Here is a 115343-nt window from a genome sequence, read left to right as displayed (position 1 = left end):
CTGCAAGGGACACGAGAAGTCGGAAACCGAGCTGCTGGAGTTCGCCCACCAATATCTCCGGGAAATGGGCTATGCTAAACCCGGACAGCCGTTGCTTGTCTATTCCCACTATGACACCGACAACACTCACCTGCACATCGTCACCTCTCGCATCGCACCAGACGGCAGGAAGATTGTACACGACCACGAGCGCAGACGCTCGCAGGAAGCCATTGACAAGATATTGGGAACCAACAGGAAACAAAAGACAGACAAGGATATGGAGACTGCCAGACAGTACACTTTCTCCTCCTTTGCCCAGTACAAAGCGGTGATGACCTCCATGGGATACGAGGTCTATCAGAAAGACGGTACTGTATTCATCAAGCACGGCGGGAAGGTGCAACACAGGCTTCCCCTCTCCGACATAGAGGCATTGTATAAAAGAGGCCATACGGACAGGGCACGATGTCGGCAATTAAGAAGCATCCTCAAAAAATACCGGGACGTGAGTACCAATAAGGAAGAGCTGCAAAAGGAACTGAAAGGCAAGTTCGGCATTGACATCGTGTTCTTCGGTAAGAAAGACGAGCCTTACGGTTACATGATAGTAGACCACCATAACAAGACCGTCATCCACGGTGCAAGGGTGCTGGCCGTGGACGAGCTGCTGGACTTCGCCACCCCCGAACAGCGGTTTGACCGCATCGAGGACTACATAGACCGCCTGCTCACGCTCAACCCCAAGATAACCCAGGGCGAGATTTACAGCAAGATACGCAGGCAGCACGCCTACATCAAGAAAGGTGTCATCTATTTCAACGGGCAGTCACGGCCTCTGAAACCGTTCATGGCGGAAGCCATCGACCGCAACAACCGTATCGAACGGGTTGAAAAATTCAAACCGGCCACCGAAGCCGAACGGGACATGTTATGCAGGATATTCAAGGTGAACCGCCCCGACCTTGTCACCCTCACTCCCGAACGTACCCGGTCCCACACGGATGCCGTCAACCGGCTGAGAGAGATTTTCAGTGACGATACCACCGGTTCCGTCAAGGGAAAGCTCTTCGAGGAAGGCTTCACCATACGGGAGGACGGGAACGACACTTATGCCGTCAATTTCAAGGAACACCTTGTCATCAACCTGACAGAAGAAGGCTTCAATCTTGAACGGTTGAAAAGAAAATCGCATAAGCCACAAACCGACAGACAATCCGTCCACAAAAACATCGGACATAAAACAGGCGGACATATTCGGCTGCGTGATGCCGGAGGCGGCAGCCAGAGCGAGAAGCGTGAATGGGAAGTCGGTCAAAAAGGTAATTATGACGACATCGACGACGGACGCACATTAAAGCGATAGCGGAACGATATATGATAATGGTAAAAAGGTTACAGTACAAAGTCACTGACAGACTTCCTGCCGTAACCTTTTCGGTCAGTATAAACCCTGATTTCCCGAATTTCATAATTCCGGACACCTTAGTCTGAACTACCCGGAGCATATAAGTGTTGCGCATTTCGTTTTTCAGGTTGTGCGGATGATAATTTTGGAGCATAACCAATTATCGCACGGACATGATACAGACACCGGTCATCGTAACATTCGCCAACCAGAAAGGAGGCGTCGGCAAGACGACACTCTGCGTGACATTCGCCAACTACCTGGTGACAAAGGGAAAGCGCGTGCTCGTGATAGACTGCGACACCCAGCAATCCGTGGCCAAGTGCCGCAAGGCCGACATCCGCAAGTACGGAGAGGAACACATCCCATACGATGTGCTGGCATACGGTGCGGACGACAGGCAAGCCATGACCGCCCTGATGGAAAGGCTGCGCAACGAGCCGGGCATGGACGTGGTACTCATGGATTCTCCCGGCAGCCTGAAGGCGGACGGACTGATTCCCATGTTCGTCAACTCGGACATCATCATCGTGCCGTTCCACTACGACCTGGTGACGGTTCCCTCCACCGCCAGTTTTCTCATGTTCACCGACCGTCTGCGCAAGGCCGCCGCCGGACAGATGAAGGCGAGGTTCTTCATCGTACCCAACCTGAATGACGGCAGGGTCGGCAAACGCTCCGAACTGGCCATCTGGGAGAGCGCACGGGAGACCTTCTCCAACTACGGACAGGTAACGGGAAAAATTCCCAAGCGTGCCGACATGGAGCGTTTCAGCACCATGGCCGCCCTTGACATGCAGGCCGGCATCGTGGCACCCGTATTTGAAGAAATCTATGCCGACATTTTCGGCAATAACGAGAATCAGAATGAACAATAATCAGTAACCATCAAACCCATAACGCAATGGCAAAAGACATTCCGGAAATAGACGACCTTATCAAAGGCATCAACGACACAGAAATCACCCTGACCGACAAGCGTCAGGAAGAATCTGATGTACATGAGACAGGAAAGGCTGAGACAACGGCCGGACATACAACAGCCCCCGTTTCCCTGAACGGCGGCCTTGAAAAGTGCTGGGAGGATTTTCTCTCCTTCCTTGAAGACACGGGCACCCACGACGACAAGGAAGAGCGGCTGGTATGCAAGCTCGACCGTGACCTTGCCGACTCGCTGGACGACTGCGACATCCGTGGCCGCTGCCGTTCCGACCTGGTGAACGCCATCGTCCGTGCCTTTTTCGGCGCGTTCCTGCCGCAGCTTGCCCGCTACCGTCGGGAAAACAAATCGCTTTTTATGAACCTGAAAGAGATATAGCCATGGGAAAAGAGAAATGGAACGAAAACAGGCTTGCCCTGCTTGCCGAACTCTATCCGGTGGAGACCACGGCCTATACGGCAGGCGTACTCGGCATGAGCGAGACGGCGGTGAAGAACATGGCACGCAGGCTGGGCATCGTGAAAATAGCCAAGTCCGGGTGGATGGAACGTGCCGGGTATATCCGCAGCCACTTCCATGAGTATTCCTTCTCTGAAATAGGCAGGGAACTCGGCATCACCAAGACAAGCGTCAGCCGCATTGCGGCCAGGCTGGGACTGAAACGTACCGGGGAACAGGCACGCAAGGTGCTGTCCCGTGTGCGGAACGAACTCATACGGAAAGAGAGGCGGCGTGTCATCTTCGGGCTTGAACCTCTGACACGCCTGAAGGTAGTGTCCAACAGGGCACGGGTCAGGCTCCGCTCCCGGCTGAAAAGTACTGGCTATATCGTGGGCGACGAACGCAACATCCTTTATTACAGCGATACGCTGGTACGCAGGAAACAGCTGGAATCAAGAGGCTGCAAGCTGGGGCTTCATTTCCTTCCCCTGCCGGAAGACGGAATACCAAGTATGACAACCATAATCTGAACACGCCATGCAATACGGACAAATAGTATTCCTCCTTTTCACCGCCCTTGTCCTTTACTATGCGGCACTCATCGCGCTTGACATACAGAAAGCCAGGGCCGCACAGGCGGCGGAGCAGGAGGACAATGCGGAAGAGGACATCGACATATCGGATGAAGCGCAGACCTTCAAGGCTGTCAAGGTCAATCGGGATGAACCCGAAAAGCAGCAGGAAATTTCTCAGGAAGAAAATACGGAAGCATCTGACCAAGCATCACAGTCTGATGATACGGAAGCTGCCGGTAACGAACCGGAGCAACATTCTGAAAGCGAAAAGCCTTTCCGCCGGCCCGGTTACAGGGAAGCCGTCATGACGGACGGCATCCTCGTGGAAGACCTCCTCACCGAGATAAACAGGCTGACGGAGACCGGCTGCTGCGATTTGGGTGCGCTTATCTTCACCTGCGAGAATGCGAAGTAATGATTTATTACAGAAAAAAATATCACGGGACTTTCACCGGAAAGCCCGACGTTCCTTTGGCGATAGAACTTCATAAACATGTTTTGAAAATGCAAAAGTTAAGAAAACAATTACATCGTGCGGCAGACCGCATCAAATGTTCCCGTTTTGCACAGAAAAGTGTACTGGCCGCCATCGCCATAACCGTTTCGGTAAGCGAGGCCATGGCAGGCAGCAAGGGAGCGGCAGGTTTCACCAAGGCCACCCAGGAAGTCAGTTCCTACCAGGAACCCGTGTCGAACCTGATGAAGGCCATCGCCGCCGTCATCGTCCTTGTCGGGGCGTTCAACGTCTATTTCAAAATGCAGAACGGTGATCAGGACGTGAAGAAGACCATCATGCTGACCATCGGAGGATGTATCGCGTTCATCGCATTGTCGGAGGCCTTGCCGTTGTTCTTCACATAAAAGTTCTATAAAACTTATATCGCATGGCAATGGACAAGGAAGGTTATCCGGTATTCAAGGGCTTGCAGAAACCGCTGGAGTTCATGGGCATCCGCGGCCGCTTCCTCACGCTGGCGGCGGCAGCCGTAGGCGTGTCCTTTGTAGGCTTCATCGTCTTCTCCATCGCCTTGGGCAAGATAGCGGGCTTCATCGCCATGCTCGTCATGGCAGCAGCCGGATTAATCATTATCTATGTCAAGCAGCGCGGCGGGCTACACAACAAACGCAGGTCAAGGGGCATATTCGTGTACAATAATCTAAGGAATAAAAATTAAAAATCATCATCCTATGGCATCTACCAGAAAACGGGCATTTGACGGGCTTTATGCACAGCTGGAGGAAACGGACGGCCATGTCGTCCTCTTCTCGGCCGGCGGAAACCCGTCCGTCATCTTCGGGATGACCAACCCCGTGCAGCAGCTGTGTACGGATGCGGAGCAGTACCTGCGCTTCCAGGACGTGCTTTCCAACGTGGCGCAGACGCTCGGCGAGGGGTATGCCCTGCAGAAGCAGGACATCTTCTGCAAGCAGGCCTACCACCACGACGTGCCGGAAGACGCGGAGTTCCTGAACAGGAGCTATTTCCGTTACTTCGAGGGAAGGGAGTTCACGGAGATACGCACGTACCTTATTGTCACGCAGGAGGCGCAGCACGGCCAGTTCGTGCAGTACGACCCGAAGAAGTGGCAGGACTTCCACGCCAAAGTCAGCAAGGTGGCAGACATCCTGGGCGAGAAAAACATCCGGCATTGGCTGCTGACGAAAGAGGAGGTCAACGAATACTGCCACCGCTTCATGGCGTTCCGTTTCCGAAGCGGCCCGTTCTCCATGACCAACTTCAAGGCCTCGGACGAATACCTGAGAACCGGCGACCGCATCATCCGTTCCTACCCGCTGGTGGACATCGACGAGATTAACCTGCCCTCGCTGGTGAAACCTTACACGGAGACGAGCATCAACGGTTATGCCGTCGCCACCGACCTGCTCTCGTTCCTGTCAAACGTGCCCCATGCAGACTGCGTGGTGTACAACCAGGCCGTGCAGATACCCCAGCAGCGCAAACTCCTTAGACAGCTGCAGGCCAAGGCCAAACGCCACGGCTCGATGCCCGACCCGAGCAACAGGATAGCCAAGGCCGACATCGAGGAAGTGCTGCACCGACTGGCCGTGGACAGCACCCTGCTGGTGTACTGCAACTTCAACATCCTCGTGAGCTGTCCGCCGGACAAGGTTACATCCGTGACCTCGTATCTGGAGACCAGGCTCTACGAGTGCGGCATCATGCCCTCCCGTACCGCCTACAACCAGCTGGAACTGTTCACGGACAGCTTCCCCGGCAACGCCTACGCCTTCAATCCCGACTATGACCTCTTCCTTACCCTCTCGGACGCCGCCCTGTGCTTCTTCTTCAAGGAGCGCATGAAAGAGTCGGAGGACACGCCGCTGACCACGTACTACACCGACCGTCAGGGGCTGCCCGTCTGCATCGACATCACCGGCAAGGAAGGAAAGGTAAAAATGACGGACAATGCCAACTTCTTCTGTATCGGGCCTTCGGGCAGCGGGAAGAGCTTCCACATGAACAGCGTCGTGCGCCAGCTTCTGGAACAGGATACCGATGTGGTCATGGTGGATACGGGTGATTCCTACGAGGGAATATGCGGCTACTACAAGGGCACGTACATCGCCTATTCCAAGGAGAAGCCCATCTCCATGAACCCCTTCAAGGTGACGAGGGAGGAATACGAGCAGAACTTCGGCGAGAAGAAGAATTTTCTCAAATCACTGATATTCTTGATTTTTAAGGGCAACGCCTTCCCCGACAAGATAGAGGACATGCTCGTCAACCAGACCCTCGTGGAATACTATGAGACCTACTTCCACCCGTTTGATGGGTTCAGCGACGATGAGCGTGAGGCATTAAGGCAGAAACTGCTGGTGGCATCCAAGATGGAGGAAGACCCCGACAAGTACAACAAGGGCATGGAGGACATCGAGCGGCAGATCAACGAGCCGCCACCGCCGGAGGAAACGGAGAAGCGGGCGTTGATGCTCCCGGCGGAAGCCCGGAAGGTGAAGCTGCTACGACAATGCCGTTCCCTGCTTGCGCTGGCACGGGACGGGGCAGCCAGCAAGGGAGAGCGGGAACGCGCCCTTGCCATCGTAGAGAAGTACAAGCAGGAACTCTACGAGAACACACAGCTGGTGAAGACGGACCGGCAGATAAGGCATATCGAGCAGCAGAGGCGCAGGCTGAAAGTCAGGGAGCTGTCCTTCAACTCCTATTACGAGTTCGCGCTGGAGCGTATCCCCCAGATTATGGCCATGGACAAGATCAGCTTCGATATCCATAATTTCGCCGCCATCCTGAAACAGTTCTACCGGGGCGGAGAGCTGGAGGCCACGCTGAACTCCGACATGGACGTGAACCTCTTTGACGAGCGGTTCATCATCTTTGAAATCGACAAGGTAAAGGATGACCCCGTGCTTTTCCCCATCATTGTGTTGATCATCATGGACGTGTTCCTGCAGAAGATGCGCATCAAGAAAGGGCGCAAGGCCCTGATCATCGAAGAAGCGTGGAAGGCCATCGCATCCCCGACCATGGCCGAGTACATCAAGTATCTCTACAAGACCGTCCGCAAGTTCCACGGCATCGCCGGGGTGGTCACGCAGGAACTGAACGACGTGATAGACTCGCCCATCGTCAAGGAGGCCATCATCAACAACTCCGACGTGAAGATACTGCTCGACCAGACCAAGTTCAAGGACAGGTACGAACAGATTGCCGCAATCCTGGGACTTACGCCCGTCCAGCGGCAGCAGATATTCTCCATCAACGCCCTGAACAATCACGAGGGACGCAGCTATTTCAAGGAGGTGTGGATATGCCGGGGACAGAACTCGGATGTCTATGGCGTGGAGGAAGCCCCCGAATGTTACTGGGCCTACACCACCGAGCGTTCGGAAAAGGAAGCCCTGAAAACCTACATCGCCCACTACGGCGGGTTGCAGGAGGCCATCATACGGATAGAGGAAGACCGCCATAAGGCAGGAAGTCCGCTTTTCCGTGAGTTTGCAAGGAAAGTCAACGAACATAAAAAGGTAATGTCGCTATGGTAAAATTAGGATACATATTTATCACATTCTTATTGGCAACCGTCTCCATGCAGGCATTTGCCGGATGGCGTGTCGTCATCGACAAGAACTGCATCAAGGTGGTGGCCGCCAACACCGCCTCGCAGAAACTCATCGAGGACCGGCACAACCTGCAGCTGGACTCCATCGCTGCCAGGAAACAGAAGGTGGAGCTGTACACGGTCAGCATGGCCACCATCAAGGAACTCTACAAGCTGACGATGGAAAACGTGTCCGGCTTCGGAACGGAAAGCCTGTACTACAAGGAAATCGGCTCGTGCGCCTTTGACATCCTCAAAGACGTGCCGGAACTGGTCAAGACCGTGAATGAAGCCAAGTTTACAAATAAGCTCTATTGTTTGACAGAGTTGGGCGGTCTGGTTGTGGAGACACAGCAGCTCGTGGGCGATTTCGTGAACATCGTGAACAATGCCGGGGTGCAGAACCCGCTCAAAGGACAGGGCACGGCAGAAAGGAAGAAAGACGGATACAACCTGCTCGACCGTTATGAGCGGCTGACGCTGGCCAACCGTATCTATACCGGCCTGATGAAGATACGCTACAAGGTGGACGGCATGGTGCTGATGGCGCAGTTCGCCACGGCAAACGACCTGTTCTTTGCCATCGACCCGGAGGGATGGGCGAACGTGGTGAGCATGAAAAGCCATGTGGGCGGTCTGATACAAAACTGGAACGGACTGGTGGCTGCAAATTATTGACGAAAAATTAAAATCAGGTATGGCATATAGAAAAATAAGAATACAAATAGTAAGCATCGTTGTGGCGATACTGTTATTGCCCATGAAGAGCCTTGCGTTCATCATCCCGAAAGACCTTCCGACCATCGAGGCACTGATTGCGCTCCACAAGGCCGTGAAGCAAGACGAGGACCAGGCGTTACAGAGAGTGGCCGCCAGTTTCGGCGAACAGTCTTTAATCACGAAAGGCGCCGTCAGGTTCAATGACGTGCGCACCACGCTGAACACAAGACTTGACAACGCCCATTCCTACCTGATACTGGCCGGAGCCATTTCTTCCACCGCCAACTCCCTGTACCGGCTGGTAAGGGAATACAAGGACTTCACGGAAGGCACTTTCAAATATGTGAAGGACAAGCCTTTCGTGGCATGGTACTACACGGATGCCAACCTCGCCATATCAAGGGAGATAAAGCACTGCTACAAGCTCTATGCGTCCGTGGCCGCTTCGGGCATCAACCTGATGAAGGCGAGCATGGACGAGAAACTGAATCTGGTGCTGACGCTCAAAAGCACCATTGACAAGGCACGGTACATCATTGACAACGCAAACCTGTACTGCTATCTTGTAACGGATTGCGGTTGGAAACCTGATTACATCTGGGAAATCCTGAACTCGGAAGTCAAGGATGCGATAGCGGAAAAGGTCATCAACAAATGGAACGAAGGATATGCAGGTTAGAAAGACAATTATCATGGCTGTAATCATACTGGCCGGCATCCCGCTTGTCTCCAACGCCCAACGGCCTACAAGGGACAAGGAAAAGGAACGGCAGTGGAAGTCGATGGAGAACGGCCCGTGGGACTTCGCTCCCGACTGGTACTACTATTTTCTCCACAAGCGGTATTCCGGTGCGGACATGTACTGGAAATGGGCGGGCTTCCATTCCGGCTTCCGGGTGCGGTTCAGGGAGAAGGACTCCAACATCAAGCGTATCATGCCGGTGCGTGTCACGGCCGGGGAAACCCAGCGTCAGAAGGCGGAAAAGGCGGAAGAGGAACGCAAACACATCGAAGGACTGTACAAGGAGGAACTGGCACGGGAGGCGGACCGCAACGTGGATTTGAGTTACCCTGCCTACAAGGACGAGTTCAACCGGATGCAGGACCGCATCACCGACGGGCTGCTCTACTGCATGAAGAAAAGCGGCGGCAGGCTCAAGTACCAGGTGGACGAACTGAGCCGGCAGAATGAAATCCTCTGTGCGGACATCGCCTACATCCACAAGACCGGTGTCGGCTACGGGCTAGAGAACGCCAAGAGGCAGCAGGCCTACGAGGAAGCCAGGAAGAAAATGGAGGAACTGGTCAGCCGGACGGCGCATCTGTGTGCCGTGGCCGCCACTCATTATTAAAAAGGGAAACAAGAAACTGGAAAATATAAATATAAAGTAAGAACGGTATGAATATAATGTGTACACTCCTGACCATCGGTCTGCCCGCCATCGACGAGAGCCTTGACAAGCTGCTGGTCGCCATGGAGACATTCCCTAACGTGGCGGTGCTGGGTGATGCGGTCTCGCTGGCCCGTGCCCTCGGACTCTGCCTCGCCCTCTGTGTCGGCTCTTACGAGTGCTGGATGATGATGCTCGGACGGCGCGGCATGGACGTGATGAAGCTCCTACGCATCATCGGCATCTCCATCTGCATCTCCTCCTCGTCATGGATATGCGAGGCGTTGCAGGTTCCCGGCAAGAGCCTGGAGTCAGCCACCAAGGCCATGGCGCAGGCCAAGAACAAGGAAGTGGCCGCCTTCGAGCTGAAGGTGGCGCAGAAACAGGGGAATTACCTTGACCGCCTCCGGACGGTGCAGGACTCCATCGCCACCGCCAAACAGGTGGCAGCCATCGGGCAGGATGCGGCCTGGTGGGACAAGCTCATCTACAACGTGGAGAACCTCGGCACCACCATCAACAACTACGCCCAGCGTGCCGCCGTGGCCGCCGAGACCAAGGTCAGCGAGTGGATTAACGACGTCATACGCTTCATCGGCGAACTGATTTTCCAGATGTCCTACTACGGCATCCTCGTGGCGCAGCGCATCTTCATGGCCATCCTCATGATATTTTGCCCCATCATGTTCGCCCTCTCCCTCGCCCCGCCGTGGAACTCGGCCTGGAGCCAGTGGATGTCGAAGTACCTTTCCCTCTCGCTGTGGGGATTCGTGACCTACATGTGCCTGTACTACATCGACTTCATCCTCCTGTACAACCTCCAGCAGGACCTGGTGGCCTACGACCACCTCCTGCACGGTTCGGTGAACTCGTGGGAGCAGATCGGCGCGCTCGGCCTTCAGGGCGTCGGCTCGAACTGCATGTACGCCATGGGTATGCTCGTCGGTGCCTACATCATCCGCTTCGTCCCCGAAGTGGCCTCTTGGCTGATACCGGGCGGCGTAAGCTCGGGAGCGGGTTCCGTGGCAGGCTCCACCGCCATGGGCATCACGAGCGCGGCAGGCTCGATGGCCGGAAGTGCGGTAGGTTCGACAATCGGTGCGGCAGGCTCCATGGGGAAATCACTCGTAAAGTAAACTTCAAAACGACAGTATATGCTTATAGAATCCCTTGCACAGAAAACGAAGCTCGCCATGATGACGGTGCTGGCCACCATTGCCGGCTGTGCCGTCATCTGCGGGTTCACCGTCTGGTGCTGCGTCTCCCTCGTAAGCGAGGAGCGGCAGCAGATCTATGTACTCGACGGGGACATCCCGTTCCTCGCCGAGCGTGCGAAGCTGGAGGCCAATTTCACCATGGAGGCGAAGGCGCACATCCAGCTTTTCCACCAGTATTTCTTCAACCTGCCGCCCGATGACGACTACATCCGCTGGACGCTCGGCAAGGCGATGTACATGGCGGACGGCACGGCACTGAAGCAGAAACAGGCCATGGACGAGAACGGCTTCTATTCCGACATCATTTCCTCGTCGGCGGTCTGCACCGTCATGTGCGACTCTATCCGCTTTGACGGGAGCGAACGCAAGTTCACCTATTACGGCACGCAACTCATCAAACGGCGTTCCCGTGACCAGAAACGTTCGCTGGTGACGACCGGGTACATCGAGAGCGTGCCCAGGACACAAAACAATCCCCACGGGCTGATGATCACCGGCTGGAGAACCATCGAGAACAAGGATTTGGACTATTAAAAATATCGGATATGAAATCATTTAAGAAGAGTTTACAGGAAAGCCGACTAAAGACACACCAGCTCATACGTTCCTGGCTGCGTCCCAAGCTGGGAGCGGTCGGCACGAAATGTCGGTTGCCGGGGCGCATCCGGCTTGCCAACGCATGGGCAAGGAAACATCCCAAAAGGACATTCGCCTGCGTGGTCGGTTCGTTATCCCTGTTATTGGTCGGAGGCATTGCCTCGGATTTCCTGACCGGCAGGAACGTGACGGAACCCGATGTGAGTGCCATTGCAAACATGGAACCGCTCTTCAGCGGTTTCCGCACCATTCAGGCGAACAAGGACGCGCACCGATGTACACTGCTGGAACTGACCGCCGAGGGGCAGGCCGTCCGCAAGGAACTGGACTCCCTGATTGCCGTCCCGAAGAAATCACGTGCGGATTCCGTCCGTATCGTGCGGCATTACAAAAAACTGGAAAACATCGTCAAATCCCTTAAAAACAATGATAACCCATGATCAAGATTAATTTTAGACAACCCAAGTATATCTTTCCGCTGGTCGTCTTCGTTCCGCTGTGTGCCATGGTTTACTTCCTGATGCAGACATTCGGCGGCGACGGTGAGACAGCGGAGGCAGTGGCGACAGACCACATCAACATGGAACTGCCGGAGGCGCAAACTCAGGAAACCGGAGATAAGATGTATGAGATGTCACGCCGTTTCGACGACGAGGATGCCTTCACGGCAGTCGGTGCGCTCGGGGAGGAAGAGAAAGAGAATGAAAAACTGGGTCACGGCTACACCGAGGACGAGCTTGACAGCATTGACGCCGCCGAAGCCGAGCGCATCCGCCGGCAGCAGGAAATGGAGGAACTGGAGCGTTCACTGGCCGAATCAAGAAAGCACATCAACTCCTACGCTTACGGCAACGGTTCTTCCGGTGGTGGTTCAGAAAACGGTTACACCTCGCAGGATGACTTTGCCCGTGACCTTGAAGAGATACAGAAACGGAGCTATGAACGGCAGAAGGCCATTGAAGCCGGACTCGGTTACGGCAAGTCGGAAGCGGAGAAAATTGCGGAAAAACAGCGTGCGGACTCCATCGCCAGGGTACGCAGGGAGGAAGCAGAACGCAACCGCCCGAACCTTGTCCTGAAATCCTCCGACACCAATGCCGGCAAGTTCCATACCGTCACGGCCTCCAATGAAGCGGCGGAAGCCAGGCTGATACGGGCCATGATAGACCAGACCACCAAGGCACGGGAAGGCACGCGCCTTCGCTTCAAGCTGCTTGACGACGTGACCGTGAGCGGAACCCGGTTGAAGAAAGGCACATACCTTTACGGTACGGTGACAGGATTCGGGCAGCAGCGTGTCCGGGCTGCCATCACCAGCATCCTTGTGGGAGACAGGTTCATCAAGGTCAAGCTCTCTGTCTTTGACAATGACGGCATGGAGGGGTTCTACGTTCCCGAATCCGAGTTCCGTGACTTCGTGAAGGACGCAAGCTCCAGCACGGTACAGCAGAACATCAACTTCGAGTCGGAGGACGGCTACGGTTCCGGCATATCGGGAGAGGCCATCGCCCTGCAGGCCTTGCAGAACATGTACAACTCCGCCACTTCCGCCATCTCTTCCGGCATCAGGAAGAACAAGGCGAAAATCAAGTACAACACCATCGTCTATCTGATCAATTCGGATGACGCACGGTAAACTATCAAATACTTTACACACCGAACAAGAAATCATTAAATCGCATAATATGAAAGTCAGGATTCTTTTATTCTTCTTATCTCTGTTTGGAATGACAGTCAGTGCATCCGCCAACAGGAGGATTTACGTCAACCGGGAAGTGACCACGCACATCGTCATGCCCGAGAATATCAAGATGGTGGACATTTCCACCCCGAAGATTGCCGGCAACCAGTGTACCGACAACATTGTACGTATCAAGCCTTATCACGAGAATGATTCCCTGCCGGACTTGGGCTATGATGACAACGAGCTGCTGGGTACGCTGACCCTTATCGGTGAGCGGCATATCGCACAGTACGATGTCCTTTATACACAGTCTCCCGGCATGGCCTCCAATATATATAATGTGTCATACGACGACCTGCAGTCGTACATCAACCCGGAAGTCTCCATGCCGATGGCGGAGATGGCACGTTATGCGTGGGCGGTCTATGGCAGCGACCGCAAGTTCAACCAGATTGTATCGAACGAGCACGGCATGAAAGCCGTTGTGAACAATATCTACTCCGTCGGGGACTACTTCTTCATCGACTACTCATTGCGCAACAAGACCAAGATACCCTACGACATTGAAGAAACGAGGATAAAGCTCACGGACAAGAAGAAGACCAAGGCGACCAACTCGCAGACCATCGAGCTGACACCGGTCTTCACGGTCAACCACGTGAGGAAATTCAAGAAGGACTACCGCAACGTGCTGGTACTGCCGAAGCTCACCTTCCCCGAAGAGAAGATTCTGCGGCTGGAAATTTCGGAGAACCAGATCAGCGGGCGTGTCATCACGCTGACCATCGAGTACGAGGACATCCTCAATGCCGACGGCTTTGATTCGGACATTTTGAAAGACACGCCGTACTATCCCTATTATCACATCACTTATACTGACAGGCCATGAAGAAATTATTGTTTATTCTCTTGTGTGCGGTAGCCTCCATGAGCGCGTCCGCACAGGACGGCAAGCTGACGCTGAACGCCGGCTTCCTCTTCCCCTCAACGCTGAATGCGACCCTCGGTTATGAATATCCGCTGTCCTACGGCAATGCCGTGGAAATCTTCGGCGAGGCGGGCACGCACTGGCACAGGCCCGTTTCCAAAAACTTCTGGAAGGATTATTACTGGGACGGCGGTCTTCTGTACAAGCACCGCCTTGTCCGCTACAAGAACGGGATGCTCCGTTTCCGCTTCGGCCCGCAGTTCGGTGCGGTGAACCGGAAGTTCTTCCTCGGTCTGGAGGGAGGTTTCGAGTACAGCTACGTGTTCCGAAGCGGAATGGAGTTCTCGATTGTCCAGAAGAACAACGTGAACTTCCTGCACGGGGACACTTTCCGCAACGGGTTGTTGCTGGGAATAAAAATACCGTTTTGACAGCATATAAATTTATAGCTTATGGCATTTGAGGAAACGAAGGAACAGCAGCAGATGTACAGCTACTTCCGAAGTTGCATCTACATCTTTCTCATCATCGAGATCGTGATGAACCTGCCGGTAACGGCGGACAACCGCGTCACGCAGTTCATTCTTGACATACTGGGACGTTTCAAGGTGTTCAACTCGGTGGCGGGCTGCAAGGTGACGGAACTGGTCTGCATCTGTGTGGTGTGTATAGGTACAAAGGCGAAGAAGGCGTTGAAGTTCAATGTCAGGACGATGGTCATCTACCCGGTGCTGGCGGGACTGACCCTTGTCGGGCTGTGTTTCGTCTTTCACGGGATGGACTTCGGCGTCAGCTGGATGGGCTTCCCGGCAGGCCGTATCCTCTACACCCTTTGTTCGGTGGCGGGCACCATGCTGGTGCATCAGGGGCTGGACGGCATCGCCAGGTATTACAACTACAAGGTGGGCGAAGACCGTTTCAACTTCGAGAACGAATCCTTCCAACAGTCGGAAGTGCTGGTAAACAACGACTACTCGGTGAACATTCCCATGATATATTACTGGAAACAGAAGATGCACAGGGGTTGGATCAACATCATCAACCCCTTCCGTGGGACTATCGTGCTGGGTACGCCCGGTTCGGGTAAGTCGTTCGGCATCATCGACCCGTTCATCCGGCAGCACTCGGCCAAGGGTTTCGCCCTCATGGTATATGACTTTAAGTTTCCGACACTTGCAAAGACGCTGTTTTACCAGTACTGCAAGAACAGGAAAGCCGGAAAACTTCCTGATAATTGCGGATTCAGGATAGTGAACTTTACCGATGTGGAGTATTCCAACCGCATCAACCCGATACAACGGAAGTATATTCCCGACCTGGCGGCGGCATCGGAGACGGCGGCTACGCTGCTCGCCTCCCTGAACAAGGGCGGCGGCGAGAAGAAAGGCGGTTCGGAGGCCTTCTTCACCAACTCGGCGGAGAACTTTCTGGCGGCCATCATCTATTTCTTCGTGAACTTCCACCCGGTAGGATTCAAAGACGGGAAGAAGCTGAAAAGATTCATCTCACTGGAGGGAAAAGAACACACGGGCAGGAAATACGAGGTGGTCATCCGCAACTGGGACGACTTCAACGCCCTTGACGGCAAGGGGAACGTGGTGCTGGACTTCGTGGACGAGAAAGGCAACGACGTCTCGACCGATGAAGACCGCATGTTCGTGGAGCTGGAGGGCTTTTCCTATAAAGACCGCACCGGCAGGGAGATAAGGATTAGCCGCTGCTGGTACGAGGACGACAAGGGGAACGAGGTGGAGCCGGACACCGTGACCGGGGAGTATTCCGATATGCCGCACGTGCTGTCCTTCCTCGGAAGGCCATACGACCAGGTGTTCAACATCCTGATGCAGGACGAGAGGATTGCCTCGCTGATGGCTCCGTTCAAGAGTGCCTACGAGAACAAGGCCAACGACCAGCTGGAAGGCATGGTGGGCACGCTCCGTGTCAATGCCGCCCGGCTGGTATCACCGGAAGCCTACTGGGTGTTCACCGGGGACGACTTCGATTTGAAGATTTCCGACAGGGAACATCCGAGCTATCTGGTCATCGCCAACGACCCGGAGAAGGAACAGGTCATCGGCTCGCTGAACGCACTGGTGCTGAACCGACTGATTACCCGTGTGAACTCAAAGGGGAACATCCCGGTGAGCATCATCGTGGACGAGCTGCCGACCCTGTACTTCCACAAGATAGACCGGCTTATCGGCACGGCACGCTCCAACAAGGTGGCCGTGACGCTGGGCTTTCAGGAACTGCCACAGCTGGAGGCGGACTACGGCAAGGTGGGGATGCAGAAGATTATCACCACCTGCGGCAACATCTTCATGGGGGCGGCACGCAACAAGGAGACGCTGGAATGGGCGCAGAACGACGTGTTCGGCAAGGCCAAGCAGACCTCACGTTCCATTTCCATCAACGACAGCAAGGTGTCGACCACCATTTCCGAGAAGATGGACTACCTCGTTCCGGCGGCGAAGATTGCGGACATGGCCACCGGCTGGCTGGCCGGGCAGGCGGCGCGTGACTTTACCGCAACGGACGACAGTATGCTGGAGCGATTCGACATCGAGCAGTCCGAGGAGTTCAAGACCACCAAGTACTTCTGCAAGACGCACTTCGACATGAAGAAAATCAAACGGGAGGAGGACCACTACGTGCCGCTTCCCAAAATCTACGAGTTCCGGAATGACCGGGAGAGGGAAATCATGCTCAACCGCAACTTCAAGCGGGTGAACCAGGAGGTCGAGGACATGGTAAAGGAACTGCTGGGCATGGGTTGAATGACTATACGATTATGGATACAAAATTCTGCTTACCGGGATGGAGCGGCAGCACGCTGAAAGTCATCGCCATGGTTTCCATGGTGACAGACCACATTGCCCTCTATTTTTTGAAAGATGATACTTTCCTATACGGGGCGATGCGTTGCATGGGGCGTATCGCTTTCCCGGTGTTCGCTTTTCTGATAGCGGAAGGGTTCATACATACCCGGAACAGGATGCGGTATTTTCTGACATTGCTGGGCTTCGCCGCTGTCAGCGAACTGCCGTGGTGTCTGCTGAACGGGGCTGACGGCACGCACAACGTGATGTTTACGCTGGCTTTGGGTGTAACGGCTTTGGCAGCTTTTGAAGCATTGAAAAAGAGTGGCATCCTTTGTGGAACTGTTACCCTTCTGATTGCTCTCTTCGCTACATGGTCAGGAGTGGATTACGAGTGGCGGGGTATTCTGATGATTGTGATCTTCCATCTGTTTCAAAAGTGCAGAAACACTTTCCCTTCCCACTTATGTAGAATGGCTCAATTGCTTTTTACTTTTCCCTTGATGGTACACTATGGAATAATTGGCGCAATACTCGCCTGCACCGTTATTCTGTTTTATAATGGCAGAAGAGGATTTATACAAGGCAATGTGGCCAAGTATGGATTCTATGCTTTTTACCCAGCGCATCTGTTTATACTTGTCATCATTGTAAAATACCTAAATTTATAACAAACTGACATATAGATATTTTTCAAGATAAAATTCATGTTGTTTCATAAATACCGATTATTTCCACAAATCTTCACTTCTCCAATTTGGGCTGAATCCCATTGCAGCAATATCTATTGAGGGAAATTCGTTCAACAAGACTGATAGTTTTTCATTGAAGTTGTTATTTGGAGAAGCCGAAGCAAGAAAATACCGGATTATACACAAGCGATAGTAAATCCTTTTCTTATCCACATTTGAGGCATCAATCCATGCGTATGTGGTCTTACGTGGCTCGGCAGGATTCAACATGAAATCACGATTCCATACCCTTGCGTGGTGACAGCACATATTACGAAGATTGGCAAGCACCGTCAGCCAAGAAGTGAATACCTGTGGTTTCAACCCAAAATAACCGGCAATACGCTTCATCAGTTTGTTACTCGCTATATTTGAGTAAATATAGTTAAGGTTGCCGAATGAAAGCACTTCAGTTATCATCCATGCCGGAGGATAGTCTTCAATGTAATTCTGCCGAAAGTCCTCTATGTAATCTTCCTTACTCGATACCAACTCCTTTTCTATGATTGCCAAAGTCTGGTTGAACTTGTCAGGGTTAGCGAAGTATTCGGATTTGGTAATCCAATACTTATCACCTAATTCCTGACATCCTATATTGGCCAATACACTTCGTATAGCAACCTCTATCTTTTCAATTTCATTGAAAAGCAGAATGCGTAGTTTCTTGTCAAATCGGTACAAGGTCAGTATCTGCCGGAAAGATATGCCTTCCTTCAAGACCCTATCACTCTTTGGAATCCGATAAAAGGGGAAAATATATGCAGTAAGCCTATGATAACCAATATTCATCAAATAATTTTCCACTTTCTGATCATCGTCCATGAGCATACCACGGGATTTTAGAATTTGAGCAATCTCTGCCGGGGAAGAATATGGCTTGGCAAAACTTGTTTTCATATAGGTATAATAAAAAAACGACCCGCCGATTTGAGCATTGTAAAGAGGCTTGGCAGGTTCTAATGCTGCAAAGGTAATAAAACAATTTTGATTTGCAAAACATTTAATAGATTTCCATACGATAATCTGTTGATTTCATGCCTCTTGCCTGTACAAAAGTTATCTTGTCCTGCATAAGTTTCGCTTTTTACATTTTTGATTCATTCTTTTCTTAACTAAAGTTGTTTAAGTACACGAATAACGGAGTGTATATATCTGGGGTCTTCTGCATATCCAATTCTTTTGAGCCATAGCAGGTAATTGCCACCTTTATATTTGTATTGCACTTTCGTGTAATAAGCCCGGACACTCTCCGTCCAATGATTGAACTCATAGTATTTCCCTGTACGGGGATTGGTCAGGCCGAAAAGATTGTTCTTGTTGCGGCATACGGAAGAACGAAACCAACCCGTTTCGAGGATGGCCTGCGCCAGCACAATTTTCGGATGGCGAATACCGTTACGGAGAATTTCCTCATAGAGATTAGGGATAGTAAGTTCGGGCAGACATTTATCCGGTTTTATCTCTCTTATCTTTTGGGACGTGCTTTTGTCACTGTTTCGGCTTTTCCTATTACTTTTTACCTGACTGACACCGATCTGTTTTAATGTGTCTTTAACTGATACTTTTATCGAATCAATCTCATTATTTCCTTTATTATCAACATATTCAACCGCATCTTTTACAAAAGGCGGTGCAATTTCCGTCTCTTTTGTAACCGTATAGAACTGGGCTGATGCCGCTACCGGCATGAGTGTCAGCATGAATAGTGTCAGAATAGTGTTGCGCATTTCTGTTTCAGGGATTTGATGCGGATAATTTTGTGGCAATCAGACGGCCACGGCCGCAAAATTAACAGCTTAACAACAGTAAAATGGAAATGCACAACAGAAATCAACCCGAAATGCTGCCATACGAGAGACTGGCAGCACTGGGTATCGACCGGGAAAAGGCCGACCTTCTGCCACAGGAGGTGAAGGACAGGCTTGTTTCCGGCGAGGTCACACCGCTCATGCAGGTGTCGATAAGTACCCGAAATGGTGACGTGATCACGTTACCGCTCAAATTACAGATGACCGCTGACAAGAACGGCAATCCCGTACTCATGGCCTATCCTGTCCGTGCCGCTCTCGAAGCGGAGCGTAGCGGCATACTCCGCCTGACGGAACAAGAAGCCGCAAGACTGAACAAGGGTGAGGTGGTTCAGAAAGCCGTGGAAATTAACGGCGAGAAGACACGGCAGTATCTCCAGCTTGACCCCGAAACGAAGTCCGTCATACACCGACGGGTAACGGATGTTCAGATTGAACAGAAGCTGAAGGACATGGAGAAGGTGAACGACATCGAGCTGGGTACACAGCAGAAGCAGCAGGTACGTGAGGGAAAGCCCGTGGAGCTGAACGTGGGCGGTGAAAAGGTATCCGTCGGCGTGGACCTCAAAGAACCGCAGGGGTTCAAGGTGATACAGGGCGACCTGAAAGAATGGGAACGGCAGCAGAAACTCCGCTATGACGAACGGCATCCCGAATACCTCGGACTGGTGATGACGGACAAAAACCGCTGGGAATACCTGAAGGTGGTTGACCGTCAGTCGCAGGAGCGGGCATTGAAGTTCCATTCCTCCCCGAAAGAATCCAAGGGTCTCAAAATCTAAAATCAGTTTCCCATGGCCAAGAAAGAGAATACAGACAAGGATGCCACCCTTCTCGGAAAGTTTGACGCATTGAAGAAGAAGCACCCGGACGCGATGCTGCTTTTCCGCAACGGGGACTTCTATGAGCTGTACAGGGAGGATGCCGTCAAGGCTTCCGTACTGCTTGCCTTGAAGATTTCGGAGAAAATCATTCCCGGTGAGAAAGAGCCTGTCAAGCTGGCCGGGTTTCCCCATCATGCCCTGGACACGTATCTGCCCAAACTGATCCGTTCGGGGCAAAGGGTCGCCATCTGTGATGCGGTTGAAGACCCGAAGCTGATGAAGAAAGCGAAAACGCAAGAAGAAATAACTCCAAACAATGAAGCTATGGCAAAGAAAAAGAAAGAGAAGGCTACGCAGGAAGAGCCTGCCAAGACAGTGGGAAACGCTGCCGTGGAGAAACCTGCTGACGAGAAGAAGGACGAGACGAAAGTCGAAGCCGGGAAGGAGCGCAAGCCCCGTGAGCCGCAGATGGTGACGGCCAACGGTGAAAAAGTGACGCACGGCCATGCCTATCAGAGCAAGGACAACCCGGAGGACTGGTACTTCACCGCCAAGATTGACGGACAGCAGCTGAAACCGCAGAAAATGGATGCGGCCGACCTGGCAGCCTACCAGAAGAAAGAGATGACCGTACCCCAGCTGATGGAACGCTACTACCCGACCAAGCTCATGCCCAAAGTGCCCGAAGAGGCTTTCCGGATGCCCAAGTCGATTGACGGGCCGGAGGGCAGCGTCACGGTGGAGAAGTTCAACGTGTACAAGGAGAAGGACGAGCAGCGTCCCGATTACGGCAAGTACAAGTTCTATGCGCAGGTCGGTGACACCAAGATGTCGGCCGTCGCCTCCCGTCAGGACTTGAACGCCTACTTCGACCGGGTGATGACACCCGAGCAGCTGGTGGAGAGGAACTTCGGCGAGCGGCTGCACCTGAAATCCGCCTACGAGAAATACCGGCTGCCCGAAGGCATCGACCCCAAGGGTGTCCGTGTGGCCAAGGACCATGCCGACAACAAGTGGAAAGTGTCGGTGGACATGGGCGACAGGGGCAAGACCTCCCGGCATGAAATCTCCTTTGACGACGGCTATTCGCTCTTCAAGACCAAGACCGCCACACGGGAGCAGATAGCGGCCAAGTACCTGAACACGGAAATCACCGGTATGCTGGCGGGCAACACCGCCAGGGTGGAAAAATCAGCTTCCATGAAAATGTAACTGAATGAGAAAGAGTAATTAATAATTCATATCACATTAAAAACAGTAAACGATTATGTCAAAAGCAATGAGACACGAGGAGCTGGTGGAACTCCTCCAGGAAGGCAAGATAGGTTTCCTCCGCTTTGTCATGGAGGGAGAGAACGCACAGGACTACCTCGACTGGTGCCGTGCCCACGGTACGGACCCGTCGGACGAGTCGGCGGAGTTTTATGTCGAACAGACGGACACCAAAGGGATGGACCGCCAGCTAACGGACGACGAGGACTATGGCATATGGAACTAACTCACTGTCGTCATCGGGCGGTTCCGGCCAGGCAGCACTGGAACGGTTTACGGCAATGATGATCGAGCGTATGCAGCAGATGAAGGAAACCGGCTGGAAGAAAGGCTGGATAGGCGGCGAATCGGGCTATGCCGGGCTGCCGCAGAACGTGGGAGGACGCAACTACTCCGGTTCCAACTCTTTCTTCCTGCAATTGCACACGGCCGCCATGGGGTATCAGCTCCCGGTCTATCTGACCTTCAAGCAGGCCCATAACCTGAAAGCCCATGTCCTGAAAGGCGAGAAAGCCTTCCCCGTGGTGTACTGGGACATGTTGGTAAAGGACAGGGACGGCAGGCGCATCAGCTCCGACGAGTACCGTGCCATGACGAAGGAGGAACGGCAGAGGCTGGAGGCCATCCCGTTCGTCAAGTCCTTCCCTGTCTATAACGTGGCGCAGACCAACCTGGCCGAAATACAGCCGGAAAGGATGCAGAAACTCCTTGACAGGTTCAAGGTGCCCGAACTTCGGGACACGGAGGGAATGTACGCCCATGCCGCCCTCGACCGCATGGTGCAGACGCAGCAGTGGCTCTGCCCGATACAGGCGGACAAACGTGTGGACGGGGCTTTCTACTCTCCCTCGCAGGACCGCATCGTGGTGCCTATGAAGGCGCAGTTTAACATCGGCAGCATGCCGGAGGAGACTTACCGGGGAGGCATGGAGTATTATTCCACCATGCTGCACGAAATGACGCACTCCACCATGACACCCGAACGGCTCAACCGTGAAACGGGCGGACGCTTCGGCGATCCGAAGTACGCCAAGGAGGAGCTGGTGGCCGAACTCACGGCTGCCATGATCAGCCACTCCATGGGCTTTGACTCCAAAGTGACCGACAACTCCGCTGCCTATCTGGACTCGTGGATAGGCACGCTGAAACAGGAACCGAAATTCATCGTCTCCGTCATGGCGGACGTGAACAGGGCTTCGGACCTGATTCTCGACCACGTGGACAAGCAGCGGCTGGCACTCGGCGAGCAGCCGTACCTGGCCAAGAACGACCCGCTGGCTCCGTTGGATGCCGGTGAGGAAGTACCTTTCAAGAATGCGGCCATCGTCAAGACACGCTCCGGTGACTATGCCATCCGCGCCTCCTACGACGGGGTGGAACTGGGACTGAAGAAAGTGTCGAAAGACACCGCTAAAACCTTCTTCCAGCTCACCGACATGAAGGACAAGGCGGCGTTCCTGAACATGACAGCACGCAAGACCTACGGGCCGGAACTGGCGGTCATGCAGCGCACGCAGAAAGCCGGTACGGGAATCAGCATTTAACAAGAATATGAATATCACCGTAATACGGACGGACTTATGACGGACTACAAGGTAAACTTCAAGGAACTGAAATCCCGTGTGGGCATTGACGACATCGCATACGCCCTGGGCTACCGTCTGGACCGCAAGGCCGGTGTGGGAAGGTACATCGAGCTGGTGCTGGGCGAAGACAGGGACAGGCGTGACACCATCATCGTCAGCCACCCGAACAACAAGGCGGCGCAGACGTTCTTCCGCAGGGACGGCTCGAAAGGCGATGTGGTCACGCTCATACGGGAGAACCTTTCCTCCTTCACGGTGTCGGGCAAGGACGAGTGGCAGAAAATCGCCAAGGTCATGGCACGCTTTGCCAACATGCCCGAACCCGAATACCGGGAAGACCGCGAGTATGTGAAATCCGCCATGCACACTGCCGTATTTGACAGTTCACGGTATGAAGTGAAGCCTGTCGATACGGAGAAGACACCGGGACTGTTCGCCCTCAGGGGCATCTCCGCCGAGACTGTCAGGGCGCTTTCTCCGTTCGTCTGCCTCATACGGGACCGCCGGAACGGCAAGTTCGACGGCTACAACATCGGCTTTCCCTACACGGACGCACGGGGTGATGAAGTCAGGGGCTACGAGATACGGGGGCACAGCGGCTACAAGTCCAAGGCGGCCGGCACCGATTCCTCCTCCTCGGCATGGGTGGCCGACCTGACGGGCGGCAACCATGAGGCGGTCCGGAGCGTGTTCTTCTGTGAGTCCGCTTTCGATGCGATGGCATTCTACCAGGTGAACCGGGCACGGCTAAATGCGGAAGTGGCACTGGTGTCGCTCGGCGGCACGTTCTCGGACAGGCAGATAACCGGTGTCATGGAGCGTTTTCCCCATGCCCGTGCCTTCGACTGTTTCGACAACGACCTTGCCGGGCGCATCTACGGGCTTCGCATGATGGCTCTGCTGGAAAATATCCCGATGAAAATCCATAAGGCGGAGGACGGCATACGGATAGAGGCGAAAGGAAAATCCTTCGTATTGGACACGGAACGTTCCCTGACGGCACAGGCCGGCGAGTGTCTGGGCATCCGCTACCGCATGGGACAGTGGCCACCGCCAAAGGCTTTCAAGGACTGGAACGACTGCCTGATGAACAGGCCTTTACAACCAGTCCTTTCCCCCAACAAGGATGACCGGGAACGGAAGCTGGCCGAATATCGGAATACTGGACTTAAAATGTAAGGTATATGGAATCATTGAAAATGAAACTGAAAATAATCGCCGTCATTTGCGGTTGCATGACAGGAAATCTGCCGGTATTCGCCCAGCAGACCGACCCGGCACTGACTGGGGCGGTCATCGCGCAGACAGCCGAGCTAAAAAGCATCCACAAGAAGCGCAAGGAAAGGCAGGAGAAAATCATTGCGGCAGAGACCGCTGTAACAGTGGCCCTCGACCGGGTACATAATGTAGAGAACAAGATGCTGGAATACCTTTCCAACGCCCAGGGTGCGGTACAGAACCTGTACCAGATCAAACGTGCAGGGGAACTGGTGACGACGGAAATCCCCAGGAACTGCGACCTGCTTCTGAAATCGGTGGGCGGCAACCTGAAAGGAACTGCCATCGCCGCACTGGTGTCGGACGAGCTGGCGGATGCCGCCACACAGATGGCTGCGCTCTACCCGTTCATGAAACAGCTCGTGACATCGGGAAGCTATGATGTGGGCGGCACGGACGGCAAGAACGGGAAGCACAAGGTGAACCTGTTGAGTTCCTCCGAACGCTACTACATCGCCAACGAGGTGGTGACGAGGCTGGAGGCCATCAACACCGACCTGTTCATTCTGGCATGGCAGGTGCGTACGCTCTCGTGGAACGACCTCTGGTTCTCGCTCGACCCGGAAGGCTGGGCAAGCGTGATGTCCGGCAAGAACATTGTCGGCGGCATCGTGGCCGAATGGAACCGGGGTTTCTGAAAAGACAAAAAAATAACAACGTAACATCAACAATCATGGAAACTGAAAAAAGAATCATCGGACGCTGCCCCCTGTGCGGCAGTAGCGTAGTAAAGACCTGCAAGGGCTACCGCTGCGAGCACAACATCGGGGAACGGCCGTCCTGCGTGCTGAACATCAACGGCATCATCGGCAACCGCAAGATGAACGATGCGGAAATCACGGAACTGCTGGAGAAACGGCATGTCCTGTTGGACGGCTTCACCTCCAAGGAGGGCAAGGCGTTCCCGACCGTGCTGGAGCTGGCGGACGACGGCAGCGTGCTGATGCAGCCGTTCATCGGCAAATGCCCGCACTGCGGCGGAGAGATACGTGTCGGGAGCCGGGCGTTCAACTGCTCCAACTACAACAACGAATCCGCACCGTGTTCATTCTCCATCTGGAGGAACATCGGCGGACACCAACTGACATTGGCGGAAGCCAGGGAACTATGCGAGAAAGGTATCACTTCTACTGAACTGGAAATGTATCGTGAGGACGGCACCGTGTACCGCAAGCGGCTCGGAGTGTCTCCCGACAAACTTCAAATCATCAAGGTATGAGACAGGGGACGTTGTTGATTGTGATACTGATTACCGGTATCCTATTCTGGGGCAGTGTGTTCTATTTCATGTTCCGGCCAGACAACCCCGGCAAGAGAGCCGTGGAGGTGGCGGAGCTTGCGCTGAAAGCCTCGGTGGACAATCCCGAATCCGTCAGGATCATCGGTATCAGCAAGGCGGATTCCGTCTTCGGCAGGGAGTACGTGAGCACGGAGGAAAAGATGGCACTCTCCATGGCGATGATGAAAATCAACGAAAAAGTAATGAAAGAGACGAATGGGCTGGAGAATTTTAACCCGGACAACAGGGATATGGCCGGGCTGATGGAGCGGCAGATGGAAGCCATGGCCGTCCTGCGGTCGCTCACAATTCCCGGTGGTCAGAACGGCAAGACCCTAAAACCTTTCAACGGGTGGAAAGTCAAGATTGAGTTCGAGGCGAAAACGGCGGAAGGAAAACCCTACCGCTCCGAATACTGGTTCATTCTCGACAAGGAGGCCCATTGCGTAATCAAGTCGTTTGAAATACCGCTGGTTTAAGCATACTTTAATTTTATGTACCCTTTCAGAGTCCCGGCACGTCGGTGTCGGGATTTTTTTTATGCCGTCATTTATTGAATCCGAAATAATCGGGACATGGCGATGTCCCTGTCTGCCTCAAGGCTTGGCGCATCCGAGGATTTTCCGATACAAAATAACGGAGGGCCGTGGCGGCGGCAAACACCGCTATGCTTGGCCGCACGGAAAACGGCCGGCAGCCTTCCGCAATTTGTGCCAAATTGGGTATTCCGTCCGCTTTCCGCTTGCCATGTCCGCCTTTTGCCACTTTAAGCCCTCCGTGTGGGTAAGTATCGTAAAAATCCCCCGGATGCGAGAAGCCGTAAGGCTTCAGACAAGAGGGAAAAGAATTAAGAATTACATAAATATATTAAAATTATGTTCAGCACTATTTTTCAACTCAGCAACAGACCGATAGAAAAAAGGGAGTATATCGGCATCGAACACGTGGGACAGGGTGATATGGTCTATATGGACTACACCTGTGAAATCGACAGCGAAGACCGCAAAAGGGAAATTATGAACCTTGCAGAGCGCATTTTGCCCGAGGGTATGTTTACCCTCAATGCGGACGAGACGCTGACCTATAACGGGGGCTTCACGGAGTGGCGAAAGACTTATCTTGACCTTATCCGCAAACGGACGGACGCACTCACCGAGAAGAACATCATGGAATGGGCAGGGACTGTCTACCACCTTCAGAAAGCCATTCTCAATCCGCTCGCCACGGACTGCCTTTTCATCACGGAGTTTTGTGACGAACACGGAACTGCTGAACGGTCAAGGGAACTCATGCGGTTGGTTGAAACACTTGCAGCAGGGGAAAAACTATATATCGGGGCGGTAATCGGCTATCGTTTTTAACACTTAAAACAGAAATATCATGAAAGGAACGGAACATTTCAAGGAAATCATCAGGAACTATCTTGACAAGAGGGCAAAAGAGGACGAACTCTTCCGTGCCAAATACGAGACCACGACACGCACCATTGATGATGTGGTCACGTTCATACTCAACGAAGTGCAGAAATCCGGCTGTTGTGGCTTTGCGGACGAGGAAATCTATTCCATGGCAGTCCATGCGATAGACGAGCCGACACTGGACATCGGCAAGCCAATAAACTGCTCGGTCGTTGTCAATCACCACATTGAACTGACCGAGGAGGAAAAGGCGGAACAACGAGCCATTGCGCTCAAACGCTACCAGGACGAGGAAATGCGCAAGTTGCAGCAACGCAACTCCAAGCCCAAGGCTGCAAAGAAGCCCGAGCCCAAACAACCCGAACTCTCACTTTTTGATTTTTGAGCCATGAAACCGAGAACGAAATTTGAAAAGACGGTGGCAGCCTCCAACGAGGGGCTGTCCGCCATCAGCCCGAAAGCCGTGGAGTGGGCTGTCAAAAACGTGGTATCGCATATTGCTTTCCGTACTTCCGGCCACAAATGCACGTGCAGCGATTGCGGAGGGAAGTTTGACTACAAGGGAAAGGGAAAGTTTATACGTTGCCACCATTGCGGACACCGCTTGCAGGTGACGGACACGATGAAACGGAAATGCAGGGAGACAAGCTATTTTTCTACCCTTGAAGCCGTTGACGGGTTGCAGGTGCAGCGTGTGTTCCTGCTGAATGTCTGTTACAGGAAAGGCGAGCCGATGAAAAATACCTGTTGGGAGGTATGCCGTCTGTGGCTTGGTGAGGACGGAAAGACTGCCGTCACTTCAAGGGCGAGGACGATAGGCTATTATCAGGACAGCTTCAACTGGATGACCGATATTGAGTTAAGGCAAATGTCCGATGTGCATTGGGTTATCTCAAACACGTATGTCTATCCCCGTTATTCAGCCACGGCAGGACTGAGACGCAACGGCATGAGAGGCAGGCTTCCCGACTGCCACCCCATGCGTCTTGCAAAGGCTCTTTTGTCAGACCACCGCATCGAAACCATGATGAAAGCCAAAGACCGCAAGGCGGTTGCCTATTTCGTCAGCAATACGTTCGAACTGGACAGGTGCTGGCAGTCGTACAAGGTTGCCTCACGGCATCATTACCGGCCTGTTGATTACGGAACGTGGTGCGACACCGTCCGACTACTTGAACGGTGCGGAAAGGACACACGAAGCCCGAGGTATATCTGCCCGATAAACCTCAAAGCCGAGCATGACAGGTGGCTGGCCAAAGTAAACGGCATGGAAGAGAGGCGCAGAAACAGGGAGCGTATGCAGAGAGCCAAGGAGCATGAGACCGAGTTTTACAGGGACAAGTCCTGTTTCTTCGGGATTGTCATCAGCGACAGCGACATTGAGATTTCCGTGCTTGACTCCATTGAAGCCTACAAGGAGGAGGGAGAGCACATGCACCATTGCGTGTTCCAGTGTGAATACTATGCAAAGGCTGACAGTATTATCCTTTCTGCACACGACCGACAAGGAAACCGCATTGAGACCGTGGAGTTCTCATTGAAAGAGGGAAAGGTGATACAGAGCCGTGGAGTGTGCAACTCCAACACGGAATACCACGACCGGATTGTCAAATTGGTCAATGATAACGCACACCGCTTCCTGGAGGCAAGAAAAACAGCATGATTTCTGATATATGTTCCGAACCCCGTTCTACGCTGGGAAGCGTGGAACGGAGTGCCTTTGCATCATAACCAGGAATGCCAATTATCGCAAGACTTCTTGATGTATCGTGCAGTAGTGGTATTACCATAACACTTTATAATTGTGCGAAGATTACCCAATATATATTCTGCTTCGGCTTTAGCTTCCTCAGACTGGAACATTTCCAAAGCCTTTTTAATTTCTGCCTGATAGATTTCTTCTGTTTTTTTATGCCCGACAGAATGCTTGTAATCGTATAGGATGTCATCATAACCTTTTATATAATCAATTGACCAATAATCCAATCGAGGCTCAAACAAGCCGATATATTCTCCACGCCAATATTGGGTTAAAGCCCAACACTCTTCAAAAGAATTACGACGGCCTATGGCATATTTTAACCGTGCCATACCTCGTATGTCGGCAGTCTTTCCGTATTTCATCTGGTCTTGCAATTCCAACATTCTTTTGGCAAACCTGTATTTAATTCTTTGGGAGTCTTGCAATGGTTTATTGACAGTTTGTGCCTCCCATTCCCATTCTCCGCTTTTAGACCATCTGTCCGGATAAGCATAGAAAGGATTCCGATTAAGATAGCCTCCCTTATATACATTCATGGCTTGCAAATATTCATCAGAAACACTGGCAAAATATCCGACAGCCCTTTGATAGTTTTCCTCACGGAGGGCAAGAGTTCCTATAAGTTCATTGAAATAGTCTGAATCGTGCCGGATATACTTTTTCAGATAAGTAAACAATTTATTTTCAGAAGCAATACCCCGCTTCACGTCTATAAGTTGACTGGACGAAAGAGACCCCATCAACTGAAAAGAAAGAGAACTGTAATCTTGCGTATTCCAAAATCGTTCACTTCTTCTCATTTCTTCAATTGTCTGTGTTTGGGTAGCTCCTCCCCAAAAAGCGCATGTATAATCTGTCTCTATTTCATCATGGCGTTGCTTGGTGGCAAGCAGATTGTCTGCATAACCGCATAGTAATATAGCTGTAGTATAGTCCTTATTATTCCACAAGTTCGGAATCAGGCTGGCATAAACTATGTTCTGCATCATTCTGTTCCATTCCACAGCATCTGGCAAAAATATGTCAATCTTTGATTCCATCCATTTCAAATCAGACAAAAGTGATGAATTATCATCGTTCTCTGCATCTATCTTCATGCGATAGGCACGGGCATGGTCGTGTAAATCGTCTGATGAAAACGTGTGCCGCAAAGCCTTACGGATATACTGCGAGGCTTTGCGACTGTCAGAGTAAAACTCTCCGTACATATATGCCAAAGCAAACTCCCAGTCACCACGATTGTTTACTTTCTTCTTGCTTAGCACATTTTCTGCAACAGATTTTATTGCACAAAACTCGGCAGAATCATTTGAGATAGTCTGGATGTATGATAATAATTCCGGGTTGTCTGGATTGCGTTCTGCCATGAACGCAACAGGATTGTCGGTTTTGATAGAATAAAAATCACCAGATTGGGCGAAATATTCATTTGCCATATCAACATTTCCCAGCCGGTACCAACATCCGGCTACATACCCCTGTGCCATACGCTTGAACAGGTTGTCATCAGAAATTTCCTGAAAAGCCTCATTGAAATATGCCACACATTTATCGTAACAACGTGAAGCAAAAAGTGCCCGTACCACTTGCAAGGCATAACGGTCCTTGATGCGGGTTCCGGTGTAACTCTTGCACTTGTCAATTATATCCTGGAAATCACCTGTTACATCACTTGAATCTCTGGATGATGGGTAGTACCACGGTGAATTGATTTCATTTCTGCGTTTTTCCAACTCTTTGGCTGTACTCAAAAAATCAGCTAATTCCGAATCGTGAGTATTTTTCAGATAGATATAGAATAAATTATCCGTGCTTACACTTTCGTCATAACTGAACATTATATCATTGACTGTATCACTGTTATCTTTATATACCGCCTGCTCAATGTCGTTTAATGGTATTCTTTCAGAAGTCAGTTTTTGCCACAACCGCAAGTTCTCCTGCTTGTAAAAGTCTTTAGTAAGCAAGCCGTCCCAATTGGATGTGAAGAACTTGGGTGTTGGTATTATCGGAGGATACGGACCGCAAGCATTGGCATGGAATGATACGGAAAATACTATTATTACTATGCTACTTAACTTCAGAAGTAGAGAGTATTTTTTTGATTTCATCGTCTGTATATTTTGAGAGATTGCGTAAATCGAAATGATATAAAATATTACTGTACGAATTATTGGATAGCTCTTGCTCTATCATGGACTTTACGCTTATTATGTCCTGATATTTGGAGGTTTCTACTCTAATCTCGTCTCCTTTCCAGATTATCATTTCTTTATAAGGAGTATCTTCAAGACATTGGTAAGTATGATGATTCTTAGTGTTTTTGAACTTAGTGGAATCTTGTACGTTTATCCCATTCAACAGACCGACAAACTGGCGTTTATGAAACAACAACTGCCATGAATAGGTGGAATAGGCTACATCAAGGTGCAATGGATAATCACTCAGATATTTCAGATATGGCTTTATATCTTTGGGGTCTAAGATGGAATTTACCGCATCCGGGTCACTGAAATCTCCGGTATTATAAACCATCAGCACACCGTAATCAACCGGTGGAACCTTCTGTGCCAGTTGATGTAGTCTGATTGTCGAACTAAGAGTCCAAGTTAGGTCCTGCTTGCGGATTTCATATCGGACAGAATCACATAACGCAAAAAACGAACGTTCAGTAGAAGTTGTCCAATCACAATCCAGTTGCAATCCGGACACGTTTGACAATCCGTTATATGAACACATATTCTTGACACGCGTCACGATATTTTTGGCCAACTGCCCTTCATGTCCTTTTGCATCTTTCATCGCATCCAATGTAATATACACCACAGGAACAAATTCTATAAAACCCAAAGAATCGTTATATATATAAATATAATAAGTCTCTTCCGGAATCCTCATAGTGGCATTTGGAACAGTACGGTTTCCGTCAATCGTACCAACGTTATCAACCGACACATCAAACATACGCAAATAAATACGTCCGATATCGTGCTTGCGCATGAATGCGAAATCGGACGAATCCGGTGCAAATACTGTTTTCCAATAATACACACTATTTTTCTCTTCATGAGAAAAATCTGTTTTATTTACATGGCGACAACTACCGAGTATTGCAAATAAAGCGAGAAATAAGAGAAGGTGTTTCATGTACTCAAATGATTGATTATTTTAATTGTACATTTATCTCGCTGCCCATTGAAATACTTGTCTATAATTCGGGCAAAGACTTCATCAGGCGAAACGATGTCAAAGAGCGTCATGCAGGAACAGAGTTTACGGCTGTCAATGCCTCCGAATACTTCAACGGCATCATTGGTAGAAAGATGAAGTATTGTTTCTGAAACCTCTCTCAGCCGTTGGGCGAGAACCGGATTCCCTAAATATGCAGTAGCTTCCTCTATTCCGGATATTCCATAAAACTTTGAGTTAAAAGAATACCCGAGCTGTTTGAGTTGCGGAAAGATATACCACATCCAATGCCCTCGTTTCCTGCCTCCCTGCAACTCTTTGAGAGCTATAGGATATATCAAATCTTGTGCTTCTATAAAGCGTTGAAGATTATACTTGTCTTGCTCCATATTTTCTTTGGATAATTATTTTTTTAACAAAAAATCAAGAATAGCTTTACCTATCTTTCGTTCTAATCCAGCCTTTGATGTTGGAACACCTGTTTGCCGGGCAATTTTCTGTTTTATCTGTGTTATACCAAGTGCACGCCTGATGGAAAATGAAAAACCACGTATTTTCATCATATATACCCATTTAAGTCAGTTTTTAACTACTATTACCTCAGCCAACCGAAGTAAACGGCCATTCCGACGATAACCAGCTTTTTCTATCGAAATAATGGTGTTATTGGGTTTAGTTGAGTCTGGTTCAGTATCTTCAACTTGGCAATCTTCGAGTGTTGCAAGACCATCTGGAAATAGAATTTCATTAACATTATTTTTATTCAAGATTTCCAAAAGTTTCTTTTTTGATGTTGCAAATCTCTTACGTGCTTTTTGAATGTCTTCATTTTCAGAATACTGTTCTGCCAAACGTCGATCAGCTTTATCAAAAGCATCAATAACGCTAAGTAAATCTTTGAATATGGAATCTAGTTCCGTTTCTTTTTCATTTTCGAGATCTTCTATTTTATGTTTCTGTTCAAGAATAATACGCTGAAAATCTTGTATTTTATTTTCTATTTCAGAACGACATAATTCTATATCTGTTATAATCTTATTAGATGTTTTCATTTTTGTCATTTTTATAAAGAATCGTATTTGTCTATGTTCAACTTATCCACAGTAAGTCCTGTTGATTTTAATGTAGGTTCTATTGGTGTTATATTTTTCCGCTTCGGAAATATCGGAAACGTAAAATCTGCAGCCAAACGAGACGCTGGCTTTGATAATATAGCACGAGCTTCCGCAATTTCACGTGTTGAATAAATACGATTACGCATAGCAACAGCAACAGCACGCATTATTTCTTGATTTGTTGCATCTTGAGATACTCCCAATATTGTATATGGATTCTTCATTTTATCTTAAATCTTTTAAATAATCTAATCCTTTTTTTAGTGCTTGACCTTGCTCATTTAATGACCAAGGATTATTTTGTATTGCACTTCGAGCATTGTAAGGAAGTTGATTCCAAATCATAGTATAAGCTTCGCCTATTTCTGAGTTCTGAGTTTTGAATGTTGGACTCATATTCAATTTCAGGGAATCTAGAACAGCTTCCACCTTTGTTTTTCCATATTTATCAGGAATAACATATTCCATAATACACATCGGAATTAAAGTTGCTAAGTTTTTGCATACCGGAACATTGCTTTTGTTATTCTTGTAGATATTATATACTTTCTGAAGCGCATCACATTTATTTATCGTATTATTATTAACCTGATCAACAATTTGACTTAATTCTATTTGGACTTTTATTATTGAAATTTTAGCTGTAGTTGCTGTAAATTGATTTTGAATCGTAGAAGATTTTCTTCCAATTTTTGTTTTCAACATATTGAATCTATTTTCATTAGAAGAGAATAGTAATACTAACATTTCTTCAGGAACCTCTCCATTACCTTTCAGAGATTTTACAACAACAGGATCAAATTCACGTGTAGCAGCTAAAGTATTGTCCAATACAGTAAGATTTTCTTCATCACCGTCTGATATATAATTATGGATGAGTGCTTCGACTATATTTTCAAGATTACGTTTCAAATGGGGATTACATTTACAGAAATTATATATTTCAAAAAGTATAGGTGCTCCTTTTGCCAATGTCTGAGTCTTGTTATTAAGAGCTTTGACAACTTGTTGATTAATATAATTAGAAAATATAAAGGCCAATGTATCATCATCTATATTCTTAACTACTATTCCATATTCAGAATAAAATTTGAAGTATTCTATATTTTGTGATATATCATTATTAATAGCAGTAGTAACAGATGAAATCAGATTATTTTTAAGACCGTCAAATTCCTTAATTTGCGAGATCCGCATTTGAGAGAACGAACGTTCTATCTCTTGTTTCCGCTCAATAGATGTAATCGCAGTGTTTAAGGAATCCAAAGCAGAAGCATAGTTATTAAAATCTCCATTGTTTAGCCCATAAAGACATCCTATTTCAAGAATCATTTCCCAATTTCCATAATGCCCTTCAGCCTCTATCTCAAGTGCTTTTGATACATCATTTTTATAGGTATTCGAGATCTCTAGCATATATGGTGCTACTAGTTCACAAGGCTCATCAAGTTCTTGTCCCGCAAGTTTATCCATTGCTTCAAGTTGGGATGAAAAAAAGTGTTGGTATTCAAGATTGTCTTGAATAGCTGTTTCCATTCTTGACAGTAGAGTCTTTTGTACTTCAAGAATAGAAATTACATTATTATCAGAAGGCGTTTCATAATTAACATTATCTGGCAGACCTTCTTTATTATAATCAAGTTGACCTAATGCAGATTCTAAAGTAAACGTGTATGGATCATCCCAAGAAGTATAATTTAACGACTCAACAAAAATTTTTTGCTGATAAATTGTAGTTGCCCAAATAGCGAGTAATTCTTTATAATTAGATTTTGTCAATAATCCATTTTCAGCCGCATTTAGACTCATAATAGCAATATTACGTAAAGCGATAGGATCTGATAAATATGTGGAATCATGAACTTTCAATCCATTTATACATTGGAGATAATTACCTTGCTGATAGAATTTTTCAATGGCATAAAGTCTTATTGATTCTTTGAGAATATTGCTTTTCTGTGTTGAGACCTGAACAATCAAGCTAATATCACTCAATGTTTTAGATAAAGATTGTCCAAAAGCAATAGCTTCTTCCGGAGTTAATTCAGATTGATTAAGTTTACAGATTCGTTGATTCAACTCATCAAGAATACGCTGTTGAGTATTAATACGTTCTTCTTGACATATTTGAGCTATCTCATTGTCCGTTTTAAGGATTCGCACATTTATTTCTTCTGCTTTTTCCATCAAACCTTGAGATATAAGATATATACACCAGCGATACGCTAAATCTTGCTGGTATTTTTTATTTTTATTTGTTGAAAGCAAATTGTCAATCTCATCTTTATCGGCATCTAATAATAGTTGTCGATCTTTAAGTTTGCAAATAAAAATTCTAGCCATTATATCAGAATATTTTCCTGATAAACTAATGATTCGATTATAGTCTTCTATTGCCTTATCATATACTTTATTCTTTTCGCATTCTTTTGCTCTAATTAAAAGTCTCTTACTTAGAATAGATAAAATTTCTTTTTGTAAATCTTTTTTATTATTTGAACTACATAGAGATTCTAATTCAGAGTGTAAGTTTGTAAGATTTGAAATAGCGTCATCATTATCTGTTGAAGAAATGATCAAACATTTTATGGAAACATATTTAGACCATAAATTATCGTATGTAGCCGAATCACCATCTGCCCCTTCTGCGATAATACTAAGAATTTTAGAGGCAATTTCTTCAGAACCATCTTTATTTTGTATTAACTCCAAATATAGTGACGCATAAGTATCGAACCATGACAAGCTATTATCACGGAGTAAATACAACAGTTCTATTGCACGAATTTGATCAGTTACATATATTTCTTTCGCAAGTTCAATTATCCTTTTTTGAATCTCAGGTAATAAAGTTTCATAAACAGCTTTATTAAATAATTTATCATGAGTGTTTTTAATAGTTAGCGCTTCTCGAAGTTTCTTTTCTCTGTATTCAGAATCTGGACTTTTTACAGCTTCGTCAATTGATATTTTAGCAATAAGAATTTCAGCTAAATCACTATGAGCTATTAGAGAAGATGAAATATTCCTTGCAAATTTGGAATCATAACATCCACTATCTATATAGTCATTAAGATAGTCTGCTTCGGCTCCATATAAACTGTTAGCTTTAATTTTTGTGAGACCTCTTTCTATTATTTCTACCCGTTTACGGCTTTTATTTTTTGCAACTTTGGCCAATCTAAGTATTTGGGTTTCATAATTAGATTTTACATTTTTACCTTTTCCAAGTAAAATTTCCAATGTCGAAACAATAAACTCTACATTCTCTAATTTTGACAATTCTTCCACATAACACATTAAACTAGAGTTATTTGAAAGAAATGTTTTATCGGAAGTTATAATCAGAGTTGCAAAATGAGTTTTACTATCATTAGACCCATTTGAAAGAACAGTTTTTATAAGATTATTATCCGAAGTAAATCCCCAGGCCTTATTAAATAGAACTTCAGCTTGTGTTTGTTGATTGGTAGTTATTAATCTTGACAATTCTGAGATTACGACAGATATATATTTTTTCTTATGCGTTGAATATGGGATAAATGGCTCTAAAGTACTTACTAATACAGAATTGTCATTTCCAAGACATTTATAAAGTGTTTCAGACTCAATAGAATCAGCCTTAGAATTAGCTGAAGTATATAACTTCAAAGCCGAATCTGCATAAATTTTACGAGCTTTAACCGATTTCTCTATTAACAGCTGACTTATAAGCAAAGCGGCAATGTAATCTTTTTGTTCCAATAACGTATTTGCCAGTTCTAACCTTTTATTTGTAAAAGTATTTAGAGTGGCATCTGACAACCGATAAACAGTTTTAATATCCTTAAATAATACATCTAATTGTTTAACTGATTCTTTTGTAATGTTATCTTGGGCAATTATATCGAAGCGAACATTTGAATATAATTCATAAAAATCTTTAGAAGTTAAATAAGGTCTAATTAAAAGACACAATTTTTTGCTCTTTTCTAAATTTGCTTTTTGTGCATAATATTTCTGAGCTTCGATCAGAATTGACTCTGACAAAGAATATAGCAGCGAACTATCATTTGTAAAAGTTTGCAAATTGTCAATATAGTCATTTTCAAGAACAAACTTAACAGTAGAAGTCACAAACGGATTGAGTAATTCGCAAATACCTTTACTATATAATGCTTGGTAATAATTTATGCGTAATCGAACATTATTATTTACTTCAAGACTTCTTGCAAAATCAACACATTCTTTTTTTAATGAATGATGATTTTCATATAGTGATGCAACGTCCGATACTCTTTTGCTATCTCCTTGATATATAATTGAATGATAAATAGAAAGTAATTCAGAAGGTGCATCAGGATGATAATTGAGAATTTCTTTGAAAATCTCAATTGCTTGTTCACTCTTTCCTTCCCTAAGGATTTCTTTTGCCTTTTGAAATTTGTGATTATAATATTTATCTTTAATCCAAGAAACTAGTCCCATTATTTTTCTGATACTTTTAGCGAATCGCCTTCGTGCAAAACTGTTTCTGCATTCAAGTTATTCAATTTGACAATCTCAATATACCTTGCTTCTGTTCCATATAGCTGTTTACTTATCTTGCAAAAACTATCACCTTTTTTTACTACATAAGTACGAATACTTTCGAATGTTTTTTCCTGCTGTTCTGACTGTGCAACAATTTTCTTTTTTAAAGACATAATGCTGTCATTTAATATAGAATTTTGTTTTTGCAATTCTATTATTTGCTTATTCGCAGATAATTCATTAATTTGTTTTTCTCGAATATACAGAGATACACATCCGATAGCAGAGATAAATACCAAAACACTTACAAGGGATATTAAATAATTATACCTTTTAGTGTTTGTTGAGTTACCTATACTTTTTTCTGATAAGTCTGACAATCTATGATATACAGACAAATCAGACCCGCAACAAGGGCATACCACATCTTCCTTGTGGAAGTCTGGTATGCCATTTTTACCGCAAATTGGACATTTTATTGAATCTTTCATTTTATGCTAAACCTGTACCCATTCCGATATTTATAGAACCGCTTTGAATTTCCTCTAGTAGATCTCCATTTGAACGGATTAGTTCATTTACTTCATTGATATTGTTATTATTAAGAGCGTTAACCATTTCGTCATAAACGCATACAGCACGTCCTGCAACTTGTGGATTACTTGAATTATCTCCTATAAGCTTGAACATAAATATATGTATTAACAGGGAATACTTATTGGCAATTCGTTCAAGATCTTGTCGGATAGAATCTTTTTCAAAATTGTCATTAGAATTTTTTATCTTGAAAAGTAATTCTCTCATTTCTGTTTCATCCTCAGTACTAAGGAAGCGACTAAATTCTCCAAGAAGTATCGTTGCGAATATTTCACCGATATTATTTTCTTGTTTATCCCCCATTAAAGCGCGGGTATGAGCAACACGAATTTCCTCTTCAAAATCTCCCCACCTTGAATCTGTTGGAGTATAATTGTTTTTGTTGATTGTATCAATTATTTGTTGCATTTCCCCTATGAAAGTTGCTTTTTTCGAATCCGAAATTTGAGGATTACTTAACACATCCTCTATTTTTTGAGAGAGTTCAGAAAGGCAACTACTATCATTTTGACCACGACCTAAACGTATTTCCGCTACTTTTCCAGTTTTTACAATCTTAACTTTAGCTGTCATTGTCTCATCTTCATCAAGATTAAAAGTGAAATTAAGATCACTCATTGCTGGCAGATTTTCAGAAATTGTAAAGAATCCTGATGCCGTTTTTATAAAACTACCATTTTCTGCATCAGTAAACAGTTTTATTTCTACAATCTTTTGATTATTACTTACTGTACGGAATTTTTTATTCCCTTCAAAAGGAAGAACTTCTTGGCTATCTATAATTTTCTCCATTCGGTGTGATCCATCTGGATTCTCTAACTGAATAAACGTTTGATGTTTTGTTGTTAAAACCACACCTATCTGATTTTCTGCAGATTCAATATTAGTTGCAGTTATAGCCTCTTCATCAGAGGGTAATGATTGTGCTAAAATTGCAGCACCTTCAGCTATGGCAAGCATTGGTTTTTCAGAAGAAAGCACCTTATCACTACCATATTTATCTGATAACATCTTTCGGACAAGAGGTATACATGAGGAACCTCCAACCAAAAGAATGTTATCTATAGTTTCAATGGGTATTCCTGTTTTCTCCAGTAGTTCGTCTATTAGATCAATAGTACGCTTAATCAGAGGAGTTATAAGAGTATCAAATGTGGAACGAGATATAACAAAATCTTCAACAGGATCTCCGTCTTCATTCTCAAGAAAGTCGCTAAAGTAAACTGTTGCATTCTCTACTTGACTCAAACTTTTCTTGGCTTCTTCTATACCCGACTTTAAACCTCCAATAAATTCGGATTTCTCTTTTTCTGTTTTTTCTTCAAGAAGTTCTGATAAAGAAAACCCGTCTCTTTTTTCTACTTCCTTACATACAAAATCAGACAGCAAGCGGTCTATATCATCACCACCGAGCCAACGATCACCACCACTTCCTGATTCTATGAATTGGCCATCTACTGCCATAAGTATTGAAAGGTCAAAAGTACCTCCACCAAAATCATAAACTAATACTTGTTTGCTTTCTCCTGGCATCATTTGGTCAAAACCATAAGATATAGCTGCCGCCGTAGGTTCAGCAAGCAATCGCTGAACATGAAGCCCTGCTAATTCAGCTGCTTTTTTTGTTGCGGTTTTCTGTTTTTCGGTAAAATACGCAGGAACCGTAATTACAGCATGCGTCACATCTCCTAACTTTGTATTAGCATCAGTTTTTAATGCCTTAAGAATTTCACCACTTATTTGTTCCGGACTGTATTCTTTACCACGAAGTACAATAGCTACAGCCTCCTCTGTTCCGCCTGATGGTTTTTTTATTCCGTAAGGATACGCATTGCTATCCGCACGCATTTTTTGTACACGAGGATCTGAAAAACCAGTTCCCATAAGACGTTTAACAGAAACGACAATATTAGGTGAATATCTTTTCCAATTTTTATAAACAGCATTACCAACAAGGAATTGTCCACTTTTATCAAGGGCAACACAAGAACGGCACAAATCCTCGTTATTTGCACCAGTCTGAATAACTTTTACGGCTGTATCTTTATAAGCAACAACAGAATTTGTTGTTCCTAAATCTATACCAATTGCTTTTCCCATTACAAATAAACTTAATTGTGATTATTTAATATTTCTTTTGCTTGAGCATCTGCTTCTTTGTCCATTTGAGCAATTCCTTCTTCTGACATCATTGCATCATTGGCTTTTTTATAAACCATATTAGGGGAGTCTGAAATTTCTGTTTGTGTATCATCGCAAGAATATGAGATTTTTGATGGTAATCTATTCTCCTCATGACCTAGTTGTTGAATTTGACTATTGTTTATTGCATTATTCTCAGATTCTGTTACTAATGGTGTATTAAAATCAATGTTTACTCGAATTGATTCAGCTTGTTGTTTTAATTGTCCAACTCGTTTACGACTTTCTTCTTCCCATTCAGAAAATGATTTTTCAAGCTCATTTTTTTTAACTTTCAAATCAGAAAGTGTTTTTTGTGCTGCACATACTTCGTCTGATTTTTTTTTGTAACAGTACGAATTTTTTTCTCTCTGTCGCCGTACATTTAACCACCAATTCCAATTGTCAGAAGCCAATTTATCACGATTGTTAGTTTTCTTGACAACATCACTTTCTGCTAAGTTAATTTTTTCACATAGCTGTAACAATTCTTTCTGACGTTTATCCCTCTCAGCATTTAATGCGCGTACCTCAGAAATTACGTTATAATATTCTACAGCTGTTGGTAAATCATGTTCATCTACTATTACAGCTACAGACATATCGTCATGGCTACCTCGTTCACTCAAATTTGATAAAGATTCTTTCAAAAGAGTTTCAACCTCTTCTTGCTTATGTCCTTCTAGTAGACACAATAGTTTGCTATAGAATTTGTGAATAAGTTCAGTTCTAATAAAAGTATCATCAATTCCATCACTACCTAAAGCAAAAGCCAGAGGGAAGTCTCCAGTTCCATCAAAAGCATATCTAAATTCCTCCACAGGAGTATGGTCACAAAGAGATGTCGTAATGTTTAAAAAACAATTACAATCCCATGGTACAGGTTCATACCATTTCATTAGTTTGTCACAAGCATATAACTTGCCATCTCCGATGTGAAATGCAAACCAATAACTAGGGGTACGAACTGCTGCCATCAATGTCGAACCATAAGCCTTTTCAAGGCGAGATGAACCAATCTTTTCCTTTTCTTTGCCACTAAAAGAATTTGTTTGAGCATCATTCTTTATTTCTGACTTCCAAGATTCATATATATCCGTAAACAATTTTCGAAATAGGGATTCCATTTCGGGGTATCGTTCTACCTCTTTTGTATACAGAATATTTTGTTTAAGCAGTTCCATCTCGCTCTCTGAAAGCATGGAAACCTCTCTTTTATGTCCTTGCTTATCTATTCTAGGATCTCTTGTGGGAACAACTGTTACTGCATTTTTTTTACCTGCAAAGATTTCAATAGGAGTTGATTTAACAAATTCAAGAATTTTATTTTTAGCGACTTCGGCTGCAATACGAGAACCTTTATCGCTTCGGACATAACTCTCTCCACCATGCCCATCGCATACAATAGCAATATACACCCCATCCTTATTGTAGTGTATTCCACTATCTTGACACGGTTTCTTAGAGGCAAGATGACTTGAACCTAACGCTTGTGTATAAAAAGTTATCATATCCATTAAACTAATTTACCAGCCAGCCCAATCGTCTGTACCTGCATTTGTTGTGGATGAACCAACGTCAATACCTTTTAAGGTTGGATCATTTACAATATCATTTTTGATAGTAGTTACAGTCTCTGTTGCCTTATCTGGAGCTTCTTTACCTACAGATGTATTTTTACTATTAACTCTAGATGCGGTCACGGATACCATTCTTATTATCTTTTTTAACTCATCAACATTATGGACGGTTAAAACAGCTTCTTCGTTTCCTGTAAAATCAATGAGAGTTTGCTTAATGCAATCATCTCCAATAGCTATGGCTATTTTAGTAGCAACCTTAAACCAATTATTCGCTTTTAATTTATCAAGCGCATATTCAGGATGATCTGTTGGAGCACCATCTGAAAGCAAAATAATAACTGGAGCAAATGAACCGGTAGCTTCCATCATAAATCCATGACTATGTGAAAGTTTTTGTGAGAGATTGTCATATGCCTCACCCAGAGAGGTTAGCCCGCCTGCTTGTAAATCACGCCACTCAAAAGTTTCAATTTCAGTTGGCGTAGGATACATCCATTCGCAGCCACTTGAAAATTCCAAAACTGCAATTTTAATCTTTGAATCAGAATTATTTTCAGATATTTCCTTAATAATAGGAAGAGTTTCACGTACAGCGGTATTCAAAGCTCCAATTTTGGCTCCTGACATACTTCCTGATGTATCCACTAAATAAAATAGAGTCATTACCTTACGAGGTATTTCATCTACAATTGCAAAAGGATCATTTTCCATTTTTTATTTTCGTTTTACAACGTGATTAAAGCCGTCACGTCATGATTAAACTTTATTTTTAAATCTGGCAAAATAGGCAAACCACGCCCATCTTCGATATTACGAACTTCTCCATTAGGTAAGACTACTGCCCATGTAACTTTTGATGTATTTTTAATTCCAAGCTTACCTTGAGGATTCTTTATAACAATGCCAAAAACTTCGGAAAGATCTACATTAGTAGACGCTTGTGATTGACATTTATATATTTTTTGTCCTTCCAACATTGGAATACGATAGTTCCCAACTTTTAAAACCATAGGACGGTTTATGACTTGTTTGCAACGAATACATTTAGAACCTACTGCTTCTGGGTCAATAAAAGTTTCATTTCCACAATGAGGACATTTTACGTATTGAGAACGTACTTGGAGAAGGACTTGTTGCCAAGTTTTGTCCATTACACGTTTTGTGGGATTTTGTATCGCTTCTTTAGAAAAGGCTTTTATAAATGTTTCTCTTAAAAGACGAGGGAATAGAGGCCAACGACGCATCACATTTTTATGGAAACGAGGATCGGGACGGTTAGAATCATCTGATGGATCCATAATAAAAACACAATCTTTTCCAAACAATATACGCTCTGCATCTTCCGTTAAGCAAGGGCAGCTAAGAACCTTTTTACCTTCAAATGGGCGATTTAGGTAAAATAATATAAACAGTATAACAGCAAGAGAAAAGTAATCCGTGTATCTATCAGGCATTGCTTCTTTAGCGACAATTTCTGGTGCCATATAACCGCTTTTACCAACAATTCCCATGTTTACTTTATTTGGAGCAACATTATCATTATCACAAACAAGCACATCTCCCGTTTTAGGATTGATAAAAAAGTTCCCGTCATTCATATCTTGATAACTCAATCCTGCGATATGAAGTTTTTGAAAAGCTGAACATATTTGTAGGGCAGCTTCAATGAGAACGCCAGGTGAAGCGAAATGTGTTTTAGCAAGCATAAAAGCTCCGATTTCCTCGTAATTTTTCGGACGCAGATTCATGATATATCCAAAACTACCATACTGATTAGGACTTGTTATTGCAATTGGCCACAAAAAAGAGGAATTAGGAGCACCATTCTTTACGTTGTTTTCCAAATTAGCATAAAATGCTGATTTACATTCTGAAATATACCATTTCAGTGCAAAAGAAGTTCCCTCATAATCCACCTTATAAACTATACCCTGTCCACCACGACCAAGTTCTTCAACAACTCGGCAACACTTACCATTAGTAAGTTTAATTATTGTATTTGATGCTAACTCTGCCATTTTATTTTAATTTTCACCTTATCTCTTAAATAGAGAATGTGATAACATATTAAGCATTAAAAGATAATGTATTAGTGGATATTGGAAACAGAAATATAAAACAAAAAGAAAATTATAATTCCATATTTTTATGTTTAACAGTATTGTAGTTCCTAATTTCCAATTAATTGTCTATCTTTGTGCTTAGTTAAGTATCTCTATTTAAGAGATTTGTATATTTTATAAACATTTTAACTAAGGACCATTTTTAATCAAAGATGAAATAATCTATGTATAATTTTTCCTTTTTGATCCGTGTCATTGTATTATTATTCAAGCATCTCTAAATAAGAGATACTTATCTCAAACACAAAGGTAGTCATATTCCTCAAAAAGAAAAACATATATGTGTGATTATAATTAAACATTCACAAATATTTTATTGGTGAATGCATAGCTCGTTTAGCGAGAAATAAAATTTGTTTATATAAAAAATTGAAAATCAATAACTAAATACATCTTTCAATCTCTTATTTAGAGAATTGTATGATAACTAAACAAAAACGTTTCAATTCCTAAACCTAGAATGGACATATCTTAAAGACTTTTCAATATAAGCGAATTAGCCTTATCAACTACTGAGGAATCAAGTGAAGCAAGATAGATTTGAGTTGTAGTTTCCGAGTCATGTCCCATTCCTTCACTAATTATACTTATTGGAATGCCTTTTGCTTTAGCAGCTGATGCCCAACTATGGCGGGCAACGTATAGAGTTAGCGGAATAGAAATTCCGACCATTTGAGCTATTTTTTTCAAATTGTGATTTATATTATAACCAACATTACGATAAGTGTATATTTCATTTGTTCCTGGATTTTTGATAATTGGTAACAGGTAGTCAGTTACATTATCTGGGTATTTATCAAGGATAAACTGCATTTCTTTCGTCCATTCAATAATAAGTTGTTGCCCAGTTTTACGACGGCGATATGTTATATATCCATTGACAAGATCTGCTTTTCTCAAAAATGCCATATCTATGAAACTCATTCCTCGTAGATAGAAACTTATCAAAAACATATCACGGGCAAAATCTAATGCAGGTGTCAAAGACAAGTCTAAAGACTTTATTTTTTTTATGGTTTGTAGTGACAAAGCTCGTTTCACAGTTTTATCAACTCCGGTATAAACATGCTTGAACGGATTACGATTCTCTATAATATCATTTTCAACTGCACGGTTATAAACAGCACGGAGTATCCGGGTATAGAACGAAATTGAATTTGGGGTGACACCACGATTATGATACCATGCTTCATATGCTTCCATGATTTCAGAAGTAAGGTTGTCGAGCATTATATCTTCATCTTTTCTGAATTTTTTAAAACTATTGAGTGTAACCTTATAAGTTTCAGCGGTTCTAATTTTCCCATTCTGTTTAAGTTTAGCAATGATGTTTTCCATGAAATTGAATAATGAATAATTATTGACATACTTGTTAAATTCTTCAATCACATCATCGGCTGTATATGATAAACCAGTTGTTTCCAATTTCTTATCTATTTTTACCAAACGTTCCATATCCCAGCGAATACGTTCACGAACGGAAAGCAAAAAAGGTCTCCGTTCAGAATGAGAAGGGATTGTCATCATCGAACGACTTTCATTCCACTCATTAGGAAAAACATGATATTTGGAAAGAAGTTGTCGTACCTTTCGCTCATGTATAATTTGATAATAGATTGTACCCTCACGACCAGCGACAGTCGAAGGACGAAATTTTACTTTTATTGTTGCCATACTTCATAAATCTTATAAGTTGTTATATAGCCGAGTTATTTAATCTGATTGCATCTGATATAATAGGAGTAAGTCTTATTACTTTATTTTCTATACTTTCTTTGAAATTTCTTTTTGCTTTGAACATAATGAAACCTGCTTTACAATATATAGATGAATATCAAAATGATTAGATAATCATCCCTGATTAAACATATCTCTATTGGACAGCCCTTTAGAAAGCTTGCATTAAATCTATAATAATCAATATTTTGTATCAAATATAGAATTTATACATATTGTTCACAATATGTTAAATATGGGATTTTATTGGATATTATGGTATTTTGAGGTAATATGGATAATCCTAATACTATACAACATACAGAAAATATCAACCTGCAACGGTTATAAAAGCTTGTAAAGCTAATTTTCACTCCATTTTATTGCATTTCATGTCATGCCGAAAGTCACAAAGTATTTGAGATAGTGAAGCCAGCCGACTTACTCCGTGTCTATGACACCAAGTAAGTTCCAGCTGACAGGTTACTACGATTGATGGAAGTTTCCAGTCCGTTGCCATAGAGAGAGCCTGCAAGACTACGCTTTGCTCCATTTTACAGGCTCTCACAACGGCAACGGCGTTTCAGAATATTCTTCATATATATGGATACTTGCCTGCAAGGTGATAATCTGTTCTCCGAAAAATGTAAGAAAAATTTAGCTTGACAACCATTTGAGTCTCGTGGTCGGGAGCCGTTTTTTACGTGCAAAGCTACTGCGGACAGGGAGAACGTCAAGTGTCGCTGACGCTTTCGGTCGGAGGGCTTGACGGCAGCCTTCCGCAAATTTTCCCGTTCCTCCAAAATTTGGGTATTCCGTCCGCACTCTCTGATCTCACACTTGCCTTATCTCCCTTTACGTCCGCAGTCTGGCCTGCACGAAAAACGGTTTTCCCGACCACGAGGCTCAAAGGAGCTTCACAAGAGGGAAAAGAATTGAAACCTCCAAACTTAAAGGATTATGCGAGTAAGAAAAATGACTATCGAGCAAGGACGAAGAGTTGGCATAGACCGCTTTCCCAACTTTCACAGGACAGGAAGTGTCCGAGGCATGAAGAGGCTCTATTATGGGAGCAGGTGTTTACTGGTGCGGTGTGGCGATTATATCTACAACGTGTCACCCGAACCTTGGATTTATTATCAAGCAACCATCTAAATTGTAACAATATGGACTATCAGGAATTTTCAGGAGCGACAGTCTCCGGGCAGGACAAGGCTTTCGCCCAAGAGTTTGCAAACTTCGTGAACGGACGGATGTGTTCCGCCGACAAGACCGGCAGGGAACTGACCAGAGCGCACCGCTACCTCCAGCAGCAGATGTTCAAGGTATTCATTGGCTTCATGCGGCAGTTAGCACACAATTACCAAAATGGCTTTTATGACGAACGCAACGAGTGGGCTTCACGGCTCGCTTCGGAAGCGTACCAACATCTGATTGAAAGAGAACTTATTTATGACCCCGAATTTTCAAACACTAAAACTTACTGATATGTGGGACGATACAGATTTTCCGGAATACGGACAGCAATGTGAGCTGATAGCACCGTGGCATGGCTATCATCGTGGTACAATCATCGCCAAAACCGCAAAAGGCTTTACCGTGCAGTTCAGCAGCGGAGCGGAAATAGACGTTTACGAGGACGAAATTAAATTTGACTGATTATGTGCAGGCTTATGACATCCATGTTGGAGGAAGCCTTGAAAGGCTATCCCCTTTATTCCCAAGACGGCAAGGGAAAGGACGCTGTTTGCCGTGCGGTTTTTGCCCTCGGTTCTGTCCGCTGGTTCATTCTTGAAGGAGAGACAGAAGGTAATGACACCATTCTTTTCGGTATAGTTGTCGGACTTATGGAGGACGAGTACGGCTACATTTCACTGAACGAGCTGTCGGAAGTGGAGCTTGACCTTACGGCACAAGGCCTTGGCAAATTGCTGGTACGGCAGCAAATGGACTTCCAGCCTGCACCGCTTTGCAGGCTGAATGACCACCGTCTGCAACGTTTCCTTGCGAGATTTGAAGATTGAGTTTATAAACCGTCAGCCGTGGCTTGACACTACGGCTGACATAAAACAAAAACGATATGCGCAAAAAAGACAGAATAGATACAGTTGTCCGATGCGGTGAAACGAACGGCTGGAATGTAAGTGCGGATGCCGGACAGAAGAATGGGATAGTCATCTTCGAGTTTTCAAAATTCACTCCGGCAGGGCAGGACTTTTCCTTTACGGCTACAATGAAAGGCAAAGACCTTGACAGTCTGATAGCGGACATGGAGAACTATTACGATGACTTCGACGTGGACGAGGAAACGTATCTGTGGCTTGACAACAGGGGACACGGAAAAAACGGAGCACCTTACCGTATGAGAGATGTACTTGAAGATATGGAAGCGGCAGGGAAAATGGTGGAGGACCTTCTTGACGCAATCAGAGAAATAGCATAGGACTAAGACTATATTAAGCAGCCTGCCATGTTTCAAAGGGAATATGGCGGACCGGCTTATGTTTGTTTCATAACAACTGACTCATACTGACATGACAGACGACCAAATTATTCACATTGCAGCCATAAACGGCTGGAATGTATCAACGAGAATGGGAAACGGTATTCGATGCTTCAATTTTAAGCGGAAAACACTTGGCGGTGTAGCGTTCTGTTTTACCGCTGAAATGAAGAATGGTAAGATGGAAAATCTTATATCGGAAATAATGTCCTTCGTGGATGCCATCAACCCCGAAGTGTGTGCGTGGGAGTGGATGATAAAGTCCGGAGCGACATCCCCGGCACGCTACCTGCAAGCCGTTGCGGACATGGAGGACATACGTACAAAGGCATGGCTTCTTGCCTGCGACTTGTCAAAGGCAACAGGTAAAAGTCCGTTTACGCATCATTGGCTAAATTGACCGGAACGGAAAGCGTCAGTGGCATCCGGCCCTGTCGTCTTTCCGTCTGCGGCCTTTCTTCGGGGGACCGGCTGCTTTATAGGCTATCAGGTCCGCTCCACGAAACATAAGTTTCGTCTTGTCCTGCATTTTCACAAAAGGCAAAGGCCTTTCGGGATGACTGATATAGGCATAGACAGTACACCTGTGAACACCCAAATAACGTGCGGCTTCACTGACGGAGTATATCCGACCGGGAAGAACTTCCAAAAACAACTTGTGTAAATCCATATCCAACTTCGCTTTGCCATAAAGATAAAATCGGAATACATATATATCAATACGTTAGATATTGGAATATCAGCTATTTAATGGGATTTTCAAGGAATATGTGTTATCAAACGCTGTAATGTTTAAGACCACATTGAGAAATGTATGCGTTACAAGAAAATAAGAAGGGCATATATTTAGAGGTTGACAGCGTTGACAAGGGAGCCAACGTCAAACGTATCTTATAAGGTTTGCCATAAGCTACTATCATACAATATATTATCTTTTTCTTTATTAAAAGAAGAAATAAATAGTATATCGTGATTTGTCAACCTTTGGCTCCAAATATCTTGGGTTTTTCTGAAAGTGGCTACCTTTGTCAACGTTTGTCAACGCTGATTTTCAATATAAACTATTTGGTACTAAATGTATTATGCTTTGTCAACGCTGTCAACATGAAAATATGTGCAGATATTTTTTTGAAAGTTATAGGAAGTCTTAGATAAGATTAGATTCTAATATAGGGGATTTAATTACGGAAAATATTTATATTATCCGTAGATAAATACCCATTATTCGGATAAATTCAATAACTTTGCAATAGAAAATACCAAGATATGGAAAATATAACAGATATGTTGGCAAACAAAGGTGGGGTTCTGTCCGTAAAAGATCTTTCTAATCGCTCTGAATATAAACGAGTACTTCGAGCTGTAGAAAGAGGCGAACTTATACGGGTACGCCAAGGGGTTTATGCTGAGCCAACAGCTCTTTTCAGCACGATGGTAGATATAGAGCGAATAATACCTGGTGGTGTTGTATGCCTATATAATGCCTGGTCTTATTACCAGCTTTCAACAACTGTCCCCCCCGCATTTTGTATAGCCATAAGAAGTAAAAGAAAAATTGTTCTTCCAGATAGTATTCCTATACAACTTTATTATTGGAAGGATGAGTATTTTGATATTGGTGTTATTGAACAAAATGTTTCCGGTCACACAATACGAATGACAGACTTAGAAAGAAGTGTTTGCGATGCCATCAAGTATCGAAATAAAATTGGTATGGATATATGTGCAGAAGTCGTAAGAACATATCTGAAACGGAATGACAGAAATCTTAGCCGCTTATATGATTACGCTAAGAAATTGAGAGTATATAAAACGCTTAACTATTTCATTGAAATAACATTAGAATAATGAAAAGAAAAATAACCAATTACGGGAAGTCCGTCAGAGAAAAGCTCCTGAACTTGAAAAAAACTTCCGGCCATGAATATATGTATTTATTAGCACGGTATTTTAACGAACGGCTGCTGTATCGTGTTTCAGTAAGTCAGTTTAAGGACAACTTCCTATTGAAAGGTGGTTCGCTTTTGTATGCAATGGATGGATTGGATGCCCGACCTACCGTGGATGTTGACTTTATGGCAAAAAGAATAAGTCGTGACAGGAAACATTTGGAATCTGTATTCAAAGAAATTCTAAGTATTCCTTGTGAGAAAGATGGTGTTGTATTTAATGTGGATAGTATCAGAGCAGAACCTATTACAGTGGAAAAAGAATATCCCGGGACCCGCTTTTATTTTACCGGATATTTGGATACTATTGAACACAATATGTCTATTGACATCGGTTTTGGAGATGTGGTTACGCCATGTCCTGAAACTGTGGATTTTCCATTACTTCTACCAGATAATCCATCCATTAATATTCAGGCATATTCGATAGAAACCGTAGTAGCTGAGAAATTCCATACAATGATAGATCGTGATGTACTGAATAGTAGAATGAAGGATTTCTTTGATTGCTATCAGATTCTTACAACAAAGGATATAGATAAGACAACATTACAAGAAGCAATCAATGCAACTTTCGAAAACAGAAAATTGGAATATAATCCCAATTTGAAACTGTTTACTGACGATTTCAAAACAGATCCTGAGCGAATTAAACGCTGGCAGTTGTTTTTGAAAAAAATCAAATGGAAAGTCAATATTCCTTTTGAAGAAGTCATGTCAGTTATAGAGAACAACCTGAAAAGTTTAATGGAAACCTATTTTCAGAAAGACAGATTAGAATAATCTATTTAATGCCAAGTGTTTAATCCGAAATCAGATGAAAACACTTGGCTTTATTGTCACATTCAATATCCTTCTAATTCTGTATTATCAGATACAACTTCCGTTTCAAGTTCAAGTCCGAACGTATCCTTTAATTGCTGATAGTCAAAGCACAATGCTTTCGGACGGTTCACCTTGACCTTCCTGACCTGCTCGCCATTGACAATCTCAATGGAATATTCCGGCAGGCCGCTCGGAGACAGGATTGTAAACCGATCCTGTTTCAGACCGAGATACGACGGATGCGATTTCAGATACGTCAGGATGGTGGACCAGTTCGATCGGTTGGCCGTAGCGTTCATGTTCCGGCTGTTGAACAGGGAGGCTATGGCCGCCATGTTCAGGTAGAGGATAGGACGGGCCTCGTTGAACTCGATGTCTTCCCTGACAGAAAGAGGTCGGAACGATTTCATGTAGCGGATACGGTAGTGAACCCGGTCAATGCACTTCCCTGATGTCTGGAATCCCTGAAGCATGTTCCAGAAGTCGGCAATCTCCGAACTCTCCTGGGCTAGCTCGTTCTGAACACGTATGCCTTTTATGGCCGTATCAAACAGTTCCGTATAGGTAAATGGAACGTCTATCACTGTTTCTAACGTGCGGAAAGCGGCCAGCGGAATGACCCAGTTGCCGAAAATACGGTCATGGATGGTCTCGTTCTCTAACTTCGTGGCCAATTCCCGCTTGGTGATGGAATAGATTTCCGGAAAATTCTTCTCGAACAGCTCCCGATGGTTCAGTATTTCCAGCGTGAGATGCGTCAGCCCCAAATTACAGAGAGCCACCAGGTCTTCATAATGTTTCTTCTCCGCCTGGCTGAAAGAGGTTTTCGAGAAGGCAAGGAAGATGACACGGGTATAAAGTGCCATGTCCTGCGTGGGCTTGTCCTGACCGCAAAGCACCACGCCGGTAGTGACGATGGTCTGTGCCGCCATCCCGTCCGTGCCCGTATTCTTCTTGGTCTGTCCGCCGCCTCCCCACAGTCCTTTCAGATAGGCTATCTTGCGGATGTCAAGGTCGTTCTTGTATTCGTCCAGCACGACAAGGGTATTGACCGCCTGCGATACACGGTCGTTCATGGCAGGAACGGAGGTGACACCCAGGTTGGGCGGATCAACCCCGTGCAGGAAGAAGGACTGGAGGGAGGTGGCGAGCGTGGTCTTGCCGGTTCCCTTCTCGCCAAACAGGTTGAGTATGGGGAAATGACGGGTACGGCTGAATATGATGTCACGGAACAGGGTGGCAAGCAGGTAGCAGAAAGCGACGTTTGCGTTCTCACCGAACACTTCCGACAGTCTTGACACATAATCATACAGCTTCACCCCGTTGCGGTTCTCATGTACCATCAGCCGCTCGAACTGGAAGATTTCCTGGTTGTGGATATAGATTTTGGAAGTCGCCGGAATATAATATGCTTTATCATCATTACTTTTGACTATACCCAGTTCATTGACTGCCCTGAATGTGCCGCCGGTGAATATGCCGTTACCGAAGGCAAAGAAACCTTCTGCCGCATTCCATCCCAGTTTCCGGACACGTTCTGCCGTATCGGTCTTTGAATAGAGGTATTCCTTGACACGGTTGAGCCTGTCTATCTTGGCCAGCCATACATAGTTGCCCAGTGAACCGACCTTCTGCTGGAAGTTGCTTAGTGAACACAGTTCGGACTCCTTCAGTTCGACGACACGGCAGACGTTGTACATGTTCCTCATACGGAAAATACGGGTACCGTTGTTCTCGTCCTCGATATGAAACAGCGGTTCCATAACAAAGTTGGATATTCTGGCCGGCTCGTCATCCTCCTCGCCAATGGAATAATAGCAGTTCTCACGTACAAACAAGCCGAACTGACGCAGCAGCTCCGCCTCACGCTGCATCTCGTTCATGGAATCTGAACGGCTGCTTTTTCTCCGGGCTTCACCCCGTGCTTGTGATACGGCATCACGCCACAGTTTTACCTTGCCGTGCAGCTTGGAGAGCTGTTCGATGCACTGATCAAACACCAGCTGGTCCTTCACGTAACGCAGCAGGTCGGCTATTTCAGAAACACATTTCCGTTCCTCCACCAAAGAAGAAGCCACAAAGAAACGCTTTTGTGCCAGCCAGATGATGAAATGCTTCTCGACCAGCGAAGTATAGTCCTCCTTACAACGGATGAAACTGTCGGCATCGTTCTTGCCGTATTGTGTTCCAGACTCACTATCAGAGACATTCGCAAACGGCAGTTCCCTGACCGTTACATGGAAACCTTTCCTGATTGCGGCAGCTCCGTTTGTCATGACCGCCTCAAATCCGGGTCCGTATGGTTTGCTTTCAGCCACGTCCGAATCCGGAATGAAGCACAGGGACGACGTGAACTTTTTCAGTTGGTCGAACTGGCCGTCCGTCCATGCCGTACCGAGAGCGGCCACCGTATTCTCATACCCCACGGACTGCATTCGGAGTACGTCTGGCGCACCTTCCACGATGATAAAGTAGTCCGCATCCCGCTGGCGGCTTGCCCTGTCAATGCCGAAAATTGTCTCACCTTTGGAATACACCATACTGGTAGCCGAATTGATATACTTCGGAGCTTTCGGGTTGTCACCGATGTACCTGGCCGTATAGGCGATGATGCGTCCCCACCTGTTCCGCACAGGAATCATGATGCGCTGGCGGAACATGGCATACACGCTGCCGTCCTCGCCACGCCGGAGCATCCCAAGCTCGAACAGCTTTTCCCCGGCAAGAGACTTCTGCCGGCAATACTCCATGAATGCGGAACCGTCCTTGGGCGCATAGCCGATGCCCGCCACGGAACAGAACTCCTCCGGCCATCTTCCATACGCATATTCACGTGCCCGAGAGCACTCTTCACTTGTTTCCGCTCTCAGGTTTTCAAGGAAGTAGTTCTGTATGCAGTCCAATGCAGCCAGCAAGGACTCCCGGTGCTTTGTCTCTGCAACCTGTTCATCTGTACGTTCCTCGTCTGTGTATTCTACCGGAATATTATTATTATCAGCTATGAACCTGACCGCTTCGATGAAGGAAAGATTCTCCTTCTCCATAATGAAAGTGATAGCGTCACCGCCACGGTTACAGCTGAAGCAGTGGAACAGGTTCCTATGCGGGGACACCGCGAACGATCCGGTCTTCTCCGCATGGAAAGGACAAAGCCCCATCAGGGTCGAGCCCTTCCTTGAAAGGCTGACATAAGGTTTGAGAACATCCTCTATGGCAAGTTCCCTGACTTTGCTTATAGTGGATTCGCTGATCATAATGTCTTCATAAGATTCCAGCAATCGATGATGGACTGCCCGGAGAATTTCGGTCGGCATGGGTTGTTCGGGTTAAGCGGCGTAATGTAACCGTTGTCCCGGTACTTTCGGAGCGTCTTGTGGCTTATGCCCAGTTCGGCACAGGTCCGTTTGGCAGAATAGACTCCTTCGGGGTCGCAGGTTGGTTTCAACTCTTTCATTTGCGATACGTTTATATGGTTATACGTGCCACCCCGAAAAGAATATTCCGTGACTACATTGCCGGGGCCGGCTTTCTTTTCAACATAGCCACAACATTGTTTACTTTTTCAGTTCCTTTCCGCATCCTTTTTCCGTATGTCCGTTATCAAGATAATCCTGTACCGTGCGTTGCAGGAGGCGGAGGTCGGCCGTTCTGTACTCTACCTTGCCGGGCCTCTTGTATGCCTCGACTTTTCCCTGGCGTCTCCATCTTTCCACGTTCCTGCGCCCGAAGATTTCATAAGCCTTCCTCTGGCTGACAAACTCCGGGTCGTCACGGTCCATTTTCAGCATCCTGACAATCCTTGCGGAAAGGTCGTTCAGGAACGTGTCGTATGGAATCAGGTGATCCACAAACTGAAGCAGTTTCATATCCGCATGATTTTAATCCCTTACAAAATACGTTTGACTGTAATCGTATGCTTTTCCCTGTCGGTCCTGGTCTTGAACTGGCGGTTATAGATGGCTCCCAGTTCAGAAGCCTGGGTACGAACGCTCTTCAAGCGTGAAATAGGGAACGTAACGGTGTCGCCGACTTCAAGCGCCACGAGGGCAGGGCGAATTTTTTCCATGTTTTCTGCCATAATTGTTGGATGTTTAATATTTAATGTTTAACTTTGTCCTCAATAAATGAGTGTTTTAACGCTCACAAAATAACACAAAAAGGTTTATATAGCCAAATATTTGTTTGATGAATTTTGATTTAAGGTTCAATTATTGATTTAATCTTATGACAATAGATATAAAAAACGTGCATGTGGGAGAGGCCATCGACAGGCGTCGCAACGAACTCGGGCTTAGTAAATCCGAGCTTGGGCGAAGAATCGGTGTTCCCCAGCAGCACATCAACCGCATTCTCGAAAGGGAGACGATGGAGACCAACCGCCTTTTCAAAGTGAGTGAGGCACTGGGCTTCAATTTCTTCTCCCTGTTCTGTCCCGTGCAGCATCAGATTTCCGCATACCTTGCGGCGGTAACACTGGACGGGAATGCAAACAACAATATCGGAGATACCGAAATTGCTGCACAATTGACAAAGGAACAGGCTGTCGTAGAAAGCCAAAAGGAGACCATCAAACTCCTGAAAGAGCAGATAGACAGCCTGAACGCACAGATTACACGTCTTGATTCCAATCTGAAGGACAAGGACGCTATTATTGAACTATTAAAAGAAAGGAGGTAACAATAACAAAACTATTCAATCTACCTATTTTGTTAAAAGTAATATTTAAGTAATAACCCAGTAAACAATTCCAAGGGGATTAGGAAATTAAATATAATTTATAAGGTAGTGTTGTACAGAAGTTTACAATAAAGTTGTAAATTGCTGATTATCAAGTTGGAATTACTGCGGCGATCGCTGCCGTAAAAGATATAAACTCTAAGCCGATACCCCATAATCAAAACAACATTAGATAAATATTCGCTTACTTTAGGCTTACACTAAATACATAAGTATCAGAATATTAAATCTATATCGGTATGGCGCAAGCAGCAATAGAAGGATAGTCAAATACGCTGGTTAGGTACTTAACTATCTGATAAATAGACTGTAAATACTTGTGAAAGTATTTGCAGTCTATTTTATTTTATGCCTGTTGGGTACTGATGTCCGTTTACCACCCAATATTTATTTGGTATTTATTATAAAAAACTAACTAAATGTTTGTTTAATCATAAAAACAGCTTTACATTTGCACCCCAGAAATCGACCGAATTGGGGTCTAACGTTTAATTTAAAAAAACAAAGAAAATGAAAAAGGGTTTATTATTGGTAGTTGTAATGTTAGCAACTATCGCTGTAAAAGCACAAGACATTTACGTAGGCGGATCTTTGAACGTTTGGCGTAACAGCACAGGCAACACTACTTCTTTTAAAGTTGCTCCGGAAGTTGGATACAACTTTAATGAAACATGGGCATTGGGTGCTGAATTGGATTATTCACATAATTATAATGGTGGACTAACAAAAAATTCAGTAATTGTTGCTCCATACATTCGTTGGTCTTACTGTGAAACCGGTGCGGTTCGCCTGTTCCTGGACGGAACTGCTGCTCTCGGCTTCGTGAAGGTTAAAGACGGAGACACTACTAAAGCCGGACAAGTGGGACTTAGACCGGGGATTGCTGTTAAATTGAATGATCACTTCTCTTTCATTGCCAAGTATGGTTTCCTGGGATATCGTAGAAATATAAATACGCTTGGAGATTCTTTTGGTCTTGAACTTACTAGTGAAGATCTTTCAATTGGTTTCCATTACGCATTCTAATAAGAAGAAAACAAATCAACAAATTAGGAAAGGGAGTTCTCAAAAATAGGGAATTCCCTTTTTTTATGTATAATCTCTATAAATTGCGCACTTGTTAACGAAAAAGTTGTTTAATACAAATTACAATTATACATTTGTATTGTTAAACAATGAGGTCAATAAAAACCTTTAGTATTAATTTAAAACTTTAAAATTATGAAGAAGAGTGTTTTGTTTGTTTTATTTGCACTGATTTCAGTGGCAGGTTTCTCTCAAATTACAGGTTGGAATGCCAAAGTAGGTATGAACTTTAGTAATTACACCGGTGATCTTGATCTGAATGCAAAGGTTGGATTCAAACTTGGTGGAGGTTTTGAATATGCTTTTACTGATACATGGTCACTGCAACCTTCATTATTCTTAACTAGTAAAGGTGCAAAGAAAGATGGCAATAGCATTAATGCAATGTATTTGGAATTGCCAGTAATGGCTGCTGCACGTTTCAATGTAGCAGATAATACTAATCTGGTGGTGAATGCAGGTCCTTATTTTGCTTGTGGTATTGCCGGTAAAACAAAGTTTGACTTAGGTAATGACACAGAACGTAAAGTCGACACTTTTGGTGATGATGCTTTGAAGCGTTTTGATGCAGGTCTTGGTGTAGGAGTTGCATTGGAATTTGGTAGAATCATTGCAGGCTTGGATGGTCAATTTGGTCTGGTTGATGTGGAAAAAGTTGGTAATCCTAAAAACATGAACTTCTCTATTATCGTGGGATATAAGTTCTGATAAGAAAACACCGAAATACAGAAAGCCGTTGCGGAAGACAATTCGCGGGGGCTTTTTTATTTTATGATTGAGAAAGTCATTTCCTTTATTGGATATACAATAGGAATGTACAGTCAGTTTACTATCGGCTTTTTATTAATCTGATAGCTTTTTCAACTTTTTAAAGTGCTCGATTACGGCTAAATAGTTCTGATCCTGACAGGCGTCGAATTTGTTCCAAAGATCTCCTAATACGACAGCTCCTCCGAAACCGAAATCTTTAATCTCCAGCAAATTATCTTCATTGATACCTCCCAATGCCATCACTTTCGAATCGATAATTTTGGCTCTTTGTGCTTCACGCAATTCTTCGGCAGTATATGTTGAATAGTAATTCACTTTAGAGATACTATCATAAATAGGACTCATAAAAACATAGTCGTAAAAATGCTTTCTGTTTTTTACCTCCTCCACTGAATGGCACGAACAGCTGATGTGACCATAATAATCATGCGGCTCTTTGGGATTACGTGCATTCAGGTGGATACCCATCAGATTAAATTCTTCTTTCAAATAGAAATGTTCATGCGTGACGATACGGCGGTGATATTTATCCGGAATAAGTGTCAATAGCCGTTCCGAATACATAGCCGGAGTTTCCGGCTTCCTAAGATGTAGGACATCCAGCCCCTCTTCGAAAAGAGCGGTAATAATCTTATCTTCTTCGACGAAGAAGGTAGGGGTGGTAACTACAATTAGTTTCATTTCTTTTGTTAAAATTGGATTGCTTAGCAAAGTTACTAATTAACTATGTCAGAAACCAACCTTTATAGTGAAAATTTGTTAGATTGCCATGTCCGCAGGTCGATTGTCCATAGTTCGCCGGCTAAAACATCTCCAAAATCACAGATTATTTTCAGCACTTCCGTAGCTTCAACACTTCCTACAATGGCAGGAGTAACTCCCATCACGCCTTTAGGCGGAGGAGGCATCCGTTGCATTTCTTCTTCGTCAGGATAAAGATCCCGGTAGTTCTTTTTCTGGTTTCCGTAGTTGAATACAGAAACCTGTCCTTCAAAACCGCAGATAGCACCATATACGTAAGGCTTTTTCTGCTCTATGCAGATATCGTTAATCAGGTAACGGGTGGCAAAGTTGTCACAGCCGTCGACTACTATATCATATTCCTGAATGATATGATAAGCATTTTCTTTTGTCAACCTGGTAGAGTAGGGATGTATTCTGATCTCGCTGTTGAGAGCGGAGAGCCGTTCCGCTGCACAGATAGCTTTCGGTTTACCCAATTCTTTTTCGGAATAGAGAACTTGTCGTTGCAGGTTAGTGATGCTTACCAAATCGTCATCTACCAGTCCGAGACATCCCACACCGGCGCCTGCCAGGTAGAGAGCGATGGGAGAGCCTAGCCCTCCCACACCTACAATAAGCACTTTGGCTTCCTGCAGTTTCTTCTGACCTTCTTCTCCGATTTCGGGAAGTATGATTTGTCTATCGTATCGCATCTGCCTATCTTTTAAAATCAAAAGACTGATCCCAATCTTTCCAAACTGGTTCGCGACCTAGTTTCTTCAAGTCACGTTCCACTTCAACCGCCTTTCGCTCATCACTTACGTGAAATTGTTCCAGGGTTTGAGGATAACTGTAATATCCTCCGGGTTCAGTTTTACTCTCCGCACTCATGGTTGTAACACCGAGCGTTGCCATGTGATTTCGGATTTCTGCACTTTCACGGGTGGAATAGGAGATATCTACGTCGTGGTCGAAGATTCGCATCGCGAATGTAAGTTGAGCCAGTTCCCGGTCGTTCATGACTACATTCGGTTGGAAGCCGCCATTTTCAGACGGGCGCATACGTGGGAAATTTACGCTGTATTTCGTTTTCCAGTAATGCTTTTGCAAATAACGTAGATGATAAGCCATCATCGTTACGTCTGTCCGCCATTCTTCCAAGCCGATCAGGACACCCATGCCAATCTTATGTACACCTGCCTGTCCCATACGGTCGAAGCCGTCTACACGCCATTCGAATTTAGACTTCATGCCTCTCGGATGATATGTCTTGTAATTTGCTTTATGGTAAGTCTCTTGAAAACAGATCACTCCATTCAGACCATGATTAGTCAGTTCCTGATATTCTTCTGCTTTAAGGGGCATTACTTCAATTTGCAGGTTGCTGAAATAAGGTTTTGCCAAATCCAGCGCCCGGGCAATGTAGGGAACACCTGCTGCGGCAGGGTTTTCACCGGTTACGAGCAGTAGGTTCTCAAAAGGAGCCAGTCGTTTGATGGCTTTGTATTCGTTGACAATCTCTTCCTCTGTCAGTATCGTTCTCTTCATCGGATTGCTGATGTGGAAACCGCAATAGACGCAGGAGTTGGTACATGAATTAGTCAGGTAGAGCGGTACGAACATGGAGATAGTCTTACCGAACCGTTCCATCGTATATTTCTGACTAAGGCGTGCCATCACTTCCAGATAAGGAGTGGCGGCAGGTGAAATCAGCGCCATAAAGTCGTTGACATCCAGATGCTCTTTTTTACCCAATGCACGGCGTACGTCGGCATCTGTTTTGGAATAGATGGCTTTTGTCGTCTCTTCCCAGGATATTTTTTCTAATTCGTCGGAGAACATTTTAATCAATTAAAAATTAAAAATTGAAATGAGGGGAGAAGGTAGGTCAGTGGGCTGACTTTCTGTTTCTCCCTACTCATTATTTGTTGGTTTTAGCGCTTTTCTTTAAATCGCGTGACAATCTCATTGCACAGAAATTAGGTCCGCACATCGTACAATATTCTCCATCGATATGATGTCCTGCACGAAAATAGGTCTGCGCCCGCTCCGGGTCGAGAGACAGGTCGAACTGATCTTTCCAGCGGAACTCATAGCGAGCTTTACTCAATGCGTTGTCTCGTACCTGTGCACCCGGGTGTCCTTTTGCCAGGTCAGCGGCATGAGCGGCTATCTTGTAGGTAATGACTCCTACGCGTACGTCCTCTTTGTCGGGTAAGGCAAGGTGTTCTTTCGGAGTGACATAACAAAGCATAGCCGTACCCAGCCATCCGATTTGTGCGGCACCGATAGCAGAAGTGATATGGTCGTATCCGGGAGCAATATCCGTCACCAACGGGCCGAGTGTATAGAATGGGGCGTCATGGCATTTTTCAATCTGACGTTCCATGTTCTCTTTGATTTTATGCATCGGAACGTGTCCGGGGCCTTCAATAAATGCCTGAACATTCTTATCCCAGGCACGAAGCACTAATTCTCCCATGGTATCCAGTTCGGCGAACTGCGCTTCATCGTTCGCATCGTAGATAGAACCCGGACGAAGTCCGTCGCCTAAAGAAACGGCTACATCATATTGTGCCAGGATATCACAAATATCATCAAAGTGATCGTATAAGAAACTTTCCTGATCGTGTACGAGACACCATTTACTCATTATGCTTCCTCCACGGCTGACAATACCGCACAACCGCTTATCGGCAAGATGAACATTATGGCGGCGGATCCCTGCATGAATGGTGAAGTAATCTACACCTTGTTCACATTGTTCAATCAATGTATCCCGGTAGATTTCCCAGGTGAGGTCTTCCACTATGCCGTTCACCTTTTCAAGTGCCTGATAAATAGGAACCGTGCCGACGGGTACGGGACAATTACGGATAATCCATTCGCGTGTTTCATGGATATTTTCTCCTGTGGAAAGATCCATCAAGGTATCGCCACCCCATTTGCAGCTCCACAATGCTTTCTCCACTTCTTCATCTATGCTTGAGGTAGTAGCCGAATTTCCGATATTCGTATTGATTTTCACAAGGAAGTTGCGTCCGATAATCATCGGTTCAGCTTCTGGGTGGTTGATATTGGCCGGTAATACAGCACGTCCTTCTGCAATCTCCTGACGGACAAATTCTGGAGTAATGTGGGTCTTAATTCCCAATTCCTCGCAATTCATGTTCTCGCGGATTGCTACATATTCCATTTCAGGGGTGATAATCCCTCTTTTGGCGTATGCCATTTGAGTGATTGCTTCTCCTTTTTTAGCGCGATAGGGCAGAGCGATGTGCTCGAAACGTAAGTGATCGAGACTTTTATCGTCCCTTCTCATTTGTCCGTATTCCGAAGTAATTTCGGGAAGTTGTTCCACATCACCACGGCCTACAATCCATTCTTCACGCATACGGGGCAGTCCTTTTTTAAGATCAATGCTCATATCTGCATCGCTGAACGGTCCGCTGGTATCATATACATATATCTCCGGGTTCGGTGTTGCTATCTTTTCTTCGCCTTCAAAGCTGACACTGGGCACTTGTTCCACTTTCCGCATCGCTACACGGATATTCGGATAAAGTTTACCGGGTAAATAGACTTTCTGCGAGCGGGGGAATTTTATTTTTTGTTCCATAGTTTATTCGTTTTTAATCAAGAAAAGCCGTTAGAGGTGAACTTGCTTCTGCCACGAAGTCGACGGCTTGTAATCCTAATCCTGCTTCGTAAGCCTGTCTTCCGGCTTCTGTAGCCGCTTTGAATGCTTTTGCCATTTCTACCGGATTTCCGGCAACGGCTATTGCGGTATTAACTAATACAGCGGAAGCTCCCAGTTCCATTGCTTCGGCAGCATGACTGGGTGCACCGATACCCGCATCTACGACTACCGGGATACCTGCCTGTTCGATAATGATTTGCAGGAATTCTTTGGTCTGCAATCCTTTATTGGTACCGATTGGTGCACCGAGCGGCATAACGGTAGCTGCGCCCGCTTCTTCCAGACGTTTGCAGAGTACAGGGTCAGCCTGACAATAAGGCAACACGATAAAACCCAGTTTTACCAGTTCTTCCGTAGCTTTCAGTGTCTCGATAGAGTCAGGGAGCAGATAGCGTGGGTCCGGGTGAATTTCCAGTTTCAGCCAGTTTGTTCCAAAGGCTTCACGAGCCAACTGTGCTGCAAAAACAGCCTCTTCTGCATTACGTACACCGGAAGTATTGGGCAATAGCTGAATATTCGGATGAATAATATGTTTCAGCATGTCATCCTCTTTGTTGTCCATGTCGATTCGTTTCATGGCAACAGTAACCATTTCCGTGCCTGAAGCCAGAATAGCTTGTTCCATTACTTCATTGGAATTGAATTTTCCTGTTCCCAGGAAAAGACGGGAGTTAAATTCGCGTCCCGCAATTACTAACTTTTCCATTCTATATATATTATAAATTAAATTACTGATTGTACATCATTGCTTTACGCATGATTCAGGATTCTACGTGTTTCTTCTATCGGATTATCCGCTCCGAGAATGGTTCCCGACAGGGCTATCCCGTTTACTCCTGTGTGAAGTATGGCAGGAATATCCTCATAAGTGATTCCTCCAATCGCTACTACGGGGATTTCGATATTCGCCTCTTTCATCTGTGAAAGGATGGAGGAATAGCCTTCCAATCCCAGTACAGGGCTTAAATTCTTTTTAGTGGTAGTAAACCGGAAAGGACCGATGCCAAGGTAATCGGCACCGGCACGATAGTGCTGTACAACATCTTCGAATGTATTTGCAGTGCCGCCGATAATGAAAGCCTCTCCAAGAATTTGGCGGGCCTGGTCGATAGGCATATCCTTTTTGCCCAGATGCACACCGTCCACTTCCAGCTTTCGCGCCAGTTCAACGTGATCGTCCAGAACCAAAATTGCTTCGTGCTCTTTACAAAGCGGTTTCAGTTGCAGGGCTACTGCCTCCACTTCTTCGAGAGGAGCCTCTTTCATGCGTAGTTGGATCCATTTGCACCCGCCTTCGAGTGCCATACGTGCCGATTCGAGGTACGAGTACCGTTCGGTCTGATGCGTGATAAATTGTAGACTGACCATTCCCTTATCCTCCGCAAGCAGCTTTGATAATCACCAGGTTATCGTTCTCATGCAATATGAAACCCTCCCATTCGGTACGGGGAATCATTTTGTTGTTTACGGCGATAGCAATGCCTTGAACCGGAAGTTCGAGCTGTGCTGTCAGTTGTGTAAGGGTAGAGTCGGGAGTAATTTCCACCTCTTTGTTGTTCACTTGTACTTTCATTGTCCTATCAGAATAAATAAGTTGAAAGTAAATACAAAGAGCGTGCTTGAATGGAAAGGCGATAAGAAGAAACACAATCCCTACGTCAGTACTAACTGCCTCAGGTTCCTAGGGTATAATCTCAGCCCCTCATGGGGCACCCCTTTGTCTTTACGGGGACAAAGTAAGTGAAAAAGAAACAGAAAAACACTAAATCATTCGATTTTTTTTCATTTTTCTGTTGATTCCTGTTTTTTGATAGGATGAGAAAAGATAAATCGGGCGCCATTTTTGTAATTCTTGTCAATCCAGATATCACCTCCCATATATTGGATGGTCAGTTTGCAGATAGCCAGTCCCAATCCTGTACCCTGTACGAACTCGTTCAGCTTTTCGAAACGTTGGAATACCAGCTCCTGTTTATCTTCGGGGATTCCGGTGCCGGTATCAGTTACCGAGAACAGCATACATTGCTTTTTTTCGTCCACTTCATAATCCAGCGTAATACTTCCTCCGGCAGGAGTGAATTTCAAGGCATTGTTCAGCAGATTGATAATAATCTGCTGCAGGCGCAAGGGATCTGTGTAGAGCATGTAAGGCTCTTTAGGCATTTGCAGTTTAATGTCTACATCCATTGTCTTGTTCCGGTTGGTCAGAGTAATCATATTCTGGCAATGGTTTACCAGCTCACACCATTCATAGTTGAATTGCAGTTTTCCTGATTCCAGGCGTGATATATCCAGTACATCACTAATCAGTTGGAGCAACAGATTGGAGTTGGTCTGGACAATATCTGCGTATTCTTTCAGTTCGTTATTCTGCTCTACCGAACCGATAATCAGACTGGAGAAACCGACAATAGCATTTAGCGGAGTCCGTATCTCGTGGCTCATATTCGAAACAAAGGCACTTTTCAGTTGGTTAGCTTCTTCGGCGCGCTCTTTAGCATCACGCAATTCGACTTCAGACTCTTCCAACTTCTTTTTATCTTCCCGTAGTTGTTTCGTAGTTCTTTCAAGGTGATTCTTCAGGATTTTAGTCCGGTAATAGTAATACAGCGAAATCATTAGACTTCCTACTAATACGAGAAATATAATCAGGATGAATTGTACTTCTGTCTTATAGGCCACAAAGAATGGGATGGGCTGATTGATTACCATTGAGTTAACAGGTAACTTCTTGTTTTCAAATCCCCATTCCTTTAGTTTCTTCGCATCAAATTTATATCTGTTGGGTAAGATATTGATACTGCTGATATCAGTTTCCTTCTGGTCTAAAAAGCGGTAGGCATATTCTCCCATGCTTTGTCCCACTCCTTCATATTGCGGGACATATCCTCCGATAGCCCAGTAACCTATTGCAGTGGAAGTCATGCTGAACATAGGCAGGAGAGGATTGGCTTTGGAAAAAGCATAAACGGAGTTATTCATGTAAGTAATACCCCGGTTATCGATTCTCCAGATGCCAAGCAACATGACTGTGTTTCTGGGAAGATTGCGCAATTGACTGGCAGCCATATCGAGTGTATGGATGCGGCCATCGACGTAGGTGATAGACAACTGTGGGAAATGTTGCAGGTTTTTCTTGAACCATGCCAGTTCGGCAAGTCCGTTGTATGTGTTATCCGATACAAATACAAGGTGTTCTGTTTCCGGATAGAAATCCTGTATCATTTCAATATCTTTTTTAATGTCATATTCGTATGTGCTACAATATCTTACGTTGTATTCCTTCATGCGTTCCATTAAGTTAATGCTTTCGGGATTATAGCTTCGGATGTCGGTCGAATCCTCCGGAATACGTATTCCGTTGCGTGATGCCATTGCACAGAAAACAGGAAGCTGCTTGTACTTTTCATCTTCGAGATGGAGGAAACTGCTCCATGCTTCACCACCCAGGAGAATAACTAATTTGGCTTTCGGATGTTTGTCCAGAATATCGGTCAATGTTTTTTTCCATTGATGCGCCTGCGTTAAGTCTGTTGCATTCATATTTTCTACCATGGTCGAATATCTTCCTCCCAATTGGGTGTAGGTCTCTATAAATGTGCTGATGTTATCGTAGGTATATTTAGTGTCAGAATTATAAGAGGTGATAAACAGGATTTCTTCCTCAGATTCTTCTGTGGTGGCAGCATTGCCGAAAAGGGGGAGGAAAAGGAGTACAGCAATGGAGACAATAAATCGTATTTTTTTTCTTTTATACAGTATCATAATTGTTTGTTATGTTGTTTTATGAGTTGCAAAAATACAACTAATGCATCTGATATACAATAAAAGTCTGTTTCTTTTTAATCTGTAAAAAAGGTCGCTGTGAAAAACACAACGACCTTTTCCATAAGTATAGTTTAGCTTGTAAATTTGATTACATTCTTTTTTCAACCACATCCCAGTCGATGATATCCCACAGGGCGTTTACGTGGTCGGCACGGCGGTTCTGGTAATCCAGATAATAGGAGTGTTCCCAAACGTCAAATCCAAGAAGTGGTTTCAAACCGGCACGTACCGGATTGCTGCCGTTCCCCTCTTTAGTGATTTTCAGTTTACCGTCTTTATCTACGGATAGCCAAGCCCATCCTGAACCAAACAATCCGACTGCTGCTGCATTGAATTCTTTCTTGAAGTTTTCAAAGCTGCCAAAGTCACGTTTGATGGCTTCTCCCAGTTTACCGGCCGGCTCCTTCTTTGAAGGTTTCGGGGCAAATTGCAGGAAGTACAGGTTGTGGTTCAATACTTGTCCGGCGTTATTGAATATAGCTCCATCCGGTGCGGCTGCAACGATTTCTTCTACCGTTTTACCTTCATATTCTGTTCCGGGCACGAGGCTATTCAGATTATTTACATACGTTTGTAGATGTTTTCCGTAATGGAAATCTATTGTTTGCTGACTGATTACAGGTTCCAACGCATTGTTAGCGTAAGGAAGTTTAGGCATTTCGTAAGTCATGGTCATCATAATTAAAGACATTAATATAGTATTCATAATGTTACAAGTTTTAATTGGCTTGTTATACTATAATAACAGAAGCCCTTTGCAAAATGTTCACAGCATCTTACTTTATTTGTAAATGTACTGTATACGTTCCACTTCTTTCGGATGCTCACGGTCGGTCCGGCAGATCCATTGGCCCGTATTATCATATTCATAATAAGAATTGCTATCGATTTGGTTTCCGTATTTATCGTACAGGCAGGTCAGGCATCCCGATGTTTTCTGGTTATTGCCTAAAATCCGTTGGTAAACGATCTGTGTCAGATAACCGTATTTATCGTATTCATAAGCATCTTTTTGTGAAATAATCTGATCCGAAGAATTGGCAAAAAGCAGGTTTTGATGTTGGGATGAAATCAATCTGCCTTTATCATCATATTTGTTTGCGGTGTATGCCTGAAGTTCTCCATTCTTATTATACTCTTTGGTTTCGGTCAATAATCCCTGTTTATTATAGGAACTTATGATAACTCTTCCATCTGTATACTTGAGCGAATCACTCTCGATACTTCCGTCCGTACCGATACGGCGTGTCCGTCGGTAGAGATCCGTTTTGGTTTTCGGATTCGTTTGCACTTCAAAGATGCAGTGACCTTGCGGATCGTATAATCTGTTCGTTTGTATTTCATTGCTTGGCTGACCGTTCTTTACGGTAAGCGACAATGTAGAAATGAGCTGCCCCTTATCGTCATACGAATAAGTGGTCGAGGTATTTCCCGTACTGTCATTTTCCGCAGACTTAATCAATCGTCCTCCATTATAGTATTTCACGGAAGTAGGAGTGGATATGATTGTTTGCAGAATAAACGGTGTCCGTAGTGCATTGGCCTGGTCACGAAATTCCTTATACTTGTGTGTGCAAAGAAAATCCTGCAGCATACTCAAAGATTCGGAATTGACAATGGCAGCTTTTAAAAGCTCAAAATCAGCTTTTTCACTAAGATATTCAAGTTCGTCCAGATGAGTACGTGCTGTGGAAGTCAGGTAAGGTGATTGCTTATACTCGTCAATAATCTGCCGGATGGCTGTTGCGTTTCCTTTCTCCCGGAGGCTGTCGATTCCTTGAAACAGAAAATCATCGTATAACGCGCGAACTTCCGGAAGGAATGGACGCGTGTCTTTATCCGTGAAGAATTTCTGCATGTTGGCGTTATCAAAAAATGCCTTGAAATTCGCTGATGTCGGATTACTCTTTACAATCTGGTAAAGCCGTTTGTTTTCCGCAGTGTTGATTTGAGAGATAAATTTGCCGTTCGGATATTCCGTGATGTACGTTTGATAAATATTCAGCGTAGGTGTTTTCAGCATACCTTCCAGTAAAGCCATTTCACGGATGTCCCGTACCTTTTGCAAGATGGTAGAATCTCCCGGATAACCGCTTGACTGGATACTGTCCATCAACGTCTTGCTAAAAGGGATTTGATCTTTCGAAGCTTCCAGAATGGAGATAACAGCCAGTTCCGCTTTGTTTTGTACGTTGGAAAGTTGTATTTTCTCTTCTTCACAGATATTGGGAAAATAAGCTTTCGTTGCCCTTTCGTAGCATCCGAAATAGTTGGTGGCAGCCTGTTCGCTTTGCTCGTTCCACAATCCGTTGAGCACATCCAATAATGCCAGTTCCTCGGCATAATAGGTTTGTGTCTCGTCATCTATCTTATCACGGTTTTTCTGCCATTTGTCGGCGTCATTATCGTTCAGATACTTTAGCAGCTTTTCCAGGCGGCTCTGCTTTTGTGCCATTGCCTGTGGAATGCAGGCGACCAGAAACAAACTCAAAATAATCGATAAAAATATACTTCTTTTCATTGCTTTTTGGTGTTAGGTTAAAATAGTTAGTGATGAAAATTCATAAAAATACCTTCATTCTCGAATGAATATTATACTTTTGTATTGAGAACAAATTTGAATGCCAAGGGTTTGTTAAAAATCCACATTGTTTTTATAATGCTGTTATGAATACCAATTATATAGATGAATTGAACGAGAGTCAGTGTGCTGCAGTGACTTATAATGACGGTCCTTCGCTGGTGATAGCCGGTGCAGGTTCGGGGAAGACGCGCGTATTGACTTATAAAATCGCTTACTTGCTGGAACAGGAGAACGGCTACAATCCGTGGAATATCCTTGCACTGACCTTTACGAATAAGGCGGCGCGCGAGATGAAAGAGCGTATTGCCCGTCAGGTAGGTATGGAACGGGCACGTTATTTGTGGATGGGGACTTTCCATTCCATCTTCTCACGGATTCTTCGTGCCGAAGCAACATTTATCGGGTTCACTTCCCAGTTCACCATCTATGATACGGCTGATAGTAAGAGTCTGCTCCGTTCCATCATCAAAGAGATGGGATTGGACGAGAAAACTTATAAACCGGGAGTAGTGCAGGCACGCATCTCCAATGCCAAAAACCATTTGGTCACTCCTACGGGATACGCTGCCAATAAAGAGGCTTACGAAGGAGATATGGCTGCCAAGATGCCTGCTATCCGTGATATCTATACTCGTTATTGGGACAGATGCCGTCAGGCGGGAGCGATGGATTTTGATGATTTATTGGTATATACCTATATTCTGTTTCGTGACTTTCCGGAAGTGCTGGCACGTTATCGCGATCAGTTCCGTTATGTATTGGTGGACGAGTATCAGGATACGAATTATGCGCAGCATAGCATTGTTCTACAACTGACTAAAGAAAATCAACGGGTCTGTGTAGTGGGAGACGATGCGCAAAGTATCTATTCTTTCCGTGGGGCGGATATTGACAATATTCTCTATTTTACAAAAATCTACCCCAATACGAAAGTTTTTAAACTGGAGCAGAATTATCGTTCCACACAAACCATTGTTTGTGCTGCCAATAGCTTGATTGAGAAGAATGAACGCCAGATACGGAAAGCCGTGTTTTCGGAGAAAGAAAAGGGGGAACCTATCGGCGTATTTCAGGCGTATAGCGATGTGGAAGAGGGAGATATTGTAGCTAATAAGATTGCAGAGCTACGACGGGAGTATCGCTACGGATATGCTGATTTTGCCATCCTGTATCGTACGAATGCACAAAGCCGTATTTTTGAAGAGGCTCTTCGGAAACGGAGTATACCTTATAAGATTTACGGAGGACTTTCGTTCTACCAGCGAAAAGAGATAAAAGATGTGATTGCTTATTTCCGTTTGGTAGTGAATCCGAATGATGAAGAAGCATTCAAGCGAATCATTAATTATCCGGCTCGTGGTATTGGAGATACGACAGTCGGGAAGATTATATCGGCGGCTACCGATCATGGCGTAAGTCTTTGGGCGGCACTCTGTGAACCATTGAGTTACGGACTGGATATAAATAAAGGAACGCATGCAAAACTGCAAGGCTTTCGTGAATTGATAGAAGGTTTCATTGTCGATCAGGCAGATAAGAACGCTTATGAAATAGGAACGAATATCATCCGTCAGTCCGGCATTATCAACGATGTTTGTCAGGACACATCCCCCGAGAATCTAAGCCGTAAGGAAAATATAGAAGAGTTGGTGAATGGAATGAATGACTTCTGCGCTTTGCGGCAGGAGGAGGGTAATCCGAATGTGTCTCTTACCGATTTCCTTTCGGAGATTGCATTGCTTACCGATCAGGATTCCGACAAGGCGGATGATGGGGAAAAGATAACGTTGATGACAGTTCATTCGGCTAAAGGATTGGAGTTTAAGAATGTATTTGTGGTCGGTCTGGAAGAAAACCTGTTTCCCAGTGGGATGGTAGGAGATTCTCCCCGGGCACTGGAAGAAGAACGTCGTTTGTTCTATGTAGCTATTACTCGTGCGGAGGAACATTGTTATCTGTCTTTTGCCAAAACCCGTTTCCGTTATGGAAAGATGGAATTTGGAAGCCCCAGTCGTTTCTTGCGTGATATCGATGTTCATTACTTGCAATTGCCGCATGAGGCAGGAGTGAGCCGTGCTGTCGATGAAGGTGCAGGACGTTTCCGTAGAGAGATTGAAGGAGGATTCACCCGTTCAGCTTCTCCGTCGCGTGCCCCTTTCGGAAGTACATCTTCCGAACAACGTGAACGTCCGAAAGCACAGATCATTGCTTCCAGCGTACCGAGGAATTTGAAGAAAGTTAGTACTGTTAGCCCAAGTAGCGGTGCACAGGCAACCTCTTCCACTTCGCCATCGGTAGCAGGAGTACAGGCCGGACAGATGATAGAGCACGAACGTTTCGGATTGGGTGAAGTGATTAAAGTAGAAGGAACGGGAGACAATGCGAAAGCAACTATTCATTTTAAAAATGCGGGAGACAAACAACTATTATTACGTTTCGCTCGTTTTAAAGTGGTAGAATAAATAATAACACTAAATAGAGAGACTCATGAAGAAACAACTAACAGTAATTTTGCTTTCCGCTTTGATTGTGAGTGGATGTGCGTCGGGGCGTATGGGAAATCCGGGAGCTATCATGGCAGGTGCTTCTATCGGAGGTAGTCTGGGAAGTTCGATAGGCGGACTTATCGGAGATAATAATCATGGCTGGAGGGGCGGTTACCGTGGTTCTGCTATTGGGAATATTGTGGGAACCATTGCCGGTGCGGCTATTGGAAACGCGTTGACGGCGCCGAGGCAAGAGCAAATAGAGGAAGATGCGTATATTCCTGAAGTACGGGAAGTGCGTGTGCAAAAGTATAAGAAACAGCCGCAAGTGCAACAGCCTATTTCTCAACTGAAGTTGCGCAAGATCCGTTTTATAGATGATAATCGCAGTCATGTGATTGATGCGGGAGAAAATAGCAAGATAATCTTTGAGATTATGAATGAAGGGAGAAATCCTGTTTATAATGTAGTTCCTGTGGTAGAAACGGTGGGGAAGGTGAAGCATCTCGGCATTTCTCCTTCTGTGATGGTGGAGGAAATTCTTCCGGGTGAAGGCATCCGTTATACCGCTTCCATTCACGCAGGTGAAAAATTGAAAGACGGTGAAGTGACATTCCGTGTCGCAGTGGCGGACGAGAATGGAGTGATTTGTGATTCGCAAGAATTTACCCTGCCTACACAGCGCGGAAACTAGAAATAACAGCCCGAATATCCGGTTTAAACATAGTGACGGTATATGCCTGGAATAGTGACGCTATCCTAAGCATATACCGTCACTATGTTGGTGGGATAGCGTCACTCTTTTCGGAGTATCTTTTTCTTTTCATAAGCAGTGCTGACTCACTTTTTCTGCAATAATATTATTTCTGTCATGATGTATAATTATTAGGGCATCTATTAGTATCATGAAATCGTAATATTATTATCTTTGTTGGTAAATGATAAAAACCTGAAAAACAGGAGGAAAAAGATAATGAATAAATTTTATTTTATCTTATTGTTGTGTTTGTTTTCATCCTGTAGGATAAACAAGACAAACCATGTAGAAACATGCAAAACTGAAAATGACAGTACAGAACAGTTCTATGACCAGTCGGAGGGTATGGAAATATTGGATACACTGGGTAAGGTTTATGGTAATGAACCTCATATAGCCGGGTTGTCTTTGGAAACTCCCAACTGCCCCGACTTTATTGAAGGTATCTATTTTGATAAAGCTACTCTTGTTTTTCAGGTCACAGGAGATACAGTCAAAGCACGGCAGATATTGGAAAAGGCTTCCGGAAGTAAGAATTTCAGGCTGGAACTTATGGGTGGTAGTAATTACTCGCAAACCCAGTTGCTCGCTATCCAGAAGGAGTTAAATAAGAAAATGGAAGAGTCGGGATATGAGAATATAAAAAGGAATGTAACGGGATATGGTGTAGGATTGCGACATATAGAAATCCGTCTGATTGTGAATACTCCCGAAAAACAAAAAGAATTCCGGGAGAAGATTATGGACTCGCCTGCTTTTCAATTTAGTGGTGTGACAGAGCCGATTATCAATCAAAAAGTGGGTGTGAACCATATAAACGGTATTTATATCCGTCCCGAATATCCGGTTTATTCTACAGCTGCAGAACAGGTAACATTCATTCTCAATAACTACAGCGGTGGAACAATAGAATGTGGAGAACGTTATTATGTTACTTTTGAAGATGAAAAGGGGATCTGGTGGGAATTGCCTATGAATACCGCTTTTGTTAGCATAGCTTATGTTATACAGGATAAGAGAGAACGGGAGATGAGGGCTTCGCTTTATCCGGATGTGCATCCGAATAAAGCCGGACGTTACCGTTATTTTTACGAGGTGACCATCAACAGGAAACCTGTCTTGATGATGGCTGAATTTAGATTGTCGGACAATGAGAAGGAATGGAAAGAGGCAAAAAGAACGCCTTTACCCGAAGGATTGTTGACAATGAAGCAGGACAACACTCATCAGACGGTTGGGGAACAGGTGGAAGAACTGGTTTATGATATGGTGGAGGTTATGCCGGAATTTCCAGGAGGTGTACGCGCTATGCTTGATTTCATTAAGAAGAATATTCAGTATCCGGAAATAGCTCGCAAAAATGGCATACAGGGGAGGGTGATTGTAGGAGTTGTGGTTGATAAGAATGGCTCTGTAACCAATCTGACTATCCTCAAAAGCATTGATCCTTATTTGGATAAAGAAGCTATCCGTGTTATCAGGCTTATGCCGAAGTGGAAACCGGGGACACAGATGGATAAACCGGTGAAGGTTAAATATGCTATTCCCGTAAGTTTTAAACTTGCCGATTAAAGATAACAAATTCCGGAGATAAAACTAGGTTGGAGAAGTTGCTTTCATACCGAAATAAGACTATACCTAAAACCATACCTAAAGCTATGCTTTAGCATCTGTAAAGCGTAGCTTTATCTAATCTAAAGCTACGCTTTTCATAGTCTTACCAATTATTTCCGGCGTTACTGCTATTGACCAGCATCTCTACCCGCTGTCTGTATGTATTTGCTCCTTCAGCGATATTCTTTCCCGCATCCGCTGTTCCCATTCCATAAACAACGATAGGAGTCTGCCACACCATACCTGAATGGATAGCACTGCCCTGATAAGGGCGTAAAAGTTCGTCCATAGTGAAACCATTCCTTCCTCCGCTGCGGTAAGCATCGAATTCAGATCCGGTAGTTGTTACCACTGTCAGCGGTTTACCGGCGACTGCCGGAGTCTTGGATAGGAAAGTAAAGACTTCATCCTGCCATTTCTTTAGTAATGACGGTGCAGACATCCAATAGAAAGGAAACTGATAGATCACAGCAGAGGCATCAGAGATGATTTTACTCCATTCGTCTACATTGAAAGCGATGTCAGGCGATAATTCGTAAAGGTTGAATACGGCTACTCCTTCAATGTCACCAACGGCATCAATTAATGCCTTGTTTGCTTGAGATCCTTTCATGTTTGGATGTGCCAGCAGGATCACTACTTTTCTTAAATCTTTATTCATATTCAATCAGGTATTTAGGATGATATAACTACTTATAGATTATAAAGGTGTAAAAATAAGAAAAAGTTCGCGAAAACCAATATCTTAATTAAAAATAAAACAATCCCTCTTTGCTTTTGAATTTGTATTTTTGCATCCACGTTCGTAAGGCGTTATTTTAGATAATAATTTATATATGATAGATTTTAATCAGTTCCCTTCTCCTTGTTACATCATGGAAGAAGAGCTTTTAAGAAAGAACCTGTGTTTGATAAAAAGCGTGGCCGACAGGGCGGGAGTGGAGATTATTCTTGCTTTCAAGTCATTTGCCATGTGGCGCTCTTTCCCCATATTCCGTGAATATATAGATCATTCTACGGCAAGTTCGGTGTATGAAGCCCGTTTGGCATTGGAAGAGTTCGGCAGCAAGGCGCATACATATTCTCCTGCTTATACGGAACAGGATTTCCCGGAAATCATGCGTTGCAGCAGTCATATCACATTCAACTCAATGCAGCAGTTTGAACGCTTCTATCCGATGGTGGTTGCAGAAGGAAGTGGCATCTCTTGTGGTATCCGCGTAAATCCTGAATATTCGGAAGTGGAAACCGAACTTTATAATCCATGTGCACCCGGCACACGTTTTGGGATAACAGCCGATTTGTTGCCCGAAGCATTACCGCAAGGTATTGAAGGCTTTCATTGTCATTGTCACTGTGAATCTTCTTCTTATGAGCTGGAACGTACATTGGAACATCTTGAAGCTAAATTTGCCCATTGGTTTCCACAGATTAAATGGTTGAATCTGGGTGGTGGACACCTGATGACTCGTAAGGATTATGATACCGAACATTTGATAAGACTGTTGCAAGGATTAAAAGCACGCTATCCTCATTTGCGCATTATCCTGGAGCCCGGTTCGGCCTTTACCTGGCAGACGGGAGTGCTGACTTCCGAAGTGGTGGATATTGTGGAAAGTCGTGGTATCAAGACGGCTATTTTGAATGTTAGTTTCACTTGCCACATGCCGGATTGTCTGGAGATGCCATATCAACCTGCCGTGCGTGGTGCAGAGATGGGAAATGAAGGAAAATATATTTATCGTCTCGGAGGAAATTCCTGTTTGAGCGGTGATTATATGGGACTGTGGAGCTTCGATCACGAGTTGCAAATCGGAGAGCGTATCGTGTTCGAAGATATGATTCATTATACGATGGTCAAGACAAATATGTTTAACGGAATTCATCATCCTGCCATTGCCATTTGGACAAAAGAGGGGAAAGCTGAAATATACAAGCAATTTTCTTATGAAGATTATCGTGACCGAATGAGTTGATAATCAAAATGATTGTTTTGCGGTAGGTGCAAAGTGAACAGATTTCTGTGAAAAAAGTAGGCAGAATGTTTGCATGTTTACGGAAAATCCCTACCTTTGCAACCGCAAACGAAAAAATGCGGAAATAGCTCAGTTGGTAGAGCATAACCTTGCCAAGGTTAGGGTCGCGAGTTCGAGTCTCGTTTTCCGCTCATGTTTCTTTGAAATGTTGGAACAATAATCTTTGCCCAGGTGGCGGAATTGGTAGACGCGCACGTTTCAGGTGCGTGTGTCGAGAGGCATGCAGGTTCGAGTCCTGTTCTGGGCACAAAGGTTAAACTTTAAAATTATGGAGAGGTGGCGGAATTGGTAGACGCGCTACTTTGAGGTGGTAGTGACAGAAATGTTGTGGGAGTTCGAGTCTCCTCCTCTTCACAGTTTATGAAAGTGAAATGCGGAAATAGCTCAGTTGGTAGAGCATAACCTTGCCAAGGTTAGGGTCGCGAGTTCGAGTCTCGTTTTCCGCTCTTGTTTCTTTGAAATAATGGAACTAAGTTTTGCCCAGGTGGCGGAATTGGTAGACGCGCACGTTTCAGGTGCGTGTGTCGAGAGGCATGCAGGTTCGAGTCCTGTTCTGGGCACCCATCTTTCAGATTTCTGAATGACGAAATTTAGTTTGCGGAAATAGCTCAGTTGGTAGAGCATAACCTTGCCAAGGTTAGGGTCGCGAGTTCGAGTCTCGTTTTCCGCTCCATATAAGATGAGGTTGTCAGTCGATAAGATTGGCAACCTTTTTTTGTATAATATTGGAAGTTTACCGGACGATTGTATCGATAGATTGAACGGAAAAGCGTAATTTTGCAAACGAAAAAATCAATGTACTCCCCCCAAAAAAGAGCGTCATTGATTCACACAGACCTTTAATTAATTTAACTATTTGTGATATGTTAACACAGATTATTAATGCACGCATCCTCACCCCGCAAGGCTGGTTGAAGGATGGGTCAGTTCTTATTCGTGACAATAAAATTCTGGAAGTAACCAATTGTGACCTTGCAATTATCGGAGCCAAACTGATTGATGCCAAAGGAATGTATATTGTTCCGGGAGGTGTAGAAATCCATGTTCACGGTGGCGGTGGAAGAGACTTTATGGAAGGCACCGAAGAGGCTTTCCGGACAGCAATCAAAGCTCATATGCAGCATGGCACTACCAGTATTTTTCCTACTCTTTCTTCTTCTACCATTCCAATGATCCGTGCAGCCGCGGAAACTACAGAGAAAATGATGGCGGAGCCTAATAGCCCTGTGCTCGGGCTTCATCTGGAAGGACATTATTTCAATATGGCGATGGCAGGTGGACAGATTCCCGAAAATATCAAAGATCCCGATCCCGAAGAATATATTCCGTTGCTGGAAGAAACTCATTGTATCAAACGTTGGGATGCCGCACCGGAACTTCCCGGAGCCATGCAATTTGGTAAATATATCACAGCGAAAGGGGTGTTGGCTTCGGTAGGACATACCCAGGCAGAATTTGAGGATATACAGACAGCCTATGAGGCGGGATATACGCATGCCACTCATTTTTATAATGCAATGCCGGGATTCCATAAACGGAAAGAGTACAAGTATGAAGGTACGGTAGAAAGTATTTATCTGATTGATGATATGACAGTGGAAGTGGTGGCAGACGGTATTCATGTGCCTCCAACAATCTTGCGCCTTGTTTACAAGATAAAAGGAGTGGAACGCACTTGTCTGATAACGGATGCATTGGCTTGTGCCGCCAGTGATAGTCAGGTGGCTTTTGATCCGCGTGTGATTATCGAGGACGGAGTATGTAAGCTGGCAGACCATTCAGCACTGGCGGGAAGTATTGCAACGATGGATCGACTGATTCGTACCATGGTGCAGAAGGCGGAAATACCTTTGGAGGATGCCGTGAGAATGGCCTCCGAAACTCCTGCCCGGATTATGGGAGTACTCGACCGTAAAGGAACGCTGGAGCGTGGCAAGGATGCCGATATAATTGCTTTAGACAGAGACTTGAATGTGAGAGCTGTATGGGCGATGGGAGAACTGGTAGAAGGCACCAATAAACTGTTTTAAATCTAATAAATAACGAAAACTATGTTGACTCAAATAATAAATGGAAGAATATTGACCCCGCAAGGCTGGTTGAAAGATGGTTCCGTATTGATTTGTGATGGAAAAATATTAGAGGTGACCAACAGTGATTTGGCGGTTATCGGTGCAACGGTTATTGATGCCAGAGGGATGACGATTGTGCCCGGATTTGTAAGTATGCATGCACATGGAGGTGGCGGACATGATTATACGGAAGCAACGGAAGAAGCATTCCGCACGGCAACTACTGCACATCTGAAACATGGTGCTACCGGGATATTTCCTACATTATCATCTACCTCGTTCGAAAGAATCTACCAGGCAGTTGATGTCTGTGAAAACCTGATGAAAGAGAAGGATTCTCCTGTTCTTGGCCTGCATATCGAAGGTCCTTACTTGAATCCGAAGATGGCGGGAACACAGTATGACGGTTTTCTGAAAACTCCGGATGAAAATGAATATATTCCTTTATTGGCGCGTACGTCTTGTATCAGACGTTGGGATATTAGTCCCGAACTACCCGGTGCACATGATTTTGCAAAGTATACCCGTTCGAAAGGAATTATGACTGCTGTTACACATACCGAAGCCGAATATGATGAAATTAAAGCTGCATTTGCAGTAGGATTTTCTCACGCCGCTCATTTCTATAATGCGATGCCGGGTTTCCATAAACGCCGTGAATATAAATATGAGGGTACAGTGGAAAGTGTGTATCTGACGGATGGAATGACCGTGGAAGTGATTGCGGATGGCATTCACTTGCCTGCCACTATCCTGAAACTAGTTTATAAGTTGAAAGGCGTGGAGAATACCTGTCTTGTTACCGATGCTTTGGCGTATGCTGCTTATGAAGGGAATGAACCGATTGATCCTCGCTATATCATAGAGGACGGCGTATGTAAGATGGCAGATCATTCTGCATTGGCCGGTAGCCTGGCTACGATGGATGTATTGGTTCACACCATGGTAAAGAAAGCCAATATTCCTTTGGAAGATGCTGTGCGTATGGCTTCTGAAACTCCTGCCCGTTTAATTGGAGTGAGTGACCGGAAAGGGGCGTTGGCAAAGGGAAAGGATGCTGATATTGTGATTCTTGATAAGGAACTGAATGTACGATGTGTATGGTCGATGGGAAAGATTGTTCCGGGAACTGATATTCTGTTGCATAAAGAATAGTTGAAATAATCTCCAAAGAGGAGGGTCATAATGAATAATAAAACGCAGATTAACGCAAATTATCGCAGATTATTTCATTTATATTGATATATTAATCAATGACTTATAAAATTATTTCTGCGATAATTCGCGTTAATCTGCGTTTTGACACACTCCCTATTATAAAAGCCAATGTTCTGTATGATATCAAAAGTCCGGCAGTTTATCATCATCAGAAGTATCCCGGACTTTTAATGTATTTTTATTCTGAAAGTAAACTGGTTTCTATCAGTTCTTTCAATTGGTTTTTATTCATTGTACCTAATTTCATTGTCGGTTTGCCGTTCAGCGGGCAAAGTAGCAGGTTGGGAATGGTGCGGATTTTAAATGCACTTTCCAATTCCGGCTCCTGATCGACATCTACTTTATAAATATCTAATTTCCCTTCGTATTCTTTAGCTAGTTGGTCTAATATAGGCGATAAAGCTTTGCAATAGACGCACCACGGGGCATGAAAATCGACCAGGCAAGGTTTATTCCCTTTGAAGTTCCAGTTATCAGGATAAGATTGATAATCAGCTACCTTCTCTACAAAACTATCTTTGGTTAAATCTATTATTTTCATATATTCTATTTTTAATGGTTCATTTCATTTTCTCTACTGCAAAGATAGGGGAGTTGGGATAAAAGAAGGATAGCCATTTTTCCTGTTGTGTTTACAATTCTTCCTTCTATGGCTGTTTTCTAATCAAATTCTAATCTGATATGAGAGGCTTATAATGACTTTTTCCCGTCTCTCCGGTTACAGATTTGTAATTTTGCCGCGACAACTACAATAAGGTAATAAAGATAAATATAGTAATGAACAGAGTATTTCTAATTTCTTTTTTTCTTCTGCTGACAGGAGGAATATGCGCGCAACAGGCTACCACAGGAACATTAACGCTGAAAGAGGCGGAACAACGTTTTCTGGAACGTAACTTATCGCTGATAGCCGAACGGTACAACATTGATATGGCACAGGCACAAGTGCTGCAAGCCAAATTATTTGAGAATCCGGTAATCTCGTTAGAACAGAATGTTTATAACCGCCTGAACGGAAAGTATTTTGACTTTGGTAAGGAGGGCGAAATGGTTGTGGGAATTGAACAGGTAATTCGTCTTGCCGGACAACGGAATAAGCAGGTGAAACTGGAGAAAATCAACAAGGAAATAGCAGAATATCAGTTTGAAGAGGTGATGAGAACACTTCGTCAGGAGCTGAATGAGAAGTTTGTACAAGTCTATTTTCTCTCGAAATCCATATCCATTTATGAGAAGGAAGTGAATTCTCTGCAAGAGTTACTTGCCGGAATGAAACTGCAACAGGAGAAAGGAAATATTTCATTGATGGAAATGTCCCGTCTGGAATCTATGTTGTTCTCTTTGAAGAAAGAGAAGAATGAACGGGAAAACGAGTTGTTGACCCTTAGAGGGGAACTTAATGTCTTGTTAAATCTTCCGGGAGACACGATGGTTGAGTTATCACTGGATGAAGAGGTGTTGAAGCAATTGGATTTGTCTCAACTATCGTTCGCCGACTTGAAAGCGATGGTGAATGAACGGCCGGATCTCAAGATTGCCCGGAGTACGGTCAGTGCTTCCCGTGCAAATCTGAAATTGCAGAAATCAATGGCATTTCCGGAATTTTCGGTGAATGGTAGTTATGACCGTGCCGGAAACTTTATCAATAACTATTTTGCAATAGGAGTGAGCTTGTCAGTACCTATTTTCAACCGCAACCAGGGAAATGTGAAAGCTGCCCGTTTTAGTATCCAGCAGGCAGGAGCGGAACAGGAAAATGCGGCTAACCGTGCGGATATGGAGCTTTATACCGCTTATGCTTCACTGGATAAAGCAGTTCAGCTTTATCAATCTACCAATATGGAACTGGAACGTAACTTTGAAAAATTGATTGCGGGAGTGAATGAAAACTTTAAGAAACGAAATATCAGTTTATTGGAGTTTATCGATTACTATGACAGCTATAAAGAAACTTGTATTCAGTTGCATGAAATAAAGAAAGATGTTTTCCTGGCGATGGAAAACCTGAATACAACTATCGGACAAACTATATTGAACTACTAATATTCATAAATTATCAAAGACTATGAACTGGAATAAATTCCTTCCTTGCATATTGCTTACTACCGTATTGGGAGCATGCTCCGGTAAAGGAGAACAAACGAATGTTGAACCGGCTGCCTTATGCCTGACAGATAGCTTGTTGAGAATTGTATCTGTCGATACGGTTCACGTTCAAGAGGTGATTGACGAACTGACATTGAACGGGCGGGTCACTTTTAATGAGAATCAGGTGGCACATGTATATCCGATGTTTGGAGGTACGGTAACAGAATTGAAGGCTGAAATAGGAGACTTTGTTCGTAAGGGAGATGTGTTGGCAGTCATCCGCAGTGGAGAAGTGGCAGATTATGAAAAGCAATTGAAAGAGGCGGAACAACAATTATTGCTGGCACGCAGAAATATGGATGCTACGCAGGATATGTATGCTTCCGGCATGGCTTCGGATAAAGATGTACTTCAGGCGAAGCAGGAGTTGACAAGTGCCGAAGCCGAAGAAAGAAGAATAAAGGATGTTTTCTCTATTTATAATTTCTCCGGAAATGCTTATTATCAGCTGAAATCTCCCGTTTCGGGGTTTATTGTGGAGAAACAAATCAGCAGGGATATGCAGTTGCGTCCGGATCAGAGTGAAGTGCTGTTCACGATTTCGGGGTTGTCAGACGTATGGGTGATGGCGGATGTGTATGAAAGCGATATCAGTAAGGTTTCCGAAGGTGCCTCCGTACGCATTTCTACGTTGGCTTATCCGGATAAGATGTTTGCCGGTACGATTGATAAGGTGTATCATTTGTTGAATAGTGAAAGTAAAACGATGAATGTCCGCATCAAATTGAAGAATGAAGAATATTTGTTGAAACCGGGGATGTTTACGAATGTAAGTGTGAAATGTAAAGCGGATGGAACTTCCATGCCTCGTATTGATGCTCATGCACTGGTATTTGAAGGAGGAAAGAATTATGTGGTCGTGGTGGAGCCGGATCAGCGTTTGCAGGTGAAAGAGGTGGATGTGTACAAGCAGTTGAGCAAGGAGTGCTATATCCGTTCGGGACTTTCCGAGGGAGACAGAGTGCTGAATAATAATGTATTGTTGGTATATAATGCGTTGAATGCAGATTAAAAACAGAAAATAGTATGCACAAATTCATAGATAATATAGTGGCTTTCTCGCTGAAAAATAAATTCTTTATTTTCTTCTGTACAGCGATTGCCGTTATAGCCGGAGCTGTTTCCTTTAAACATACTCCGATAGATGCTTTCCCGGATGTGACGAATACGAAAGTGACGATTATCACGCAATGGCCGGGACGTAGTGCCGAAGAGGTAGAGAAGTTTATCACCATTCCTGTTGAGATTGCGATGAATCCCGTTCAGAAGAAAACGGATATTCGTTCCACCACTCTTTTCGGGCTTTCTGTCATCAATGTAATGTTTGAAGATCGTGTCGATGATTTCACCGCACGTCAACAGGTATATAATTTATTGAATGATGCCGACCTTCCGGACGGGGTAACTCCGGAAGTACAACCTCTGTATGGACCAACGGGGGAAATATTCCGTTATACGCTTCGTAGTGACAAGCGCAGTGTGCGGGAACTGAAAACGATTCAGGATTGGGTGATCGAACGTAATCTCCGTTCGGTATCCGGCGTAGCGGATATTGTGAGCTTCGGCGGGGAGGTGAAGACGTTTGAGGTAAGTGTGAATCCTCACCAGTTGATTAATTATGGCATTACCTCTTTGGAACTGTATGATGCGATAGCTAAAAGTAATATCAATGTAGGAGGAGATGTTATCACTAAAAGTTCGCAAGCTTATGTGGTTCGTGGAATCGGTTTGATTAACGATCTGGATGAATTGAGAAATATCGTAGTGAAAAACATCAATGGCACTCCGATTCTGGTGAAGAATCTTGCCGATGTACACGAATCCTGTCTGCCTCGTTTGGGACAAGTGGGCCGAATGGATGAAAATGATGTTGTACAGGGGATTGTAGTCATGCGGAAAGGAGAGAATCCGGGTGAGGTGATTGCCAACCTGAAAGATAAAATAGAAGACTTGAATCAGAATGTGCTTCCGAAAGATGTGAAGATAGTGGCATTCTATGACCGGGAGGACTTGGTGAATCTGGCGGTAAAGACTGTGACGCATAACCTGATTGAAGGAATATTATTGGTTACGTTTATTGTATTGATCTTTATGGCAGATTGGCGGACTACCGTGATTGTTGCTGTCGTTATCCCATTAGCCCTTTTGTTCGCATTTATCTGTTTACGGGTGATGGGAATGTCCGCCAATCTGCTTTCTATGGGAGCCATAGACTTCGGTATTATTATTGATGGGGCCGTGGTGATGGTGGAAGGAGTGTTTGTGGCTTTGGACAAGAAAGCGAGGGAAGTGGGGATGCCGGCTTTTAATGTGATGTCTAAAATGGGCTTGATCCGTCACACGGCAAAAGACAAGGCAAAAGCGGTTTTCTTCTCCAAATTGATTATCATCACTGCATTGATTCCTATCTTCTCTTTCCAGAAGGTAGAAGGAAAGATGTTCTCTCCTTTGGCATACACGTTGGGCTTTGCACTGTTGGGAGCTTTGATCTTTACATTGACATTGGTTCCGGTGATGTCTTCCATGTTACTGAAAAAGAATGTTCGTGAGAAAAATAACCGTTTTGTCCATTTTATCAATGTGAAGTGTTCGGCTCTTTTTGATTTATTCTATGCGCACAGGAAGCTGACTATCGGAATGGCAACCGTAATAGCAGGTGTCGGATTATGGCTTTTCTCTTTCCTGGGTACGGAGTTCCTTCCGCAGTTGAATGAGGGATCTATCTATATTCGTGCTACCTTGCCACAGAGCATTTCGTTGGATGAATCGGTGACTCTTGCCAATAAAATGAGAAAGAAACTATTAACGTTTCCGGAAGTGCGGCAAGTGCTGTCGCAAACCGGACGACCGAATGACGGTACAGATGCTACCGGATTCTATAATATCGAGTTCCACGTTGATATTTATCCCGAAAAGGAATGGGAGAGTAAGTTGACAAAACTGGAACTGATTGATAAGATGCAGGATGATTTATCCATTTATCCCGGTATTGACTTCAATTTCTCACAACCGATTACCGATAATGTGGAGGAAGCAGCTTCCGGTGTGAAAGGATCTATTGCGGTGAAAGTGTTTGGTAAAGATTTGTATGAGTCGGAGAAATATGCGGTTCAGATAGAGAAAATCCTGGGTACGGTTCAAGGGATTGAAGACTTGGGTGTGATTCGGAACATCGGTCAGCCGGAGCTTCGTATAGAGTTGAATGAACGCCAATTGGCGCGTTATGGCGTTGCTAAGGAAGATATGCAATCAATTATCGAAATGGCTATTGGCGGAAAATCGGCTTCACTGTTGTATGAGGATGAGCGGAAGTTTAATATCATGGTAAGATACAGCGAACAATTCCGTCAGAATGAAGAGGAGATAGGTAAGATATTGGTTCCGGCGATGGATGGAACGATGGTACCTATCAAAGAATTGGCAGATATAACGACGATTACGGGACCGTTATTGATATTCCGTGATAATCACGCTCGTTTCTGTGCTGTGAAATTCTCGGTGAGAGGTCGTGATATGGGTACGGCAGTTGCCGAGGCGCAGAAAAAGGTGAATGCTTCCGTACATTTGCCGGCAGGCTATTCTCTGAAATGGACGGGCGATTTTGAGAACCAGCAACGTGCCACGAAACGTCTGGCACAGGTTGTCCCTATCAGTATTGCTATCATTTTTATCATCCTGTTTATTCTATTCTCTAATGCGCGGGATGCGGGACTGGTATTGCTGAATGTACCGTTCGCTGCCGTGGGTGGTATTGTGGCTCTTCTGATAACGCAGTTCAACTTCTCCATTTCTGCCGGTATCGGTTTTATTGCCTTGTTTGGTATTTGTATTCAGAACGGGGTGATTATGATTTCCGATATAAAGGCGAATCTAAAACTCGGCTCGCCCTTGGAGAAAGCCACTAAGGAAGGAGTGCGCTCGCGTATCCGCCCTGTGATTATGACAGCGGCAATGGCAGCTATCGGTTTGATGCCCGCTGCCATGAGTCATGGAATTGGTTCGGAATCACAACGTCCGTTGGCGATTGTCATTATCGGCGGATTGATAGGAGCGACTTTCTTTGCCTTGTTTGTCTTTCCTCTTATTGTGGAAGTGGTATATGAACGAATGTTATATGATAAAAACGGAAAGTTATTGCAAAGACGTATTTAGTTCATTTCTATTCTGTGGAAAAAACGTTCATAGATTAAATTTGTAGTTTTCAGTAGGTAGAGAGAGAAAGGGATAAAAGAAGGGTGATTAAAAAATCACCCGTACTTTTGTTCCTTTTTCTATTTCTGAAGATATATCCAGCTTTGCATGATAAGCAGAAATGATTTTCAGGGTCAGGCTAAGTCCGATGCCTTGTCCGGCATAGTCCCGGGTATTACTGCCCCGATAGAAAGACTGGAATATGTGTTCTATTTCTTCTTGTGGAATACCGATTCCCCGGTCTTCTATATCAAGAATGACTTGTTGTTGCTCCCGGTAGAGAGTCACATTTACTTCTTTATCAGAATATTTGCAGGCGTTATCTATTATATTTTTTAATGCTATCTTCAACAGATATGGATTGGCTTTTACAGTCATCTGCGGGTCTGTCTCTTCCAAATGAAGATGGATTCTCTCATCAGAAGCTGTCAACTCTTTTAATATATCGGCCAAAATAATCTCTTCAATATTGTTTTTCAGGAGTTCTTCTTCTTGTCGTGAAAGAAAAAGAAGATGCCGGATCAGGCTGGATAACCGTTTGCTTTCCGAAGAAATTCGTTGGAGGGATTCAATGTATTCTCCCGTGCTTCTTTCTTTCAGCAGACTGATTTCACATTCTCCCTGAATGGCAGTAATCGGATTGTTCAACTCATGTGAAGCGTGACTGACAAAGGATTTTTCTGCCTTGAATGCACTGTCCAGACGGTCGAGCATGCTATTTAATGTCTTTATCATGTCCTCCAGTTCGTCATTATTACCAGTGGTCTTTAATCGGCGGTTCAGACTGTTGGCACGTATTCTTTTCAATTCCTTTAGTATGTGTTGCAGGGGAACCAGAATACGGCCGGAATATATTTTTCCGATAAAAAAGATCAGGACGGAACTGGCTAAGATGAGAAATATGGAAAGCAACAATAGGTGTTCCTTGATTTCTGTTCCGTAGGCATTCCGGGACATGACGAGTACGATAAAGTTTCCTTCATTATCCGGATAATAAAGGGCGGCTCCCAGTTGATCCTTATATTTGAAGGAGAAAGGGATGCTGTCCTGTCCTGCCAGCAGAAGAGCCTGCTGGTGTTGTGTGAGGTATTTATTCAGCGTATCATGCACTTCGGAGAGACTGTCCATATTTAAAAGAATCTCATGGGCTTCGGGCAGGAGTTCGTCATATTTGCGCTGGATAATCTGGTAGCTCTGTTCGTCTACTTCATCTTTTTCCCAATGCTTCTGTGCGGTCAGGTAGGCTTTTTCACGCAGGTAAGAAGCATAAAGTTTATTGATGTACTGCGTACTGAAAATATAAAATACAGCAATGATGATGACAGTGGTCAGTACACTGATTAATGTATAGAAGAGAGCTATTTTAGAACCTATTTTCATAGCCGGGATTAGTGTTGGTGAGTTTAAGTATTCATGATATATCCTAATCCTACGACTGTATGGATCAGCTTTTTATCAAAGTCACGATCAATCTTTACCCGGAGATAGTTTACGTAAACATCTACGATATTGGTATTGGTATCAAAATTCTTGTCCCATACATCTTTGAGCAGAGTGATACGTGAGAGGGCAACCCCTTGATGAGTCATGAAATATTCGAGCAGGCGGTATTCTTTAACAGTAAGGTCGATGTCTATGTCACCCCTTTTGGCTTTTCGGGTATTGCAGTCCAATATCAGGTTATCGCAAGTCAATAGATTGGAAGGGACTTCTTTGTTGCGTCTCAACAGGGCTTTGATGCGTGCTTCCAGTTCCTGGAAACTAAAAGGTTTGACGAGATAATCATCTGCTCCCGCATCCAGTCCTTTGACGATGTCTTCGGTTGTTCCTAAAGCTGTCAGCATGATTACCGGGATTTGATACCCGAACATTTGGCGATAAAGTCGGCAAAGCTCCAAACCATTTATTTTAGGCATGATAATGTCCAGTATTAAAAGGTCGAAAGGTTCGTCCTGAAGGATTTTCCAACCCGTATTCCCGTCATGGCAGACGGTTACCGAATGCCCGAATTCTTTTAATCCCCGTTCGATGAAAGAGGCGATATTAATTTCATCTTCAACCAATAGTATCTTTGCCATAATTCAGATTGTTTATGTGCAAAGATACTTTTTTCCTGGCATCCGGAGAAAGAAATCCGCCCTACATTTAAGTGTTTCTTCTTTTTGAGTTGTACTATATACAAACAATAGATATGCTATGAAAATAAATTATGTCATTGGAGCTTTTCTGTGTGTGCTGGGATGTTACGGGTGTAGCAGTCCGAAAACAGAAGTGAAATCGCCGGACGGTCATATCAAAATGGCTTTAACAGTAGACGACAACGGCAAACCGCTGTATAACGTTTTAGTAGGTGACTCATTGTTGATTGAAAATTCGACATTGGGATTTACGGAGAAAAACGGTATCGACCTGGGCGGAGGATTTCAGATAAAAAACACGACTTTCGACAGTAAAGATGAAACATGGACGCAACCATGGGGTGAAAATAAAACCAATAGAAATCATTATAATGAGATGGCGGTAAATTTGGTCAATAAAGATCAGGTGGAGTTAACTCTCCGTTTCCGTGTGTTTGATGATGGGGTAGGGTTCCGTTATGAATATAATGTGCCCGCAGCGGATTCCCTATTGATTACGGATGAACTGACAACTTTCCGTTTTCGCCAAGACGGTACATCATGGTCCATTCCTGCCAGTGCCGAAACTTATGAATTGCTTTATGCGCAACGTCCCATTTCCGAGGTGGAGACAGCCAATACTCCTTTCACTTTTAAAACTGCCGATGGTGTCTACGGAAGTATTCATGAAGCGGCATTGTACGATTTCTCGGAAATGACTTTGAAGCAGGCAGGAAACTATACGTTGAAAGCTGAACTTGCTCCATGGCCTGATGGTGTGAAAGTGCGTAAAGGTAATCATTTCACTACTTCCTGGCGTACTATTCAGATTGTTCCGGATGCCGTTAGTCTGATTAATTCGGCTATGATTTTAAATCTGAATGAACCAAGTAAAATAGAAACGACCGATTGGATTCGTCCGATGAAATATGTAGGTGTATGGTGGGGGATGCATCTCGGCGTAGAAACCTGGAAGATGGATGAACGTCATGGAGCCACTACTGTCAATGCCAAGAAATACATTGATTTTGCCGCTGCCAATCAGATTGAAGGCGTTTTGTTTGAAGGTTGGAATGAAGGCTGGGAAAGCTGGGGTGGTATGCAAAACTTTGACTTTACGAAACCGTATGCTGACTTTGACATTGATGAAGTGGTTCGTTATGCAAAGGAAAAAGGAGTTGAAGTTATCGGCCATCACGAGACCGGAGGGAATATTCCCAACTATGAGCGCCAGATGGATCATGCTATGCAATGGTACACAGACCACGGTATCCATGTCCTTAAGACAGGATATGCGGGAGCTTTCCCGAATGGTTATCTTCATCACAGCCAATATGGGGTCAACCACTATCAGAAAGTGGTGGAAACAGCTGCCCGTCACAAAATGACGCTGGATGCGCACGAACCTATTAAAGATACCGGTATCCGTCGTACATGGCCTAATATGATGACACGTGAAGGAGTGAGAGGGATGGAATGGAATGCATGGAGCGAAGGAAATCCTCCGTCTCATCATGTCATGTTGCCGTTCACCCGTATGCTGTCCGGTCCGCTGGATTATACACCGGGTACGTTTGATATTTTGTTTCTGAACACCAAAGATTCTCCCCGTCGCCAGAAATGGAACGATCAGGATAAAGGAAACAGCCGTGTGAATACAACATTGGCGAAACAGCTTGCTAACTGGGTGATTTTGTATTCTCCCTTGCAGATGGCATCTGATATGATTGAAAATTATGAAGGCCATCCGGCTTTCCAGTTCTTCCGCGATTTCGATCCGGATTGTGACGAATCGAAAGCATTGGCAGGAGAACCGGGGGAATTTGTAGCCATCGTGCGTAAAGCAAAAGGCAACTATTTCTTGGGAGCGGCAACGAACGAGAAACCCCGTACACTGGAAATAAAACTGGATTTCCTGGAACCGGGCAAACAGTATAAAGCTGTCATCTATGCGGATGGAGAGAATGCGGATTGGAAATCAAATCCTACGGATTACCGGATAACGGAACAAACGGTTACTTCTGAAAATACGTTGAACATACGAATGGCTGCCGGAGGCGGACAGGCTATTTCATTTATGGCACTTTAAAAAGATCGATTGATTATAAAGTTAGACTGTTAATAATGGAAATAGGATTCGTTTTTAGGTAGGAAGATAGAAAAATAGGTAGTATAAATAAAGTTAGTTAGAGGTTAGAAAAAACGGTGGACAGTGTTGAGGCTGTTCACCGTTTTTATTATTAAGCATGTTCTCATTATCAGTTTATATAATCCGTGCCTAATACTATGAGAATTATTGCAAGGATACTCATTGTGTTATCCGGGATAATTATCCCTTTGCTTCCTGATACATAAAGCGCTTGATTGACTTTTTCGCAGTCTTTTCAAATTCTTCAAAATGGATTTTAATCTTGCTTATTTGAGAATAGTTAGGAAGCTGTTGATTCAATTCGATACGGTTTTGCTCCATTACTTTCTGAATATCCGTCTGCTGCAATCCATGAGCGAAAGCATCGTCGAAATCCGGGTAGATCAGGGCTACCAGTTTTTCGTGCTGTAAGACGATCAGTGACTCCGAAACATACGGCATGTTGTTCAGCTTGCTTTCAATTTCTTCGGGATAGATATTCTGTCCGCTAGAGGTGAGAAGCAGGTTCTTACTACGTCCGCGGACTGTCACATAACCCTCTTCATCCAACGTACCGAGGTCACCGGTATGCAGCCAACCGTTAGCATCAATAATTTGCGCCGTAGCTTCCGGATTTTTATAATATCCCAGCATCATATTCATTCCTCTGCATACGATTTCTCCGGCATGTGTTTTCGGGTCCGGTGAGTCAATACGGACTTCCATTCGGCTGGTTGCCTTTCCGCAGGAAGCAAGTTTCAGTGTTTCCCAACGGCTGGAACAAATAATCGGACCACATTCCGTCATACCGTAAGCGATGGTGTAGGGGAACCCTATCTTTTTAAGGAAAGCCTCTACTTCCGCATTGAAAGGAGCACCTCCGATAATAATCTCGTCAAAGTTTCCACCGAAGATTTCCATGGCAGCCTGTCGTGCCAGCGATTTGATTTTATCGTTCACAATAGGCACTTTCAGCAATAACTTGCCGATTTTGCTGTCTACTTTAGGAAGAATATCTTTCTTGATAATCTTTTCCACAATCAACGGTACACAAGAAATCACTTTGGGTTTGATTTCGGAGAAAGATTGGGAAATGATTTTCGGAGACGGCATACGCGTCAGGAAATAGATGTGTGCACCTGCAGAGAATCCGTAAAGGAAATCATATACCATACCGAACACGTGTCCCATAGGCAACATGGAAACGATATGATCTCCTGGTTTAACGGGAAGCATTTCGAAGCAGTAAGCCACGTTTGACCAAAGACTGCGATAGGGGAGCATCACTCCTTTAGAGTAACCCGTGGTACCGGAAGTATAGTTGATGATAGCTAGTTCTTCCGGACGATCTTTCCGGTAACAAATATGTTCCGGGCGAAAGTTCTTGGGATACTGTTGACCGTAAATAGCGTTCCGGTGTTCAAAAGCGTAAGTGAGTTTTTCGTTTCGGGACACTAATGCCGAGAAATCAGCCAGCGAAGCGATGCCCTCTAACAAAGGCATGGCATCTTCATTCAGGTTCTCCCATGCCTGGTCGCCGACGAAAAGTAATTTGGCTTCGGAATGGTTGACGATATTATGAATATTATCTGCCTTGAATTCATGCAAAATGGGAACAATAACAGCTCCGTAAGTGATAGTCGCCAGGAAAGTAACTGCCCAGTGAGCACTGTTACGTCCGCAAACGGCTATTTTATCTCCCGGCTGGATGCCGGCACTTTCCAAGACGATGTGAAATTTAGCGATTTTACGCGCTACATCCTTATATTGGAGGGTAATTCCTTTATAGTCAGTTAAGGCATCTTTGTCCCAGTTTTTGATGATGCTTTGCTCAATATAATCAATGAACTGATGTTCTTGTTCCATTCGATTTTTGCACATTTAGTTTAAAACTGCGCAAAATTAATACTTCGTAGATGTAAACCGAATTTTAAATTCAAGTTTTACGGTTAATTAACGGAGGGGGAGCGAACAATTTTATCAGCCGGATAAAGGTCATTCGTGTTTCTTCCTTAGAACTAGTTCATTGGCCTATATAAAACATTTCGTCTCCACGCATGAAGATGAAACGAATATCTTGCAAAGGCAAGAGGTTTCATGCGTGGAGACGAATCAGTTATAGTGTACTGAATAACTCTTTTCAGATGTTATTCTGAATCAGTATCTTCTTCTTTGGATTTTTCGGAAATAAGTAATAGTTTATCTCCTTCGTGCAGTTTCAGTGTTCCGTTGGGAATCAGGAACTCATCTCCGCGCTTCACGATCATTACCAGCGTGCCTTTCGGAAGATTCATATCTTTCAATGTGTCTGCTTCTTCCAGCATACTTTTGGTGATAGTCATGTCACTAAGATCAGAGTCTATTTCTTCCGGAAGTTCCACTCCGAAGTCGTTACCGGTTTTTTCCAGCGGTTTGGAAAGATTCAAAATCCGGGCGACGAAAGAAATGGTTGTTCCCTGTACGACCAATGAGACAATGGTAATAAAGAATACAATGTTGAAAATGAGGTTCGAACCTTCTACGCCCGCCACTACCGGATAGGTAGCAAAGATGATAGGAACTGCACCGCGTAATCCTACCCAAGATACGAAAATACGTGATTTCATCGTGATTTTCCGGAATGGAAGCAGACAAAGGAACACGCTTAACGGGCGCCCGATAATAATCATGAAAACACCAATCAACAATGCCACGGCAGCTACTTCGAGCATTTCGTGCGGGTTGACAAGCAATCCCAGGCAAAGGAACATGATGATTTGCGACAACCAGGTCAGTCCGTCCATAAAGGTGTAGATATCCTTACGGTGCATGATTTTATTGTTTCCCACCATGATACCGGCGATATATACGGCAAGGTATCCGTTACCTTTCAGTAAATCGGTGATGGAGAAAGTGAAAAACACAAATGCCAGTAATAAGATGGGATACAAGGCTTGATTATCAATATTGAGCTTATTTAACATCCGGATAGCTAGCTTTCCAAGTACATATCCGGCAGCCGCGCCGACGATAAACTGGATGACGAAAGAGCCTACGATAGCTCCGACTCCCATACCTGACGATTGAATAAACTGTATCAGGACAATGGTAAGCATATAGGCCATCGGGTCATTACTTCCGCTCTCCAGTTCCAGCATGGGACGAAGGTTGTGTTTCAAGTTCATCTTCTGTGAACGGAGAATGGCGAACACCGAAGCCGAATCCGTAGATGACATGGTGGAGGCCAAAAGCAGGGAAGTAGTGATAGGTAAATAAATATTTGACCAGCTCATACCTGATATCCACCAGATAAAGAGTCCGGTGAAAAGAGCTGTAAGTAGTACTCCGACAGTGGAAAGCACGATACCGGGACCTAGAATAGGTTTGATTTCTCTGAATTTCGTATCCATACCTCCCGAGAAAAGGATAATACTAAGGGCCACCATACCGATAAATTGGGCGTCTTTCGCGTCGTGGAACTGCAGGCCGAGGCCGTCACTTCCAAACAACATTCCTACTACGAGGAACAATAATAAGGTAGGTACTCCAAAGCGGTATCCGGTTTTTCCAACAACGATGCTGACGAAAAGTAAGATAGAACCGATAAGTAGGGTGTTTTCTGCTGTAAATATCATAGGCAATATATTATAAAGTTATAAAATTGTCGTATTAATTCTCACCGTGCGAAGTTACACATTATTAACAACAAATAAAAACTCTTTTTGGATGTATTTTTGTGAAAAAAGGGAGTTAAATTGTCTAAAAAGACTAATTTTGCAAAGAATAATCTACATTATACTTATGGATTCAAATAATCTTACACCTTTGAGGAAAGGGGGGGTGGGGGTACAATTCTTGTTTGTAGCTTTCGGTGCTACGGTACTCGTACCGTTATTGGTAGGGCTTGACCCTTCTACAGCTCTGTTTACAGCAGGTATTGGTACGCTTATCTTTCATGCGGTTACGCGTGGAAAGGTTCCTGTCTTTCTGGGGAGTAGTTTCGCATTTATTGCGCCTATCATTAAAGCGACAGAACTTTATGGGTTGCCCGGCACCTTATCCGGCATGGTTGGAGTAGCATTAGTTTACTTTGTGATGAGTGCGCTTGTCAAATGGCAGGGAGTGAGGGTGATTGAGCGGCTGTTTCCTCCTGTTGTCATAGGACCTGTCATCATTCTGATAGGTTTGTCACTGGCGGGAACAGGAGTGAATATGGCAAAAGAGAACTGGGTACTGGCACTGCTTTCGTTGGTTACCGCAGTCGTTGTTTCAATGAAAGCCAAAGGGCTTTTGAAACTGATTCCTATCTTCTGTGGAATTGTAGTAGGGTATCTGGCTGCATGGCTTTTCTACGATTTGGATTTGTCCGGTGTCAGGGATGCTGCCTGGATTGGATTGCCGCAGTTTGTCTTTCCTAAATTCTCATGGGAACCTGTGTTGTTTATGATTCCGGTAGCCATTGCTCCGGTGATAGAACATATTGGTGATATTTATGTCGTTAATACGGTCACCGGAAAAGATTTCGTGAAAGATCCGGGGTTGCACCGCACCTTATTGGGTGATGGTCTGGCCTGTTTCTGTGCCGGATTGCTGGGTGGGCCTCCTGTGACTACCTATTCGGAAGTGACAGGAGCCATGTCACTGACAAAGATTACTAATCCGCAAGTGATCCGAATAGCTGCCATTTCCGCTATCTTATTCTCCGTTATCGGTAAAATCAGTGCATTATTAAGATCCATTCCAAGTGCGGTACTGGGCGGCATCATGTTATTGCTTTTCGGAACGATTGCTTGTGCGGGTATTGGTAATCTTGTGAATAATTGCATTGATTTGAGCCGTACCAGAAATATAATCATTGTATCTTTGACACTGACTGTCGGCATTGGTGGCGCTGCTTTTAATTGGGGCGATTTTTCATTGTCCGGCATTGGACTGGCAGCTTTGGTGGGAGTAGTTCTCAATTTAATATTACCCAGAGAGGATTGAAATTCTATTCAAAAAAACATCCACTATGCGGGAGTAAATGCAGGACTCCTGATTAAGCAGGAGTCCTTCTAATATAGAAAAAAAGATAGTGACGGTATATGATGGAAATAGTGACGGTATGGTTGTTGTATACCGTCACTATCCTTATCAAATACCGTCACTATTTTGTAGAAGAGAATCTGCTTGTAAAATACCCTTCTGTTTCCTTATCATTTATGATAGAAACTTCACAATATCTTCATCCACTGTACTGATACCTCCGATCCCGAATTGTTCGATCAATACGTTCCTGACATTCGGTGAAAGGAAAGCGGGAAGTGTAGGACCCAAATGAATGTGTTTCACTCCCAAAGCCAGTAATGCCAATAAAACAATGACCGCCTTTTGTTCGTACCAAGCGATGTTGTATACGATAGGCAACTGATTCACATCATCCAATCCGAAGATTTCTTTCAGTTTTAAAGCGATGACGGCCAATGAGTAACTGTCGTTACATTGTCCTGCATCCAACACTCTCGGAATGCCGTTGATATCACCTAAAGCCAGTTTATTATATCTGTACTTGGCACAACCGGCAGTAAGAATCACGGTGTCACCAGGTAATTTTTGAGCAAATTCCGTATAGTATTCACGGCTCTTCATACGTCCGTCGCATCCTGCCATTACAAAGAATTTACGGATAGCTCCGCTTTTCACGGCGTCCACCACTTTATCTGCCAGGGCTGTCACCTGTGCATGAGCGAATCCTCCGATAATCGTTCCGTTTTCAATGGCTACCGGTGGCTGACATTGTTTAGCATGAGCAATCAGTGCAGAAAAATCTTTCGGTTTTCCGTCTTTACGTTCGGGGATGTAATGTGCCCCGTCCAAGCCGCAGGCTCCTGTGATGTAAATACGATCCTTGTAGCTGGCATTTGCACGTGGCGGAACGATACAGTTACTTGTGAACAAGATAGGACCGTTGAAACTTTCAAATTCCTCTTTCTGCTTCCACCAGGCGTTTCCGTAGTTTCCTGCCAGATGCTTGTACTTCTTTAGTTGAGGATAATAATGTGCAGGCAACATTTCGCTGTGAGTATATACATCTACTCCTGTACCCTCTGTTTGTTCCAATAACTCTTCCAGGTCTTTCAAGTCATGTCCGCTGATTAATATACCCGGATTATTGCGTACACCGAGACTCACTTGTGAGATTTCCGGATTTCCGTAGCTGCTGGTATTCGCTTTATCCAGCTGTGCCATTGCCGATACTCCATACTTTCCTGTTTCCAAAGTCAGCTGAACCAGTTCTTCCACTGTAATATCATTGCGGGTCAGTTCAGACAAGGCATGTTGCATGAAAGCAAATATTTCCGGTGACTCGTAGCCCAGGTTATGCGCATGCTCTACGTAGGCAGCCATTCCTTTCAGGCCATAGTGTACAAGTTCTTTCAGTGAGCGGATATCCTCGTTGGGAGTGCGAAGCACACCGACCGTTTTTGATTTCTCTTCAAACTCATCTTCGTTTCCATCCCAAAGACATTCGTCAGGAGCATTTTCGATCTTTATCTTGTTGCCAAGTTCTTTTTTCAGTTTCAGTCCTTCTTTGATTTTTTCAGTGATAGCCACTTTATCAAAATTGGCGTTGGTGATGGTAATGAACAAAGCATCATAGATAAATTTGTCTGCTTGTTCGGAAGGATGTCCATCTTTACGCAGATGTTCGTTGTAGACAGCAATTCCACGTACTACGAAGAGTAGTAAGTCTTGCAGGTTAGCCACTTCAGACGTTTTACCGCACACACCTTTCAAGGTACAACCGGTACCCATTGCGGTTTCTTGACATTGATAACAGAACATACTCATAACTTTTACGTTTTTAATTAGTCCAATATTTTATTTATTGAACGCAAAAGTAGAGGAAAAGTTTCAGGTGATTCTGTAACCAATGTTACAACAATGAATATTTTTTATCTAAAACACTCATTATTCGATTCATAAATCTTTAAACTGCTCTTATTATTGAATAAGCCGTACCAGTTGTTCTTTCTGTAAAATAGTGATATGCTTGCGATCGGCTATTAATAATCCATCTTCCTGCATGTGTGCCAGTTCGCGGGCGAGGGAAGGACGGGATACTCCGAAATAATCACTCAATTCCTGTTGTGAACGGTCGAGGGTGATATGCGTCTGTTGTTGCTGTTTGTATAATCGGAGCAAGTACGAAGCAAGTTTCTGACGAATCGTTTTAAACGACATAAAGAAAAGCTTATCCGATAAAGTCCGTGCATAATTGGCAGAAAGATTCATATAGTTTTCCAAAAACTGCTCGTTTTTACGGAATAACCTCAATACACTTGATTTAGGAAGTTCGATAACCTCTGTCGGTTCGTTGGCAGTCACTTCCACCGGATAGCGGTTCTCCTCACCGAACAGAAATAGAGGGGCAATCGCTCTTGGAGCAGCGATGTCTTCCACTTTGATAAGACGCCCCGAATAATCAATCATCTCTCCACGTACGCTTCCTTTGGTCAGGATGACGAGGCGATTGCACACAGCTCCCTGTTGAGCCAGGATTTCCCCTTTCTTATAAGAACGTGTATGGAAACTGATCTCTTCCAGATCGGCAAAAAGTCTTTCCGGAGTGATCCCTCGGAATAAGGGGTTGTTGACGAGTGCAGGTATCATATATCAATAGTTATTTGAATTTTAAAATAAACGTTGTTTCTTTCTCCCGCAGCAAAGTGAGACTCCCGCCCGAAAGGCGCATGATCTGTCGTGAAATACTAAGCCCGATTCCGCTACCATTTTCTTTGGTGGTGAAGAAAGGAATAAAGATATGCTCTGCTATTTCCGACGGGATTTCGGGACCGTTGTTTTTGATCTCGATCCATATTTCTTCCATATCATTGCAATAAGCCCGAAGTTCGATTCTACCATCCGGTTGGCTTCCGATTGCCTGAATGGCATTCTTTAGAAGATTGATAACCACTTGGGCGATGAGGTTTTCATCCGCATACAGAATTAAGTCCGCAGGAGAAATCTCCGTGTGGAAACAAATGGTGTCACACGGATTCTGATGGCGGGCAAGTTCAATCATCCTTTCTATGAATGCTTTCACATAGAACAATGACGGTTCCGGTGCAGGTATGCGTGTAAACTGCCGGTAAGATTCTACAAAAGAGAGCAAGCCTTTTCCTGTGGTGCTGATGGTCTGCAACCCGTGACTGATCTCTTCATCTTTACCCTCGGACATGGAAAGAAGAGTGTCACAAAGAGAAGTGATAGGCGTGACCGAATTCATGATTTCGTGCGTCAGAACCCGTGTCAGGCGAATCCATGAATCTATTTCCTTTTCATCAAGTTCGGTATTGATATCATTCAGAGCCAGGATACGCAGATGTTCTTTGCGTACATTGATTTCCGATACACGTATGGATAGATTAACGGTTCCCCGTTCGTTGTGAAATATCACTTGCAGCTTGTCTCCGGGACGGCAGTTCTCTATTTTTTCCATGAGCGTAGTGTCTACTTTACTCAACTGATGGATATGCGTGAATATATTCAGCCCCAAAAGACGGAGTGCTTCCTTGTTCTTCTGATAAACAGCCCCATTGTCATTGAGTACCAGCAATCCTGTACTGACAAAATCCAGAATCAGCTCGTAATATTTCTCTTGCTGGGCGGTTTCCGCTTTTACATTATATAAGATGTGTCCCACCCGGTTGAGTGCCCGGTTGATCTTAAGGCTTTCGGGAGTACCGTTTTCTTCGGGAAAATGAAAAGTGTTATCATTATTTTCAAGCGCGTTAATCATGAAAAGCACCTGCTTGGTGTGAAGCTGGTACAGGCGGATTTGCCAGATGATGCTAAGTACCAGCAGACAAAGACTAACCCCCAACCAACCGTATGACTGATGAATACCGAACCAGACAGTCGATATACAGAAAAGTACAGTCAGTAAAACTCTGAACCAGTACCGAATCACCAGTTGTTGGATCTGTGAGCTCATAATCCGAATTTTTTCATCTTGTTATAGAGTGTCTGCCGGGTTATTCCCAGTTGAGCGGCCACTGCTGATAGATTTCCCGCACAGGCATCGAACGCTTTCCGTATCATCTGCACTTCCATTTCTTCCAGGGTGGAGATACTCTGTTCCTGAATGGCTATCCGTGGTACGGATAATTGGAATAATTCAGCGGGAATCAGCGGACTGTCATTGATGATAACCGCCTTTTCGATGACGTGCTCCAATTCGCGGATATTACCATACCAGGGATGCGCAGTCAATTTATCCTTTGCTTCGGGAGTGAACTTCATCAACGACTTGTCATATTGCTTGCAGAAGTGAACCATAAATCGTTCGGCCAATGGGATAATATCCTCTTTCCGTTCGCGCAGGGGAGGAATTTCCACATGAATGGTATTGATGCGGTAGAGCAAGTCTTCCCGGAATTCGCCTTTCGCTACCATCTCCTGCAGGTTCCGGTTCGTGGCACATATCAGTCGGATATCAATAGGAATTGGCGTGTTACTTCCCACTTTCACAATGCTTCGCCGTTGGATGGCGGTTAGTAGCTTTGCTTGCAGATGGTAGGGCAAGTTTCCTATTTCGTCGAGAAACAGCGTACTCTTTTCGGCAGCCTCGAACTTACCTGTCCGGTCGGTGTGTGCATCAGTGAACGACCCTTTTATATGTCCGAAAAGCTCACTCTCGAATAAAGATTCGGTGATGGTTCCCATATCCACAGCAATCATTTCTTTATATTTGCGGTTGGAAAGCGCATGGATTTCCCGTGCCAGCATCTCTTTTCCCGTTCCGTTTTCACCCGTTATCAAGAGGTTGGCATCGGTGACGGCAACCTTTTTAATCAAAGCCCGTAGTTGTTGCATAACCTTGCTTTCTCCCCAGTACATAGGCGAGTGAACAGGCTTTTCTTTACTTGCCGTTTTCCTATCGTTGTGCGTAGAGGTTGCTGCAGTTTGCAGCGTTTCCACCAGTTTCTGGTTGTCCCAGGGTTTGACGATAAAGTCCGTTGCTCCTTCTTTAATACCCCGGATAGCCAGTTCAATATCGGCATAAGCCGTAAAAAGTACGACCGGAAGATCCGGACGTACTTTTTTTATTTCATGTAACCAGAATAATCCCTCATTGCCGGTATTGATGCCCGATGTGAAATTCATGTCCAGCAATACCACTTCCGGCATTTCCTCCCGCAGGACGCTCGTCAGGGTGACAGGCGAGGAGAGTGCAACGACCTTTGAAAAATAACTTTTTAAAAGGATTTGTATGGCAGTCAGCACCCCTTTATTGTCGTCTACAATGATGATTGTTCCAGATTTACTCATTTTCGTTCAAGTTTGTAAAGCGCAAACTTACGAAAAAAGGATGTGATAATTCAAGAATCGTAATTCAAAATTGATTTTATCCCCCTTGTATCTCCAATCATAACCACTGGAACTTCAATCCGAATGATAAACTAAGGTAGTCACGTGGACGGAGATAACTATTGTTTACCGCACTAATCACATAAAGGTCACACGTACTTATTTCATAGAAAAAGGTTACAGACTTGGCCATAAATCTACGTTGCGGGTCAATGTCATAGGTCAGGCGTTGTCCCATAAAGACATGGAAACGCACTTTGCTTGAGAAACCATAATACCCTTTCGGATAACGTTCCGGTTCGTTCACCCAGAACTGATTTCCAAATACGGTATTCACATAAAGACCACAGGCAAGAGGCTCTGTCGAGAATCCTTTTCCAATATTAATGCTCCAGGGCATATAGTTCTGCTTGAGCGTCATGGTCACTTTTGCTTTCTTCGAAGAATATTTCGGAATGAATCCGAGCAATACATCCGTTTCCCACTGATTACGTTTTCCATAATCCCATCCTGTACCGAAAGAGAGCAATCCCATATTTCCGGCATATTGTATTTTGGAATGAGTCGGGATAATCCGTTCCCAGTTTCTGCGGAAACGGTGAACCCGATTATCGTAGCGGGTATGTTTGGTGTGCTTCGGTGTGGCAGGCAACACGGAGTCCGCTTTGATAATGGTGAATGAAGACTCCCCGTTACGAAAGGTGATAATTGAATCATCCTTGATGATAAAACGGAGCGAATCATCCTTGTAGTTGTTGATGATTGTATCCCTCTTGCAGGTAGCAGACATCAGACCGGGAAGCAGGAGAAGCACGGACAGTACTCCCGCGCGTAAGATATAATTAGTATTTAACCAGCTCATATTCGTATTTTTCCGGAGTTATTGTAAATACCAGATAAGTACGGTAATCCATACAATCACTGGTAACATAATGTATCCCATCATCAAAAATCACATCGTCCTGATGGTGATGGGTATGGGCGGCCGTGCAGAACTGTACTCCTGCATACTGTTTGACATAGTGTTGGAATACTTTTGCCACATTATCATTGAACACATCCGTATAGGGACGCGCGTGCATACAAATGACCGTTTTTTCAAACTCATCCCGCCTGTTCGTTATCTCATTTTCCATAAAGGTAAAGTCCGGTACAGGTTCGGAGTAATCATACTCCAAAGCGTTGGTATTCAGGCAGACAAACTTCACATCTCCTGCGATGAAAGAGAAGTTTGTGGGGCCGAATACAGCCTTGTAGGTTTCCGCTCCCGTTCCCAGACAGTCATGATTTCCGATCAGAGCCACATAAGGCACATGAAGTCCGTTCATGATATCCCTTTGCCAAAGAAATTCCTTAGTCAGTCCGAAGTCACTCATATCCCCTCCGTGGATAACGAAGTCAATATCATTTCGTTGATTGATTGCTTTTACAAAATCTTCCGTTTCGTCATACCATCGTTGTGAGTCGCCCATTGTCACGAACCGTATCGTAGTTTTACCCTGGCAATTTGCTTCTATTCTTTCCATATTGTGGGCGTTGACCTCTGTTTCTCCGCTGATGCGGACGTCATACGGATGATAGTCTATCATACCGCATCCCGAAAGGAACAGGCACGAAAACAGTGCATATAAATTCTTCCTCTTCATCATTACTTTAATAGTTTAGAAAACTAGATGCAAAGATAAAGTTTTCTATCGGGATGGACAATCTCCCCATGGATAATAGAGACTGTTGGAACAATTTAAAGGAGAAATGGAATAGTCTCCCGGTTGTCTAAAAATTAGACGGTACTGTCTAATTTTTAGACAATATTCAGAAAGGTTGAAATGATAAACACTTGATAATGAATTGTTATTCTTTTTTGGCATGCTTTCTGCATTCTTGAAAATAGAAAAAACAGAAATAAAATATAATATGAAACAAATCTATTATGTGATCCGTACTTTATTGCGGGGGCATGGTTCCAACGTTATCAAAATCCTCTCTTTGGCGTTGGGGCTGACGATGAGCATCCTGTTGTTTGCCCGCGTGGCTTTCGAACAGAGCTTTGACAAATGCTTCAAAGATTATGATAACCTGTATCAGATCTTCTCCGTCTTTTCCGCCAATGGCCAAACCTTTGAGCCGCAGGAAATGAACTGCGGACCGGTGGCGGGTGCCATACAGGAGAACTTTCCTAAAGAAGTGGAAGCAGCCACCAGCTATTGTGTCTGGATGAGTGCCCCTCTTTATTATGGAAGTGTCCGTTTTGAAGCTAACAAAGTGACAGCCGATTCACTATTCTTTCAAACTATGGGTATCGATGTTTTGAGCGGTGTTCCGGAAAAAGAACTGATGCAGAAAGATGTTGTCTTTCTTAGTGACCGGTTGGCGCGTAAGATGTTCGACCAAGAAAACCCGATAGGCAAAGTAATCTCCTATAATAAAGAAATAGAACTGACAGTGAAAGGCACGTACGCCGACATACCCGAAAATGCTACCGTCAGACCGGATGCAGTGATTTCTCTGCCTACCGTATGGAGCCGTGGATGGGGAAACTACTCCTGGAGGGGAGGCGATAGCTGGATCGCATTTATCCGTTTTCGTCCCGGAGCAGACAAATCCGTGGTGAATGCACGGTTGAATGACCTGATAAAGAAATATCGTCCTGCGGAAGACCAGAAAGTGGTAGGTTATACCGCTTTTGTAAAGCCGATCCGTGATGTATACAGGGAAGAACCGGACGTGAAGCGGATGCGGAACATCATGTCTATCTTGGGAATAATCATCCTTTTTATCGCTACCTTGAACTACGTACTGATCTCCATCTCTTCACTCTCATACCGTGCCAAAGCCATCGGCGTACATAAGTGTAGCGGTGCAGGCAGCGGCAAAATCCTGGGAATGTTCCTATTGGAAACAGCTATCATTATTCTCTTCGCCTTGCTATTGATGGGATTAATCTTACTGAACTTCCGCGACTTTATAGAAGACACAACCGCCGTTGAACTCGGAGCCCTGTTCTCTTTAGACCGTCTTTGGGTACCCCTGCTGACGGTAGCTATCCTGTTCCTCATAGGAGGAGCACTGCCCGGACGCATCTTTGCCAGAATCCCCGTTTCACAAGTCTTCCGCCGCTACACAGAAGGAAAAAAAGGATGGAAACGCCCGCTATTATTCGTGCAGTTTGCCGGCGTAGCTTTCATCTGCGGATTGATGTATGTGGTGATGCTGCAATACTACTATGTCTTGAACAAAGACCTGGGATACAATCCGAAGCGCGTTGTCGTAGCCAATACTGATTTCGGCAATAAAGAAAACCAGGACTATGCCCTGACTTTCTTCCGTGGCCTGCCTTATGTAGAGTCCGTGTCCAGTGCCGATTCCCATCCCGTCTATAGTTATAGTGGAACGATGATTCAGGATGAAAGTGGACAATCACTTTTCTCCTCCCGTTTTTGCGAAATGATGGAAGACTATCCAAAGATGATGGGTATGGTGATGAAGGAGGGGCGTATGCCACGGAATGAAAACGAAGTAGCCATCAATGAAACATACGGCGAATGGATGCATTGGGGAACAGAGCTATTGAACCGTACTGTCTATAATTCAGGCTACGTATGTAAAGTAGTGGGAGTGATTAAAGACTTCCGGATCGGTAATTTCACCAACCCGCAAGCACCCTTCATCCTGATGAGTACCAAGAATTTCGGAAACTGTGTTCATGTCCGGCTGAAAGAACCTTTTGCAGAGAATCTTCAGAAACTGAATAAAGTATCGGCAGACGCTTTCCCCGATAAAACGGTCGATTTCCGTTCGATGGAGCAGATGATAAAAGAGAGTTATAACTCCATCCGCGTCTTCAGCAATGCTACCATACTGGCGGCGGTTACCATGTTCTTTGTGATGATGATGGGATTGATAGGCTACACAACCGATGAAGTCCGCCGCCGTTCCAAAGAGATTGCCATACGTAAAGTCAATGGTGCCGAAGCCTCCGGCATTCTGGAAATGTTGGTGAAAGATGTGCTCTATGTAGCCGTTGCAGCCGTTGTGATCGGTGTAGCGGCATCATGGTACGTCAATGATATGTGGATGGATATGTTTGCCGAGCACGTGCCTGTCAGTTGGGCGGCGTATGTACTGATAGCGATTGTAAATCTTCTCGTTATCGTAGCCTGCGTACTTTGGAAATCGTGGCGGATTGCCAATGAAAATCCGGTGAATAGCCTTAAAAGTGAATAATTAAAAACATAAATAAAAAGAGTATGATTGAAATAAACAACATCAGTAAAGTATTCCGTACTTCCGAAGTAGAGACAGTTGCCTTGAATCACGTAAACCTTGAAGTAAAAGAGGGAGAGTTTGTAGCCATTATGGGCCCCTCCGGTTGTGGTAAATCCACTTTGTTGAATATTCTGGGTTTGCTCGATAACCCCACCGAAGGTTCCTACCGCTTGATGGGTGAAGAAGTGGGCGGATTGAAAGAGAAAGAACGTACCCATGTGCGTAAGGGCAAACTCGGATTCGTATTCCAGAGCTTTAACCTGATCGACGAGCTGAATGTTTACGAGAATGTAGAACTTCCTCTGACATACCTGGGCTTTAAAGCATCCGAACGCCGCCGCATGGTAGAAGACATTCTGAAACGGATGAACATCAGCCATCGTGCCAAACACTTTCCGCAACAACTTTCCGGTGGTCAGCAACAACGTGTCGCCATTGCCCGTGCCGTAGTGACCAACCCGAAACTGATTCTCGCCGATGAGCCGACCGGTAACCTCGACTCAAAGAATGGGGCAGAAGTGATGAACCTGTTGACCGAACTGAATAAAGAAGGAACAACCATCATCATGGTGACACACTCACAACACGACGCATCCTTTGCCCATCGTACAGTTCATTTGTTCGACGGCAGCCTGGTAGCCAGTGTGATAGCATAAACCAGATCAGAAGCAAGTATGAGACAAATCTATTATAGCATACGTACATTACTGCATGAGCGTACTTTGAATATCGTAAGAGTGCTCTCCCTTTCTTTAGGACTAACAGTTGGCATCTTGCTTTTCTCGCAAATAGCTTTTGAGATGAGCTATGAGAAATGTTACCCGGAAGCGGAGAATCTGATAATGGCGAGAATAGCGGCACAGAATATGACGACCGGCGAAGTGCAGGGTGATGACGGAATGAATTATGACTATACCGTCTGTGATCCGGTAGCTTTTACCTTGGCGCAGGATATGCCTGAAGAAATAGAATCAGCCACCTGTGTACTTCCTTCCCAGTTTTATCATATTTATAAGGAAGACAAACTGCTGTCAAAAGCAAATTACATGATGGTCGACACCTGTTTCTTTGAAACGATGGGTATACCCGTACTAAAAGGGAACGCGAAAGATCTCATCATCTCGAATAGCATATTTGTATCAGAACATTTTGCCCGTGAAACATTCGGTAGCGCAGACCCTATTGGGAAAACCCTTTCGGCCGACAAGCAGTTGGAGCTCACAATTCGCGGCGTCTATAAAGACATACCCGAAAATTCGATGCTCTCCCGTGACTTTGTGATTACCATCCACCGCGATGGTCGCTATGCGAGTGGTAACGGTTGGAATGGGAATGATATCTTTTATGCCTTTGCACGCTTGCGTCATGCGTCGGATATAGACAAGGTGAACAGCAAAATTCAACAAGTAATGGCAAAATACAGCCCCTTGCAATGGGATGACTGGAAGTTGGAATACAGCGTTGTTCCTCTTTCGAAACGCCATCTGGATTCTGCCGATACCCAGAAACGTTTGATGATATTCGGCTTCCTCGGCTTTTCAGTGTTTTTTGTAGCCATCATGAATTATATGTTGATTTCAATAGCCACTATCAGTCGTCGTGCAAAAAGCGTAGGAGTGCATAAATGCAGTGGAGCCAGTTCCGGAAACATCTTTGGCATGTTTCTGGCAGAAACCGGAGTATTGGTTCTACTATCCGTCCTGTTTAGCTTCCTGTTGATAATCAACATGGGCGAATTGATCGAAGACCTGTTGGGAACCAGCCTTGCCTCACTGTTTGCCTGGGACATCATTTGGATACCCTTGCTCACTGTAGTAGTCCTTTTCCTCCTGGCAGGAGGCATACCGGGAAAACTGTTCTCACGTATTCCCGTCACGCAGGTATTCCGGCACTATACGGATGGAAAAAGAGGATGGAAACGTTCATTACTATTTGTCCAGTTCACGGGTACCTCCTTTGTACTCGGATTATTGCTGGTTACCCTGTTACAATATTCTCACCTGATGAATGGAGATATGGGAATCAAGATTCCGGGACTGGTAGAAGCCGAAACCTGGATGTCCGGCGAAACAGTAGAACATGTAAAAGACGAGTTGCTCCGCCAACCGATGGTGGACGGGGTATCGGCATCCACACACAGCGTACTGGGAGAATATTGGACACGTGGATTGATTGGTAACGACGGCAAACGCATTGCCACCCTTAATTTCAATATGTGCGACTATGATTATCCGAATGTGATGGGAATCAGAATAACAGAAGGCACTACCATCAAGAAAAAAGGCGATCTATTGGTAAATAAAGAACTCGTTCGTTTGATGAAATGGACCGATGGTGCCGTAGGAAAATCAGTGAGTGGGGTAGAAGGTACCATCGTGGGAGTGTTTGATGATATTCGTAATAGAAGTTTCTATTCCAGTCAGTCTCCTATCGTATTGATTGCCGATAAAGAATCGGCCAATCACACCATCAATGTTCGTCTAAAAGAACCCTATGACGAGAACCTGAAACGCTTGAACGAATGTGTGGCAAAAACATTCCCGAATGTAGCCCTGAACTTCAATTCAGTAGACAGCATGATTCGCGAAGGCTATAAGAGCGTATACCGTTTCCGTAACGCAGTCTGGATTTCGTCCTGCTTCATCCTGCTTATTGTCATCACGGGATTGATTGGCTATGTGAATGGAGAAACTCAACGCCGCAGCAAGGAAATAGCCATACGCAAAGTGAATGGGGCAGAGGCCTCCGGCATCCTGAAACTATTGATATACGACATTCTGAATATCTCCGTAATCTCTGTGCTGATAGGTACTGCCGCTTCCTATTTTACAGGCCAAATATGGTTGGAACAGTTTAGCGAACGAATTGATATGGATCTGTTACTTTTTATAGGAATAGCCCTGCTGGTACTATTGGTTATCGTGGCTTGCGTGGTAGTGAAAGCCTGGCACGTTGCCAATGAAAACCCCGTAAAGAGCATCAAAGCAGAATAAAGAATAAAAACCAACAGGCGGAGTAAAGCAGTTAATGCTTTATTCCGCTACCGTTTCCGGATGTTGTTTAGACACTTTCTTAATGTAAATCATCAGACTGACAACCGCCGTAATAAACGCCAATGCATCCGATACCGGCATACTAATCCAGATACCTTCCAATCCCCACCAGTTGGGAAAGAGCAGCAAGCAAGGCAAAAGATAAAGCAACTGTCGCGTCAGCGAAAGGAAAATACTTATTTTAGCCTTCCCGATACTTTGGAAGAAGTTACCAATCACAATCTGCGCCCCTACAAACGGGAACATCAATACAGCCAGCCGGATACCGTCTACGGCCAAATCAATCAATTCATCGCTATCCGTGAAAAGAGCCGATACGGCATGAGGGAAGAACTCGCAGATAATAAACCCGCTACTGGTAATCACGACCCCGGAGATAATCCCCAGTCGCAATGTCTGTTTCACACGGTCTATCTTCTGTGCTCCGAAGTTATACCCCACAATAGGCTGCATACCCATCGTCAGACCTAACACAATCATCACATAAAGCGTCAGCAAACGGTTAATAATCCCATAAGCACCAATCGCCATATCGCCCCCGTAATTTTGCAGACTGTTATTGATGATAATCACAATGGCACACGCACACACATTCATCAGGAAAGGAGACATACCGATGGCGAAGATACTCTCCACAATCCTCCGTTTCATCTTCCAGATATTCCCCTCAAAATGCACCGTACTGTCTTTCTTGACAAAATGGCTCACCACCCACACCATACCGATCAACTGTGAAATCACCGTTGCCGTAGCAGCTCCCCTCATTCCCCATTCAAAGTGGAAAATAAAGATAGGAGCGAGGATAATGTTCGCTACCACCGTCACCATCGAAGTCAACATCGCCTTTTTCGGGTATCCGGTAGCACGCATCACGTTGTTCAACCCAATCATCGTATAAGTGATAGGAGTACCCAATAAGATCACCTGCATAAAGCTCCGCGCATAAGGAAGCGTCTCGCTACTGGCCCCGAAGAAAACCAATATATCATCCAGGAAGATGAAAGACAAAATACCAAAGAAGAACGAATTAGTGATACAGAGCATCAACGTGTGTGACAAGATTTCCGTAGCCCCCTTCATGTCCTTTTGCCCCAGACGGATAGACGCCAGCGTAGAACCGCCCGCCGATACCAATGTACAGAAAGCCACCACCAGATTCATCAGCGGAAAGCTGATGGCTAGTCCGGCAATCGCCATTGGGCCTACACCATGTCCGATGAAGATACTATCAATAATATTATAGATAGAAGTAATCGTCATTCCGATAATTGCAGGAATGGAATATTGTAACAGCAATTTGCCGATACTTTCTTTGCCTAAGATATGTGGGTCGTTCTTGCTCATGCGCTAGTAGATTTTGTTGGATAAAAACGTATGTTACGTTTTTTTTAGCTTTGCAAAGGTACGAATTATTTGCCTAATTCGATGATTATTCGGAACTTTGCAACGACGGATACACAAGGTTTAACGTTTAGGTAAAAAGAAAGTTTATATATGAATACAACGAAAACGATTGCGGCACTCTTCGATTTTGATGGTGTCATTATGGATACAGAAACGCAGTACACAGTCTTCTGGGACGAGCAGGGACGGAAATATCTGAATGAAGAAGATTTCGGCCGCCGTATTAAGGGACAGACATTATTGCAAATCTATGAAAAGTATTTCTCGGACCAACCCGAAGCCCAGCTTGAAATAAGCGCCGAACTCTACGTTTACGAGCAAAAGATGTCCTACGAATACATCCCCGGAGTAGAAGCCTTTATAGCCTATCTTCGCCGTAACGGTGCAAAGATAGCCGTAGTCACCAGCTCCAACGAAGAGAAGATGGCTAACGTCTACAATGCCCACCCCGAATTTAAAGGAATGGTAGACCGCATCCTGACCGGAGAGATGTTTGCCCGTTCCAAACCGGCTCCCGACTGCTTCCTGCTCGGGATGGAAATCTTTGAAGCCACCCCCGAAAACACCTACGTCTTTGAAGATTCTTTCCACGGCCTGCAAGCCGGAATGACTTCCGGGGCAACAGTGATCGGACTTGCCACCACCAATACACGTGAAGCCATCACTGGCAAAGCACATTATATAATAGACGACTTCACCGGCATGACCTACGACAAGCTCCTGATCCTGCATCGTTAAGAGAAAGAATAAATCCGAAACGCATTATTGCACTTGATAAATCGCTTCCTTATATTGTTAAGGAGCTTTTATTATACCTCACAGAATCCTTCCAACCGCCTCCCCAGCTATCCAAGCGAGGTGTTTGAAAGGATTTTTTGCATTTCCTTCTCTGTTATGAATTAAATGTTATAACTTTGCCGCGATTTTTGAAGGCGCTTGACGTCGTTTTAATTTTTAATCATTAATTTTTAATTTAAAAAGACATGGCTGGTTATATATCAGATGACTCAAGAAAGGTGACTACTCATCGCCTGGTTGAAATGAAACAGAGAGGTGAAAAAATATCTATGCTGACTGCTTATGATTACACAATGGCACAGATTGTAGACGGTGCGGGAATGGACGTAATCCTGGTAGGCGACTCCGCTTCCAATGTAATGGCAGGTAATGTGACAACACTTCCTATCACACTCGACCAAATGATCTATCATGCCAAATCCGTGGTACGCGGCGTGAAACGTGCGATGGTAGTGGTTGATATGCCTTTCGGATCCTATCAGGGCAACGAGATGGAAGGACTTGCTTCTGCCATCCGTATCATGAAAGAAAGCCACGCTGACGCTTTGAAGCTCGAAGGTGGTGAAGAAATCATAGACACGGTGAGACGCATCGTATGTGCTGGCATTCCGGTAATGGGACATCTGGGACTCATGCCTCAATCCATCAATAAATACGGCACCTATACCGTGCGTGCCAAAGACGACGCCGAAGCCGAAAAACTGATTCGCGACGCCCATCTATTAGAAGAAGCAGGCTGTTTTGCCATTGTACTCGAAAAGATTCCCGCAACCCTTGCCGAACGCGTAGCATCCGAACTGACCATACCTATTATCGGTATCGGTGCCGGTGGCCACGTAGACGGTCAAGTATTGGTGATTCAGGACATGCTTGGCATGAACAACGGATTCCGTCCGCGTTTCTTGCGTCGTTATGCTGACTTGTACACGGTGATGACCGATGCCATCAGCCGTTACGTTTCTGACGTGAAGAATTGCTACTTCCCCAACGAGAAGGAACAATATTAAATATAGTATATGGCAGTTAAATTGTGGACAGTTCATTTTATGCGGATATGTGTAGCTAATTTGCTGTTGTTTATATCCTTGTATGTGTTATTTCCGGTGCTTTCCGTAGAGATGGCCGACCGTCTCGGAGTGCCGGCTGCACAGACAGGAGTAATCTTTCTCTTTTTCACCTTGGGGATGTTCCTCATCGGTCCTTTCCATGCCTATCTGGTAGATGCATACAAGCGTAAGTACGTCTGTATGTTTGCTGCTGTCCTGATGGTAGTGGCGACCATCGGATACGCCTTTGTCACCAACCTCACAGAACTGATTCTGTTGGGCACCGTGCAAGGGCTTGCCTTTGGCATAGGCACAACAGCCGGCATCACATTGGCCATCGACATCACCAACTCCACACTGCGCAGTGCGGGAAACGTCAGTTTCTCCTGGATGGCACGTATGGGAATGATCGCAGGCATTATCCTCGGAGTATGGCTTTATCAAAGCCAATCCTTCCAAACCCTGCTCACTGTATCTGTCATAACCGGAGCTGTCGGAATCCTCATGTTATCAGGAGTCTACGTACCTTTCCGTGCGCCGATTGTCACCAAACTCTATTCCTTCGACCGCTTCCTATTGCTTCGTGGATGGGTTCCTGCCATCAATCTGATCCTGATAACCTTCATTCCGGGACTGCTGGTTCCCATGGTACACCCTTTCCTAAACGATTTCGTACTCGGAAACACAGGAATCCCCGTACCGTTCTTTGTAGGAACAGCCCTCGGATACATCGTTTCTCTGTTCTTTGCACGTCTGTTTTTCCTGAAAGAGAAAACACTGCGGCTGGTCATTATAGGACTCGGATTGGAAATCGTAGCCATCTCCCTACTGAATACAGACATCTCCATAGGCATTTCCTCCGTACTCTTAGGACTGGGCTTAGGCTTTATCCTGCCGGAATTTCTGGTGATGTTCGTAAAGCTATCCCACCATTGCCAACGCGGAACAGCCAACACCACCCATCTGCTGGCAACCGAAATCGGCATTTCCCTGGGAATCGCTACCGCCTGCTACATGGAATTGGATACAGATAAGATGCTACATACCGGACAGATAGTAGCATCCATTGCTTTACTCTTCTTTGCATTGATTACCTATCCTTATTATATAAAGAAGAAAGTAAGATAGGAGAGTAGCCGGAATTAATTCCGGCTAACTTGTTTTACTCCCTTTATAGTACGTAATTTCTTGATAAGAGCCTCCAAACGTCCCGTATCACCCACCATGACCGTCAGTGTTCCGGAGAACAAACCGTCGTTCGAGTCAATACCGATTGAGCGCAGCGTGATACCATTCTCTTTGGATATAATAGAAGTGATGTTAGTCACGATACCAATATCATCATGCCCTACAACCCGCAGCGTGATAGGATATTGTGTACCTACCGATTTCCCCGCCCAACGAGCCTTCACAATACGATAACCGAAACGTTCGCGCATCTGATTGGCATTCGGACAGTCCGCCCGGTGTATCTTGATACCACCGCTTACCGTAACGAAACCAAACACATCATCCCCGTAAATCGGATTACAACATTTAGCCAACTTGAATTCCAACCCTTTCAGATTCTGATCGATTACCAGAACATCTTCCTTAGACGTCGTTTCCTCTTGTTGCGCAGCCTGCAAGTTATACCCTTCGGCACTGCGATACACAATTTCATCGTGCGTATCACTGTCCCGCTTCTGTTGCTCCACATACTTATCCAGAATCTCGTTAACGTCCAGTCCACCGTCGGCAATCTGCTGATAAAACTCCGTCACATTCTTGAAGCCCAAACGCTTGATGAGGCGCATCATGGTCGCTTCATCATATTCCAACTTACGATTCTTGAATTTCCGTTCCAGCGTCTCCTTGGCAAAAGCGTGCTGGCGTGCCACCATCTCTTTGAGAGCCTGCCTTATCTTGGTGCGCGCTTTGGAAGTCGTCACGATGTTCAGCCAGTCCTGCTTCGGCGTCTGGGTGTTTGAAGTCATGATCTCCACTTGGTCGCCGCTGTTCAGTTTCTGTTTGAGCTGCACATTCTTGCCGTTCACTTTCGCGCCGATACACTTGCATCCCAACTTACTATGGATATGGAAAGCAAAATCCAATACCGTAGCCCCTTTGGCGAGCTTGAACAAATCCCCCTTGGGCGTGAAGACAAACACTTCATCCTCGTAGAGATCCATCTTAAACTGATCCATCACTTTCAGTGAATCGTTGTCTGCATTCTCCAACGCCTCCCGCACAGAAGTCAACCACTCGTCCAGACCCGTTTCACCCTTGATACCTTTATATCTCCAATGAGCGGCCAATCCGCGTTCCGCGATCTCGTCCATGCGGCGGGTACGTATCTGCACTTCCACCCATTTCCCTTCCGGGCCCATCACAGTGATGTGCAACGACTCGTAACCATTACTTTTAGGGATAGAGAGCCAGTCGCGCAGACGTTTCGGGTTCGGCTGGTACATATCCGTAACAATCGAATAAACCTGCCAACATTCCTGCTTCTCCTTAGCCGGGTCCGGTTCCGAATCGAGGATGATACGGATGGCGAACAAGTCATAAATCCCCTCAAAAGGAGTCTTTTGCTTCTGAATCTTGTTCCATATCGAATGAATCGACTTCGTGCGTCCCTTGATGTCGAACTTCAATCCCGCTTCCGACACCTTCCTCTGGATCGGTTCGATAAAAGCAGCGATATACTTGTCGCGGGACGCCTTCGTCTCGTTCAGCTTATCCTTGATAAAATAATACGTTTCCTTCTGCGTATATTTGAGAGACAAATCTTCCAGTTCCGATTTCAGCTTGTACAATCCCAGCTTATGTGCCAGCGGAGCATACAGGTAAGCAGCCTCGTTCGCCACTTTGAGCCGGTCCTCCTCGTTGCCCGTGTCCTTGATTTGGCGCATCACATTCACACGATCCGCAATCATAATCAGGATTACACGCATATCCTCCGCAAAAGAAAGCAGCAGATTACGGAAGTTTTCCGACTCGATAGCCGGACTCTTCGCATACAGCTCGTTCGTTTTCACCAATCCCTTGATGATACTTGCTACGTCATCCCCATATTCGGCGTTCACCTCGTCGATAGACAATACATGCCCCTTCACGATTTCGTGCAACATGATACCGATCAGGCACGAACCTTTCATACCGATTTCCTCGGCAACGATCACTGCCGTTTGTAAATCTCTGATGACGGGATTCATCCCGAAGTTATTGCGTTGCAGACCGTTACACTGGGCCGCTTTGATAAGATGTCTCTTTAACTTTAGGCAATCCTTCCAGGAAATGCTATCTCCTGCAGATTGCAACAAATGCCGGTAGAGTGAAAAAAGCTCCTTTTTTTCCTCTGATGTAAAAAAGTCGTCCATATTCAATCTTGTTAATTCGATGTAAAATTAGTTTTTTTCCTGCACATTCAAAAGGAAGTAACAATTATTTGTTATCAGTAACTTATAAATATGGTTTGGTTATCAATATGTCACTTTTCAGCCCTAAAAGAACCAAAGTGAAGAACAATAAAAAAGAACCATTTTAAAGAACCGATTATGATAGGGCAGATTTTTTTCAATGAAGTTAGGGCTAGTTTTAATTTGAGGAAACCGAAAAGTGACAAACCAACGAATATTTATCTAGTATGTCGAATAGATAAAAAGCAGGTAAAGTTATCAACTGGTGTTAGGGTATATCCAGACCAGTGGAATACTAAAAAGCAGGAAGCGTATGTAAGTCCACGGTTAACTGAATTGGATAATATAAATAACGCAATAGTAAACGATGAAATAAATAAACTTAGAACAGACTTTCTTGAATTTAAGCGTTATATTTGCGATAATCCAAATGAGATTGATAATAGCTTATTTTTATTAAAGAAATATATTTACAAAGACAAAATGGTGAAACAACAAGAATTGCAAAAGCCTGTTCAATGGCTTCGTAGGACTATTAGCCAAGATAAAACGATAAAATCAGATGGACAAAGGAATACATTGGCTATTTATTTGGGACATTTAAAAGTATTTGAAGAATTTTTAAAAGCAACAGATAGAGATGATATAACGTTTACTGACATAAATTTGGCTCTAATCAAAGATTATGAGACTTATCTGTTTAATAGACAGGTAGGCAAGGGGAAGACTACTAAAACAAGTACTGTTGGAAATAAAGTAACAGCTTTAATTTCAATTATTAAGCGAGCAGAGCCATACGGTTTGATAGATATTTCTGCTGCAAAGTTGAATCAGTATAAGAAGCCCAAAAGTAGGGAAGGTGATGATAATGAAATATATTTGTCAGAAGAAGAAGTAAACAAAATGTATTCTTTAGAACTCAAAGGCTTAGAAGAAAAGGCTAGAGATGTTTTTGTATTACAATGTTGGACAGGGCAGAGGTTCAGTGATATGCAATTGTTAAATGGTGGTACTGTTAAAGACTTCAATAATGGGAAGATATTGGAAATTGTGCAAAAGAAAAGAACACATAAAGTTTCAATACCATTGTTTCCTGTTGCTTTAGAGATACTGGAAAAGTATAATTTTCAAGTACCCAAAGTACGTGAGAATACTATGTTGAAATACATAAAGGAAGCAGGACAAAAGGCAGGTATAATAGGCAAACATATTGTAACAGAAGATAGAGGTTCAAAAATAACTAATACTACTTATTGTAGATATGAATTGATAGGTACACATACAGGAAGACGTTCATTCATTAGTAATATGCTGAAACGTGGTTATGATAGTCATATACTTATGAGAATAACAGGGCATACTACAGAAATGGCATTTAAGAAATATGCTAAAATAAGTTCAGAAGATGCAGCTAACTTGATGCTAGAAACAGAAGCTAGCAAGATTAATCAAGCTAATAAAGTCAAACAATCCAATGACATTATACCTTCTAGTAATGAGAATATAGCAGAAGCAATAAGTAAAGGTATTGAAGCTGGTTTGAAACATAAGAATGATATAGCTTATGACTTGTTATTTAATAGTCAGGAAAGTAATATTGAATCTTACGGAATAGATAGAGATGTGGATATAAGCCAATTCGATTTAAATAAGGATGAACTAGACTTTCTTAATAAAACGAGTGATGAGTTTGGAGTTGGAACATCATCTTTAAAGGTAAGGAAAATACTGAATAGATTGCTGAAGCTGGGAATAATAGTACGGCTTAAATAAATATTTATATGAAAAAAGCCCACTTAGACTTAAAATCTAAATGGG

General features: G+C 44.5%; 103 protein-coding genes, 6 tRNA genes and 1 riboswitch (1 of these 110 cut by a window edge). Of the genes, 65 read left to right on the top strand and 44 right to left on the bottom strand.

The genetic code is table 11. The features are described from left to right. The 19 genes from KSX81_RS25655 to KSX81_RS25565 all read left to right on the top strand — a co-directional run. On the top strand, positions 1–1345 hold the 3' portion of the coding sequence (locus tag KSX81_RS25655; RefSeq protein ID WP_217725967.1) for a relaxase/mobilization nuclease domain-containing protein. It extends 218 nt beyond the left edge of the window; only the last 1345 of its 1563 coding nucleotides appear in the window; the start codon falls outside the window, past its left edge; it ends in the stop codon at positions 1343–1345. A 215-nt stretch (positions 1346–1560) separates the two neighbouring features. Further along, positions 1561–2265 (top strand): ParA family protein, encoded by a 705-nt coding sequence (locus KSX81_RS25650; protein ID WP_217725966.1) that lies wholly within the window; start codon positions 1561–1563, stop codon positions 2263–2265. A gap of 26 nt (positions 2266–2291) precedes the next feature. Further along, a complete protein-coding gene (locus KSX81_RS25645) occupies positions 2292–2705 on the top strand; it encodes a hypothetical protein (protein WP_217725965.1) in 414 nt (137 codons plus the stop codon). 2 nt (positions 2706–2707) lie between these two features. Beyond that, positions 2708–3298 carry a MarR family transcriptional regulator gene (locus KSX81_RS25640; protein ID WP_217725964.1) on the top strand — a complete coding sequence of 197 codons (591 nt, stop codon included), beginning with the start codon at positions 2708–2710 and terminating at the stop codon, positions 3296–3298. Between the two features lie 7 nt (positions 3299–3305). Next, positions 3306–3758 (top strand): hypothetical protein, encoded by a 453-nt coding sequence (locus tag KSX81_RS25635; protein WP_217725963.1) that lies wholly within the window; start codon positions 3306–3308, stop codon positions 3756–3758. Between the two features lie 89 nt (positions 3759–3847). Continuing rightward, positions 3848–4204, top strand: coding sequence for a DUF4134 domain-containing protein (locus KSX81_RS25630; RefSeq protein ID WP_217725962.1), 357 nt, complete (start codon positions 3848–3850; stop codon positions 4202–4204). Positions 4205–4227: 23 nt separating this feature from the next. Then, a complete protein-coding gene (locus KSX81_RS25625; protein ID WP_217725961.1) occupies positions 4228–4518 on the top strand; it encodes a DUF4133 domain-containing protein in 291 nt (96 codons plus the stop codon). A 13-nt stretch (positions 4519–4531) separates the two neighbouring features. Next, positions 4532–7366, top strand: a complete 2835-nt coding sequence (locus KSX81_RS25620; protein WP_217725960.1) for a TraG family conjugative transposon ATPase — start codon at positions 4532–4534, stop codon at positions 7364–7366. Continuing rightward, positions 7360–8100, top strand: coding sequence for a hypothetical protein (locus KSX81_RS25615; RefSeq protein ID WP_217725959.1), 741 nt, complete (start codon positions 7360–7362; stop codon positions 8098–8100). The genes KSX81_RS25620 and KSX81_RS25615 overlap by 7 nt, the downstream gene beginning before the upstream one ends. Positions 8101–8119: 19 nt before the next feature. Then, positions 8120–8821, top strand: coding sequence for a hypothetical protein (locus tag KSX81_RS25610; protein ID WP_217725958.1), 702 nt, complete (start codon positions 8120–8122; stop codon positions 8819–8821). Continuing rightward, the gene (locus KSX81_RS25605; RefSeq protein WP_217725957.1) at positions 8811–9494 is read left to right on the top strand and encodes a DUF5045 domain-containing protein; all 684 of its coding nucleotides are present in this window, start codon (positions 8811–8813) and stop codon (positions 9492–9494) included. The genes KSX81_RS25610 and KSX81_RS25605 overlap by 11 nt, the downstream gene beginning before the upstream one ends. 47 nt (positions 9495–9541) lie before the next feature. Further along, positions 9542–10669: a hypothetical protein gene (locus KSX81_RS25600; protein ID WP_217725956.1), complete on the top strand. Its 1128-nt coding sequence runs from the start codon at positions 9542–9544 to the stop codon at positions 10667–10669. Positions 10670–10687: 18 nt separating this feature from the next. Continuing rightward, on the top strand, positions 10688–11284 hold the full coding sequence (gene traK, locus KSX81_RS25595) for a conjugative transposon protein TraK (protein WP_217725955.1): 597 nt from the start codon (positions 10688–10690) through the stop codon (positions 11282–11284). 11 nt (positions 11285–11295) lie between these two features. After that, positions 11296–11787, top strand: coding sequence for a hypothetical protein (locus KSX81_RS25590; RefSeq protein WP_217725954.1), 492 nt, complete (start codon positions 11296–11298; stop codon positions 11785–11787). Next, positions 11784–12983: a conjugative transposon protein TraM gene (gene traM / locus KSX81_RS25585; protein WP_217725953.1), complete on the top strand. Its 1200-nt coding sequence runs from the start codon at positions 11784–11786 to the stop codon at positions 12981–12983. The genes KSX81_RS25590 and traM overlap by 4 nt, the downstream gene beginning before the upstream one ends. A gap of 49 nt (positions 12984–13032) precedes the next feature. Continuing rightward, complete coding sequence (traN, locus tag KSX81_RS25580) at positions 13033–13920, top strand: conjugative transposon protein TraN (RefSeq protein WP_217725952.1); 888 nt, start codon at positions 13033–13035, stop codon at positions 13918–13920. Further along, positions 13917–14390: a hypothetical protein gene (locus KSX81_RS25575; RefSeq protein WP_217725951.1), complete on the top strand. Its 474-nt coding sequence runs from the start codon at positions 13917–13919 to the stop codon at positions 14388–14390. Before traN ends, KSX81_RS25575 begins: the two co-directional genes overlap by 4 nt. A gap of 21 nt (positions 14391–14411) precedes the next feature. Next, positions 14412–16736, top strand: a complete 2325-nt coding sequence (locus tag KSX81_RS25570) for a type IV secretory system conjugative DNA transfer family protein (protein ID WP_217725950.1) — start codon at positions 14412–14414, stop codon at positions 16734–16736. Positions 16737–16750: 14 nt separating this feature from the next. Continuing rightward, entirely contained in the window at positions 16751–17449 is a 699-nt protein-coding gene (locus KSX81_RS25565; RefSeq protein ID WP_217725949.1) for a TraX family protein, read from the top strand. A 57-nt stretch (positions 17450–17506) separates the two neighbouring features. On the opposite strand, the gene KSX81_RS25560 is transcribed toward KSX81_RS25565, so the two are convergent. Continuing rightward, entirely contained in the window at positions 17507–18406 is a 900-nt protein-coding gene (locus tag KSX81_RS25560; protein ID WP_075318832.1) for an Abi family protein, read from the bottom strand. Between the two features lie 215 nt (positions 18407–18621). Next, positions 18622–19236: a glucosaminidase domain-containing protein gene (locus tag KSX81_RS25555; protein ID WP_217725948.1), complete on the bottom strand. Its 615-nt coding sequence runs from the start codon at positions 19234–19236 to the stop codon at positions 18622–18624. Positions 19237–19319: 83 nt separating this feature from the next. Here KSX81_RS25555 and KSX81_RS25550 point away from each other — a divergent pair, with 83 nt between their 5' ends. From KSX81_RS25550 to KSX81_RS25500, 11 genes are all read left to right on the top strand, one after another. Further along, entirely contained in the window at positions 19320–20099 is a 780-nt protein-coding gene (locus KSX81_RS25550; protein ID WP_217725947.1) for a DUF4099 domain-containing protein, read from the top strand. 12 nt (positions 20100–20111) lie between these two features. Further along, positions 20112–21353 carry a DNA mismatch repair protein MutS gene (locus KSX81_RS25545; RefSeq protein WP_217725946.1) on the top strand — a complete coding sequence of 414 codons (1242 nt, stop codon included), beginning with the start codon at positions 20112–20114 and terminating at the stop codon, positions 21351–21353. Positions 21354–21408: 55 nt separating this feature from the next. Then, positions 21409–21639, top strand: coding sequence for a hypothetical protein (locus tag KSX81_RS25540; RefSeq protein ID WP_217725945.1), 231 nt, complete (start codon positions 21409–21411; stop codon positions 21637–21639). Further along, positions 21623–22957, top strand: a complete 1335-nt coding sequence (locus tag KSX81_RS25535; RefSeq protein ID WP_217725944.1) for an ArdC family protein — start codon at positions 21623–21625, stop codon at positions 22955–22957. The genes KSX81_RS25540 and KSX81_RS25535 overlap by 17 nt, the downstream gene beginning before the upstream one ends. Before the next feature lie 36 nt (positions 22958–22993). After that, the gene (locus KSX81_RS25530; RefSeq protein WP_217725943.1) at positions 22994–24178 is read left to right on the top strand and encodes a DUF3991 and TOPRIM domain-containing protein; all 1185 of its coding nucleotides are present in this window, start codon (positions 22994–22996) and stop codon (positions 24176–24178) included. A 20-nt stretch (positions 24179–24198) separates the two neighbouring features. After that, the gene (locus KSX81_RS25525; protein WP_410492458.1) at positions 24199–24915 is read left to right on the top strand and encodes a hypothetical protein; all 717 of its coding nucleotides are present in this window, start codon (positions 24199–24201) and stop codon (positions 24913–24915) included. 35 nt (positions 24916–24950) lie between these two features. Continuing rightward, a complete protein-coding gene (locus KSX81_RS25520; protein ID WP_217725941.1) occupies positions 24951–25496 on the top strand; it encodes a topoisomerase C-terminal repeat-containing protein in 546 nt (181 codons plus the stop codon). Then, the gene (locus tag KSX81_RS25515) at positions 25493–26035 is read left to right on the top strand and encodes a hypothetical protein (protein ID WP_217725940.1); all 543 of its coding nucleotides are present in this window, start codon (positions 25493–25495) and stop codon (positions 26033–26035) included. The genes KSX81_RS25520 and KSX81_RS25515 overlap by 4 nt, the downstream gene beginning before the upstream one ends. Positions 26036–26431: 396 nt before the next feature. Then, positions 26432–26917, top strand: coding sequence for a hypothetical protein (locus KSX81_RS25510; RefSeq protein ID WP_217725939.1), 486 nt, complete (start codon positions 26432–26434; stop codon positions 26915–26917). Positions 26918–26936: 19 nt separating this feature from the next. Continuing rightward, positions 26937–27359, top strand: coding sequence for a PcfK-like family protein (locus KSX81_RS25505; protein WP_022163543.1), 423 nt, complete (start codon positions 26937–26939; stop codon positions 27357–27359). Positions 27360–27362: 3 nt separating this feature from the next. Then, on the top strand, positions 27363–28637 hold the full coding sequence (locus KSX81_RS25500; RefSeq protein WP_217725938.1) for a PcfJ domain-containing protein: 1275 nt from the start codon (positions 27363–27365) through the stop codon (positions 28635–28637). A 62-nt stretch (positions 28638–28699) separates the two neighbouring features. On the opposite strand, the gene KSX81_RS25495 is transcribed toward KSX81_RS25500, so the two are convergent. The 13 genes from KSX81_RS25495 to KSX81_RS25435 form a co-directional block, all read right to left on the bottom strand. Beyond that, positions 28700–30847: a hypothetical protein gene (locus KSX81_RS25495; protein ID WP_217725937.1), complete on the bottom strand. Its 2148-nt coding sequence runs from the start codon at positions 30845–30847 to the stop codon at positions 28700–28702. Next, positions 30807–31883: a hypothetical protein gene (locus KSX81_RS25490; RefSeq protein ID WP_217725936.1), complete on the bottom strand. Its 1077-nt coding sequence runs from the start codon at positions 31881–31883 to the stop codon at positions 30807–30809. The genes KSX81_RS25495 and KSX81_RS25490 overlap by 41 nt, the downstream gene beginning before the upstream one ends. Further along, positions 31880–32314, bottom strand: a complete 435-nt coding sequence (locus tag KSX81_RS25485) for a DUF1810 domain-containing protein (protein ID WP_217725935.1) — start codon at positions 32312–32314, stop codon at positions 31880–31882. Before KSX81_RS25485 ends, KSX81_RS25490 begins: the two co-directional genes overlap by 4 nt. A gap of 15 nt (positions 32315–32329) precedes the next feature. Beyond that, positions 32330–32488: a hypothetical protein gene (locus tag KSX81_RS25480; RefSeq protein ID WP_217725934.1), complete on the bottom strand. Its 159-nt coding sequence runs from the start codon at positions 32486–32488 to the stop codon at positions 32330–32332. 15 nt (positions 32489–32503) lie between these two features. Next, complete coding sequence (locus tag KSX81_RS25475) at positions 32504–32977, bottom strand: nucleotide exchange factor GrpE (RefSeq protein ID WP_217725933.1); 474 nt, start codon at positions 32975–32977, stop codon at positions 32504–32506. Positions 32978–32988: 11 nt separating this feature from the next. Continuing rightward, entirely contained in the window at positions 32989–33264 is a 276-nt protein-coding gene (locus tag KSX81_RS25470) for a J domain-containing protein (protein ID WP_217725932.1), read from the bottom strand. Position 33265: 1 nt separating this feature from the next. After that, positions 33266–37507: a hypothetical protein gene (locus KSX81_RS25465; protein ID WP_217731680.1), complete on the bottom strand. Its 4242-nt coding sequence runs from the start codon at positions 37505–37507 to the stop codon at positions 33266–33268. Then, the gene (locus tag KSX81_RS25460) at positions 37507–38043 is read right to left on the bottom strand and encodes a LysM peptidoglycan-binding domain-containing protein (protein WP_217725704.1); all 537 of its coding nucleotides are present in this window, start codon (positions 38041–38043) and stop codon (positions 37507–37509) included. Before KSX81_RS25460 ends, KSX81_RS25465 begins: the two co-directional genes overlap by 1 nt. 1 nt (position 38044) lies before the next feature. Next, positions 38045–40249, bottom strand: a complete 2205-nt coding sequence (locus KSX81_RS25455; protein WP_217725705.1) for an Hsp70 family protein — start codon at positions 40247–40249, stop codon at positions 38045–38047. 11 nt (positions 40250–40260) lie between these two features. Then, positions 40261–41841 (bottom strand): protein phosphatase 2C domain-containing protein, encoded by a 1581-nt coding sequence (locus KSX81_RS25450; protein WP_217732864.1) that lies wholly within the window; start codon positions 41839–41841, stop codon positions 40261–40263. Positions 41842–41856: 15 nt separating this feature from the next. Next, positions 41857–42624 (bottom strand): vWA domain-containing protein, encoded by a 768-nt coding sequence (locus KSX81_RS25445; RefSeq protein WP_217725707.1) that lies wholly within the window; start codon positions 42622–42624, stop codon positions 41857–41859. 14 nt (positions 42625–42638) lie between these two features. Continuing rightward, positions 42639–43931, bottom strand: coding sequence for a protein kinase domain-containing protein (locus tag KSX81_RS25440; protein WP_254884190.1), 1293 nt, complete (start codon positions 43929–43931; stop codon positions 42639–42641). 576 nt (positions 43932–44507) lie between these two features. Beyond that, a complete protein-coding gene (locus KSX81_RS25435) occupies positions 44508–45710 on the bottom strand; it encodes a tyrosine-type recombinase/integrase (protein WP_217725708.1) in 1203 nt (400 codons plus the stop codon). A gap of 1002 nt (positions 45711–46712) precedes the next feature. Between KSX81_RS25435 and KSX81_RS25430 the strand changes: the two genes are divergently transcribed. The 6 genes from KSX81_RS25430 (at position 46713) to KSX81_RS25405 (ending at position 48655) form a co-directional block, all read left to right on the top strand. Then, positions 46713–46907 carry a hypothetical protein gene (locus KSX81_RS25430; RefSeq protein ID WP_075316826.1) on the top strand — a complete coding sequence of 65 codons (195 nt, stop codon included), beginning with the start codon at positions 46713–46715 and terminating at the stop codon, positions 46905–46907. Next, complete coding sequence (locus tag KSX81_RS25425) at positions 46880–47239, top strand: sulfide:quinone reductase (protein WP_254884191.1); 360 nt, start codon at positions 46880–46882, stop codon at positions 47237–47239. The genes KSX81_RS25430 and KSX81_RS25425 overlap by 28 nt, the downstream gene beginning before the upstream one ends. Position 47240: 1 nt before the next feature. Further along, a complete protein-coding gene (locus tag KSX81_RS25420) occupies positions 47241–47411 on the top strand; it encodes a glyoxalase (protein ID WP_217725709.1) in 171 nt (56 codons plus the stop codon). A 2-nt stretch (positions 47412–47413) separates the two neighbouring features. Next, positions 47414–47776 (top strand): hypothetical protein, encoded by a 363-nt coding sequence (locus KSX81_RS25415; protein WP_217725710.1) that lies wholly within the window; start codon positions 47414–47416, stop codon positions 47774–47776. A 56-nt stretch (positions 47777–47832) separates the two neighbouring features. Continuing rightward, entirely contained in the window at positions 47833–48195 is a 363-nt protein-coding gene (locus tag KSX81_RS25410; protein WP_217725711.1) for a hypothetical protein, read from the top strand. 91 nt (positions 48196–48286) lie between these two features. Beyond that, entirely contained in the window at positions 48287–48655 is a 369-nt protein-coding gene (locus tag KSX81_RS25405; protein WP_217725712.1) for a hypothetical protein, read from the top strand. 15 nt (positions 48656–48670) lie between these two features. Here KSX81_RS25405 and KSX81_RS25400 read toward each other — a convergent pair whose 3' ends face one another. After that, complete coding sequence (locus KSX81_RS25400; protein ID WP_410492457.1) at positions 48671–48925, bottom strand: helix-turn-helix domain-containing protein; 255 nt, start codon at positions 48923–48925, stop codon at positions 48671–48673. Positions 48926–49521: 596 nt separating this feature from the next. Here KSX81_RS25400 and KSX81_RS25395 point away from each other — a divergent pair. After that, the gene (locus KSX81_RS25395; protein ID WP_022161822.1) at positions 49522–50103 is read left to right on the top strand and encodes a type IV toxin-antitoxin system AbiEi family antitoxin domain-containing protein; all 582 of its coding nucleotides are present in this window, start codon (positions 49522–49524) and stop codon (positions 50101–50103) included. Beyond that, positions 50103–50987, top strand: a complete 885-nt coding sequence (locus KSX81_RS25390; protein WP_022161821.1) for a nucleotidyl transferase AbiEii/AbiGii toxin family protein — start codon at positions 50103–50105, stop codon at positions 50985–50987. The genes KSX81_RS25395 and KSX81_RS25390 overlap by 1 nt, the downstream gene beginning before the upstream one ends. Positions 50988–51049: 62 nt before the next feature. Here KSX81_RS25390 and KSX81_RS25385 read toward each other — a convergent pair whose 3' ends face one another. The 4 genes from KSX81_RS25385 to KSX81_RS25370 all read right to left on the bottom strand — a co-directional run bounded on the left by KSX81_RS25385 (position 51050) and on the right by KSX81_RS25370 (position 55107). Beyond that, a complete protein-coding gene (locus KSX81_RS25385) occupies positions 51050–54283 on the bottom strand; it encodes a DNA primase (RefSeq protein WP_217725719.1) in 3234 nt (1077 codons plus the stop codon). Beyond that, a complete protein-coding gene (locus tag KSX81_RS25380; protein WP_022161819.1) occupies positions 54280–54483 on the bottom strand; it encodes a hypothetical protein in 204 nt (67 codons plus the stop codon). Before KSX81_RS25380 ends, KSX81_RS25385 begins: the two co-directional genes overlap by 4 nt. 100 nt (positions 54484–54583) lie before the next feature. Next, entirely contained in the window at positions 54584–54895 is a 312-nt protein-coding gene (locus KSX81_RS25375; protein WP_217725713.1) for a hypothetical protein, read from the bottom strand. A gap of 20 nt (positions 54896–54915) precedes the next feature. After that, positions 54916–55107, bottom strand: a complete 192-nt coding sequence (locus KSX81_RS25370) for a hypothetical protein (protein WP_022161817.1) — start codon at positions 55105–55107, stop codon at positions 54916–54918. A 146-nt stretch (positions 55108–55253) separates the two neighbouring features. Between KSX81_RS25370 and KSX81_RS25365 the strand changes: the two genes are divergently transcribed. The 3 genes from KSX81_RS25365 (at position 55254) to KSX81_RS25355 (ending at position 57560) form a co-directional block, all read left to right on the top strand. Next, a complete protein-coding gene (locus KSX81_RS25365; protein ID WP_022161816.1) occupies positions 55254–55706 on the top strand; it encodes a helix-turn-helix domain-containing protein in 453 nt (150 codons plus the stop codon). Between the two features lie 570 nt (positions 55707–56276). Further along, positions 56277–56792 carry an outer membrane beta-barrel protein gene (locus tag KSX81_RS25360; RefSeq protein ID WP_004295700.1) on the top strand — a complete coding sequence of 172 codons (516 nt, stop codon included), beginning with the start codon at positions 56277–56279 and terminating at the stop codon, positions 56790–56792. Positions 56793–56987: 195 nt separating this feature from the next. Continuing rightward, a complete protein-coding gene (locus KSX81_RS25355; protein ID WP_004295701.1) occupies positions 56988–57560 on the top strand; it encodes a porin family protein in 573 nt (190 codons plus the stop codon). A 135-nt stretch (positions 57561–57695) separates the two neighbouring features. On the opposite strand, the gene KSX81_RS25350 is transcribed toward KSX81_RS25355, so the two are convergent. The 10 genes from KSX81_RS25350 to KSX81_RS25305 form a co-directional block, all read right to left on the bottom strand. Next, positions 57696–58304 carry a thiamine phosphate synthase gene (locus tag KSX81_RS25350; protein ID WP_004295702.1) on the bottom strand — a complete coding sequence of 203 codons (609 nt, stop codon included), beginning with the start codon at positions 58302–58304 and terminating at the stop codon, positions 57696–57698. Positions 58305–58366: 62 nt separating this feature from the next. After that, entirely contained in the window at positions 58367–59059 is a 693-nt protein-coding gene (locus tag KSX81_RS25345) for a HesA/MoeB/ThiF family protein (protein WP_004303541.1), read from the bottom strand. A gap of 4 nt (positions 59060–59063) precedes the next feature. Next, positions 59064–60188: a 2-iminoacetate synthase ThiH gene (thiH, locus tag KSX81_RS25340; RefSeq protein ID WP_004295704.1), complete on the bottom strand. Its 1125-nt coding sequence runs from the start codon at positions 60186–60188 to the stop codon at positions 59064–59066. Positions 60189–60267: 79 nt separating this feature from the next. After that, positions 60268–61965: a phosphomethylpyrimidine synthase ThiC gene (gene thiC / locus KSX81_RS25335; protein WP_004303540.1), complete on the bottom strand. Its 1698-nt coding sequence runs from the start codon at positions 61963–61965 to the stop codon at positions 60268–60270. A gap of 13 nt (positions 61966–61978) precedes the next feature. Further along, positions 61979–62752: a thiazole synthase gene (locus tag KSX81_RS25330; RefSeq protein ID WP_004295706.1), complete on the bottom strand. Its 774-nt coding sequence runs from the start codon at positions 62750–62752 to the stop codon at positions 61979–61981. Between the two features lie 44 nt (positions 62753–62796). Next, positions 62797–63414 (bottom strand): thiamine phosphate synthase, encoded by a 618-nt coding sequence (locus tag KSX81_RS25325; RefSeq protein ID WP_004312310.1) that lies wholly within the window; start codon positions 63412–63414, stop codon positions 62797–62799. A gap of 4 nt (positions 63415–63418) precedes the next feature. Continuing rightward, complete coding sequence (gene thiS / locus KSX81_RS25320) at positions 63419–63619, bottom strand: sulfur carrier protein ThiS (RefSeq protein ID WP_004303537.1); 201 nt, start codon at positions 63617–63619, stop codon at positions 63419–63421. A 60-nt stretch (positions 63620–63679) separates the two neighbouring features. Next, positions 63680–63773, bottom strand: a riboswitch (TPP riboswitch). A gap of 55 nt (positions 63774–63828) precedes the next feature. Continuing rightward, positions 63829–65811 (bottom strand): sensor histidine kinase, encoded by a 1983-nt coding sequence (locus tag KSX81_RS25315; RefSeq protein WP_008648147.1) that lies wholly within the window; start codon positions 65809–65811, stop codon positions 63829–63831. A gap of 151 nt (positions 65812–65962) precedes the next feature. Further along, positions 65963–66580 (bottom strand): superoxide dismutase, encoded by a 618-nt coding sequence (locus tag KSX81_RS25310; RefSeq protein ID WP_004295710.1) that lies wholly within the window; start codon positions 66578–66580, stop codon positions 65963–65965. 75 nt (positions 66581–66655) lie between these two features. Next, positions 66656–68395: a hypothetical protein gene (locus KSX81_RS25305; RefSeq protein ID WP_004312307.1), complete on the bottom strand. Its 1740-nt coding sequence runs from the start codon at positions 68393–68395 to the stop codon at positions 66656–66658. A gap of 146 nt (positions 68396–68541) precedes the next feature. On the opposite strand from KSX81_RS25305, the gene KSX81_RS25300 reads away from it, so the two are divergent. The 3 genes from KSX81_RS25300 to KSX81_RS25290 all read left to right on the top strand — a co-directional run bounded on the left by KSX81_RS25300 (position 68542) and on the right by KSX81_RS25290 (position 73273). Then, a complete protein-coding gene (locus KSX81_RS25300; RefSeq protein WP_004312306.1) occupies positions 68542–70920 on the top strand; it encodes an ATP-dependent helicase in 2379 nt (792 codons plus the stop codon). 25 nt (positions 70921–70945) lie between these two features. Beyond that, positions 70946–71638: a glycine zipper family protein gene (locus KSX81_RS25295; RefSeq protein ID WP_217725714.1), complete on the top strand. Its 693-nt coding sequence runs from the start codon at positions 70946–70948 to the stop codon at positions 71636–71638. Between the two features lie 279 nt (positions 71639–71917). After that, positions 71918–73273, top strand: a complete 1356-nt coding sequence (locus tag KSX81_RS25290) for an energy transducer TonB (protein ID WP_004318082.1) — start codon at positions 71918–71920, stop codon at positions 73271–73273. 145 nt (positions 73274–73418) lie between these two features. Here the strand turns inward: KSX81_RS25290 and KSX81_RS25285 are convergent, their stop codons facing one another. Further along, positions 73419–73976: an NAD(P)H-dependent oxidoreductase gene (locus KSX81_RS25285; RefSeq protein ID WP_004295716.1), complete on the bottom strand. Its 558-nt coding sequence runs from the start codon at positions 73974–73976 to the stop codon at positions 73419–73421. 175 nt (positions 73977–74151) lie between these two features. Here KSX81_RS25285 and nspC point away from each other — a divergent pair, with 175 nt between their 5' ends. From nspC to nagA (KSX81_RS25240), 9 genes are all read left to right on the top strand, one after another. Beyond that, the gene (gene nspC, locus KSX81_RS25280) at positions 74152–75291 is read left to right on the top strand and encodes a carboxynorspermidine decarboxylase (protein ID WP_004295718.1); all 1140 of its coding nucleotides are present in this window, start codon (positions 74152–74154) and stop codon (positions 75289–75291) included. A gap of 118 nt (positions 75292–75409) precedes the next feature. Then, positions 75410–75482: transfer RNA gene (locus KSX81_RS25275), tRNA-Gly, on the top strand. 34 nt (positions 75483–75516) lie between these two features. After that, positions 75517–75598 (top strand) — tRNA-Leu (locus tag KSX81_RS25270). Between the two features lie 23 nt (positions 75599–75621). Next, positions 75622–75705, top strand: a tRNA-Leu gene (locus KSX81_RS25265). A 19-nt stretch (positions 75706–75724) separates the two neighbouring features. Then, positions 75725–75797 (top strand) — tRNA-Gly (locus KSX81_RS25260). 32 nt (positions 75798–75829) lie between these two features. After that, positions 75830–75911 (top strand) — tRNA-Leu (locus KSX81_RS25255). A gap of 37 nt (positions 75912–75948) precedes the next feature. Further along, positions 75949–76024 (top strand) — tRNA-Gly (locus KSX81_RS25250). 190 nt (positions 76025–76214) lie between these two features. Further along, complete coding sequence (gene nagA, locus KSX81_RS25245; RefSeq protein WP_004295719.1) at positions 76215–77381, top strand: N-acetylglucosamine-6-phosphate deacetylase; 1167 nt, start codon at positions 76215–76217, stop codon at positions 77379–77381. A gap of 21 nt (positions 77382–77402) precedes the next feature. Then, on the top strand, positions 77403–78578 hold the full coding sequence (gene nagA, locus KSX81_RS25240) for an N-acetylglucosamine-6-phosphate deacetylase (RefSeq protein ID WP_004295720.1): 1176 nt from the start codon (positions 77403–77405) through the stop codon (positions 78576–78578). Between the two features lie 241 nt (positions 78579–78819). Here nagA (KSX81_RS25240) and KSX81_RS25235 read toward each other — a convergent pair whose 3' ends face one another. Further along, positions 78820–79182 (bottom strand): thioredoxin family protein, encoded by a 363-nt coding sequence (locus KSX81_RS25235; RefSeq protein ID WP_004295721.1) that lies wholly within the window; start codon positions 79180–79182, stop codon positions 78820–78822. A 236-nt stretch (positions 79183–79418) separates the two neighbouring features. Between KSX81_RS25235 and KSX81_RS25230 the strand changes: the two genes are divergently transcribed. From KSX81_RS25230 to KSX81_RS25220, 3 genes are read left to right on the top strand one after another with little or no spacing between them, the layout of a single operon-like run. Beyond that, complete coding sequence (locus KSX81_RS25230; RefSeq protein WP_004295722.1) at positions 79419–80684, top strand: TolC family protein; 1266 nt, start codon at positions 79419–79421, stop codon at positions 80682–80684. Positions 80685–80706: 22 nt separating this feature from the next. Further along, the gene (locus KSX81_RS25225; RefSeq protein WP_004295723.1) at positions 80707–81801 is read left to right on the top strand and encodes an efflux RND transporter periplasmic adaptor subunit; all 1095 of its coding nucleotides are present in this window, start codon (positions 80707–80709) and stop codon (positions 81799–81801) included. Positions 81802–81815: 14 nt separating this feature from the next. Beyond that, positions 81816–84941: an efflux RND transporter permease subunit gene (locus tag KSX81_RS25220; protein WP_004295724.1), complete on the top strand. Its 3126-nt coding sequence runs from the start codon at positions 81816–81818 to the stop codon at positions 84939–84941. Between the two features lie 87 nt (positions 84942–85028). Here KSX81_RS25220 and KSX81_RS25215 read toward each other — a convergent pair whose 3' ends face one another. After that, complete coding sequence (locus tag KSX81_RS25215) at positions 85029–86360, bottom strand: sensor histidine kinase (protein ID WP_004295725.1); 1332 nt, start codon at positions 86358–86360, stop codon at positions 85029–85031. A 23-nt stretch (positions 86361–86383) separates the two neighbouring features. Beyond that, positions 86384–87058: a response regulator transcription factor gene (locus tag KSX81_RS25210; RefSeq protein ID WP_004295726.1), complete on the bottom strand. Its 675-nt coding sequence runs from the start codon at positions 87056–87058 to the stop codon at positions 86384–86386. Positions 87059–87176: 118 nt separating this feature from the next. Here KSX81_RS25210 and KSX81_RS25205 point away from each other — a divergent pair, with 118 nt between their 5' ends. Continuing rightward, a complete protein-coding gene (locus KSX81_RS25205) occupies positions 87177–89186 on the top strand; it encodes a glycoside hydrolase family 97 protein (protein ID WP_004295727.1) in 2010 nt (669 codons plus the stop codon). 240 nt (positions 89187–89426) lie between these two features. On the opposite strand, the gene KSX81_RS25200 is transcribed toward KSX81_RS25205, so the two are convergent. Beyond that, complete coding sequence (locus KSX81_RS25200; RefSeq protein ID WP_004295728.1) at positions 89427–91091, bottom strand: long-chain fatty acid--CoA ligase; 1665 nt, start codon at positions 91089–91091, stop codon at positions 89427–89429. Positions 91092–91372: 281 nt separating this feature from the next. After that, positions 91373–92839, bottom strand: a complete 1467-nt coding sequence (locus tag KSX81_RS25195) for a potassium/proton antiporter (protein ID WP_004295729.1) — start codon at positions 92837–92839, stop codon at positions 91373–91375. A 166-nt stretch (positions 92840–93005) separates the two neighbouring features. Between KSX81_RS25195 and KSX81_RS25190 the strand changes: the two genes are divergently transcribed. Then, positions 93006–94190 (top strand): uracil-xanthine permease family protein, encoded by a 1185-nt coding sequence (locus KSX81_RS25190; RefSeq protein ID WP_217725715.1) that lies wholly within the window; start codon positions 93006–93008, stop codon positions 94188–94190. A 213-nt stretch (positions 94191–94403) separates the two neighbouring features. On the opposite strand, the gene hcp is transcribed toward KSX81_RS25190, so the two are convergent. The 6 genes from hcp to KSX81_RS25160 form a co-directional block, all read right to left on the bottom strand. After that, positions 94404–96035 carry a hydroxylamine reductase gene (gene hcp / locus KSX81_RS25185; RefSeq protein ID WP_004295731.1) on the bottom strand — a complete coding sequence of 544 codons (1632 nt, stop codon included), beginning with the start codon at positions 96033–96035 and terminating at the stop codon, positions 94404–94406. 153 nt (positions 96036–96188) lie between these two features. Then, positions 96189–96857: a Crp/Fnr family transcriptional regulator gene (locus KSX81_RS25180; RefSeq protein ID WP_004295732.1), complete on the bottom strand. Its 669-nt coding sequence runs from the start codon at positions 96855–96857 to the stop codon at positions 96189–96191. A gap of 10 nt (positions 96858–96867) precedes the next feature. Beyond that, positions 96868–98181 carry a sensor histidine kinase gene (locus KSX81_RS25175; protein ID WP_004295733.1) on the bottom strand — a complete coding sequence of 438 codons (1314 nt, stop codon included), beginning with the start codon at positions 98179–98181 and terminating at the stop codon, positions 96868–96870. Beyond that, on the bottom strand, positions 98178–99518 hold the full coding sequence (locus tag KSX81_RS25170) for a sigma-54-dependent transcriptional regulator (RefSeq protein WP_004295734.1): 1341 nt from the start codon (positions 99516–99518) through the stop codon (positions 98178–98180). Before KSX81_RS25170 ends, KSX81_RS25175 begins: the two co-directional genes overlap by 4 nt. A gap of 97 nt (positions 99519–99615) precedes the next feature. Continuing rightward, entirely contained in the window at positions 99616–100419 is an 804-nt protein-coding gene (locus tag KSX81_RS25165; protein ID WP_004295735.1) for a hypothetical protein, read from the bottom strand. Then, positions 100400–101203 (bottom strand): metallophosphoesterase family protein, encoded by an 804-nt coding sequence (locus tag KSX81_RS25160; protein WP_052587814.1) that lies wholly within the window; start codon positions 101201–101203, stop codon positions 100400–100402. Before KSX81_RS25160 ends, KSX81_RS25165 begins: the two co-directional genes overlap by 20 nt. Positions 101204–101471: 268 nt before the next feature. Here KSX81_RS25160 and KSX81_RS25155 point away from each other — a divergent pair, with 268 nt between their 5' ends. Genes KSX81_RS25155 through KSX81_RS25145 form a run of 3 tightly spaced genes read left to right on the top strand, consistent with a single transcriptional unit; the run spans position 101472 to position 106816 of the window. After that, positions 101472–103781 (top strand): ABC transporter permease, encoded by a 2310-nt coding sequence (locus KSX81_RS25155; protein ID WP_004318093.1) that lies wholly within the window; start codon positions 101472–101474, stop codon positions 103779–103781. A 23-nt stretch (positions 103782–103804) separates the two neighbouring features. Further along, positions 103805–104479: an ABC transporter ATP-binding protein gene (locus tag KSX81_RS25150; protein ID WP_004295738.1), complete on the top strand. Its 675-nt coding sequence runs from the start codon at positions 103805–103807 to the stop codon at positions 104477–104479. A gap of 18 nt (positions 104480–104497) precedes the next feature. Then, complete coding sequence (locus KSX81_RS25145; protein WP_004295739.1) at positions 104498–106816, top strand: ABC transporter permease; 2319 nt, start codon at positions 104498–104500, stop codon at positions 106814–106816. A gap of 39 nt (positions 106817–106855) precedes the next feature. On the opposite strand, the gene KSX81_RS25140 is transcribed toward KSX81_RS25145, so the two are convergent. After that, on the bottom strand, positions 106856–108220 hold the full coding sequence (locus KSX81_RS25140; protein WP_004295740.1) for an MATE family efflux transporter: 1365 nt from the start codon (positions 108218–108220) through the stop codon (positions 106856–106858). Between the two features lie 150 nt (positions 108221–108370). On the opposite strand from KSX81_RS25140, the gene KSX81_RS25135 reads away from it, so the two are divergent. From KSX81_RS25135 to KSX81_RS25125, 3 genes are all read left to right on the top strand, one after another. Continuing rightward, complete coding sequence (locus tag KSX81_RS25135; RefSeq protein ID WP_217725716.1) at positions 108371–109018, top strand: HAD family hydrolase; 648 nt, start codon at positions 108371–108373, stop codon at positions 109016–109018. Positions 109019–109263: 245 nt separating this feature from the next. Beyond that, positions 109264–110085 carry a 3-methyl-2-oxobutanoate hydroxymethyltransferase gene (panB, locus tag KSX81_RS25130; RefSeq protein WP_004295743.1) on the top strand — a complete coding sequence of 274 codons (822 nt, stop codon included), beginning with the start codon at positions 109264–109266 and terminating at the stop codon, positions 110083–110085. Between the two features lie 9 nt (positions 110086–110094). After that, positions 110095–111252 carry an MFS transporter gene (locus tag KSX81_RS25125; protein WP_004295744.1) on the top strand — a complete coding sequence of 386 codons (1158 nt, stop codon included), beginning with the start codon at positions 110095–110097 and terminating at the stop codon, positions 111250–111252. A gap of 14 nt (positions 111253–111266) precedes the next feature. On the opposite strand, the gene KSX81_RS25120 is transcribed toward KSX81_RS25125, so the two are convergent. Continuing rightward, positions 111267–113486: a RelA/SpoT family protein gene (locus KSX81_RS25120; RefSeq protein WP_004295745.1), complete on the bottom strand. Its 2220-nt coding sequence runs from the start codon at positions 113484–113486 to the stop codon at positions 111267–111269. Between the two features lie 177 nt (positions 113487–113663). Here KSX81_RS25120 and KSX81_RS25115 point away from each other — a divergent pair, with 177 nt between their 5' ends. Beyond that, on the top strand, positions 113664–115298 hold the full coding sequence (locus tag KSX81_RS25115; RefSeq protein ID WP_008648065.1) for a tyrosine-type recombinase/integrase: 1635 nt from the start codon (positions 113664–113666) through the stop codon (positions 115296–115298). Positions 115299–115343: the final 45 nt, after the last annotated feature.

Source organism: Bacteroides sp. MSK.18.37, from assembly GCF_019129155.2.
Taxonomy (GTDB): Bacteria; Bacteroidota; Bacteroidia; order Bacteroidales; family Bacteroidaceae; genus Bacteroides; species Bacteroides ovatus.
The sequence above is the reverse complement of the archived record's forward strand: the minus strand, read 5'-3'. Positions and strand labels throughout refer to the sequence as shown.

Coding starts and splice junctions, on each gene's coding strand:
- KSX81_RS25650 (WP_217725966.1), top strand. CDS start 1,561: ATGATACAGACACCGGTCATCGTAACATTCGCCAACCAGAAAGGAGGC.
- KSX81_RS25645 (WP_217725965.1), top strand. CDS start 2,292: ATGGCAAAAGACATTCCGGAAATAGACGACCTTATCAAAGGCATCAAC.
- KSX81_RS25640 (WP_217725964.1), top strand. CDS start 2,708: ATGGGAAAAGAGAAATGGAACGAAAACAGGCTTGCCCTGCTTGCCGAA.
- KSX81_RS25635 (WP_217725963.1), top strand. CDS start 3,306: ATGCAATACGGACAAATAGTATTCCTCCTTTTCACCGCCCTTGTCCTT.
- KSX81_RS25630 (WP_217725962.1), top strand. CDS start 3,848: ATGCAAAAGTTAAGAAAACAATTACATCGTGCGGCAGACCGCATCAAA.
- KSX81_RS25625 (WP_217725961.1), top strand. CDS start 4,228: ATGGCAATGGACAAGGAAGGTTATCCGGTATTCAAGGGCTTGCAGAAA.
- KSX81_RS25620 (WP_217725960.1), top strand. CDS start 4,532: ATGGCATCTACCAGAAAACGGGCATTTGACGGGCTTTATGCACAGCTG.
- KSX81_RS25615 (WP_217725959.1), top strand. CDS start 7,360: ATGGTAAAATTAGGATACATATTTATCACATTCTTATTGGCAACCGTC.
- KSX81_RS25610 (WP_217725958.1), top strand. CDS start 8,120: ATGGCATATAGAAAAATAAGAATACAAATAGTAAGCATCGTTGTGGCG.
- KSX81_RS25605 (WP_217725957.1), top strand. CDS start 8,811: ATGCAGGTTAGAAAGACAATTATCATGGCTGTAATCATACTGGCCGGC.
- KSX81_RS25600 (WP_217725956.1), top strand. CDS start 9,542: ATGAATATAATGTGTACACTCCTGACCATCGGTCTGCCCGCCATCGAC.
- traK (WP_217725955.1), top strand. CDS start 10,688: ATGCTTATAGAATCCCTTGCACAGAAAACGAAGCTCGCCATGATGACG.
- KSX81_RS25590 (WP_217725954.1), top strand. CDS start 11,296: ATGAAATCATTTAAGAAGAGTTTACAGGAAAGCCGACTAAAGACACAC.
- traM (WP_217725953.1), top strand. CDS start 11,784: ATGATCAAGATTAATTTTAGACAACCCAAGTATATCTTTCCGCTGGTC.
- traN (WP_217725952.1), top strand. CDS start 13,033: ATGAAAGTCAGGATTCTTTTATTCTTCTTATCTCTGTTTGGAATGACA.
- KSX81_RS25575 (WP_217725951.1), top strand. CDS start 13,917: ATGAAGAAATTATTGTTTATTCTCTTGTGTGCGGTAGCCTCCATGAGC.
- KSX81_RS25570 (WP_217725950.1), top strand. CDS start 14,412: ATGGCATTTGAGGAAACGAAGGAACAGCAGCAGATGTACAGCTACTTC.
- KSX81_RS25565 (WP_217725949.1), top strand. CDS start 16,751: ATGGATACAAAATTCTGCTTACCGGGATGGAGCGGCAGCACGCTGAAA.
- KSX81_RS25560 (WP_075318832.1), bottom strand. CDS start 18,406: ATGAAAACAAGTTTTGCCAAGCCATATTCTTCCCCGGCAGAGATTGCT.
- KSX81_RS25555 (WP_217725948.1), bottom strand. CDS start 19,236: ATGCGCAACACTATTCTGACACTATTCATGCTGACACTCATGCCGGTA.
- KSX81_RS25550 (WP_217725947.1), top strand. CDS start 19,320: ATGGAAATGCACAACAGAAATCAACCCGAAATGCTGCCATACGAGAGA.
- KSX81_RS25545 (WP_217725946.1), top strand. CDS start 20,112: ATGGCCAAGAAAGAGAATACAGACAAGGATGCCACCCTTCTCGGAAAG.
- KSX81_RS25540 (WP_217725945.1), top strand. CDS start 21,409: ATGTCAAAAGCAATGAGACACGAGGAGCTGGTGGAACTCCTCCAGGAA.
- KSX81_RS25535 (WP_217725944.1), top strand. CDS start 21,623: ATGGCATATGGAACTAACTCACTGTCGTCATCGGGCGGTTCCGGCCAG.
- KSX81_RS25530 (WP_217725943.1), top strand. CDS start 22,994: ATGACGGACTACAAGGTAAACTTCAAGGAACTGAAATCCCGTGTGGGC.
- KSX81_RS25525 (WP_410492458.1), top strand. CDS start 24,199: ATGAAACTGAAAATAATCGCCGTCATTTGCGGTTGCATGACAGGAAAT.
- KSX81_RS25520 (WP_217725941.1), top strand. CDS start 24,951: ATGGAAACTGAAAAAAGAATCATCGGACGCTGCCCCCTGTGCGGCAGT.
- KSX81_RS25515 (WP_217725940.1), top strand. CDS start 25,493: ATGAGACAGGGGACGTTGTTGATTGTGATACTGATTACCGGTATCCTA.
- KSX81_RS25510 (WP_217725939.1), top strand. CDS start 26,432: ATGTTCAGCACTATTTTTCAACTCAGCAACAGACCGATAGAAAAAAGG.
- KSX81_RS25505 (WP_022163543.1), top strand. CDS start 26,937: ATGAAAGGAACGGAACATTTCAAGGAAATCATCAGGAACTATCTTGAC.
- KSX81_RS25500 (WP_217725938.1), top strand. CDS start 27,363: ATGAAACCGAGAACGAAATTTGAAAAGACGGTGGCAGCCTCCAACGAG.
- KSX81_RS25495 (WP_217725937.1), bottom strand. CDS start 30,847: ATGAAATCAAAAAAATACTCTCTACTTCTGAAGTTAAGTAGCATAGTA.
- KSX81_RS25490 (WP_217725936.1), bottom strand. CDS start 31,883: ATGAAACACCTTCTCTTATTTCTCGCTTTATTTGCAATACTCGGTAGT.
- KSX81_RS25485 (WP_217725935.1), bottom strand. CDS start 32,314: ATGGAGCAAGACAAGTATAATCTTCAACGCTTTATAGAAGCACAAGAT.
- KSX81_RS25480 (WP_217725934.1), bottom strand. CDS start 32,488: ATGATGAAAATACGTGGTTTTTCATTTTCCATCAGGCGTGCACTTGGT.
- KSX81_RS25475 (WP_217725933.1), bottom strand. CDS start 32,977: ATGAAAACATCTAATAAGATTATAACAGATATAGAATTATGTCGTTCT.
- KSX81_RS25470 (WP_217725932.1), bottom strand. CDS start 33,264: ATGAAGAATCCATATACAATATTGGGAGTATCTCAAGATGCAACAAAT.
- KSX81_RS25465 (WP_217731680.1), bottom strand. CDS start 37,507: ATGGGACTAGTTTCTTGGATTAAAGATAAATATTATAATCACAAATTT.
- KSX81_RS25460 (WP_217725704.1), bottom strand. CDS start 38,043: ATGAAAGATTCAATAAAATGTCCAATTTGCGGTAAAAATGGCATACCA.
- KSX81_RS25455 (WP_217725705.1), bottom strand. CDS start 40,249: ATGGGAAAAGCAATTGGTATAGATTTAGGAACAACAAATTCTGTTGTT.
- KSX81_RS25450 (WP_217732864.1), bottom strand. CDS start 41,841: ATGATAACTTTTTATACACAAGCGTTAGGTTCAAGTCATCTTGCCTCT.
- KSX81_RS25445 (WP_217725707.1), bottom strand. CDS start 42,624: ATGGAAAATGATCCTTTTGCAATTGTAGATGAAATACCTCGTAAGGTA.
- KSX81_RS25440 (WP_254884190.1), bottom strand. CDS start 43,931: ATGGCAGAGTTAGCATCAAATACAATAATTAAACTTACTAATGGTAAG.
- KSX81_RS25435 (WP_217725708.1), bottom strand. CDS start 45,710: ATGGCAACAATAAAAGTAAAATTTCGTCCTTCGACTGTCGCTGGTCGT.
- KSX81_RS25430 (WP_075316826.1), top strand. CDS start 46,713: ATGCGAGTAAGAAAAATGACTATCGAGCAAGGACGAAGAGTTGGCATA.
- KSX81_RS25420 (WP_217725709.1), top strand. CDS start 47,241: ATGTGGGACGATACAGATTTTCCGGAATACGGACAGCAATGTGAGCTG.
- KSX81_RS25415 (WP_217725710.1), top strand. CDS start 47,414: ATGTGCAGGCTTATGACATCCATGTTGGAGGAAGCCTTGAAAGGCTAT.
- KSX81_RS25410 (WP_217725711.1), top strand. CDS start 47,833: ATGCGCAAAAAAGACAGAATAGATACAGTTGTCCGATGCGGTGAAACG.
- KSX81_RS25405 (WP_217725712.1), top strand. CDS start 48,287: ATGACAGACGACCAAATTATTCACATTGCAGCCATAAACGGCTGGAAT.
- KSX81_RS25400 (WP_410492457.1), bottom strand. CDS start 48,925: ATGGATTTACACAAGTTGTTTTTGGAAGTTCTTCCCGGTCGGATATAC.
- KSX81_RS25395 (WP_022161822.1), top strand. CDS start 49,522: ATGGAAAATATAACAGATATGTTGGCAAACAAAGGTGGGGTTCTGTCC.
- KSX81_RS25390 (WP_022161821.1), top strand. CDS start 50,103: ATGAAAAGAAAAATAACCAATTACGGGAAGTCCGTCAGAGAAAAGCTC.
- KSX81_RS25385 (WP_217725719.1), bottom strand. CDS start 54,283: ATGATCAGCGAATCCACTATAAGCAAAGTCAGGGAACTTGCCATAGAG.
- KSX81_RS25380 (WP_022161819.1), bottom strand. CDS start 54,483: ATGAAAGAGTTGAAACCAACCTGCGACCCCGAAGGAGTCTATTCTGCC.
- KSX81_RS25375 (WP_217725713.1), bottom strand. CDS start 54,895: ATGAAACTGCTTCAGTTTGTGGATCACCTGATTCCATACGACACGTTC.
- KSX81_RS25370 (WP_022161817.1), bottom strand. CDS start 55,107: ATGGCAGAAAACATGGAAAAAATTCGCCCTGCCCTCGTGGCGCTTGAA.
- KSX81_RS25365 (WP_022161816.1), top strand. CDS start 55,254: ATGACAATAGATATAAAAAACGTGCATGTGGGAGAGGCCATCGACAGG.
- KSX81_RS25360 (WP_004295700.1), top strand. CDS start 56,277: ATGAAAAAGGGTTTATTATTGGTAGTTGTAATGTTAGCAACTATCGCT.
- KSX81_RS25355 (WP_004295701.1), top strand. CDS start 56,988: ATGAAGAAGAGTGTTTTGTTTGTTTTATTTGCACTGATTTCAGTGGCA.
- KSX81_RS25350 (WP_004295702.1), bottom strand. CDS start 58,304: ATGAAACTAATTGTAGTTACCACCCCTACCTTCTTCGTCGAAGAAGAT.
- KSX81_RS25345 (WP_004303541.1), bottom strand. CDS start 59,059: ATGCGATACGATAGACAAATCATACTTCCCGAAATCGGAGAAGAAGGT.
- thiH (WP_004295704.1), bottom strand. CDS start 60,188: ATGTTCTCCGACGAATTAGAAAAAATATCCTGGGAAGAGACGACAAAA.
- thiC (WP_004303540.1), bottom strand. CDS start 61,965: ATGGAACAAAAAATAAAATTCCCCCGCTCGCAGAAAGTCTATTTACCC.
- KSX81_RS25330 (WP_004295706.1), bottom strand. CDS start 62,752: ATGGAAAAGTTAGTAATTGCGGGACGCGAATTTAACTCCCGTCTTTTC.
- KSX81_RS25325 (WP_004312310.1), bottom strand. CDS start 63,414: ATGGTCAGTCTACAATTTATCACGCATCAGACCGAACGGTACTCGTAC.
- thiS (WP_004303537.1), bottom strand. CDS start 63,619: ATGAAAGTACAAGTGAACAACAAAGAGGTGGAAATTACTCCCGACTCT.
- KSX81_RS25315 (WP_008648147.1), bottom strand. CDS start 65,811: ATGATACTGTATAAAAGAAAAAAAATACGATTTATTGTCTCCATTGCT.
- KSX81_RS25310 (WP_004295710.1), bottom strand. CDS start 66,580: ATGAATACTATATTAATGTCTTTAATTATGATGACCATGACTTACGAA.
- KSX81_RS25305 (WP_004312307.1), bottom strand. CDS start 68,395: ATGAAAAGAAGTATATTTTTATCGATTATTTTGAGTTTGTTTCTGGTC.
- KSX81_RS25300 (WP_004312306.1), top strand. CDS start 68,542: ATGAATACCAATTATATAGATGAATTGAACGAGAGTCAGTGTGCTGCA.
- KSX81_RS25295 (WP_217725714.1), top strand. CDS start 70,946: ATGAAGAAACAACTAACAGTAATTTTGCTTTCCGCTTTGATTGTGAGT.
- KSX81_RS25290 (WP_004318082.1), top strand. CDS start 71,918: ATGAATAAATTTTATTTTATCTTATTGTTGTGTTTGTTTTCATCCTGT.
- KSX81_RS25285 (WP_004295716.1), bottom strand. CDS start 73,976: ATGAATAAAGATTTAAGAAAAGTAGTGATCCTGCTGGCACATCCAAAC.
- nspC (WP_004295718.1), top strand. CDS start 74,152: ATGATAGATTTTAATCAGTTCCCTTCTCCTTGTTACATCATGGAAGAA.
- nagA (WP_004295719.1), top strand. CDS start 76,215: ATGTTAACACAGATTATTAATGCACGCATCCTCACCCCGCAAGGCTGG.
- nagA (WP_004295720.1), top strand. CDS start 77,403: ATGTTGACTCAAATAATAAATGGAAGAATATTGACCCCGCAAGGCTGG.
- KSX81_RS25235 (WP_004295721.1), bottom strand. CDS start 79,182: ATGAAAATAATAGATTTAACCAAAGATAGTTTTGTAGAGAAGGTAGCT.
- KSX81_RS25230 (WP_004295722.1), top strand. CDS start 79,419: ATGAACAGAGTATTTCTAATTTCTTTTTTTCTTCTGCTGACAGGAGGA.
- KSX81_RS25225 (WP_004295723.1), top strand. CDS start 80,707: ATGAACTGGAATAAATTCCTTCCTTGCATATTGCTTACTACCGTATTG.
- KSX81_RS25220 (WP_004295724.1), top strand. CDS start 81,816: ATGCACAAATTCATAGATAATATAGTGGCTTTCTCGCTGAAAAATAAA.
- KSX81_RS25215 (WP_004295725.1), bottom strand. CDS start 86,360: ATGAAAATAGGTTCTAAAATAGCTCTCTTCTATACATTAATCAGTGTA.
- KSX81_RS25210 (WP_004295726.1), bottom strand. CDS start 87,058: ATGGCAAAGATACTATTGGTTGAAGATGAAATTAATATCGCCTCTTTC.
- KSX81_RS25205 (WP_004295727.1), top strand. CDS start 87,177: ATGAAAATAAATTATGTCATTGGAGCTTTTCTGTGTGTGCTGGGATGT.
- KSX81_RS25200 (WP_004295728.1), bottom strand. CDS start 91,091: ATGGAACAAGAACATCAGTTCATTGATTATATTGAGCAAAGCATCATC.
- KSX81_RS25195 (WP_004295729.1), bottom strand. CDS start 92,839: ATGATATTTACAGCAGAAAACACCCTACTTATCGGTTCTATCTTACTT.
- KSX81_RS25190 (WP_217725715.1), top strand. CDS start 93,006: ATGGATTCAAATAATCTTACACCTTTGAGGAAAGGGGGGGTGGGGGTA.
- hcp (WP_004295731.1), bottom strand. CDS start 96,035: ATGAGTATGTTCTGTTATCAATGTCAAGAAACCGCAATGGGTACCGGT.
- KSX81_RS25180 (WP_004295732.1), bottom strand. CDS start 96,857: ATGATACCTGCACTCGTCAACAACCCCTTATTCCGAGGGATCACTCCG.
- KSX81_RS25175 (WP_004295733.1), bottom strand. CDS start 98,181: ATGAGCTCACAGATCCAACAACTGGTGATTCGGTACTGGTTCAGAGTT.
- KSX81_RS25170 (WP_004295734.1), bottom strand. CDS start 99,518: ATGAGTAAATCTGGAACAATCATCATTGTAGACGACAATAAAGGGGTG.
- KSX81_RS25165 (WP_004295735.1), bottom strand. CDS start 100,419: ATGAGCTGGTTAAATACTAATTATATCTTACGCGCGGGAGTACTGTCC.
- KSX81_RS25160 (WP_052587814.1), bottom strand. CDS start 101,203: ATGAAGAGGAAGAATTTATATGCACTGTTTTCGTGCCTGTTCCTTTCG.
- KSX81_RS25155 (WP_004318093.1), top strand. CDS start 101,472: ATGAAACAAATCTATTATGTGATCCGTACTTTATTGCGGGGGCATGGT.
- KSX81_RS25150 (WP_004295738.1), top strand. CDS start 103,805: ATGATTGAAATAAACAACATCAGTAAAGTATTCCGTACTTCCGAAGTA.
- KSX81_RS25145 (WP_004295739.1), top strand. CDS start 104,498: ATGAGACAAATCTATTATAGCATACGTACATTACTGCATGAGCGTACT.
- KSX81_RS25140 (WP_004295740.1), bottom strand. CDS start 108,220: ATGAGCAAGAACGACCCACATATCTTAGGCAAAGAAAGTATCGGCAAA.
- KSX81_RS25135 (WP_217725716.1), top strand. CDS start 108,371: ATGAATACAACGAAAACGATTGCGGCACTCTTCGATTTTGATGGTGTC.
- panB (WP_004295743.1), top strand. CDS start 109,264: ATGGCTGGTTATATATCAGATGACTCAAGAAAGGTGACTACTCATCGC.
- KSX81_RS25125 (WP_004295744.1), top strand. CDS start 110,095: ATGGCAGTTAAATTGTGGACAGTTCATTTTATGCGGATATGTGTAGCT.
- KSX81_RS25120 (WP_004295745.1), bottom strand. CDS start 113,486: ATGGACGACTTTTTTACATCAGAGGAAAAAAAGGAGCTTTTTTCACTC.
- KSX81_RS25115 (WP_008648065.1), top strand. CDS start 113,664: ATGATAGGGCAGATTTTTTTCAATGAAGTTAGGGCTAGTTTTAATTTG.